Source organism: Nocardia sp. NBC_01499, assembly GCF_045040275.1.
In the GTDB taxonomy this organism is placed as follows: Bacteria; Actinomycetota; Actinomycetes; order Mycobacteriales; family Mycobacteriaceae; genus Nocardia.
The window spans coordinates 6608357-6722271 of the sequence record NZ_CP109426.1 but is presented as its reverse complement, the minus strand read 5'-3'; the positions used below and the strand labels follow the sequence as shown (position 1 = coordinate 6722271).

At 66.5% G+C, this 113915-nt stretch carries 110 protein-coding genes and 1 tRNA gene (2 of these 111 running past the window's edge); 46 read left to right on the top strand and 65 right to left on the bottom strand.

The window, feature by feature from the left end; all coding sequences use genetic code 11:
* The 5 genes from glmU to OG203_RS30725 form a co-directional block, all read left to right on the top strand.
* Positions 1 to 265, top strand: the final stretch of a protein-coding gene (glmU, locus tag OG203_RS30745) for a bifunctional UDP-N-acetylglucosamine diphosphorylase/glucosamine-1-phosphate N-acetyltransferase GlmU (RefSeq protein ID WP_405160726.1). Its footprint begins 1226 nt before the window's first position; the window shows 265 of its 1491 coding nt (coding positions 1227-1491); the start codon falls outside the window, past its left edge; its stop codon occupies positions 263 to 265.
* Positions 262 to 1242 carry a ribose-phosphate diphosphokinase gene (locus tag OG203_RS30740; protein WP_357381568.1) on the top strand — a complete coding sequence of 327 codons (981 nt, stop codon included), beginning with the start codon at positions 262 to 264 and terminating at the stop codon, positions 1240 to 1242. The genes glmU and OG203_RS30740 overlap by 4 nt, the downstream gene beginning before the upstream one ends.
* A 100-nt stretch (positions 1243 to 1342) precedes the next feature.
* Positions 1343 to 1603: a hypothetical protein gene (locus tag OG203_RS30735; RefSeq protein ID WP_405160725.1), complete on the top strand. Its 261-nt coding sequence runs from the start codon at positions 1343 to 1345 to the stop codon at positions 1601 to 1603.
* Between the two features lie 157 nt (positions 1604 to 1760).
* Positions 1761 to 2900, top strand: coding sequence for a hypothetical protein (locus tag OG203_RS30730; protein WP_405160724.1), 1140 nt, complete (start codon positions 1761 to 1763; stop codon positions 2898 to 2900).
* A 10-nt stretch (positions 2901 to 2910) separates the two neighbouring features.
* Complete coding sequence (locus OG203_RS30725) at positions 2911 to 3576, top strand: DUF2461 domain-containing protein (RefSeq protein ID WP_405160723.1); 666 nt, start codon at positions 2911 to 2913, stop codon at positions 3574 to 3576.
* Here the strand turns inward: OG203_RS30725 and egtD are convergent.
* The 4 genes from egtD to egtA form a co-directional block, all read right to left on the bottom strand.
* A complete protein-coding gene (gene egtD, locus OG203_RS30720; protein ID WP_405160722.1) occupies positions 3573 to 4544 on the bottom strand; it encodes an L-histidine N(alpha)-methyltransferase in 972 nt (323 codons plus the stop codon). The two genes, OG203_RS30725 and egtD, sit on opposite strands and share 4 nt — an antisense overlap.
* Positions 4541 to 5431: a class II glutamine amidotransferase gene (locus tag OG203_RS30715; protein ID WP_405160721.1), complete on the bottom strand. Its 891-nt coding sequence runs from the start codon at positions 5429 to 5431 to the stop codon at positions 4541 to 4543. Before OG203_RS30715 ends, egtD begins: the two co-directional genes overlap by 4 nt.
* A 34-nt stretch (positions 5432 to 5465) precedes the next feature.
* Complete coding sequence (gene egtB, locus OG203_RS30710; protein WP_405160720.1) at positions 5466 to 6812, bottom strand: ergothioneine biosynthesis protein EgtB; 1347 nt, start codon at positions 6810 to 6812, stop codon at positions 5466 to 5468.
* Positions 6813 to 7005: 193 nt separating this feature from the next.
* Complete coding sequence (gene egtA / locus OG203_RS30705) at positions 7006 to 8361, bottom strand: ergothioneine biosynthesis glutamate--cysteine ligase EgtA (RefSeq protein WP_405160719.1); 1356 nt, start codon at positions 8359 to 8361, stop codon at positions 7006 to 7008.
* A 203-nt stretch (positions 8362 to 8564) separates the two neighbouring features.
* On the opposite strand from egtA, the gene OG203_RS30700 reads away from it, so the two are divergent.
* Positions 8565 to 9749 (top strand): aminotransferase class V-fold PLP-dependent enzyme, encoded by a 1185-nt coding sequence (locus OG203_RS30700; protein ID WP_405160718.1) that lies wholly within the window; start codon positions 8565 to 8567, stop codon positions 9747 to 9749.
* 97 nt (positions 9750 to 9846) lie between these two features.
* Here OG203_RS30700 and OG203_RS30695 read toward each other — a convergent pair whose 3' ends face one another.
* Positions 9847 to 10413 carry a TetR/AcrR family transcriptional regulator gene (locus OG203_RS30695; RefSeq protein WP_405160717.1) on the bottom strand — a complete coding sequence of 189 codons (567 nt, stop codon included), beginning with the start codon at positions 10411 to 10413 and terminating at the stop codon, positions 9847 to 9849.
* A 105-nt stretch (positions 10414 to 10518) separates the two neighbouring features.
* Here OG203_RS30695 and OG203_RS30690 point away from each other — a divergent pair, with 105 nt between their 5' ends.
* From OG203_RS30690 to OG203_RS30680, 3 genes are all read left to right on the top strand, one after another.
* Positions 10519 to 11172 (top strand): lysophospholipid acyltransferase family protein, encoded by a 654-nt coding sequence (locus OG203_RS30690; RefSeq protein ID WP_405160716.1) that lies wholly within the window; start codon positions 10519 to 10521, stop codon positions 11170 to 11172.
* 139 nt (positions 11173 to 11311) lie between these two features.
* Positions 11312 to 12958, top strand: coding sequence for a fatty acyl-AMP ligase (locus OG203_RS30685; protein WP_405160715.1), 1647 nt, complete (start codon positions 11312 to 11314; stop codon positions 12956 to 12958).
* Between the two features lie 75 nt (positions 12959 to 13033).
* Positions 13034 to 13543, top strand: coding sequence for a pyridoxamine 5'-phosphate oxidase family protein (locus tag OG203_RS30680; RefSeq protein WP_405160714.1), 510 nt, complete (start codon positions 13034 to 13036; stop codon positions 13541 to 13543).
* A 51-nt stretch (positions 13544 to 13594) separates the two neighbouring features.
* Here the strand turns inward: OG203_RS30680 and pth are convergent, their stop codons facing one another.
* Together pth and OG203_RS30670 are read right to left on the bottom strand one after the other, a co-directional pair.
* Entirely contained in the window at positions 13595 to 14176 is a 582-nt protein-coding gene (gene pth, locus OG203_RS30675) for an aminoacyl-tRNA hydrolase (protein WP_405160713.1), read from the bottom strand.
* Positions 14177 to 14198: 22 nt separating this feature from the next.
* Positions 14199 to 14813 (bottom strand): 50S ribosomal protein L25/general stress protein Ctc, encoded by a 615-nt coding sequence (locus OG203_RS30670; RefSeq protein ID WP_405160712.1) that lies wholly within the window; start codon positions 14811 to 14813, stop codon positions 14199 to 14201.
* 306 nt (positions 14814 to 15119) lie between these two features.
* On the opposite strand from OG203_RS30670, the gene OG203_RS30665 reads away from it, so the two are divergent.
* Entirely contained in the window at positions 15120 to 16739 is a 1620-nt protein-coding gene (locus OG203_RS30665) for a peptide chain release factor 3 (RefSeq protein WP_405160711.1), read from the top strand.
* On the opposite strand, the gene OG203_RS30660 is transcribed toward OG203_RS30665, so the two are convergent.
* Positions 16740 to 17327 (bottom strand): nuclear transport factor 2 family protein, encoded by a 588-nt coding sequence (locus OG203_RS30660; RefSeq protein ID WP_405168059.1) that lies wholly within the window; start codon positions 17325 to 17327, stop codon positions 16740 to 16742. It abuts the gene before it with no gap.
* 217 nt (positions 17328 to 17544) lie between these two features.
* Entirely contained in the window at positions 17545 to 18438 is an 894-nt protein-coding gene (locus tag OG203_RS30655; RefSeq protein ID WP_405160710.1) for an Abi-alpha family protein, read from the bottom strand.
* 113 nt (positions 18439 to 18551) lie between these two features.
* On the opposite strand from OG203_RS30655, the gene OG203_RS30650 reads away from it, so the two are divergent.
* Both OG203_RS30650 and OG203_RS30645 read left to right on the top strand, forming a co-directional pair.
* On the top strand, positions 18552 to 20024 hold the full coding sequence (locus tag OG203_RS30650; RefSeq protein WP_405160709.1) for a hypothetical protein: 1473 nt from the start codon (positions 18552 to 18554) through the stop codon (positions 20022 to 20024).
* Complete coding sequence (locus OG203_RS30645; protein WP_405160708.1) at positions 20015 to 20902, top strand: Abi-alpha family protein; 888 nt, start codon at positions 20015 to 20017, stop codon at positions 20900 to 20902. Before OG203_RS30650 ends, OG203_RS30645 begins: the two co-directional genes overlap by 10 nt.
* 51 nt (positions 20903 to 20953) lie before the next feature.
* On the opposite strand, the gene OG203_RS30640 is transcribed toward OG203_RS30645, so the two are convergent.
* The gene (locus tag OG203_RS30640; protein ID WP_405160707.1) at positions 20954 to 22795 is read right to left on the bottom strand and encodes an ABC-F family ATP-binding cassette domain-containing protein; all 1842 of its coding nucleotides are present in this window, start codon (positions 22793 to 22795) and stop codon (positions 20954 to 20956) included.
* 273 nt (positions 22796 to 23068) lie between these two features.
* On the opposite strand from OG203_RS30640, the gene OG203_RS30635 reads away from it, so the two are divergent.
* Complete coding sequence (locus OG203_RS30635) at positions 23069 to 23917, top strand: LLM class flavin-dependent oxidoreductase (RefSeq protein WP_405160706.1); 849 nt, start codon at positions 23069 to 23071, stop codon at positions 23915 to 23917.
* 35 nt (positions 23918 to 23952) lie between these two features.
* Here OG203_RS30635 and OG203_RS30630 read toward each other — a convergent pair whose 3' ends face one another.
* Together OG203_RS30630 and OG203_RS30625 are read right to left on the bottom strand one after the other, a co-directional pair.
* Positions 23953 to 24888, bottom strand: coding sequence for a 4-(cytidine 5'-diphospho)-2-C-methyl-D-erythritol kinase (locus OG203_RS30630; protein ID WP_405160705.1), 936 nt, complete (start codon positions 24886 to 24888; stop codon positions 23953 to 23955).
* Positions 24889 to 24964: 76 nt separating this feature from the next.
* The gene (locus OG203_RS30625; protein WP_405160704.1) at positions 24965 to 25717 is read right to left on the bottom strand and encodes an SDR family oxidoreductase; all 753 of its coding nucleotides are present in this window, start codon (positions 25715 to 25717) and stop codon (positions 24965 to 24967) included.
* Positions 25718 to 25796: 79 nt separating this feature from the next.
* On the opposite strand from OG203_RS30625, the gene OG203_RS30620 reads away from it, so the two are divergent.
* The 3 genes from OG203_RS30620 (at position 25797) to OG203_RS30610 (ending at position 27592) form a co-directional block, all read left to right on the top strand.
* Positions 25797 to 26405 carry a TetR/AcrR family transcriptional regulator gene (locus tag OG203_RS30620; protein ID WP_405160703.1) on the top strand — a complete coding sequence of 203 codons (609 nt, stop codon included), beginning with the start codon at positions 25797 to 25799 and terminating at the stop codon, positions 26403 to 26405.
* A gap of 29 nt (positions 26406 to 26434) precedes the next feature.
* Positions 26435 to 27283, top strand: coding sequence for a CPBP family intramembrane glutamic endopeptidase (locus tag OG203_RS30615; protein WP_405160702.1), 849 nt, complete (start codon positions 26435 to 26437; stop codon positions 27281 to 27283).
* Positions 27284 to 27385: 102 nt separating this feature from the next.
* Positions 27386 to 27592 carry a heavy-metal-associated domain-containing protein gene (locus tag OG203_RS30610; RefSeq protein WP_405160701.1) on the top strand — a complete coding sequence of 69 codons (207 nt, stop codon included), beginning with the start codon at positions 27386 to 27388 and terminating at the stop codon, positions 27590 to 27592.
* Between the two features lie 93 nt (positions 27593 to 27685).
* On the opposite strand, the gene OG203_RS30605 is transcribed toward OG203_RS30610, so the two are convergent.
* The 5 genes from OG203_RS30605 to OG203_RS30585 form a co-directional block, all read right to left on the bottom strand.
* Positions 27686 to 27874 (bottom strand): hypothetical protein, encoded by a 189-nt coding sequence (locus OG203_RS30605; protein WP_405160700.1) that lies wholly within the window; start codon positions 27872 to 27874, stop codon positions 27686 to 27688.
* Positions 27875 to 28148: 274 nt separating this feature from the next.
* A complete protein-coding gene (rsmA, locus tag OG203_RS30600; protein ID WP_405160699.1) occupies positions 28149 to 29030 on the bottom strand; it encodes a 16S rRNA (adenine(1518)-N(6)/adenine(1519)-N(6))-dimethyltransferase RsmA in 882 nt (293 codons plus the stop codon).
* A gap of 137 nt (positions 29031 to 29167) precedes the next feature.
* Positions 29168 to 30334, bottom strand: coding sequence for an alpha/beta fold hydrolase (locus tag OG203_RS30595; RefSeq protein WP_405160698.1), 1167 nt, complete (start codon positions 30332 to 30334; stop codon positions 29168 to 29170).
* A 294-nt stretch (positions 30335 to 30628) separates the two neighbouring features.
* The gene (locus tag OG203_RS30590) at positions 30629 to 31756 is read right to left on the bottom strand and encodes a transglycosylase family protein (protein WP_405168058.1); all 1128 of its coding nucleotides are present in this window, start codon (positions 31754 to 31756) and stop codon (positions 30629 to 30631) included.
* A 242-nt stretch (positions 31757 to 31998) separates the two neighbouring features.
* Positions 31999 to 32826 (bottom strand): TatD family hydrolase, encoded by an 828-nt coding sequence (locus tag OG203_RS30585; RefSeq protein WP_405160697.1) that lies wholly within the window; start codon positions 32824 to 32826, stop codon positions 31999 to 32001.
* A gap of 199 nt (positions 32827 to 33025) precedes the next feature.
* On the opposite strand from OG203_RS30585, the gene metG reads away from it, so the two are divergent.
* Positions 33026 to 34585 (top strand): methionine--tRNA ligase, encoded by a 1560-nt coding sequence (gene metG, locus OG203_RS30580; RefSeq protein ID WP_405160696.1) that lies wholly within the window; start codon positions 33026 to 33028, stop codon positions 34583 to 34585.
* A gap of 123 nt (positions 34586 to 34708) precedes the next feature.
* Entirely contained in the window at positions 34709 to 35377 is a 669-nt protein-coding gene (locus OG203_RS30575; protein WP_405160695.1) for a TetR/AcrR family transcriptional regulator, read from the top strand.
* Between the two features lie 23 nt (positions 35378 to 35400).
* Here OG203_RS30575 and OG203_RS30570 read toward each other — a convergent pair whose 3' ends face one another.
* The 3 genes from OG203_RS30570 to rsmI form a co-directional block, all read right to left on the bottom strand.
* Positions 35401 to 35985 (bottom strand): short chain dehydrogenase, encoded by a 585-nt coding sequence (locus OG203_RS30570; RefSeq protein ID WP_405160694.1) that lies wholly within the window; start codon positions 35983 to 35985, stop codon positions 35401 to 35403.
* A 94-nt stretch (positions 35986 to 36079) separates the two neighbouring features.
* Positions 36080 to 36832 carry an isocitrate lyase/phosphoenolpyruvate mutase family protein gene (locus tag OG203_RS30565; protein ID WP_405160693.1) on the bottom strand — a complete coding sequence of 251 codons (753 nt, stop codon included), beginning with the start codon at positions 36830 to 36832 and terminating at the stop codon, positions 36080 to 36082.
* 139 nt (positions 36833 to 36971) lie between these two features.
* On the bottom strand, positions 36972 to 37832 hold the full coding sequence (gene rsmI / locus OG203_RS30560; protein WP_405160692.1) for a 16S rRNA (cytidine(1402)-2'-O)-methyltransferase: 861 nt from the start codon (positions 37830 to 37832) through the stop codon (positions 36972 to 36974).
* A 162-nt stretch (positions 37833 to 37994) separates the two neighbouring features.
* Between rsmI and OG203_RS30555 the strand changes: the two genes are divergently transcribed.
* Positions 37995 to 39617 carry a dolichyl-phosphate-mannose--protein mannosyltransferase gene (locus OG203_RS30555; protein ID WP_405160691.1) on the top strand — a complete coding sequence of 541 codons (1623 nt, stop codon included), beginning with the start codon at positions 37995 to 37997 and terminating at the stop codon, positions 39615 to 39617.
* Here OG203_RS30555 and OG203_RS30550 read toward each other — a convergent pair.
* Together OG203_RS30550 and OG203_RS30545 are read right to left on the bottom strand one after the other, a co-directional pair.
* The gene (locus OG203_RS30550) at positions 39614 to 39973 is read right to left on the bottom strand and encodes a GntR family transcriptional regulator (protein ID WP_405168057.1); all 360 of its coding nucleotides are present in this window, start codon (positions 39971 to 39973) and stop codon (positions 39614 to 39616) included. The genes OG203_RS30555 and OG203_RS30550 overlap by 4 nt on opposite strands.
* A gap of 7 nt (positions 39974 to 39980) precedes the next feature.
* Positions 39981 to 41165 carry an arginine deiminase gene (locus OG203_RS30545; RefSeq protein ID WP_405168056.1) on the bottom strand — a complete coding sequence of 395 codons (1185 nt, stop codon included), beginning with the start codon at positions 41163 to 41165 and terminating at the stop codon, positions 39981 to 39983.
* A gap of 290 nt (positions 41166 to 41455) precedes the next feature.
* Between OG203_RS30545 and soxR the strand changes: the two genes are divergently transcribed.
* The gene (gene soxR, locus OG203_RS30540) at positions 41456 to 41941 is read left to right on the top strand and encodes a redox-sensitive transcriptional activator SoxR (RefSeq protein WP_150402090.1); all 486 of its coding nucleotides are present in this window, start codon (positions 41456 to 41458) and stop codon (positions 41939 to 41941) included.
* Here soxR and OG203_RS30535 read toward each other — a convergent pair.
* The 5 genes from OG203_RS30535 to OG203_RS30515 form a co-directional block, all read right to left on the bottom strand.
* Complete coding sequence (locus OG203_RS30535; protein WP_405160690.1) at positions 41910 to 42749, bottom strand: SDR family oxidoreductase; 840 nt, start codon at positions 42747 to 42749, stop codon at positions 41910 to 41912. The two genes, soxR and OG203_RS30535, sit on opposite strands and share 32 nt — an antisense overlap.
* A gap of 91 nt (positions 42750 to 42840) precedes the next feature.
* On the bottom strand, positions 42841 to 43968 hold the full coding sequence (locus OG203_RS30530) for a glycosyltransferase (RefSeq protein WP_405160689.1): 1128 nt from the start codon (positions 43966 to 43968) through the stop codon (positions 42841 to 42843).
* A 125-nt stretch (positions 43969 to 44093) separates the two neighbouring features.
* Entirely contained in the window at positions 44094 to 45986 is a 1893-nt protein-coding gene (locus OG203_RS30525) for a putative bifunctional diguanylate cyclase/phosphodiesterase (RefSeq protein WP_405160688.1), read from the bottom strand.
* Between the two features lie 712 nt (positions 45987 to 46698).
* Positions 46699 to 47133 (bottom strand): effector binding domain-containing protein, encoded by a 435-nt coding sequence (locus OG203_RS30520; protein WP_405160687.1) that lies wholly within the window; start codon positions 47131 to 47133, stop codon positions 46699 to 46701.
* The gene (locus tag OG203_RS30515; protein WP_040738955.1) at positions 47130 to 47573 is read right to left on the bottom strand and encodes a GyrI-like domain-containing protein; all 444 of its coding nucleotides are present in this window, start codon (positions 47571 to 47573) and stop codon (positions 47130 to 47132) included. Before OG203_RS30515 ends, OG203_RS30520 begins: the two co-directional genes overlap by 4 nt.
* A gap of 299 nt (positions 47574 to 47872) precedes the next feature.
* Here OG203_RS30515 and OG203_RS30510 point away from each other — a divergent pair, with 299 nt between their 5' ends.
* Entirely contained in the window at positions 47873 to 48613 is a 741-nt protein-coding gene (locus tag OG203_RS30510) for a uracil-DNA glycosylase (RefSeq protein WP_405160686.1), read from the top strand.
* An 8-nt stretch (positions 48614 to 48621) separates the two neighbouring features.
* Here OG203_RS30510 and OG203_RS30505 read toward each other — a convergent pair whose 3' ends face one another.
* From OG203_RS30505 to OG203_RS30475, 7 genes are all read right to left on the bottom strand, one after another.
* Positions 48622 to 49560 carry a GlxA family transcriptional regulator gene (locus tag OG203_RS30505; protein ID WP_405160685.1) on the bottom strand — a complete coding sequence of 313 codons (939 nt, stop codon included), beginning with the start codon at positions 49558 to 49560 and terminating at the stop codon, positions 48622 to 48624.
* A gap of 4 nt (positions 49561 to 49564) precedes the next feature.
* Positions 49565 to 51400, bottom strand: a complete 1836-nt coding sequence (locus OG203_RS30500; protein WP_405160684.1) for an NAD(P)/FAD-dependent oxidoreductase — start codon at positions 51398 to 51400, stop codon at positions 49565 to 49567.
* Positions 51401 to 51418: 18 nt separating this feature from the next.
* Entirely contained in the window at positions 51419 to 52228 is an 810-nt protein-coding gene (locus OG203_RS30495) for a TauD/TfdA dioxygenase family protein (protein WP_405160683.1), read from the bottom strand.
* On the bottom strand, positions 52225 to 53184 hold the full coding sequence (locus tag OG203_RS30490; protein WP_405160682.1) for an L-tyrosine/L-tryptophan isonitrile synthase family protein: 960 nt from the start codon (positions 53182 to 53184) through the stop codon (positions 52225 to 52227). Before OG203_RS30490 ends, OG203_RS30495 begins: the two co-directional genes overlap by 4 nt.
* Positions 53185 to 53775: 591 nt before the next feature.
* Positions 53776 to 54957 (bottom strand): acyltransferase family protein, encoded by a 1182-nt coding sequence (locus OG203_RS30485; RefSeq protein ID WP_405160681.1) that lies wholly within the window; start codon positions 54955 to 54957, stop codon positions 53776 to 53778.
* A 45-nt stretch (positions 54958 to 55002) separates the two neighbouring features.
* The gene (locus tag OG203_RS30480; RefSeq protein ID WP_405160680.1) at positions 55003 to 56181 is read right to left on the bottom strand and encodes an acyl-CoA dehydrogenase family protein; all 1179 of its coding nucleotides are present in this window, start codon (positions 56179 to 56181) and stop codon (positions 55003 to 55005) included.
* Between the two features lie 10 nt (positions 56182 to 56191).
* On the bottom strand, positions 56192 to 56977 hold the full coding sequence (locus tag OG203_RS30475; RefSeq protein WP_405160679.1) for an SDR family oxidoreductase: 786 nt from the start codon (positions 56975 to 56977) through the stop codon (positions 56192 to 56194).
* 304 nt (positions 56978 to 57281) lie between these two features.
* On the opposite strand from OG203_RS30475, the gene OG203_RS30470 reads away from it, so the two are divergent.
* From OG203_RS30470 to OG203_RS30460, 3 genes are all read left to right on the top strand, one after another.
* On the top strand, positions 57282 to 58517 hold the full coding sequence (locus OG203_RS30470) for a cation:proton antiporter (protein ID WP_405160678.1): 1236 nt from the start codon (positions 57282 to 57284) through the stop codon (positions 58515 to 58517).
* Between the two features lie 82 nt (positions 58518 to 58599).
* Positions 58600 to 59061: a GNAT family N-acetyltransferase gene (locus OG203_RS30465; RefSeq protein ID WP_405160677.1), complete on the top strand. Its 462-nt coding sequence runs from the start codon at positions 58600 to 58602 to the stop codon at positions 59059 to 59061.
* A gap of 186 nt (positions 59062 to 59247) precedes the next feature.
* Positions 59248 to 60348, top strand: coding sequence for an ABC transporter permease (locus OG203_RS30460; RefSeq protein ID WP_405160676.1), 1101 nt, complete (start codon positions 59248 to 59250; stop codon positions 60346 to 60348).
* Here the strand turns inward: OG203_RS30460 and OG203_RS30455 are convergent.
* Positions 60298 to 61467, bottom strand: a complete 1170-nt coding sequence (locus tag OG203_RS30455) for an alpha/beta hydrolase fold domain-containing protein (protein ID WP_405160675.1) — start codon at positions 61465 to 61467, stop codon at positions 60298 to 60300. The two genes, OG203_RS30460 and OG203_RS30455, sit on opposite strands and share 51 nt — an antisense overlap.
* A 201-nt stretch (positions 61468 to 61668) precedes the next feature.
* On the opposite strand from OG203_RS30455, the gene OG203_RS30450 reads away from it, so the two are divergent.
* Positions 61669 to 62307, top strand: a complete 639-nt coding sequence (locus tag OG203_RS30450) for an HD domain-containing protein (protein ID WP_405160674.1) — start codon at positions 61669 to 61671, stop codon at positions 62305 to 62307.
* Positions 62304 to 63272, top strand: a complete 969-nt coding sequence (locus tag OG203_RS30445) for a GlxA family transcriptional regulator (protein WP_405160673.1) — start codon at positions 62304 to 62306, stop codon at positions 63270 to 63272. Before OG203_RS30450 ends, OG203_RS30445 begins: the two co-directional genes overlap by 4 nt.
* A gap of 12 nt (positions 63273 to 63284) precedes the next feature.
* Here the strand turns inward: OG203_RS30445 and OG203_RS30440 are convergent, their stop codons facing one another.
* Positions 63285 to 63680, bottom strand: a complete 396-nt coding sequence (locus OG203_RS30440) for a hypothetical protein (protein ID WP_405160672.1) — start codon at positions 63678 to 63680, stop codon at positions 63285 to 63287.
* A 161-nt stretch (positions 63681 to 63841) separates the two neighbouring features.
* Positions 63842 to 65386: a glycoside hydrolase family 172 protein gene (locus OG203_RS30435; RefSeq protein WP_405160671.1), complete on the bottom strand. Its 1545-nt coding sequence runs from the start codon at positions 65384 to 65386 to the stop codon at positions 63842 to 63844.
* A 398-nt stretch (positions 65387 to 65784) separates the two neighbouring features.
* On the opposite strand from OG203_RS30435, the gene OG203_RS30430 reads away from it, so the two are divergent.
* Entirely contained in the window at positions 65785 to 67137 is a 1353-nt protein-coding gene (locus OG203_RS30430) for an FAD-binding oxidoreductase (protein ID WP_405160670.1), read from the top strand.
* On the opposite strand, the gene OG203_RS30425 is transcribed toward OG203_RS30430, so the two are convergent.
* Positions 67130 to 67969 (bottom strand): GNAT family N-acetyltransferase, encoded by an 840-nt coding sequence (locus OG203_RS30425; protein ID WP_405168055.1) that lies wholly within the window; start codon positions 67967 to 67969, stop codon positions 67130 to 67132. The genes OG203_RS30430 and OG203_RS30425 overlap by 8 nt on opposite strands.
* Before the next feature lie 80 nt (positions 67970 to 68049).
* Positions 68050 to 68637, bottom strand: coding sequence for a hypothetical protein (locus OG203_RS30420; RefSeq protein WP_405160669.1), 588 nt, complete (start codon positions 68635 to 68637; stop codon positions 68050 to 68052).
* Positions 68638 to 68904: 267 nt separating this feature from the next.
* Here OG203_RS30420 and OG203_RS30415 point away from each other — a divergent pair, with 267 nt between their 5' ends.
* Complete coding sequence (locus OG203_RS30415) at positions 68905 to 69798, top strand: esterase/lipase family protein (protein ID WP_405160668.1); 894 nt, start codon at positions 68905 to 68907, stop codon at positions 69796 to 69798.
* Positions 69799 to 69916: 118 nt separating this feature from the next.
* Here OG203_RS30415 and OG203_RS30410 read toward each other — a convergent pair whose 3' ends face one another.
* On the bottom strand, positions 69917 to 70507 hold the full coding sequence (locus tag OG203_RS30410) for a hypothetical protein (protein ID WP_405160667.1): 591 nt from the start codon (positions 70505 to 70507) through the stop codon (positions 69917 to 69919).
* Between the two features lie 797 nt (positions 70508 to 71304).
* On the opposite strand from OG203_RS30410, the gene OG203_RS30405 reads away from it, so the two are divergent.
* Complete coding sequence (locus tag OG203_RS30405; protein ID WP_405160666.1) at positions 71305 to 72798, top strand: peptidoglycan DD-metalloendopeptidase family protein; 1494 nt, start codon at positions 71305 to 71307, stop codon at positions 72796 to 72798.
* Positions 72799 to 73107: 309 nt separating this feature from the next.
* The gene (locus tag OG203_RS30400) at positions 73108 to 74046 is read left to right on the top strand and encodes an undecaprenyl-diphosphate phosphatase (RefSeq protein ID WP_405160665.1); all 939 of its coding nucleotides are present in this window, start codon (positions 73108 to 73110) and stop codon (positions 74044 to 74046) included.
* A gap of 46 nt (positions 74047 to 74092) precedes the next feature.
* Here OG203_RS30400 and OG203_RS30395 read toward each other — a convergent pair whose 3' ends face one another.
* The 4 genes from OG203_RS30395 to OG203_RS30380 all read right to left on the bottom strand — a co-directional run bounded on the left by OG203_RS30395 (position 74093) and on the right by OG203_RS30380 (position 78616).
* Positions 74093 to 75466 (bottom strand): MFS transporter, encoded by a 1374-nt coding sequence (locus tag OG203_RS30395; RefSeq protein WP_405160664.1) that lies wholly within the window; start codon positions 75464 to 75466, stop codon positions 74093 to 74095.
* Positions 75467 to 76100: 634 nt separating this feature from the next.
* On the bottom strand, positions 76101 to 76775 hold the full coding sequence (locus tag OG203_RS30390; protein ID WP_405160663.1) for an AraC family transcriptional regulator: 675 nt from the start codon (positions 76773 to 76775) through the stop codon (positions 76101 to 76103).
* 134 nt (positions 76776 to 76909) lie between these two features.
* On the bottom strand, positions 76910 to 77107 hold the full coding sequence (locus tag OG203_RS30385) for a hypothetical protein (protein WP_405160662.1): 198 nt from the start codon (positions 77105 to 77107) through the stop codon (positions 76910 to 76912).
* A gap of 258 nt (positions 77108 to 77365) precedes the next feature.
* The gene (locus tag OG203_RS30380) at positions 77366 to 78616 is read right to left on the bottom strand and encodes an amidohydrolase family protein (RefSeq protein WP_405160661.1); all 1251 of its coding nucleotides are present in this window, start codon (positions 78614 to 78616) and stop codon (positions 77366 to 77368) included.
* Positions 78617 to 78767: 151 nt separating this feature from the next.
* On the opposite strand from OG203_RS30380, the gene OG203_RS30375 reads away from it, so the two are divergent.
* Entirely contained in the window at positions 78768 to 79148 is a 381-nt protein-coding gene (locus OG203_RS30375) for a winged helix-turn-helix transcriptional regulator (protein ID WP_405160660.1), read from the top strand.
* Between the two features lie 161 nt (positions 79149 to 79309).
* Positions 79310 to 79471, top strand: coding sequence for a hypothetical protein (locus tag OG203_RS30370; protein ID WP_405160659.1), 162 nt, complete (start codon positions 79310 to 79312; stop codon positions 79469 to 79471).
* A 50-nt stretch (positions 79472 to 79521) separates the two neighbouring features.
* Here OG203_RS30370 and OG203_RS30365 read toward each other — a convergent pair whose 3' ends face one another.
* Together OG203_RS30365 and OG203_RS30360 are read right to left on the bottom strand one after the other, a co-directional pair.
* Positions 79522 to 80640 (bottom strand): Fic family protein, encoded by a 1119-nt coding sequence (locus OG203_RS30365; protein ID WP_405160658.1) that lies wholly within the window; start codon positions 80638 to 80640, stop codon positions 79522 to 79524.
* Positions 80641 to 80820: 180 nt separating this feature from the next.
* Positions 80821 to 81387 carry a CGNR zinc finger domain-containing protein gene (locus tag OG203_RS30360; RefSeq protein ID WP_405160657.1) on the bottom strand — a complete coding sequence of 189 codons (567 nt, stop codon included), beginning with the start codon at positions 81385 to 81387 and terminating at the stop codon, positions 80821 to 80823.
* Between the two features lie 80 nt (positions 81388 to 81467).
* On the opposite strand from OG203_RS30360, the gene OG203_RS30355 reads away from it, so the two are divergent.
* Positions 81468 to 82886, top strand: coding sequence for an MFS transporter (locus tag OG203_RS30355; protein WP_405160656.1), 1419 nt, complete (start codon positions 81468 to 81470; stop codon positions 82884 to 82886).
* An 84-nt stretch (positions 82887 to 82970) separates the two neighbouring features.
* Complete coding sequence (locus OG203_RS30350) at positions 82971 to 84092, top strand: epoxide hydrolase family protein (RefSeq protein WP_405160655.1); 1122 nt, start codon at positions 82971 to 82973, stop codon at positions 84090 to 84092.
* A 1227-nt stretch (positions 84093 to 85319) separates the two neighbouring features.
* Here OG203_RS30350 and OG203_RS30345 read toward each other — a convergent pair.
* From OG203_RS30345 to OG203_RS30330, 4 genes are all read right to left on the bottom strand, one after another.
* Entirely contained in the window at positions 85320 to 85829 is a 510-nt protein-coding gene (locus OG203_RS30345; protein WP_405160654.1) for an Ltp family lipoprotein, read from the bottom strand.
* 347 nt (positions 85830 to 86176) lie between these two features.
* Positions 86177 to 87460 carry a hypothetical protein gene (locus OG203_RS30340; protein WP_405160653.1) on the bottom strand — a complete coding sequence of 428 codons (1284 nt, stop codon included), beginning with the start codon at positions 87458 to 87460 and terminating at the stop codon, positions 86177 to 86179.
* Positions 87461 to 87471: 11 nt separating this feature from the next.
* Positions 87472 to 87978 carry a hypothetical protein gene (locus OG203_RS30335; protein WP_405160652.1) on the bottom strand — a complete coding sequence of 169 codons (507 nt, stop codon included), beginning with the start codon at positions 87976 to 87978 and terminating at the stop codon, positions 87472 to 87474.
* Between the two features lie 246 nt (positions 87979 to 88224).
* Positions 88225 to 88440, bottom strand: coding sequence for a hypothetical protein (locus OG203_RS30330; protein ID WP_405160651.1), 216 nt, complete (start codon positions 88438 to 88440; stop codon positions 88225 to 88227).
* A 771-nt stretch (positions 88441 to 89211) separates the two neighbouring features.
* On the opposite strand from OG203_RS30330, the gene OG203_RS30325 reads away from it, so the two are divergent.
* On the top strand, positions 89212 to 90330 hold the full coding sequence (locus OG203_RS30325; RefSeq protein ID WP_405160650.1) for a helix-turn-helix domain-containing protein: 1119 nt from the start codon (positions 89212 to 89214) through the stop codon (positions 90328 to 90330).
* Positions 90331 to 91169: 839 nt separating this feature from the next.
* Here the strand turns inward: OG203_RS30325 and OG203_RS30320 are convergent.
* From OG203_RS30320 to OG203_RS30300, 5 genes are all read right to left on the bottom strand, one after another.
* Positions 91170 to 91242: transfer RNA gene (locus tag OG203_RS30320), tRNA-Ala, on the bottom strand.
* A gap of 102 nt (positions 91243 to 91344) precedes the next feature.
* On the bottom strand, positions 91345 to 92466 hold the full coding sequence (glpR, locus tag OG203_RS30315) for a gephyrin-like molybdotransferase receptor GlpR (RefSeq protein ID WP_405160649.1): 1122 nt from the start codon (positions 92464 to 92466) through the stop codon (positions 91345 to 91347).
* Positions 92467 to 92750: 284 nt separating this feature from the next.
* Complete coding sequence (locus OG203_RS30310; RefSeq protein ID WP_405160648.1) at positions 92751 to 93401, bottom strand: GNAT family N-acetyltransferase; 651 nt, start codon at positions 93399 to 93401, stop codon at positions 92751 to 92753.
* A 12-nt stretch (positions 93402 to 93413) separates the two neighbouring features.
* Positions 93414 to 94673: a gephyrin-like molybdotransferase Glp gene (glp, locus tag OG203_RS30305; RefSeq protein WP_405160647.1), complete on the bottom strand. Its 1260-nt coding sequence runs from the start codon at positions 94671 to 94673 to the stop codon at positions 93414 to 93416.
* 132 nt (positions 94674 to 94805) lie between these two features.
* Entirely contained in the window at positions 94806 to 95762 is a 957-nt protein-coding gene (locus tag OG203_RS30300) for a UTP--glucose-1-phosphate uridylyltransferase (protein WP_405160646.1), read from the bottom strand.
* A gap of 79 nt (positions 95763 to 95841) precedes the next feature.
* Here OG203_RS30300 and OG203_RS30295 point away from each other — a divergent pair, with 79 nt between their 5' ends.
* The 4 genes from OG203_RS30295 to mscL all read left to right on the top strand — a co-directional run bounded on the left by OG203_RS30295 (position 95842) and on the right by mscL (position 98127).
* On the top strand, positions 95842 to 96438 hold the full coding sequence (locus OG203_RS30295; protein WP_405160645.1) for a 5-formyltetrahydrofolate cyclo-ligase: 597 nt from the start codon (positions 95842 to 95844) through the stop codon (positions 96436 to 96438).
* A gap of 69 nt (positions 96439 to 96507) precedes the next feature.
* Positions 96508 to 96828: an FmdB family zinc ribbon protein gene (locus OG203_RS30290; RefSeq protein WP_405160644.1), complete on the top strand. Its 321-nt coding sequence runs from the start codon at positions 96508 to 96510 to the stop codon at positions 96826 to 96828.
* An 88-nt stretch (positions 96829 to 96916) separates the two neighbouring features.
* The gene (locus OG203_RS30285) at positions 96917 to 97576 is read left to right on the top strand and encodes an SAF domain-containing protein (protein ID WP_405160643.1); all 660 of its coding nucleotides are present in this window, start codon (positions 96917 to 96919) and stop codon (positions 97574 to 97576) included.
* Positions 97577 to 97722: 146 nt separating this feature from the next.
* Positions 97723 to 98127 (top strand): large conductance mechanosensitive channel protein MscL, encoded by a 405-nt coding sequence (gene mscL, locus OG203_RS30280; RefSeq protein ID WP_357381770.1) that lies wholly within the window; start codon positions 97723 to 97725, stop codon positions 98125 to 98127.
* A gap of 80 nt (positions 98128 to 98207) precedes the next feature.
* Here the strand turns inward: mscL and OG203_RS30275 are convergent, their stop codons facing one another.
* The 8 genes from OG203_RS30275 to OG203_RS30240 form a co-directional block, all read right to left on the bottom strand.
* A complete protein-coding gene (locus tag OG203_RS30275; RefSeq protein ID WP_405160642.1) occupies positions 98208 to 98870 on the bottom strand; it encodes an MspA family porin in 663 nt (220 codons plus the stop codon).
* Positions 98871 to 98932: 62 nt separating this feature from the next.
* Complete coding sequence (locus tag OG203_RS30270; RefSeq protein WP_405160641.1) at positions 98933 to 99607, bottom strand: MspA family porin; 675 nt, start codon at positions 99605 to 99607, stop codon at positions 98933 to 98935.
* A 314-nt stretch (positions 99608 to 99921) separates the two neighbouring features.
* Positions 99922 to 100593 carry an MspA family porin gene (locus OG203_RS30265; RefSeq protein WP_405160640.1) on the bottom strand — a complete coding sequence of 224 codons (672 nt, stop codon included), beginning with the start codon at positions 100591 to 100593 and terminating at the stop codon, positions 99922 to 99924.
* A gap of 66 nt (positions 100594 to 100659) precedes the next feature.
* A complete protein-coding gene (locus OG203_RS30260; RefSeq protein WP_405160639.1) occupies positions 100660 to 101334 on the bottom strand; it encodes an MspA family porin in 675 nt (224 codons plus the stop codon).
* A 695-nt stretch (positions 101335 to 102029) separates the two neighbouring features.
* Positions 102030 to 102524, bottom strand: a complete 495-nt coding sequence (locus OG203_RS30255; RefSeq protein WP_405160638.1) for a molybdenum cofactor biosynthesis protein B — start codon at positions 102522 to 102524, stop codon at positions 102030 to 102032.
* Positions 102525 to 102604: 80 nt separating this feature from the next.
* Positions 102605 to 104089 (bottom strand): trypsin-like peptidase domain-containing protein, encoded by a 1485-nt coding sequence (locus OG203_RS30250; RefSeq protein WP_405160637.1) that lies wholly within the window; start codon positions 104087 to 104089, stop codon positions 102605 to 102607.
* A gap of 257 nt (positions 104090 to 104346) precedes the next feature.
* Positions 104347 to 105804, bottom strand: a complete 1458-nt coding sequence (locus OG203_RS30245; protein WP_405160636.1) for an ATP-binding protein — start codon at positions 105802 to 105804, stop codon at positions 104347 to 104349.
* A 10-nt stretch (positions 105805 to 105814) separates the two neighbouring features.
* Positions 105815 to 106501, bottom strand: coding sequence for a response regulator transcription factor (locus OG203_RS30240; protein WP_150402038.1), 687 nt, complete (start codon positions 106499 to 106501; stop codon positions 105815 to 105817).
* 363 nt (positions 106502 to 106864) lie between these two features.
* Here OG203_RS30240 and OG203_RS30235 point away from each other — a divergent pair, with 363 nt between their 5' ends.
* The 7 genes from OG203_RS30235 to OG203_RS30205 all read left to right on the top strand — a co-directional run bounded on the left by OG203_RS30235 (position 106865) and on the right by OG203_RS30205 (position 113582).
* Positions 106865 to 109663: an ATP-binding protein gene (locus OG203_RS30235; protein WP_405160635.1), complete on the top strand. Its 2799-nt coding sequence runs from the start codon at positions 106865 to 106867 to the stop codon at positions 109661 to 109663.
* Positions 109660 to 110067: a roadblock/LC7 domain-containing protein gene (locus OG203_RS30230; RefSeq protein WP_107659354.1), complete on the top strand. Its 408-nt coding sequence runs from the start codon at positions 109660 to 109662 to the stop codon at positions 110065 to 110067. Before OG203_RS30235 ends, OG203_RS30230 begins: the two co-directional genes overlap by 4 nt.
* Before the next feature lie 7 nt (positions 110068 to 110074).
* Positions 110075 to 110446, top strand: a complete 372-nt coding sequence (locus tag OG203_RS30225; RefSeq protein ID WP_405160634.1) for a DUF742 domain-containing protein — start codon at positions 110075 to 110077, stop codon at positions 110444 to 110446.
* Positions 110436 to 111062, top strand: a complete 627-nt coding sequence (locus tag OG203_RS30220) for an ATP/GTP-binding protein (protein WP_379281097.1) — start codon at positions 110436 to 110438, stop codon at positions 111060 to 111062. The genes OG203_RS30225 and OG203_RS30220 overlap by 11 nt, the downstream gene beginning before the upstream one ends.
* Positions 111059 to 111817 carry an MHYT domain-containing protein gene (locus OG203_RS30215; protein WP_405160633.1) on the top strand — a complete coding sequence of 253 codons (759 nt, stop codon included), beginning with the start codon at positions 111059 to 111061 and terminating at the stop codon, positions 111815 to 111817. The genes OG203_RS30220 and OG203_RS30215 overlap by 4 nt, the downstream gene beginning before the upstream one ends.
* A gap of 68 nt (positions 111818 to 111885) precedes the next feature.
* Positions 111886 to 112905 (top strand): glycoside hydrolase domain-containing protein, encoded by a 1020-nt coding sequence (locus OG203_RS30210; RefSeq protein ID WP_405160632.1) that lies wholly within the window; start codon positions 111886 to 111888, stop codon positions 112903 to 112905.
* Between the two features lie 452 nt (positions 112906 to 113357).
* Positions 113358 to 113582: a hypothetical protein gene (locus tag OG203_RS30205; RefSeq protein WP_364723029.1), complete on the top strand. Its 225-nt coding sequence runs from the start codon at positions 113358 to 113360 to the stop codon at positions 113580 to 113582.
* 78 nt (positions 113583 to 113660) lie between these two features.
* Here the strand turns inward: OG203_RS30205 and rpmF are convergent, their stop codons facing one another.
* Together rpmF and OG203_RS30195 are read right to left on the bottom strand one after the other, a co-directional pair.
* Positions 113661 to 113834, bottom strand: a complete 174-nt coding sequence (gene rpmF / locus OG203_RS30200) for a 50S ribosomal protein L32 (RefSeq protein ID WP_405160631.1) — start codon at positions 113832 to 113834, stop codon at positions 113661 to 113663.
* A 1-nt stretch (position 113835) separates the two neighbouring features.
* Positions 113836 to 113915 carry the end of a type B 50S ribosomal protein L31 gene (locus OG203_RS30195; protein ID WP_405160630.1) on the bottom strand. The gene runs 184 nt beyond the window's last position, so 80 of the gene's 264 nt are visible here — the last part of the coding sequence; its start codon lies off the right edge, out of view — the gene reads right to left on this strand; the stop codon is at positions 113836 to 113838.

Below are 113915 nucleotides of genomic sequence, written 5' to 3'. Positions count from 1 at the left end.
ATCGCATGTGCGAACGGGAAGCGACACGATGTTTGTCGCACCGGTAACGGTGGGTGACGGCGCGTATACGGCGGCGGGTACTGTACTGCGCAGAAGCGTTCCGCCCGGCGCACTCGCGATATCCGGCGGGCCGCAGAAGAACATCGAGGGCTGGGTGCAGCGGCACCGCCCTGGAACGGCCGCGGCGCGCGCGGCGGCAGAAGCCAACGCCGCCAAAGAGAACTCCGGTCAGGCAATCGAGCAAAAGGACGGCAAACAGCAGTGACCGCGTCATGGATCGACAACCAGAAGAACCTGATGCTCTTCTCGGGACGCGCCCATCCTGAACTGGCCGAGCAGGTCGCCAAGGAACTCGACGTCCACGTCACGCCGCAGACCGCGCGTGACTTCGCCAACGGCGAGATCTTCGTCCGGTTCGAGGAGTCGGTCCGCGGCTCCGACGCGTTCGTGCTGCAGAGCTTCCCCGCGCCGCTGAACCAGTGGCTGATGGAACAGCTCATCATGATCGACGCGCTCAAGCGCGGTTCGGCCAAGCGGATCACCGCCGTGCTGCCGTTCTACCCCTACGCCCGTCAGGACAAGAAGCACCGCGGCCGCGAACCGATCTCGGCTCGCCTGGTCGCCGACCTGCTCAAGACCGCGGGCGCGGACCGCATCATCACCGTCGACCTGCACACCGATCAGATCCAGGGCTTCTTCGACGGCCCGGTCGATCACATGCACGCGCAGCTGCAGCTCGCCGAGTACATCCGCACCAACTACACCCTCGACCACATCACCGTGGTCTCCCCCGACTCGGGCCGCGTGCGCGTCGCCGAGAAGTGGGCCGACTCGCTCGGCGGCTCGCCGCTGGCGTTCATCCACAAGACCCGCGACCCGCTGGTGCCCAACCAGATCAAGGCGAACCGCGTGGTCGGCGATGTCGAGGGCCGCACCTGCATCCTGATCGACGACATGATCGACACCGGTGGCACCATCGCCGGCGCGGTCAAGGTGCTCAAGGACGCCGGTGCCGGTGACGTGGTCATCGCCGCGACGCACGGCGTGCTGAGCGACCCGGCCGCCGAGCGGCTCGCCGCCTGCGGTGCCAAGGAGGTCGTGGTCACCAACACGCTGCCGATCACCGAAGAGAAGAAGTTCGCGCAGTTGACGGTGCTGTCCATCGCCCCGCTGCTGGCCCGCACCATCCGCGAGGTCTTCGAGAACGGCTCGGTCACCGGCCTTTTCAACGGCAACGCATAGGTTTTCACCGCAGCGATGGCGGCTCGGACTTGACGTCCGGGCCGCCATTTCTTTGCGTCCGCTCCGTTAGTTGTGGCAATACGCGGGGATACTGAGGGGTATGGACCGTGAACCGTTGGACACAGACCTGGGCGACGACGACCAAGCCGACGAGATCCGCGCTTACGAGCGCAATATCGAGGATCCGCCGGATGACCTGCGCATTCGCTATCACGAGAACGACGATGACGGCAGGCTCAGCATCGCCGACGAGCTGGCGCAGGAATCGACCCCGCGCGAACAGCGCGCCGAGAAAGCCGCCGATGACGAGCGGCCCGCCGAGGTGATAGCCATGGACATCGTCGACGACACCGATCTCTGACACCCGGTCGATGCTCGCCAGGCGCCACCTGACGCAATCGGCTATCACAGCTCCGCCGCCGTGGTACGCATAACGGACAAGCCGGACGCATTCCGTCCGCGGCTGGCGCGGCGGTGAGGTAGGCAGCGGTGGCGACCGGACGACACGAGGAGGCGCGATGAGCACGCCACAGGATCCGAAACCCACCGGCGGCGCGGAACCAGCAGACGCGGAGTCCGCGTCGGCGCCGAGACAGTCGGGCGCCGCGCCTTCGTCGCGCGACTCCGGTGCTGCCGCGAAGTCCCCCGACTCAGCACCTTCGTTGTCGAAAGATGTTGGCGCGGCGGAACCTTCGAGCGAGCCGTATGCGGCGCCGCCACCCTCGGCCGGTGAGTGGTGGCAGCCCACCGACGCGCCCGCCGGGCCGCTGGGTGGGCAATCGCAGCCGTGGGGCTCGGGACCGGCCGGGCCGCCGACCGAGCAGCCTGCCTGGGGTTCGGGGCCCGCTGGGCCGTCAGGCAACCAACCTTCTTGGGGTTCGGGAACGTCCGGCGGGCAGGCATCGGGGAGTCAGCCGTCGTCAGGCGGACCGGCCGGGCCGTCGAGCAGCCAGCCGTCATCGGGCGGCGGACCTGCTGGACCGTCGAGCAATCAACCCTCGTGGGATTCGGGTCCAGCTGGGCCGTCGAGTAATCAACCCTCGTGGGATTCGGGACCGGCCGGACCATCAAGCAATCAACCCTCGTGGGATTCGGGACCGGCCGGGCCGCCTAGCAGTCAGCCTTCGTCAGGTGGCGGGCCTGCCGGACCGGCCAGCGGTCAGCCGCCTTGGGGTGCGGATCCGTCGGATGGTCAGCAGGCTTGGGGTGCGCCGACCGGTGGTCAGCAGCAGTGGGGGGCGCAGCAGTATCCACAGAATCAGCCGCAGTACCCGGGCAGCGGCCGAGCACCGGATTCGGGTGGGGCACCGCAGTATCCGCAGGGTGGGGTTTACAACTATCCGCCGACCGGTGGTTATGGCGAACAGCGCAGCCCACAGCCCGGCGATTATGGCGCTTACCCGCAGTCCTACGAGCCCTACACCACCCCACCGCAGTCGTCCGGCACCCAGGTGTTCTCGATCATCGGTTTCGTGTGCGCGGTGATCGCGGTGTTGTTCTGCCCCATCCTGTTCGGCCCCGCGGGCATCGTGCTCGGCATCGTCGGCCACAACAAGGGCGAGTCGCTTGGCAAGTGGGCGGCGATCGCGTCGGGCATCACCATGATCATCGGCTTCCTGGTGGGGTTCCTTATCTTCAACGGAGACCTGAGAACGTAGATTGCTCTGTATGAGCGACAAGTTCAGCGGCTTTCCGCTGGCGGGGCTGGATTTCTACGAGGATTTGGAAGCCGACAACTCGAAGACCTTCTGGGCCGCGCACAAGGACGTGTACGAGTCGGCGGTGAAGGCGCCGATGCTTGCCCTCACCGCGGAACTCGAGCCGGATTTCGGTGCGGCCAAGATCTTCCGGCCGTATCGCGACGTGCGCTTCTCCAAGGACAAGACGCCGTACAAGAATCACCAGGGCGCGTATGTCTCCGTTGCGCCGAGCACCGGCTGGTATGTGCAGGTCGGCGCGGCTGGACTCTACGTCGCTGGCGGTTTCTACGGCGGATCGTCGGAACAGATCGCCCAGCTGCGCGCCACCATCGATCACGACGTGCGCGGCCCGGAACTGGCGGCGATCCTGGCGAAGTTGACCAAGGCGGGCTACACCATCGGCGGCGAAAAGCTCAAGACCAAGCCCAAGGGTTACGACGCCGACCATCCGCGCATCGACTTGCTCCGGCACAAGGCCCTGGTCTGCAACAAGGACATCGGGGCACCGCCGTGGCTGGACAAACCACGGGCCGCCAAGGAGATCCGCACCGCCTGGGAGACGATGCGGCCCCTGGTCGACTGGCTCGCCGCGGTGGTGACCGGCGCGACTACCCGGTCGCCCTTGCTTGCCTAGTCGCGTGCGGCGAGGACGAGCGCGAAGCGGTTGTCGGGATCGGTCCACACCTGCTCGGTACTGAACCCGGCGGCGGACAGTTCCGCGTTCAGGCCAGCCACGCGGAACTTGGCGGAGATCTCGGTGCGCATCTGCTCGCCGCGGGCGAACCGCACGGTGAGGTCGAGCTCGCCGACCGTGACGGTCATGTCCTCGGTCGCCGCCAAGCGCATTTCGATCCACTCGTGCTCGGCGTCCCACCGCGCGATGTGCTCGAACTTCTCCGGCGCGAAGTCGGCGTCGAGGCGAGAGTTCAAGACGTGCAGCACATTTCGATTGAACTCCGCCGTCACGCCTGCCGCGTCGTCGTAGGCGGGGACGAGCACGGCCGGATCGATGACAAGTCCGGCACCGAGCAGCAGCTGCTCGCCCGGTTCGAGCACCTCATAGATGCTTGCGAGGAATTCGGCGCGCTCGGCGGGGACCAGGTTGCCGATGGTGCCGCCCAGGAAGGCGATCATCCGGCGGCCACCGCCGGGCAGATTGTGCAGGGTGTCGGTGAAGTCGCTGACCACACCGTGCACGGCGAGGCCGGGGAACTCGGCCGCGATCTCGTCGGCCGCGGCACGCAGCGCCGAGGACGAGACATCCTGCGGGACATAGGTCTTCAGCGGGCCCTCGGCGGTCAGCGCGGAGAGCAGCAGCCGGGTCTTGGCGGCCGAGCCCGCGCCGAGCTCGACGAGCACCTCGGCCTGCGCGACGCGGGCGATCTCGCCGACCACCCGCTCGAGCAGGGCGCGTTCGGTGCGCGTCGGGTAGTACTCGGGAAGCTCGGTGATCTTCTCGAACAGTTCACTGCCGCGCGCGTCGTAGAACCACTTGGGCGGCAGCCACTTCGGGTCGGCGGTGAGGCCGAGCCTGGCGTCCGCGCGCAAGGCCGAGGTGAGGTCGTCGTCGGATAGGTGGATCTCCAGCGTAGGTGCGGTCATCGGGAAGCGCCTTTCGTGCTGTCGGGCAGCGGATCGATGGTGAGCTTGCCTGGCCTGGCGATAACCAGGCTGCGGTCGGGAATCGACTGCCAATTCGGATCGTCGTCATAGGGTTCGGAGGCGAGCACGGCGGCGGTGTCGGTGACCAACGCCGACAGGGCGTGGTGCACCGTGGTGGCCCACAGGGTTTCGCCGTCGCCGAGCAGGAAGTTGAGCCGAGCGGTCGGCTCGTGTTTCAGCACGCCGGAGGCGAGCAGGCCGAGGGCGGTGCCGGGGGAATCGACGAAACCGTCCGGTGCCACCGCGGTGAGCAACTGCCGCAGCAGCACCCAGAGCGTCGCGGCATCGGTGGGCGATTCGGCGTCGAGCAATTGGATCGTCTCGAAGAGTCTGGTCGCGCCGAATTGGGAGGCGGCCACGTCCATGTCCGACGACGCGGCGGTGATGACCCGCCGCCAGTTCGGCACCGAACCGTTGTGGCTGAAGGCCCACCGCTCGCTGGTGAACGGCGCGCACGCGGTCCGTTCGATGGGCATGCCGACGGTGGCGGACCGGATCGACCCGAGCACGGCGGTCGAATGAAGTTGGGACAGCACCTCTTCCACCGCAGGGTCGGTCCAGATGGGTGCGGCGTTGCGGTACCGGCTGGCGATCAGCGTGCTGGCCGTCGCGCCATCGCCGGGTAGTGCGCTGGTGGCCAACGGGTTTCGAGTGCCGACCAAATCGGCGTCCCGCCACCACGCGACGCCGAATCCGTCGGCATTGATGGTGCCGCCGCCACGCATGTCTCGCGGTGCCCAGGCCTGGGTCCGCAGGGAATGCGTACCGCCCGTGAGCATCTCACCGACGCGCACCGCCGGGCCGACGTAACCGAGATGTCTGCACATCAGCGTTCACCTCCAGTTGGTTTGTCTGCGGCGCTCATTCGCCCTCCCCCGGCCGCAGATCGCGAGCGAGCCGGAATCCCGAGAAGATCTGCCGCCGGATCGGGTGGTCCCAGTTGCGGAAGGTGCTGCGGCAGGCGACCGGGTCGGTGCCGAAGGAGCCGCCGCGCAGGACGCGATAGTCGCCGCCGAAGAACACCTCCGAGTACTCCTTGTACGGGAAGGCGTGGAAGCCCGGGTAAGGGTCGAAACCCGATGCGGTCCACTCCCAGACATCGCCGATGAGCTGATGCACCCCGGCCGGGGACGCGCCCGCCGGATAGGCGCCGACATCGGCCGGTTCCAGATGGCGCTGACCGAGATTCGCGGTGGCGGCGTCGGGTTCGGTGTCGCCCCAAGGGAATCGGCGGGTGGCGCCGGTGGCCGGGTCGTGGCGCGCCGCCTTTTCCCATTCGGCCTCGGTGGGTAGACGCTTACCCGCCCAGTTGGCGAACGCCTCGGCCTCGAACCAGCACACGTGCACCACCGGCTGGTGCGGGCGCAGCGGGGTCATCACGCCGAAAACGCGACGCCACCAGTGCCCGGCGGGGTCGCGCTCCCAGAATTGCGGCGCGACGAGGCCAGCCTCCGTGCGGTGCGCCCAACCGCGTTCGGACCACAGCTCGGGCCGGTCGTAGCCGCCGTCGTCGATAAAGGCGAGGTACTGCTCGTTGGTCACCGGCGCGGCGTCGATCGCGAAGCCGGGCAACCGAACTCGATGCGCGGGGCGCTCGTTGTCCAGTGCCCACGGATCGGTGGACGTGCCCATGGCGAATTCGCCTGCGGGAACGACGACTTCGCCGGTGACGGGAGCGGTGGTGGTCGGCACGGCAAGCGCCGTCAATACCGCGGCACCGGTGCGCAGCTGGTGGGTGGCCAGCATGGTCTCGTCGTGCTGCTGCTCGTGCTGGGCGATCATGCCGAAGGCGAAACCGCCGTCGACCAGCGGCGAACCGCGTAAGTCGCTGCGGTCGAGCACATCCAACACCTTGTCGCGCACGGTGCCGACGTAGCCCCTGGCCTGAGTCGGATCGAGCAGCGGCAGCGCGGGGCGGTTCGAGCGGGCGTGTTTGAACGCGTCGTACAGCTCGTCGATGTCGGCGCGCACCGGCTCGCGGCCACCGACATCGCGGACCAGCCACAGTTCTTCCTGATTGCCGATGTGCGCGAGATCCCAGACCAGGGGGCTCATCAGCCGCGAGTGCTGGGCCACCAGCTCGGCCTCGTCGATGCAGTCGGTGAGGGTGAGGGTGCGTTGTCTTGCGCGAGTGAGTACTTCGGCGATCTGCTCGCGCAGGTGCTCGGTGGCCGCGTTGTCGGTGGCAGGCGAATGGTGAATGGTCACGATAGGTCTCCGGTGCTAGTTCCTGTCGGCTTCGGCGCAGCTCCGTGCGCCGGACCGGATCGGCAATGCAGACAAGCTCTCGGCACGACCGCGCCAAGGGAAAGCTCACTCATGACTCCACGTCGCTGACGCTCAGCTCCGTCATGACCGAGCGATGCACGGCGGTGTCTTTGGTTCGCTCGCTGACGCGCGCTCACGAGACGGTTCCTGAACCACCCGCCCTGGCACCGGCCGCGGCGGAATCCGCCGCGGGTCTATGGCCGCTGCGACATCGTTCGGCGGCGGATTCGATCTCGCGGGCGGCCTCGTCGGTCGCCGCGTTGGCGGCGGCCAGGCTGAGGAGTTCCACCGCGACCGACCGGATATCCAGATCGGCCAATCCGTGGCGGGCGGCGTCGAGCCAGTGCCCGGCGAGTGGCGCGGCGATGGCGATCGCCTCGGCCACCACGGTGCGGCTGGACATGAGCGCGTCGAGGACGTGGATCGGGACGGTCCAGCTGTCGCCGGGCTGGGCGTCGATATAGCGGACCTCGAGATACCCGGACGCACGCACCGGCGGAAACAGCGTGGTGAGGTGATAGTCGAGGTCGTTGCGGTCGGGCCTGCGCCCGACCTCGTCGTCCAGCGCACCGGTGAGCCAGTCCGCGAAGGTGGCTCCCGGCGGTGGCGACCAGCCAGTGTCGGCGCCGTGACCATTCGTGCTCGGCCCCGCGGTGTCCTCCGGTCTTCGGACGCACAGCAGCGGCACGTCGAGCGCCCACCTGCTGTAGCCGAGGATCGGATCCGCCCAGTCCATCAGCGGCGGCCTGGTCCTGGCGTTGTCGAGGCGCAGCCAGGCCCGCATCCGCTGCGACGCCCACTCACCCGCAGGTGCGCCACGCAACGAGGGCGAGCAGGCGAAGGCGGCGAGCAATGCCGGGCCGATGGCATACAGCGCGGTCCAGCGGGCGGCGATATCGGCGCGATCGGCGCCGGCGTCGACGCTGACCTGGGTCGCGGCGGTATTGCACATCATGAGTTTGCCGAACGGGCCGATACCGGCGAAGGTCTGTTCCATCGCGCGATAACGCGGCAGCTGGAGCAGCCGCTTGGGGCGGCGGTCCGCGTCGGCGGCGAGGGAAACGGTTCGGATGGAACGAGATTCGAGAAGTTCCCGCAAGAGGCGGGCATCGTCGCGGAGCGAGGTACTCAACTGCGCGGCATCAGCGAATGGTGCGCTGGATAGTTCGATCTGACCGCCGGGTTCGATGGTGACCCGGCTGCCCCCTGGCAGTGCCAACTCCGGCGAATCGGGGGCGATGGACCGTGGTGCGTAGGGTCCGAGGGCATCGGCAAGAGCAGTCAATTGCGGACGCGGGGCGGCCGACGGGCCTGACGCCGAACACTCACCCTGCACGGTGAGCCATTCGAGCTCGGCGCCGATCAGCGTAGGTGGTCCCTGCTTGAAGCAGACACCGCCGATATACGCCTCGGCGGCGGCTCGCGAATTGAGCTCCCCGTCGTGAATGACCCGACTGACCAGCTCTGAATGTTCCAGCGTGACCGCCATACCAACCTCCACTGTGCGTCCGAGTTGCTGTGGTTTCGTGTCCGCCGTTGATCTGTAACCGTCGCGTGGCCGTGCTGTGTTCCCGTCGCGGCGATTCATCCAGAGTAGCGAGGGGGACCGACAAGAAATCGACAAGAATCCGAACTGGGGACCATCCCGGTACGGACGGACTCCGCCCGGCTATGCCCGTTAAAGTCGGAATCATGCTGGATGAAGAGCGTGTCCGAGCCGACACTCCGGGTTGTGCGTCCGACGCCGAGCCGGGTTCGGTATTCCTCGACAGTGCCGGATCATCACTGCCGCCGCGCGTCGTTCTCGACACCGCCATCGACCATCTGCGGCGCGAGGCCGAGGTCGGTGGCTACCGCGCCGCGAACGAACGCCTCGACGATCTCGCCGCGGTGAAGACCGCGATCGGCACCCTCATCAACGCGACGCCGGCCAGCATCGCGTTGAGCGACAGCGCAACTCGTTCGTGGGCCGATTTCTTCTACTCGATTCCGCTGGCCGAGGGCGACCGCATCCTGATCTCCGAGGCCGACTACGCGAGCAACGCCATCGCCGCATTGCAGCGCGCCCGCGCGACCGGGGCGACGGTGGAGCAGATCCCGAGCGACGGCACCGGACAAATCGACCTCGACGCGCTGACGAACATGGTCGACGAACGGGTCAAGCTGGTCTCGGTGCTGCATGTGCCGACCAACGGCGGCCTGGTCAACCCGGCCGCCGAGGCAACAAGGATCGCCCATTCGGTGGGTGCGCTCGTGCTGCTCGACGCCTGCCAGTCGACCGGGCAGCTCGCGATCGATGTGGCCGAACTCGATGTCGACGCGCTCTCGGCCACCGGCCGCAAGTGGCTGCGCGGACCGCGCGGCACCGGATTCCTTTACCTGCGAACGGAATTGGCGCGATCCCTCGAACCGGGGCGGCTCGACCTGCACAGCGCGGAATGGACCGGCCCCGACGAATACCGCCTCGCGCCCGACGCCAGCCGGTTCGAGTTCTGGGAATGCGATGTGGCCGGGCGCCTCGGCCTCGGCGCGGCCGTGCGGTATCTGCTCGACCTCGGCCCAGACAACGTCTACGACGCCATCGCGGCCCGTGCGGAGCACCTACGCAAGGCGCTACCCGAGATTCCCGGAGTTACGGTGCGCGACATCGGTATTCGGCACAGCGGCATCGTGTCGTTCACCGTCGACGGTGTCGATTCCCTCGCGGTGCGCGATCGCCTTGCCGCACAAGACATCACGGTGACCGTGAGCCACGCCAGCTCCACGCTGCTCGATATGACCGGTCGCGGGCTGCGGTCCGTGGTCCGCGCCTCGCCGCACTGTTTCGTGAGCTTCGACGAGCTGGACCGGTTCGTCGCGGCCGTCGCCGCGCTGTAGTCGGCCGGTCCCGGCCGCATGACGCGCCGGGACCGGAACACCGCGTGACATGGGCAAACCTGTTCCAGCGGAACATAATTCGGCTGAGTCCAGCTACTCACGCCAGGTGTAGGTCGAGGGCGCGGTCGACCAGGGCGCGAATGTCGGCGGCCGGGGCGACCAAGCGCAGGCTGCGGTTCGCCTGCAGTGCGGCGATGCCGTGCAGGTTCGTCCACAACGCGATCGCGCGCTCGCCAGGGTCCACCGAGTCGGGGTGAGCGGCCTCGCTCACCAACGCCACGAACCGCTGGAACAGTGGCAACGTCGTAGCACGCAGATTCTCGCCGGAACCTTCGAGTAGATCGTGCCGGAACATCAGGGTGAACATCTCCGGCCGTGCACCGGCGAACTCGACATACTCGACACTCATGCGCGCCAGGCGATCTCGCGTGGTCTCGCCACCGGGATCGGCCGCCGCGAACCGCTCGATCAGATCGGCGAACCCGCGCGCCGCGATGGCCGCGAGCAACGCACGGTGAGTCGGAAAGTGCCTGCGCGGTGCCCCATGTGAGACACCCGCGGCCCGCGTAATGGCGCGAAGTCCCAATTGCGCCGCACCAACCTCTTCCAACAGGTCGACGCCCGCGCCGACCAGCCGTTCCCGCAGCGGTTCACTCTCGACCATGCAGACATTGTCTACGGCAGCCATCGCATCCCCCATTCCGGGTGTAGACACTGTCTACACGATGCGGTAGACAGTGTCTACACATTCATTCTTCTGGAGGTCTCCGTGTGGTATCGGCTCTTCAAGTACGTGTTGCTCGGCCCCGTATTGCGGATGCTGGGTAGACCCGAAGTCGAAGGGCTCGACCATGTTCCGCGCACCGGACCGGTGATCGTCGCGGCCAACCACCTCGCGGTGATCGACTCGCTGTACCTGGCGCTCGTGCTGCCACGGCAGGTCACGTTCCTGGCCAAGCAGGAGTACTTCACCGGAACCGGACCGCGCGGCCGCTTCAAGCGGTGGTTCTTCTCGGCGACGGGCCAGGTGCCGGTCGACCGGACCGGCGGCAGCGCGGCGGCGGACGCACTGGCCGCCGCCACCCGCATTCTCGAAGCCGGTGGCGTCTGGGCCATCCACCCCGAGGGCACCCGCTCGCCGGACGGACGGATCTACCGCGGCCGCACCGGCACCCTGCGCGTCGCGATGGCGACCGGCGCCCCGGTGATCCCGGTCGTGCTCTCCGGCACCGATCGCGTCAACCCCCGTGGCCGTCGGCTGCCCAGGTTCGGCAAGGTCAGGATCAGCTTCGGCGCCCCGCGCTACTACCTACCCGCCGAGCAGCACCACGTCGCGCGGACGGCCACCGACGAGCTGATGCGCGAGCTGGCCGCCCGCTCCGGCCGCCACTACGTCGACCGATACGCCACCACCTTCCGCTGAACTCCGCCGCGATAACGGATACCCGCGACACTCCAGCAAACTCCGACACGCAGGAAGCAGGTTAACGCCACGCCGGAATGGCGGGATAGTTGATTGCAGGTCGGCAGGCGGCCCGAAGCTGGTGATGAGGGAGTTGACGTTGAGCAGGTTCACCGACGAGATGTACGCGACGGCGCAGGCGTCGACCCGTGGGCTGGTGACCGGCGAGCCGAGCGCGCCCCTGCGCCAGGGCTGGGGCGAGATCCATCGGATCGCCCGGCGGATGGCGGGCGGCCTCGCGGCGGCGGGCATCGGCCACGGTGACGCCGTCGGCGTGCTCGCGGGCATGCCGGTCGACATCGCACCCGCCTGCCAGGGCATCTGGATGCGCGGCGCCTCGATCACCATGCTGCACCAGCCGACCCCGCGCACCGATCTCGTCGTCTGGGCCCGCGACACCGAGACCGTGCTGACCATGATCGAGGCGCGCGCGGTGGTGCTCGGCGCACCGTTCGAGGCGGCCGAGCCGCTGCTGCGCGAACGCGGCATCACCGTTGTCCGCATCGACCAGCTGCGCGACGGCACCGACACCGACCCGGTGCCGACCACCGAGGACGATATCGCCTTGCAGCAGTTGACTTCTGGATCAACCGGCTCACCCAAGGCGGTGCGGATCACGCACAGCAACTTCTTCGTCAACGCCTACGCCATGTTCGACCGGGTCAAGTTCCAGCTCGACGACGACGTGATGATCAGCTGGCTGCCGCTGTTCCACGACATGGGCATGGTCGGATTCCTCAGTGTCCCCATGCAAATCGGCGCCGAGGTGGTGTGCGTGACGCCGCTCGACTTCCTGCGGCGCCCGCTGCTGTGGGCCGAGCTGATCGCCAAGTATCGCGGAACAGTCACCGCCGCACCGAATTTCGCGTACTCGCTGCTTGCCCGCCGACTGCGGCAGGCCGACGACGGCGCGTTCGATCTCAGCAGCGTCCGCTACATGTGGAACGGGGCCGAGCCGGTCGACCCGGACACCATGGAGACATTGGCCGCGGCCGGAAAGCGCTTCGGGCTCAGCCCGATGGCGCTGACCCCGGTGTACGGCATGGCGGAAACGACACTGGCCGTGTCGCTTCCGGACCCCGGCCTCGGCCAGGTGGTCGACGTGATCGACTCCGACCTGCTCGAGGCGGTGGGCAAGGCCGTTCCGGTGACCGACGAGCACGGGCACACCGGCAATACCCGCAGGCTGCCGACGCTCGGCTACCTGGTCGATCATCTGGAGGGCCGGGTCGTCGACGAGGAACGTCAACCGCTGCCGAGCCGTTCCGTGGGCGTCATCGAATTACGCGGCCCGGCAGTCACTTCCGGCTACGTCACGGTCGACGGCTTCCGCCCGGCGCAGGACGCGGCCGGCTGGCTCGACACCGGCGATATCGGCTACTTCACCGACGAGGGCCTGATCGTGGTGTGCGGCCGGATCAAGGACGTCATCATCATGGGCGGCCGCAACATCTACCCAACCGACGTCGAGCGCGCCGCGACCAGGGTGGCCGGAGTGCGGCCCGGCAACGCCGTCGCCGTGCGGCTGGACGCCGGGCAGAAGCGCGAGAGTTTCGCGGTGGTGGTGGAGAGCAACGAGTACCAGGATGCCGAGGCGGTCAAGCGGATCGAGCGCGAGATCGTGCACGCGGTGTTCTCCGAGGTCGGCGCCAGGCCGCGGACCGTGGCCATCCTCGGCCCCGGCGCGCTGCCGAAGACCTCCTCCGGCAAGCTCCGCCGCTCCGCCACCGCCGTCCACCTGCGCTGAGGGAAAAGCCTCGGCACCGATGAGTCTCCGGCACCGGCATCGTCTGCATTGATAGCCAGCGAATAGGAGACGGCGATGCCCGAACTCGAGCCGACCACCGAACTGCACGAGGGCTTCAGCAGCCCCGGTGCGACCCCACCGGCCTGGTCGGCGGTGCGCGAGGTGCTGACCACATCGGAAATGTTCTGGCTGTCCACCACCCGGCGCGACGGCCGTCCGCACGTCACGCCGCTACCGGCGATCTGGCACGACGGCAGCCTGCACATCTGCACCGGTGCGCAGGAGCAGAAGGGGGTGAACCTGGCCGCCGAACCGCGCTGCATTCTGAGCACCGGCACCAACGAGATGAACTCGGGGCTCGATGTGGTGGTCGAGGGCACGGCTGTCCGAATCACCGACCAAGCGACGCTTCGACAGCTGTCGAAGCTGTGGAAGTCCAAGCTGGACTGGGACTTCACGGCGGTGGACGCGGGCTTCGACGATGGCGCGGGACATGTCGCCTACGTCTATGCCGTCGCACCGGCCAAGGTGCTGGCCTTCGGCAAGGGCGAGCCCTTCAGCCAAACCCGTTACCGCTTCGGCTGAACAGCGACGCGAAGAGCGAAAGACATTGACAGCGCGGCGAATTCGCGACGCTCAGTGCACCCGGTTCTGCGCGGCTTCGAGACCGACCCTGAGCAACAGCTCGACGGCGTCGGCGGCCTGCTCCACGATCACCGGCACCTCTTTGCGTTCCGGCGCCGCGAACGGCTTGAGCACGTAATCAGCGGGATCCTGGCGACCGGGCGGACGGCCGATGCCGATCCGGGTGCGCAGATACTCCTTGGTGGTGAGGGCACTGGAGATAGAGCGGAGCCCGTTGTGCCCGCCCTCGCCACCGCCGCGCTTGAGCCGGATCTCACCGAACTGGAGGTCGAGCTCGTCGTGCACGACGATCACCTCGGTGGGCGGCACGGAGAAGAACTTCGCCAGCGCGGCGACCGGGCGCCCGGACAGGTTCATGAACGAGCGCGGCTTGGCGATCAGCACCTGGCGGCCGTCGAGGCGGGCCTGCAGCAGGTCGGCGCCGGACTTCTTGTGCACGGCAAAACGGCCGCCGACGCGCTCCGCGAGCACGTCGGCGACCAAAAACCCCACATTGTGCCGGGTCCGCTCGTATTCGGTTCCTGGGTTTCCCAGTCCGACGACGAGCGCGGGCCCGGTCGTGGATTCGGTCATCGACAACCGATTCCGGTGTTATTTACTCGGCGCTCGCGGCTTCGGCGGCGGCCTCGGCAGCCTCGGCGGCTTCCTCGGCCTCGGCCTCGGACTGCGGGGCGGCGATGATGTTGACGATCAGGGTCTCCGGATCGACGATCAGCGTGACGCCCTTGGGCAGGGTCAGCTGGCTGGCGTTGATCTGGGTGCCGGCCTCGATGCCCTCGACCGAGACCTCGATGGACTCGGGAATGCTCATCGCGTCGGACTCGATGGAGATGGTGGTGGCGTCCTGGGTGACCAGGGTGCCGGGGGCGGCGTCGCCGGTGACGATGACGTTCACATCGGCGGTGACCTTCTCGCCCTTCTTGATGATGAGCAGGTCGGCGTGCTCGATGTAGCGGCGAATCGGGTGCACCACAACCGATTTGGTGAGCGCGAGCTGCTTCTTGCCGTCGATGACGAGGCTGAGCACCGCGTTGGTGCCGTGCTCGCGCAGAATGGCGGAGAAGGCACGGGCGTCGAGCGAGAGGTGCTGCGGGTCGGCCTGGTGGCCGTACAGCACGGCGGGAACGTTGCCCGCGCGACGGGTACGGCGGGCGGCACCCTTACCGAACTCGGTGCGTACGGCGGCTTCGAGAAGGTTGGCGTCGGACATGACTGGATCTACTCCCTACGGCTGTTCCGGGCTGTCAACAGTGCGCCAGGGTCTGTTTCCGCCCTGGCTAGGTTGGTCTACTCGTCCGACGAAAGAACCAACGGGGACGGCCGGAAGCCGAGCCGCGTCGATCACGGTGAACGCAAATCAAGGTCTGCGGTCACCCTCGCCGAGACAACCCGAACACCATACCGCAATGGTTATGTGCAGGTTGAATCGGGTGGTCAGGCACAGGTCGTGTCGGGGACATGTGGATCGCGTAGATTAGACAGGTTGCCGATCGGTCGTCTGTGAAAGGTTGTTCCGTTGACCGCCTCCCCTGAGGGACTTCCCGCCGAGGTTTCCCGACGGCGCACGTTCGCGGTGATCTCACACCCCGACGCGGGCAAGTCGACGCTCACCGAGGCGCTCGCGCTGCACGCCAGGATGATCTCCGAGGCGGGCGCCATCCACGGTAAGGCGGGCCGCCGCTCCACCGTCTCGGACTGGATGGAAATGGAGAAGGCGCGCGGCATCTCGGTCAGTTCGACCGCGCTGCAGTTCAATTACCGCGCCGAGGGCTCCGATGTCGACAGCGTGATCAACCTCGTCGATACGCCGGGCCACTCCGATTTCTCCGAAGACACCTACCGGGTGCTCACCGCCGTCGACGCCGCGGTGATGCTGATCGACGCCGCGAAGGGCTTGGAGCCGCAGACGCTCAAGCTGTTCCAGGTGTGCCGCCACCGCGGCATCCCGGTCATCACCGTGATCAACAAGTGGGACCGGCCTGGCCAGGCGCCGCTGGAACTGCTCGACGAGATCAACGAGCGGATCGGGCTCACCCCGACGCCGCTGTTCCTCCCGGTCGGCATCGCCGGCGACTTCCGCGGGCTGCTTCGCCGCGGCGAAGAGGGCGCCCCGCTCGAATACATCCACTTCACCCGCACCGCGGGCGGCGCGACCATCGCGCCGGAGGAGTCGCTGACCCCGGCGCAGGCCGAGGCGCGCGAGGGCGAGCCGTGGACCACCGCGGTCGAGGAGAGCGAGCTGCTCTCGGCCACCGGGCAGGACCACGATCAGGAAATGTTCCTCGCCGGGCAGACCTCGCCGGTCATCTACGCCTCGGCGATGCTGAATTTCGGTGTGCGCCAACTGCTGGAGACGCTGGTTTCGCTCGCACCCGCGCCAGGCCCGCGCCCGGACGTGAACGGTGGTGCGCGCGAGATCACCGAGCCGTTCAGCGCCGTCGTGTTCAAGGTGCAGGCCGGCATGGACTCCGCGCATCGCGACCGGCTGGCGTTCATGCGGATCGTGTCCGGCGAATTCGAGCGCGGCATGGTGGTCACGCACGCGCAGACCGGCCGCCCGTTCGCGACGAAGTACGCGCTGACCGTGTTCGGCCGGGAACGCAACACCGTCGACACCGCCTACCCCGGCGATGTGGTCGGCCTGGTGAACGCGACCGCACTCGCCCCCGGCCACACGCTGTTCGTGGACAAGAAGGTGGAGTTCCCGCCGATCCCGTCCTTCGCGCCGGAGCACTTCGCGGTGCTGCGCGCCGAGAGCGCTGGCAAGTACAAGCAGTTCCGCAAGGCCATCGATCAGCTCGACTCCGAGGGCGTTGTGCAGGTGCTGCGCAACGACATTCGCGGCGACGCCTCCCCCGTGCTCGCGGCCGTCGGGCCGATGCAGTTCGAGGTGGTCACCGCGCGCATGCTGACCGAGTTCAATGTCGAGACCAAGATGGACAACCTGCCCTACACGCTGGCCAGGCGCACCGATGCCGCGTCGGCGGACGAACTCGGCAAGCAACGTGGCGTCGAGGTGTTCACCCGCAGCGACGGTGCGTTGCTCGCGCTGTTCAGTGACAAGTGGCGGCTGCAGTACATCGAGAAGGAATTCCCGAGCCTGACGCTGGAGCCGCTGGTCGCGACGGCGGACTGATCACCCGGCTTCCGGCTCGCGGCGCACGGGCGGTACGCCAGGGTCGCGTTCGACGGCGGAGATGACGCCGTCTTCTCTGGAAATGAGACCCCAGCGGCTCGACGTCAAACGCAGGCTCGGCAGGTCGCTCAGGGAAAGCACCACTTCGTAGGTGCGCTCGTAACCGGTGTGCGAAATGCGCCAGCGACCGTCGTCGCAGCGCACGTATTCGTCGGAGTAGAAGGCCGCGCCGCGCAGCAGCATGTTGTGGCCGGGGATGAGCACGGTGTCGGCGAGGTACCAGGTGCCGGTCGCGGAGTCACCGTCGACATCGATCTCGGGATGGTCGCAGCGGTGCTCGGTGATGACGTGCGGGCCGAGGGTGTTGCGCATGAACGCGATGAACGCGTCGCGCGATTCGAACTGGAGATATTCGCTGTAGGTGGCGGTCGCCTCGGGAATCATGGTGTCCGCGAACTCATCCCAGGATTTCGTGTCGAGGCTGCGTAGGTATCGGAACTTCAGTCTGCTGATCGCGGTGATGTCGTCGAGTCCGCGATCGTCGCCGCGCGGTACCCCCTCGCGGCGGCGCTGCTCGCCGGTCTGCATGCCAGGGTCGCTGCGCTCCGGCCCGCCGATCTCGATCCTCGGGTTACCCCGCTCCTGCCCGTCGCCACCCGCACTCGGGTCGCCGCGCCCCTGCCCGCCGGTTCCCTGATCCATACTTAACAATCCCATCCGAAGCCGTACGGCTACATGATTTGGGAGATTTGTATCAGATCGCTATCACTGTTGGGGGGACATTCCGACCTAGATCATCTTTTGGTCAGTTGGCGATGGTGAAGCAGGTGCGGCAGAAGTCCTCGCCGAACTCGGTGAGGCGCAGACTCTTGCGCACGATCTTCGGCGCGCGGCCCGCTTTCTTCAGCGCCGCCTCGACCACCGGCTGCACCTCGAGCACCATGTATCGGCTCAGCACGACCGGGTCGTCGGAGATCCGCGTCAGCCCGAGTCGGCTGAGGTTGATCAGGTAGGGGCGCGATCGGTCCGGGTAGCGCACGCCCGCCTGCTCCGGCACCGAGGTCAAGTCCCCCTGGACCAGTTCGGAGCCGATGCCGAGCGGCCGGTTGGTCCGCACATCGACCGAGGGCTGCGGGCCGTTCTGCGCCATGAAGCGCAGGATGCGGGCCTCGTCGGGAGCGAGCTCGTCGAGGATGCGGTCATAGGCCGGGTGCACGTCTTCGGTGAAATAGACGTCGGCGGAACGCGCGAGCAGTGCGTCACCGCGGCGGCGCAGTTCATCGATACTCGCCGAACGGAGATAGGAGCCGACGGCGAGCGCCTGCTGTTGCGCGCCGCTGTTGTTGCCTGGACCGTTCGGCGTCGGCACGTAGCTGACGATCTCGCGCACCGAACCCTCGGTGACGCCGAGCGCGCTACGGGCTATGGAGCGCAACGCATTTCCGGTTCGCTCCGCGATATCGGCGGACGACTCACCGTCCAGCGCGGCCTGGGTGATCTCCTTGGTGACCTCGTAGGTGGTGCCGACCGCCCACTGGCCGCCGCGCACGACACTGCCCGCCGCGACCCCGGCCGCGCGGAATACGCCGCGAATCAGCCGTGCCTCGTTACTGATCTGCCGCTGTTCGACATCCGAACTGCGCTCAACGGCGCGGGAACCGGCTCGCGTGATGTCCCGTCCGGTCCTGTCGTCTGCCACGTCATACTCCGATATCGCCAGGTGAACGAATCCGCCCCACAGATTACTTCCCCCTGTGTCGCTGGTCATTCTCGCCGTCGGACTCAGCCCATGCGGCATTGCGCACAAACACTGTGACCGATATCTCGGCAAGCGGCACTGTGGCGCCGCGCACTCGAGGTGGACCCATCTCTTCTCCTCACAATAAGGTCCCGGTGCCGACAGGGTGCTACTTTGATGATCCGGTGAGGCGGCGGTCACCGGTGTGTCGGCAGGAGGGTGTCGTGTTAGAGAGTGTGTTCGGTGTCCACCCAACAATCCTGCTAGAGCTTCTGACTATCCCACTTTTCACGGGAATCATCGGCTACATCACCAACTGGACCGGCGTGCTCATGCTGTTCCAGCCGATCGCCTTCCATGGCGCTCGACTACCCGGACTTCGCGCGCTGTATCCCTTCCTGCCCAAAAGAATTCAAGTACTTCCGCTACTGAGTTACGACGGCAGATTCGGCTGGCAGGGCATCGTCCCCTCGCGCGCGGACAAGATGGCGAGCATCGCGGTCGACAAGGGCCTTGCCAAACTGGGCAGCGTCGCCGACTTCTATCGCGAACTGGAACCTGACAAGCTCGCCGAACATCTCGCGAGCATCGCCGACGAACAGATCCAGACCATCGTCGAAGATATTCTCAAGCGCGAACATCCACAGCTCTGGTACAACCTGCCGAGCCAAGTGCGCGACATGGTGCAGGCCCGGGTTCGTCAGCAACTGCCGGATATTCTGCGCGAGCTGACAGATGAATTAGGCGCGAATATTGATCAACTGCTCGACGTGAAGCAGATGGTGATTCGCTACTTCCAGGGCAGGCCGCAACTGCTCAACAGCCTGTTCCAAGTACTTGGTGCGAAAGAGTTGCGGTTCATGATCAACTTCGGCTTCTACTTCGGCGCGCCGATGGGCGTCGTGCTTGTCGCCATCTTGCACCTGACCGGTTGGTCGGCACTCGTCGTGTTGCCGATCGGCGGCGTGGTGATCGGCTGGGTCGTCAACTGGGTCGGCATCAATATGATCTTCGCGCCCGCCTACCCGAAGTGGTGGTGCCCGTGGCGGCAGGGTCTGCTCATCAAGCGCCAGTCCGAAATCACCGACGGCTATGCCGAATTGGTGTCCAGCCAGGTGCTGACGGTCGCCAATATCGGCGACGAGCTGCTCAACGGCCCGCGCTCGGACCGCACCGTCCAGATGCTCGAGGACACCCTGCGCCCGGCCGCCGACCGCGCGCTCGGACCGGCACGGCCCGCCGTCAAGTTCATGCTCGGCAGCCGCGATTACGACTCGCTGCAGGACACCTTCACCGCCGAGGCCATGGCCATCGCCCCGATCGCCTTCGCCGACCCGGAGTTCAACGTCCGCCAGGGCCGCCAGATCAACACCTACATCGCCAAACAGATGTCGGCGCTGCAGCCGCCGGACTTCGTCGACATGTTGCGATCGGCCATCAAACAAGATGAATGGCTGCTTTTTCTCCATGGCGGCGTGTTGGGCCTGTTCGCCGGATACGCTCATATTCTGATATTCGGAACAGGAGTGGCGACCACATGGCTGTAGCGAAATCCGATCCCGGCGACGACGCCGGGGCCGTCGAGCACTCCCCAGGGGCCGAGGTGCCGTCGACGGAGATCGCGAGACGGCCGGTGCGCGAGGTCGTCCGCCACGGCGAAGCACCCTCGCGGGTGCCGTATCCCATCGCCGGAGTGCGCGCGGCCACCGGCGTGGCCAGGGTGGCCTGGACCGCGATGACCGGTTTGACCGCGTGGGGTATCGGCACGGCGGTCGGGGTCACCTCGACGGTCGTGCAGCGCAGCATCCAGGGCGTGCCGCCGCGAGAAGTGCTGGCCGAGGCCGAATCCGAGGTGCGCGACCGGTTGCGCCACGCGCTCGGCTTCCCCGACGCCCCCAATGAGCCTGCGGCGCAGGCCGTTCCCACGCTGCGCGAGCAAGGCGCGGCGCTGCTGCGGTTGTCGGCGAGCACGCACGGCGACGAGGAGAACCATCCGGCCTTCGCCGGCATGCTGGCCGAGCTGACCCCCGACGAGGCGCGGATCCTGCGCTTCCTGCACCTGGACGGCCCGCAGCCCTCGATCGACATCCGCACCGGACGCCCGCGCGCGCTCGGCGCGGAACGCGTCGGATCCATGCTGACGCTGGTCGGCGAGCAGGCCGGGCTGCGCTTTCCGAACCGGATCCAGCAGTACCTGACCAACCTGCGCAGGCTCGGACTTGTCGAGCACGCGCGCGAGCCGGTCGGCAATCCGCATCGGTACCAGCTGCTGGAGGCGCAGGCGCCGGTCCGCGAGTTGTTGAAGCGGTCCGGATTCGGCACGAAGGTGATCTACCGCAGCGTGGCGCTCACCGGGTTCGGTGGCGACTTCGTGCGGACCTGCCTGCCGGTGGCCATTCAGGACGATCGCGCCGCCGGACACTGACCGGGTACCGGCTGACACTGACCGCAGTACCGGCCGACGCTGACGTATCGACTAGTTGCCGTCGGCCAACTCCATCCAACGTTCCTCCGCTGCTTCCTTTTCCGCGACTACCTGCTTGAGTTCGGCACCGAGCTTGACGAGCTTGTCCGGGTCGGTCGCGGCCTCGGCCAGCGCGGTGTGCAGTTGCCGTTCGCGCTCGTCGAACTTCTCGATGGACCGTTCCAGCTTGGACAGTTCCTTGCGCGCGGCCCGCTGGGTCGCGGCGTCGGTCACCGGCGCGGATTTCGCGTCGGCACCACCGGCGCGAATCACCGAGTCACCTTGCGCGGCGCGCTTTTTCAGGTATTCGTCGATGCCGCCGGGCAGGTTGGTGAGTTTGCCGTCGCCGAACAGCGCCCAGGTGGTGTCGCAGATGCGCTCGATCAGGTAGCGATCGTGGCTGATGACGACCAGGGTGCCCGCCCAGTTGTCGAGCAGGTCCTCCAGCTGCTGCAGGGTGTCGATGTCGAGGTCGTTGGTCGGCTCGTCGAGCAGCAGCACGTTCGGCTCGGCCATCAGGATGCGGGTCAGCTGCAGCCTGCGCCGCTCGCCACCGGACAGATCGCCGACCGGGGTGCGCTGGCGGGCCGGGGTGAAGCCGAGCCGTTCGGCGAGCTGACCCGCCGAGATCTCCTTGTCGCCGAGCATGATTCGCTGCGCGACCTGCTGCACCGCTTCCAGCACCCGCATATTGGTCGGTAGGTCGTCGAGTTCCTGACGCAGCCAACCGATCTGGACGGTCTGGCCCTGAATGCGCTTGCCGACCGCCGGTTCCGTCTCGCCCGCAAGGGTGCGCAGCAGGGTCGTCTTGCCGGAGCCGTTCACCCCGACCAGGCCGACCCGCTCGCCCGGCGCGAGCCGCCAGGTCAAGTCGCGCACCAACTCCCGGCCGTCCGGGGTGGTGAGGGTGGTGTCCTCGAGTTCGATGACGACCCGTCCCAGGCGCTTTCGCGCGAACGCGGCCAGCGAGACGCTGTCACGTGGCGCGGGTACGTCGGCGATCAGCGCCTCGGCGGCCTCAACCCGGTAGCGCGGTTTGGAGGTGCGCGCCTTCGCGCCGCGGCGCAGCCAGGCGAGTTCCTTGCGGGCCAGGTTGGCGCGCCGCGCCTCGGAGGCGTCGGCCTGCCTTGCCCGTTCGGCGCGGGCGAAGATCCAGTCGCCGTAGCCGCCCTCGTAGGTCTCGACCTTGCCGCCGACGACCTCCCAGGTGTTGGTGGCGACGGTGTCGAGGAACCAGCGATCGTGGGTCACGACCACGAGCGAGCTGCGCCGGTTGAGCAGATGCTCGGCCAGCCACTGCACGCCCTCGACGTCGAGGTGGTTGGTCGGCTCGTCGAGCACGAGCAGGTCCAGATCGCGGACCAACGCGGCGGCCAGCGCGACTCGGCGCCGCTCGCCGCCGGACAGGTTGTCGATCGAAGTCGCCAGGCCGAGCCCGGCGATGCCGATGCCCTCCATCACCGAACGGATGCGCGGGTTGGCGGCCCACTCGTGTTCGGCGACATCGTCTGACCCACCCGCCGGCAGGCCGCCACCCCTCATCGAATCGCTACGCGATCCCCAATGTAAGTCATCGGCCAGACCAGCCAGCACGACATCACCAACGGTCGACCCCGGCGGGAGCACACCGCGCTGCGTCACCGTGGCGATCCGCAGCCCACCGACGCGGCTGACCCGTCCGCTGTCCGGCGGCTCGAGTCCGGTGAGCACCTCGAGCAGTGTGGTTTTACCGCCACCGTTGAGACCGACAACCCCGATGCGCTCGCCCGCGTGGACGCCCATCGACACGTTGTCTAGTAGTGGCGTGATCCCAAAGCTCTTGGAGACCTGCTCGAGGTTGATCAGGTTGGACATGAATCCTTCCGGTTCTTGCAGCGGCGGGCGAGGTGCTTGCCCTCAGTCAGCGTACTGAGCTGCCCAACCGGGCCCGCGTCTCAGCCCCGGCAAGACCCCCTTGCGCAACGAACGTTGTTCGTATAAATTGATGTCAACGAACAACGTTCGTTACGAACGAAGTTAGTAAAACAGGCGCTCTCCAGAACAACGCCGCGGAATGGGAGCCCCACCTCGGACGACGAGGTGAGCGGGCGGCACGATCAAGTTCGCTTTCTCACGGAGGTTTCTCCCATGCACGTCGGTCTCGGTCTGCCCATCTCCGATCCCACCGTTCTGCTCGACTGGGCCCGCCGCGCCGACGCGGGCCCGTTCTCCACCCTCGGCCTGCTCGACCGGCTCGTCTACGACAATCCCGAACCGCTCGTCGCGCTCGCCGTCGCCGCGGGCGCCACGTCACGCATCAAGCTGCAGACCGAGGTGCTGATCGCGCCACTGCGCGAGCCGACCCTGCTCGCCAAGCAGGCCGCGACGCTGGACCGCATGTCCGGCGGGCGCTTCGTGCTCGGCCTCGGCGTCGGCGGCCGCGAGGACGATCACATCGCATCCGGCACCGATATCCGCACCCGAGGCCGACGCCTGGACGAACAGCTGGAGATCATGCGTCGCGTCTGGTCCGGCGCCCCGTACGGCGCCGACTGCGGCCCGATCGGCCCCGCGCCGCTGCGTCCCGAAGGCCCCGAGGTGCTGTTCGGCGGCTTCCAGCCCGCCGCGCTCGAACGCGTAGGCCGTTGGGGCGGTGGCTTTCTCGCCGCCGCCCCCGCCGCCTGGGCAGGCGGATTGTTCGACACCGTGCGCAAATCCTGGACCGACAACGGCCGCTCCGGCAAGCCGCGCATCGTCGCCCAGGTCAACGTCGTGCTCGGCGACCAGGCCCTGATCGACGAGGCCCGCGCCGCCATGGGTGGCTACTACGAATTCAGCGGCCGCGCCGATTACATGCTCGAGGGAATGCTCACCACCCCCGACGCAATCCGTTCCGCCATCAAGCAATTCGACGATCTCGGCGCCGACGAAGTCATGCTCTACTGCTACGGCAGCGACGCCGACCAGGTCGACCGCCTGGCCGACGTCATCGACTGAACCCAATCAAGGGGGCGACCGAAAAGCCGCCCCCTTCAACGCTTTCCGGGGGTTTCGCTGCTGAGGACACGGGCGCCTGGCACCGGACCGCTCGCCGTCCGAATGCTGCGGCAGACACCGGCGCCCGCCAGTTCCGCCGCCACCGCCACCGCGGATTCCTCGCTCTCGCAAAGGAATGCGCAGGTGGGGCCGGAGCCGGAGACCAAACCCGCGAGTGCGCCCGCGTTGACACCGGCGCGCAACGTACGGCGCAGTTCCGGCTTCAGCGACAGCGCGGCCGCCTGGAGGTCGTTACCCAATAGTGGCGCAAGTTGTTTCGGATCGCCGAAGGCCAAGGCCTGCATCAGCTGTTGCGGTTCGCCGAGGCGCGGCGGGGTGCCGTGTTCGCGCAGCCGGTCGAGTTCCGCGAAGACCGCCGGGGTGGACAACCCACCCTTGGCCAGCGCGAGTACCCAGTGAAAGCTGTTGCGGGACAACACAGGAAGCAGCCGCTCACCGCGCCCCGTGCCGAGCGCGGTGCCACCGTGCAGCGCGAATGGCACATCGCTGCCGAGTTCGGCGGCGACGGCGGAGAGCTCGTCCCGAGTGAGCCCGAGATCCCACAGTTCGTTGAGACCGACCAGCGCCGCCGCGCCGTCCGCGCTACCGCCCGCCATTCCGCCCGCTACTGGAATGCCCTTGGCGATAGCGAATTCCACCAGCGGCGCCCGGCCCGCCAGATGTGCGAGCCGCACGGCCGCCTGCCACACCAGGTTGGTGCGATCGGTCGGTACGTCGGCGGCGCCTTCGCCGGAGACCCGCACGGCGAGCGAGGCCGCCGGGGCGATCTCCACGTCGTCGCTGAGCGAGAGCGCCTGGAACACCGTTGTCAGGTCGTGAAACCCATCGGCGCGCAGGTCACCGACTCCGAGGTGGAGGTTCACCTTCGACGGCGCGCGCACGGTGATGGGGCTTGGCACAACTGACAGCACGGTGCCCAAGCCTAACGGGTGGTCCTGGCCGTCGCGCGCCTCGATATCGGCCTTTCACTCGATGTGAATCATTCGGTCACAGCAACGCGCCGCCGGTGGCGTCGATCCACTGTCCGGTAACCCAGCGGGCGGCGTCGGAGGCGAGGAATCCGACGATATCGGCCACATCGGCGGGTTGGCCGAGCCGCCGCAGCGGGGTCAGGGCCTCGACCGCCGCCACGGTCTCGGGATTGTTCAAGAAGCTGGCGTTCATATCGGTGTCGATGATGCCGGGCGCCACCGCGTTCACGGTGATGCCGCGCGGGCCGACCTGCTTGGCCAGCACGCTGGTGAAGGAATCGATCGCCGCCTTGGTCATCGTGTAGGCGATCAGCTCAGGCATGTGCAGGCCATGGGTGAGGCCGGTGGAGATGTTGATGATCCGGCCGCCGTCGCGCAGCCGGTCGAGGCCGCGCTTGGTGACGAAGAACGGTGCCTTGGTGTTGATCGCGAAGACCCGGTCGAACGCGGCCTCGTCGGTGCCTTCGATCGGTTCGCGGACGCCGTCGGTGCCCGCGTTGTTGACGAGGATGTCCAGGCCGTCGGCGTGCGCGTCGAAGGCAGACCACAGTGTCGCCGCGTCGTCGGGTACGCCGAGTTCGGCGCGGATCGCGAAGGCCGAGCCGCCCGCGGCCTCGATCGCGGCGACGGTTTCCTTCGCCACCTGCTCGTTGGCGTTGTAGTGCACGGCCACTAGCGCGCCGTCCCTGCCGAGCCGTTCGGCGATGCCTCGGCCGATGCCACGGCTGCCTCCGGTCACCAGTGCGGTCTTGCCTGTCAGTGCGCCCATTGCGCCTTCCTTTCTCTAGTGATCACTACAGAACAAGGACACTAACACATTCACTAGCGATCGCTATAGAATTATTTTCATGAGTACCTCGACTCGCGGCCGGCCACGCTCGTTCGACCGGGAAGCCGCACTGGACAAGGCCATGCGGCTGTTCTGGGCGCGCGGTTATGAGGCGACCTCGATCGGCGACCTGACCACGGCGATGGGCATCGGCGCGCCGAGCCTCTACGCGGCGTTCGGCGATAAGGCGTCGCTGTTCCGCGAGGCCGTACAGAGCTTCGGGGCGCAGTTCGGCCAGTTCATCCCGCGCGCGCTGGCCGAGGAGCCGACGGCCGAAGCGGCGATGCGGCGCTCCTTACGTGACGCGGCGGTCGAATACACCAGGCCCGGCTACCCGCAGGGCTGCCTCGTGATGACCGCGGGTGTCAACACGAACAGCGGCGAGGTCGCCGACCTGCTGCGCGAGCTGCGCACTCGGAACATCGGATTGCTCACCGAACGGATTCAGGCCGATATCGACGCGGGCGTGCTCGACGCCGAGGTCGACGCGCCGACGATGGCTCGGTACATCGGTACCGTCCTGCAGGGCATGTCGCAGGCGTCCAGGGACGGCGCGAGCCGCGCGGAACTGGAGCAAGTCGCCGAGTTGGCCATGCACGGCTGGGGCCGGACAGCACCAAAAGTATGACAACGCAGTGCGATAAATAGCCCTCGAGTATGAAGGGGACAGTGCAGGCACCGTGTGACGATTTCCCGGTGATAGCTCAGCCCGACCTTCCCACCGCCGACACCGCGCGGACCGAGCAGCCGGTTCCGGTACCGACCGGCCGCGTCTTCTGGACATTGATCGGGATCTACGTCCTGGCCACGCTCGTCGCCTCGGTGGCAATGCTTGCGCTGCAACCGGTTTCGGGCATCGACGCGGCGGCGCTTTCGCTAGTCCAGTTCGCACCGGCGCTCGGCGCGCTGGTCACCTGGCTCATCGGCCGCAAAGTCATCGGCCCGCTGTTGCCCGCCGCGGTGTCCGCCCGACGGGTTCGCGAGAATCTCGGATACATCCTGGCGGCATGCCTGCTGTTCGGGCTATTGATCGCCGGTGCGACGGCATTGACCGGCCACGACCTGGTCGGGCCTGTCGCGGTCGGCGGGGTGCCGTTCGTGGTGTTCTTCGTGGTGCAGCTCATCGGCGCGACCGGCGAGGAGATCGGCTGGCGCGGCTTCCTGCAACCGCTGCTGGAAACGCGGATGCGCCGGTTCGCGGCGATCGCGGTGACCGGTGCGGTGTGGGCGCTGTGGCATGTGCAAGCATTCGGCGCCGGCCCGGTGGTCGCGGTGTCGTTCTTCGTCTCGGCGATGGCGTTCGCCGTGTTGTTGGGCGCGCTCGGCACCGGTAGTTTCTGGCAGCGGGTGCTGGTCGCGGCGGTGGGACACTGGTTGATCAATGTCGGGATCTACCTGAGCGCGGGCGATGACACACTCGCCAGTCCACAGGTCGTGATCACCGCGCTCGGAGCGGTTTTCATCGCCGCGGCGACACTCGCAGTACGGTCGTCGCGCGCGCGATGAACGGCGATCCGGCCACTTGCGCGCAATACCCAGCGGGGGTATGTTCGATCAGGGCGGGGTACCCCCGGCCCGTATGATGGAGAATGAGCGAAGGAGTCGGAGATGCCCAGTTCCACCTACACCGTCACGGGGATGACCTGCGGGCACTGCGTGAGCTCCGTCAAGACGGAGATCGGCAAGATCGACGGCGTCACCAGCGTCGACGTCGACCTCGCCAGCGGTGCGGTCACCGTCGACAGCGCGGCACCGATCGCCGACTCCGATATCGTCGCCGCCGTGGACGAGGCAGGCTACGAGATCGCTGTCTGACGCAGGACCGGCTTCCACACCCCGCGTGCGGGCGCTCGTCGGCCGCATCTAGACTTCTCACACGGCGACCGGCTGAGTTCACGATGGAACTGCCTATGGTCGAATCATCCACAGGCCCATCCACATCCGGCGGCGCACCACATCCGGGTGGCAGGTACCGATGTCCACACCCGCCGACCTGCGCTCGATCGAGTTCGCGATAGGCGGGGTGACCTGCACTTCCCGTGCCGCGCGGATCGCGAAGCAGCTCAACCGAATCGACGGCGCCACGGCGACCGTCAACTTCGTGACGAAAAAGACAAAAGCGGGTTATCCACAATCCGTATCGCCGGATTCGCCGGTGGAACACGTTGTCGATGCGAGCACGCGGTGTACGTATTCGGTTCCGCCGCAACGCAAACCGACCAGTACGCCAACCTCGTCGCGCTGCCACGCAGGCTACTGATCAGCATCGCACTCGCCGTGCCGGTGATCGTGTTCACGATGGTTCCCACGCTGCAATTCGAGAACTGGCAATGGGTTTCGCGCACCGCACCGGCGGGCTCGCCCAGCGTGGTCAGGATTGGGCGGCGAGGCGGACGAAGGCTGCGGTGTCGAGGGTTTCGCCGCGGGCGGTGGGGGCGATGCCCGCGGCGAGCAGGCGGCGTTCGGCTTCGGCGGGCGAGCCTGCCCAGCCGGCGAGGGCGGCGCGGAGGGTTTTGCGGCGTTGGGCGAAGGCGGCGTCGACGACCTCCCAGACGCGGCGGCGGTGGGCGTCGTCCATCGGCCACGGAGGTTCGGCGTAGCGGTCGACGCGGACCAGGCCGGAGTCGACGCGCGGGGCGGGCCAGAAGACCTGGGTGCCGACGGCGCCCGCGCGGCGGACGGTGCCGAAGAAACCGGCCTTCACGCTGGGCACGCCGTAGATGCGGCTGCCGGGGTCGGCCGCGAGCCGGTCGGCAACCTCCGCCTGCACCATCACCAAAGAGACTGCGATGCTTGGCAATTCGGCGAGCAGATGGAGTAGCACCGGTACCGCGACGTTGTACGGCAGGTTCGCAACCAGCGCGGTCGGCAGCGCGGGGAGATCCGCGGCGGCGACCCGAAGCGCGTCGGCCTCGACCACCTTCAGCCGGTCGGCCAGTTCGGGCGCCCGGTCCGCGACGGTCACCGGAAGGTGGCGCGCGAGCACCGGATCGATCTCGACGGCGACCACCGAATCCACCACGTCGAGCAACGCCAACGTCAGCGAGCCCAACCCGGGCCCGACCTCGAGCACCACGTCGGCACGCCCGACCCCGGCCGCCGCGACGATCCGCCGCACCGTGTTCGCGTCGTGCACGAAGTTCTGCCCGAGCTGCTTGGTCGGCCGCACACCGAGCCGCTCGGCCAGTACCCGCACCTCGGCGGGCCCGAGCAACGCGGCACTCCCACGAGCGGCAACTTCAGGTTCGGACACCTGAAGAACCTATCAACCCCCGCGCCCCCACATCGCCGCGCACCTTTTGCCCGTGGCGCACGAAACAGCTGGCCACTGCGCGCGGCACGCGAATCCAGGCGCGGACCGGCGAAGTTGTGCGCGGGGACGGTGCCGGCTTACTGCTGGAGCGGAGTGGCCTTGATGCGATCGAGGAAGGCGTCGAGGGCGGCTTGCATCGGGGGGTTGAGCTGGGTGTGCTTGCCGGTGCCGGTGACGGTGTTGAAGTCGACGCCATTGGCGGCGAACTGGGCGGCGAGGGCGGCGTGCAGCGGGGAGGGGACAGTGGTGTCGGTGATGTTGAGTAGCAACAGGATCGGTGCGTTGTAGCCGGAGGTCGGCACGGTGAGGTAGGCGTCGAGGGCGGAGCGGATCGGCTCCTCGGCGAGCGGCCTGGCGAGCAGGTCGCCGACGCCGAGGCCGTGCACCCGATCGATGATGCCGTCCAGGCACAGCGGGCCGACGCTGTCGAGGACCGCGCGGCCCTGCGGGGTGAGGTACTGGTCGACGTGCACGTCGGGGCGGGCCGCGCGCAGCCCGGCCAGGATGCTGACGAAGAAGCTCATCGCACCGTCGTTGCCGGGAACGGCGGGGATGACCGGCCCGGCCAGCGGCAGTATCTTCTCAACGTCGGATTCGGGATCGATCGCGACGGTGCCGCGGAAGTCGAGGTCGGGCGCGTAGCTGGCCTGTAGGTGGCCGGTGCCGAGCGCGGCCTGGCCGCCCTGCGAGACACCGAGCACGGCCCAGGTGCGCGACAGCTCGGGGTGCGTGGCGCGGGCCGCGCGCAACAGGTCGATGGTTGCCGTCGCCTCGGTGGCGATCTCCAGATAGGGGTGCGGACCGGTGTCGAAGCGGCCGAGTCCGAGGTAGTCGGGCGCGACAACGGCGAAGCCCTGCGCGAGCAGGCGCTGGATCAGCTGATCCTCTTTCGACCGGGTCTGCTGATAGGGATGACCCTCCGGCGCGGATTGGCCGCCGCAGCCAGCACCGAGACCACTGGTGCCGTGGTCGTACGCGACGACCGGCCAGCCGGACGCGGGCGGCGTGCCCTGCGGGACGAACAGCGCGCCGCTGGCCTGCCGTGGCGTGCCGTCGGATCCGCGCATCCAGTATTCGAGCACCGAACCGCCCGATACCCCGTGCCAGCCGTCCGGCTGCGCGGCGGTCGAGATCAGCGTCCCCGGGCTTTCCGCTTGCGCCGGAGCGACATTCACGAACAACGCGGCACTGGCCGACATCGTGGCCACGGCCACCGCACGCCTGCACAGCTGAACAACCCTCATCGAACACACCTCACTGACCCGACCCACACCGCCACAAACCTGGACGAGTGTACAGATCAGCACATCCGCATGACCGCCGGGCGAATCGCAGGCAACACCAAGAAATCCTGCTCCGTAACCGCGCTCACCCCACCGCCGCAGCAGGCGTGCGGCCGAATGCGAACGGCGCCCAACAGATGCCAAGCCGTCTGATGGTCGGCCGCCCCCAAACCGATGCCCCGCAGACCGACGCGGACAGTAGTCAGCCGATGCCGCACCGGCTGATGCCGATTTGCGCCTAGGTGGCGGCGGGGGTTACTCGATGCCGAGGCGGCTGGTGCAGGCGGGCCAGGCGCCCCAACCCTGGCGGGCGCGGGTGACCTCGGCGATGGCGATCTGCTCTTCGCGGGTCGCCAGGTCGGCGCGGGGGGCGTACTTCAGGCCGCCCTGGCGTTCCCAGGTGCCCTGGTCGAATTGGATGCCGCCGTAGTAACCGTTGCCGTTGTTGATGCCCCAGTTGCCGGTGGACTCGCAGCGGGCCAGCGCGTCCCAGGTCGAGCCGTCGCGCACCGGCGGCACCTCGGTGCCCGGCTTGGCGCCCTTGCGGACGGTCTTCGGCTGCGCGGTCACCGTCACGTTCGAGGCGATCGGCTTGCGGTCCACTTCGGTGCCGTTGACCATGGTGACCGCGAAGGTGACGTCCTGGACGCCGGGCGCGCCCTGGGTTTCCACCACCGAGCGGCTCATGTTCATGGTCGGGTCTTCGATCACGTTCTCCGGCGGGTCGAGCGGCAGCGTCTCCGTGCGGTTCTCGATTCGCTTGCGGGTCACCGTGATTCGCACGCCGTCGGTCAGCGGGGTGGACGCGGCAGGCTCAACGGTGTCCTGCTCGATCAGCGGAACACCGGCCACCGTGAGGAAGTCGCCGACGGTCGGCGCGGCGAGCCGCACGTCGACGGGAGCCCCGATGCCGTCGAGCAGCGAGACCGATCGCGGCGTCGAGACATTCAGCGCGGCGCCTTCCAGCGGCAGCTTCTCGTTGCGCGCGGGCGATACGAACACCTCTTTGGGCATGCTCAACTGCTCGAGCGCCTCGCCAGCGGTCAGCCCGGTGGTCCATACCTCGCGCGCCTGGCCGTCGACCATCAGCTTGACCTCACGCGCCCGGTTGAGCGTGATGGTGGCGCCGTCGCCGATCTTCGCGGCGAGCGCGGGGGCGACCCGGTCGCGCTCGGTCACGGCGAACCCGGCGGCCCGCAGCACACCGCGGACATTGAGCGACATCGTCGTCTCGATCCGCTTCTCACCGTCGACGACGACCGTCACCGTCTTGCGGTTCACAATCGCCAGCCCCGCGCCGATGATCAGTGTCATCAGCAGCGCGCCGACCGCCGCGTACAGCAGCGGCGAGCGAGACTGGTTGATTCGCGTGACTGGCCACAGCATCGCGGAGTGATCCCGTGAGGGGCGGCGGGCGGGTGACGGGTTGGCCATGGTCACAGTACGATAACGAGGGGTTTGGGGGTAGACAACCTTCACTTGCTTCAGCTGGCGCTTTCAATATCACGAACAGATATCGCTACCGCAGGTTGATCACGAAATATACACGCCGATGTGACCTAAGACACACCTCGCATATCCAGCCCCCTTGCGGGTACTCAAATAGCCGGAAAATAGCGGTTTGTTCAGATTCCGTAGACGCGGCGCGCGTTTGCCGTGGTGATCTTCGCCAATTCGGCCGGGTCCGTTTCGCGTACTTCCGCGAGGGCGCGCACGGTGTACGGGAGGCAATACGGTTCGTTGGGAGCACCACGGAAAGGATGCGGCGTTAAATACGGTGCGTCCGTTTCGACCAGAATCAGCTCGTCCGGCACAACTTTGGCGGCTTCGCGCAGCTCGTGCGCATTCTTGAAACTCACCGTTCCGGAGAAACTCAGCAGATAACCCTCTGCCACGCAGGCCAGTGCCATATTGGTATCCGAAGAGAAGCAATGGAAGATCACGGTGGACGGCGCGCCCTCGTCCAGCAGCACCGTCAGCAAATCGTGGTCGGCCTCGCGATTGTGGATCATCAGCGGTTTGCGCAGCCGCTTCGCCAGGTCGATGTGCCAGCGAAAGCCCTCGATCTGGGTCTCGATGTCGGCGCACCCGTCGAGTTTGCCCGGCCAGTAGTAGTCGAGTCCGGTCTCGCCGATCGCGACCACGCGCGGGTCGGCGGCGAGACGTTCGAGTTCGGCCTTCGCGGCATCGTCGAGCGCGTTGGCACGGGTGGGGTGCAGTGCGACGGCGGCGTAGACGCGAGCGTCCCAGTGCGCGGCTTGCACTGCCCACTGCGCGGCGGCGAGGTCATCGGCGACAGTGACCACCTGGCCCACCCCGACCGAGGCGGCGCGGTCCACGATGACAGCGGTGGACGCCGCGTCGGTGGCACCGCAGGCGTCGAGGTGGGTATGCGCGTCGATGATCGGCGCGAGCGGCTCCGGCAGGTCCGGCGCGGGACGCTTGCTGCTCATCGAAAACCGCCGGACACAGCGGAATCGGCACCGGTCGGCAGGATCGCCGCGGCGACTGAAACGGCACAGCGGATATTCGCGTGAGCGATAGAAACCACGGCCACTACAGTAGACACACCATGAGCGAGCGAAGCGAGCGAACCATTAACACAGCCGCCCATGCGGTCATGCCGGAGCCGAGCGTCAGCGAGGTGCAGGCATGAGCGCAGCTGACCGCCCCGCCTTCTACATCACTACGGCCATTGCCTACCCGAACGGTGCGCCGCACATCGGCCATGCCTACGAGTACATCTCGGCCGACGCCATCGCCCGCTTCAAGCGGCTCGACGGGTTCGACGTGTTCTTCATGACCGGCACCGACGAGCACGGTCAGAAGATGCAGCAGACGGCCGCGGCCGAGGGTGTCCCGGTGGAGGAGCTCGCGAGTCGAAACTCCGATGTGTTCGAGGCGCTGGACAGGACCTTGGACATCTCCTACGACCGGTTCATCCGGACCACCGACGAGGATCACCTGGCGGCAAGCACCGCGCTGTGGGAGCGGATGCTCGCCAACGGCGACATCTACCTCGGCAACTACTCCGGCTGGTACTCGGTGCGTGACGAGGCCTTCTACACCGAGGAAGAGACCTCGCTGCTCGATGACGGCACGCGGATCTCCACCGAGTCGAAGACGCCGGTCACCTGGACCGAGGAGTCGAACTTCTTCTTCAAGCTCTCGGCGTACCAGGACAAGCTGCTCGCGCTCTACGAGGAGCATCCCGAATTCATCGCGCCCGCAACGCGGCGCAACGAGATCGTCAGCTACGTCAAGGCCGGGCTGAAGGATCTGTCCATCTCGCGCACCACCTTCGACTGGGGTGTGCCGGTGCCCGGCCATCCCGATCACGTGATGTACGTGTGGATGGACGCGCTCACCAACTACATCACCGGCGTCGGCTACCCGGACACGGAATCGGCTGCGTTCCAGAAGTTCTGGCCCGCCGACGTGCACATCGTCGGCAAGGACATCACCAGGTTCCACACGGTGTACTGGCCCGCGTTCCTGCTTTCGGCGGGCGTCGAGGTGCCGAAACGCGTTTTCGTGCACGGGTTCCTGTACAACAAGGGCGAGAAGATGTCCAAGTCGGTCGGCAATGTGGTCGACCCGCTGGAGCTGGTCGATACCTATGGCGTCGACGCGGTGCGCTTTTTCCTGCTGCGCGAGATCTCCTATGGGCAGGACGGCAGCTACAGCCACGACGCGATCGTCGGCCGGATCAACTCGGATCTGGCCAACGAGTTCGGCAATCTCGTGCAGCGCAGCACCAAGCTGGTCGCGCGCGACTGCGGTGGCGTGGTGCCGACGCCGGGCGAGTTCACCGATGCCGACCGTACGCTGCTCGATCTCACCAACGGGCTGCTCGACCGCTGCCGCGCCGAATACGACGCTCAGCAAATGCATCTCGCGCTGGAGGCGATCTGGCTGACGCTCGGCGAGACGAACAGGTACTTCTCCGCGCAGGCGCCGTGGGCGCTGGCCAAGTCCGGGACACCGGAGGATCTGGCGCGCGAGGCGACGGTGCTGTACGTGACGCTCGAGGTGCTGCGGATCGTCGCGATCCTGGTGCAGCCGGTGGTGCCGGGCTCGGCGAGCAAGATCCTCGATCAGCTGGGTCAGCAGGATCGCACGTTCGCCGATATCGCGACGCCGATCGTGCCCGGCGTGGTGTTGCCAGCACCGGAACCGGTGTACCCCAAGTACATCGAGCCGAAGGACTGATACGCACGCGGCCGTCTCGGCCGCGGCCCGAAACGGCCCTCGTTGCCCACCGGCGCGTAACCCATTGTGCGCACAGTCGCATAATGCTGGGTTACGAACGTTCGCCGAACAGGGAGGGCACCCATGCGCCGAAAGCAGGCGCCAGACTCGACACCCGTGCCGCAGAACAGTTTCGCCGACCGGCATCGGGCGGCACGGGACGCCGTCCTGGTCTCCCAACGCGGTCGACTCATCGAGGCGATGGTCGAATGCGTCTACCGCAACGGGTATTCCGGCACGACGCTCACCGATATCGTTGCCCGAGCACGGGTCTCGCGCAGCACGTTCTATGAGCACTTCGCGAACAAGGAGGATTGCTTCGTCGAGGCGGTGCACACCGGCGTCGACATGGTGGCCGCCCGGATCACCGAGGAGCTGGCCCAGCTCGCGCCGGATGCCGATGCGCACGCCAGAATCGAGTCGATCGTCGGCACGTTTTGCGAAACCGTCGCGGCGGAACCTGATTTCGCCAGACTCGTGCTGGTCGAATCGTTCATGGTGAATCAGACCGCGGTCAACTATCGCGACCTTGCCGTCGACCGCTTCGCCGAGCTGTACCGCCTCTTCTATCACCAAGCGCGCCAGGCGGATCCGGCGCTACCCGAGGTTTCGGACGAGCTGATCGCACTACTCCCGGACGCGATCGGCGAGCGAACCCGCCGGGTCATCGTGTCCGACGGCCCCTCGCGTGTCCCCGAGCTGGCTCCATTGTTCGTGCATTTCGTCAGCACAACACTCGGCTTGTCCGCCTGAAACCGATTCCCCTGCTTCGGCATTCAGGGGCGAATGGTCTGGCCCTGCGAATACCCTTGCACGGCGGCCACATACAACTTCGCGACGTCGGCGACCGGCGTGCCACCGGACTCGTCCATGCCGAGCTTTGCCAGCGTCTCACTGATCCAGCCTGGGCTGATCACATTGATGCGCAGATCATTCGGCAGTTCGGCGGACGCATTCCGGACGAACCCCTCCAGGCCCGAGTTGATGAGCGCCCCGAGCGAGCCACCGGCCAGTGGCGCGACGAAGGTCCCGCTTGTCAACGTGATCGAACCACCAACGCGCAGATGGCGAATCGCCCGCTGCGCCAAGGCAACCTGGCCGAGCAGCTTGCCCTGGATACCGGCGGCGATCTCATCGTCGTCAGCCGCTACCAGATCGACGAGCGGTCCGCTTGCCGCGCAACACACCACCGCGTCGAGATCGGTCACCTCCGTGAACAGCGCGTCCACCGACGATACGTCCTCGAGATCGACCCGCACCGGCCCGCGCCGCCCCGCCCGCACCACCTCATGCGAACCGGCCAACACCTCGGCAACCGCACCACCGAGCATCCCACTGGCCCCAACCACAAGTACCTTCACCCATCGATCATCGCAGGCGTCCTCGACGAGTGGCACAGGGTTGTGGCGTTGGCCGCGAAGGGTTCTCGATGGTGTGCCACTCGTCGGTACTCGGTTACTTCCAGCGCGCGAGGAGGCGTTCGATCTCGGCGGTGAGGGCGCGCTGCAGGTAGGGGCCGAAGCTGATGCGGGCCACGCCCTGGTCGGCGAGCACCGCCTTGTCGGACTTGTCGGGCAGGCCGACCATGCTGATGGGCAGCGGCAGTTCGCCGGTCAGGCGGCGCACGTCGGCGTCGGCCTGCGCGCCTGCGGGGAAGAGCACATCGGCACCCGCGGCGGCGGCCAGTCGCAGGCGCTCGATGGCGCGGTCGACCCGGTCGGCCTCGTCGCCGTCCTGGCGCAGGAACATGTCGGTCCTGGCGTTGACCACCACGTGCACCCCGGCCGCGTCGGCGAACTGGCGCAGGCCGTGCACGAGGTCGGCGTGCTCCTGCGGCGCGCGCAGGCGCTTGCCCTCGCTGTGCACGGTGTCCTCGATGTTCAGCCCGACGGCGCCCGCCTCGAGCAGGCCCTCGATCAGCTGGGCGGGTTCGAGGCCGTAGCCCGACTCGATATCGACCGATACCGGCACCTCGACGGCCTCGGTGATCTGCCGGACCCTGGTGAGCGACTCGGCGAAGGTCATGCCTTCGCCATCGGCGCGGCCGATCGAGTCGGCGACGGGATGACTGCCGACGGTGAGCGCCGCGAACCCGGCGTCCACCGCGACCTTCGCCGACCATGCGTCCCACACGGTGGGCAGCACGGCGGGATCACCAGGACGGTGCAGTGCGAGGAATGCCTTGGCCTTGCTTTCCAGAGAGGTCATAGGACGATCATGCCGCGTCGGCGAGACGCGCGCATCGGTCAGCCCTGCGGCGTCAGGCGGGTGACGGTGCCCGCGAAGCTGGTGACTACGCGAGGCGGTGCGCCGATGCGCGAACTAGCAACTCTCCGTTGCGATTTGGTCAGTCCTCGCCATCACGGCGGGCGACGAGCACCGCGTCGTAGAGCTCGTTGCGGGAGACACCGTTCTCGCCCGCGATTTGCGCGCAGGCGTCCTTGAGGCGGGTGCCGTCGGCGGTCAACGCCTCGACTTCCTCGACCAGGTCGGCGGGGTCGGCCGATTTCGGTTGCGCGCCTTCGAGCACGACGGTGATCTCGCCGCGGGCGCCGTCCACGGCCCAGGCGGCGACCTCGGCGAGGGTGCCGCGGATGACCTCCTCGTAGGTCTTGGTCAGTTCGCGGCACACGGCGGCGCGCCGATCGGGGCCGAGCACCTCGACCGCATCGGCCAAACAGTCGGCGAGACGGTGCGGCGCCTCGAAGAAGACACAGGCGCGCGACTCGGTAGCCAAGGTGCGCAACCATTCTCGGCGCTGACCGCCCTTGCGCGGCGCGAAGCCGTCGAAGCAGAACCGTTCTACCGGCAGGGCCGACAGCGCGAGCGCGGTGGTGACGGCCGACGGTCCAGGCAGGCAGGTCACCGGCAGATCCCGCTCCGCACAGGCCGCGACCAACCGGTAGCCGGGGTCGCTGACCGACGGCATGCCCGCGTCGGTCACCAGCAGCACGGTGCGTCCCGCCTCGATATCGGCGAGCAGCGCCGGAATCCGCGCGATCTCCACGTGGTCGTAGAAGCTGACCACCCGCCCGGTGATCTCCACTCCCAGCGACTTGGCGAGCGACTTGGTGCGCCGCGTGTCTTCGGCCGCGACGATGTCGGCCGACCCGAGCGCGTCGCGCAGCCGCTGCGACGCGTCACCGATGTCGCCCATCGGCGTCGCCGCGAGCACCAGCCTGCCCGGCCCTGTCGCCTCGTCCGCCACCGCACTCCCGTCTCGACCCGCCCGGCACCCACCGGGACCTCCGCAGCCTATCGACTCGCCCATCCCGCACTCGCAGCCCGACTCGGCGTTGGCTATCGGATTCACCCGGTGTCGGGCTCACCGCTGCGGGACCTTGCGGCGCGCACAGCATACGATCGGAGCGTGACACAGGTGACCGACCAGCGCGCGACCGCTCCGTTCGGGGCCGTGCCCTCCTGGTCGAGCCCCGCGCCGCGGCGGCCATCGCCCGATTTCGGGCCGACCGATACCGTGCGCGGTTGGGTGGTCACCGCGTTCCTCACCGCGATCGCCGCGGTGACGCGGTTCACCATGCTCAACTATCCGACCGACGCAGGCACCCCGGTGTTCGATGAGAAGCATTACGCGCCGCAAGCCTGGCAGATGCTCAACGGCGGTGGGGTGGAGGACAACCCCGGCTACGGGCTCGTTGTGCATCCGCCGGTCGCCAAGCAGCTCATCGCGATCGGCGAGGCGATGTTCGGCTACAACGGCTGGGGCTGGCGCTTCGCCTCCGCGATGGCCGGAACCGTGCTGATACTGCTGGTGATCCGGATCGTGCGAAGAATGGCGCGGTCCACCCTGATCGGCGCGATCGCTGGCATCCTGCTGATCGCCGACGGCACCACCTTCGTCTCGTCGCGCATCGGCATGCTCGACATCTTCCTGGCGTTCTTCGCCACCGCGGCCTTCGGCTGTCTGATCGTCGACCGCGACGAGGTGCGGGCCAGGATGGCGAAGGCCGACGCCGAGGGGCGGATCGACGAGACACCGTGGGGTCCTCGGCTCGGGGTGCGCTGGTGGCGCTTCGGCGCCGGGATCATGCTCGGATTGGCCTGCGGGACAAAATGGTCCGGCGTCTACTTCATCGTCGCGTTCGGCCTGATGAGCGTCTTGTTCGATGTGGCGGCGCGGCGGGCGTACGGGGTGCGCAATCCATGGTTCGGCGCCGGGATCCGCGATGTCGGGCCCGCGCTGTACGCGCTGGTGCTGATCCCGCTCGGGGTGTATCTGGGCACGTACTGGGCCTGGTTCGCCAGCGAAACCGGTATCGACCGGTACATGGTCGGCAACCCGTCCGCCCCGACGAAGCCGATCGGCACCGGCGGACTGTTCAGCTGGGTGCCCGACGCGTTGCGCTCACTATGGTATTTCAGCGCGAGAGCATTGGAATTCCATGAAGGCCTGACCAATTCGGCGGGCAATCACCACCCGTGGGAATCCAAGCCGTGGACCTGGCCGATGGGCCTGCGGCCGATGCTCTACTACTACGCCGACAACGGCGTCAGCGGCTGCGGGCAGACCCAGTGCGTCAAGGCCGTCATGCTGATCGGCACCCCCGCGATCTGGTGGCTGGCTCTCCCGGTGATCGGCTGGATGTTGTGGCGCAGCGTTGTTCGCCGCGACTGGCGCTACGCCGCGGTACTCGTCGGCTACGGCGCTGCGCTACTGCCCTGGTTCCTGACCCTGGACCGGCAGATGTACTACTTCTACGCCGTCGCCCTCGCGCCATTCCTGGTGATGGGCATGGCCCTGGTCCTCGGCGACATCCTCGGCCCGTCGCGGCGAATACCGGTGCCGCGCAGTCCCGCCGGAACCTATCTCCCGGTCTCCCCCGACGAACGCCACGCCCTCGGCCTGCTCGCCGTCTGCCTCTACCTCGGCCTGGTGATCGCCAACTTCATCTGGCTCTGGCCGATCCTCACCGCACTCCCCATCACGCCCGGCAACTGGCACGACCACCTCTGGCTGCCCAGCTGGCGCTAACCCTCCAGCGCCGCTTTGACGTAGCGCAACGCGGCCGCATCGTCGAGTCCAAGGCGGCGGACGGTGGCGACGTAGGCGGTGGCGGCGCGGCCGGCGACATCGCGGGTCGGGTCGCCGGAGGAGGCGATGAAAGAGCCCTGTCTGCCTCGGGTTTCGACGACGCCGTCGGCTTCCAGTTCGCGGTAGGCGCGGGCGACCGTGTTGGGGGCGAGGCCCAGTTGCGCGGCCAGCGCCCGTACCGTGGGGATCTTCGTGCCCGCGGTCAGCTCGCCGGAGCGCACCTTGGCGATGATGCCCATACGTAACTGCTCGTAGGGCGGGACGGTCGACTCATGCGACACGGTGACGTTGAACATGATCGGATCACAACTCATCCCGGGAGAGTGGACAGGACAGGCAGCGGGGTCCGCCTCTACCGGAACCCAGTTCGGAGCCGGGAATGCGCAGCACCTCGATGCCCGCGTCTTCCAGGCGTGCGTTGGTCATCTCGTTGCGCTCGTAGGCGGCGACCACGCCGGGCGCCAGCGCGAGGGTGTTGTTGCCGTCGTCCCACTGTTCGCGTTCGGCGGTGACGCCGTCGAGCCCGGTGTCGATCACCCGGAGCTTGTCGATGCCCATCGCCTTGGCCGCCGCGACCAGGAACGGATCGGGGCCGCTCATCGCAACCCGGCCGTCACCGTTGCGCACACTGTAGCCGTCCTCGCGCTGAATAGTGAACGCGCACAACGAGTCACGCACCGCCGGATACATCACCAGCGCGTCGCTGTCGACCATCGTGCAGACGGTGTCCAGATGCATCGTCGCCCGGTTCTGCGCGATCGGCACGACAAGCACCGTATGCGCGAGGTCGTCGTCGAACAGGCTGCGCGCCAACGCTTCCGCGCCCGCGGGCGAGGTGCGTTCGCCGACCCCAACCGCGACAACGCCGGGCGCGAGCAGCAGCACGTCGCCGCCCTCGATGGGCGCGGTGTGCGATTCGTAGGCGCGGCGCACCCCAAGGAAGCGGGGATGGAAGGCATAGATCAGATCGGTGAGCGAGGTTTCCCTGATCCGGGCGGGCAGCGCCAGCGAGGTGATCGCGACACGCGGACCGATCCAGAACGAGGAATCCCTGGTGAACAGCAGATTGGGCAGCGGATCGATGACGAAATCGCCGCCGTGGTGCATCCGTCGTACCAGCGAGGTCGCGTCCGGCCCGAACGGCAGCTCGTCGAAGGTCATCCCGGCCATCAGGATGTTGGCCAGATCCCTGGCCCGGACGCCGCGCAGGAAGGCGGCAAGCTGGTCGGCCAGCGCGTGCCCGAGCCTGCGCGCGTCGACGGCGGCGGAGATGCCCTGGATGCGGGCGGCACCGCTGACGGCGAGGGTCTCGGCGAGCAGGTCGGCGAGCAGCAGCACCTCGACGCCGCGCTCGCGCAGCACGCCGGTGAACGCGTCGTGCTCCTGTTGGGCCCGCTCCACCCACGGAATGCCGTCGAAAAGCAGCTGGTCGTTATTGCGCGGGGTGAGCCTGCGCAGCTCGTCGCCTGGCCGATGCAGCAGCACCATACGCAGCGTGCCGACCTCCGAGGTCACCGTCAACCGCGTGCCCGAACTGTCGGGGTCAAGCCCGTCCGCGTCCGAGTCCTCTCCGTGCCGCGCGGGCTCAGCGTCTGCTCCCATGCTCAGACCGTAGTTCGCCGCGGCCACAAGAGCACGTAATTCGGGTCTTCGATGCCGTCTTGCCGTGTGTGAAGTCGCTCGCTATCGGATTATCGGTCCGACGCGGCCGTTGCGTTCGATTCCTCCCACAGGCGTGCCTAACCTCAAGTATTGTTTAGGGGAATGGAGGAGCGTGCATGTCGACAGCCGATTGGCGAGCGAAGGAGCTGACCCCCGGGCAGCTTTCCGAGCGTAGCGGAGTAGCAGTTTCCGCGTTGCACTTCTACGAACGCGAAGGACTCATCAGCAGCCGTCGTACCAGCGGTAATCAACGCAGATATGCGCGAGAGACATTACGGCGGGTCGCCTTCATCCGTATCTCACAGCGGGTCGGCATCCCGCTCAGCGAAATTCGCGACGCCCTCGATCAATTGCCGGAAGGTCGCAACCCGACCCGCCGCGACTGGGAAACCCTGTCAACCACATGGCGCGCGGACCTCGACGACCGGATCACCCAACTGATTCGGTTGCGCGACAACCTCACCGGCTGCATCGGCTGCGGCTGCCTGTCGCTCGGCAGCTGCAAGCTGGTCAACGAGCACGACCGGCTCGGCACCGAGGGACCCGGCGCGCGCGTGCTCGACGTGCAGCTCAACTGTTCTGCGCGGCCAGCAACCGGCTGAAGCGGGCACTGGCGCGACGCATCACGATCTCGTAGGGCAGCGCGAACTTGCGCGCCCACCAGTAGCCGAATCGGATGTCGAAGGACGTGTAGACCAGGAACCGGTTGCGCGTGACGCCGCGCAGGATCGACGCGGCCACATGTTCCGGCGACACGGCGTGCTTGGTGAACGACTTGGTGAGCCGCTGGATCCTCGGCGACTCCCGGTCGACGCCGACCAGCTCGACGCTGTGCACCAGCGGCGTGTCCACCGCGCCGGGCACCACCAGGTGCACGGTGATGTCGTGCTGGTCGAGGTCGAACCGCAACACCTCGGAGACGCCGCGGATGCCGTACTTGCTCGCGCTGTAGGCCGCGTGCCATGGCAGTGCGAGCAGCCCGGCCGCCGAGGAGACGTTGACCAGCGAGCCGCCCTTGCCCGCCCGCACCATCGGCGGCACGAAGTTCTCGATCACGTGGATCGGGCCCATCAGGTTGACGTCGACCATGCGCCGCCAGTGCTTGTGCTCCAGGTTCTCCACGGTGCCCCAGGCCGAGGTGCCCGCGACGTTCATCACGATGTCGAGGCTGCTGTGCTCGGCGTGCACCTTCTCGGCGAAGGCGGTGACGGCGTCGTAGTCGGTGATATCGAACGCCTGCGCCATGAGCACGACACCGCCGTCGCGCCGGATATCGGCCACCGTCTCGTCCAGCCCGGTTGCGTTGATATCGGTGAGCACCAGTTCGGCGCCCGCCGCGGCGGCTGCCAGCGCGGTGGCCCGGCCTATACCGCTGGCGGCACCCGTGATCAGCACCTTCGCGTCCCGCACGGTCCTACGGCCCGGTCGCCCATTACCTCGCACTGCGCATCCCCATCTCGAATTTCTCGAATCGGCTCACCGCAGGGTACTTGGGTGAGCCTCATCGGCCCAGTACGGCGAGCATTCCGGCTACCGCCCGTGGCCAGGTGTATTGCTCGGCACGGCTACGCGCGGCCTTCCTGCGCCCTACCGTCGGCAGCGCGAGCACATCGGTGACCGCCTGCGCGAACGCGGAGCCGCGGTCATCGGCGACCGCACCGCACTCCGCGGTCACGATATCCTTCAGCGCCGACGACCGGCTCGCCACCACCGGCGTGCCGGCCGCCAGCGCCTCCAGCGCAGCGAGGCCGAAGGTCTCGTGCGGGCCCGGGGCAAGCGAAACATCTGCGGTAGCAAGGAGTTTCGCGACCATCGCGCGTTCGGAGATGAATCCGGTGAAGTGCACGGCCGCCAGCCCGTGGCTGAGCGCGGGTAACGCGCGGGCCCTGCGCTCCAGCGCCTCGCGCCGCGGCCCGTCACCGGCGACGACCAACCGGACCTCGGTACCGGCCTCGCGCAATGCCGCGACCGCCTCGATGCTGCGCTCCACCCGTTTCTCCACCGACAACCTGCCGCAATGCACGAGCAGCGGATGTCCTGGCGCGCCGAGATCGGCGCGCAGCCGGTCATCCTGTCGGCGCGGACTGAACAACTCCAGATCCACCCCGAGTGGCACCAGTTCGACGTTCGGCGCGTCGATCCGCAGGAACTCCTCGCGGGCGAATTCGGTAGTGCAGACCACGATGTCGTAGTCGGCGGCGGTGCGGCCATTGGCCACATCGGCGCAGCGCCGCGCGGCCTGGCGCGGCATGAACTGACCGAGCAGCCGGTCGAGCCGTTCGTGCGAGATCATCACCCCGGCCACGTCGCGCCGCCTGGCCCAGCGGCCGAATCCGCGCAGGGTGAGCCGGTCCGACACCTCGAGCACGTCGGGGCGCAGCCCGGTGAGCACGTCGGCCACCCGCCGCGGATCGGCCGCGCGGTAACCACCGGTCCACGGAATAGCCAAGGCGGGCAAGGTTATTCGCACCACACCGGTCGGCAGTATCTCTTCGGATCTGCGCGCGCCCGGCACGATGAGCACCACCTCGTGCCCGGCGGAGACGTAACCCTCGCCGAGATGATGCAGGGCAGTGCGCAACCCACCCGAACGCGGGCCGTAGAAGTTCGCAAGCTGAACTATGCGCACCTCGCCGATGGTGCAGCCAGTCGGGTTATCTTCGGGACCGATGCGCCCAACTCGGCATGAACAGCCGTGAAAGACCCGGCGAACCGGCTTACGAGCCGCTTTCCGGCCCGCGACCGCGCTCGGCGTTATATCCCCGCGGTACCGCGACTCGCGCGGGGCAGATCGAGATCCAACGGGATGCGCCCCACCGCGAGATGCGCTTCCACCTCGTCGGCGGGCATCGGCCTGGCGATCAAAAAGCCTTGTGCCCGATAGCAACCGAGCCCGACCAGGGTGCGCGCGGCCACCGCGGTCTCGACGCCCTCGCCGACCACGCCGAGGCCGAACGAACCGGCAAGTCCGATAATGGATTTCACGATCGCGAGATCGTCGGTGCTCGCGCCGAGGCGCTGCACGAAGCCGCGGTCGATCTTCACCGCGTCCACCGGAAGCGCCTTCAGATGCGACAGCGAGCTGTAGCCGGTGCCGAAATCGTCGATCGCGATCTGCACGCCCATCCGCTTGAGCCCGCGCAACGTGACCTGGGTGCGCGCCAGATCCTGCACAACGACATGCTCGGTGATCTCCAGGCAGATCGAGCTGCCGTCGATGCCGAACAGCCGCAGGATGTCCTCGATCCGCTCCACGAAGTCGAGGCTGACCAGCTGTACCGGCGAAACATTGATCCGCATCACGACATTCGCGGCCAGCCCGCGCCTGCGCCACTCGGCGAACTGCGCGCAGGCCGACCTGATCACCCAGCGGCCGAGCTCACCGGCCAGGTTGGTCGCCTCGGCCACGGTGACGAACGCCGCGGGCGGCAGCAGGCCCCTGGTCGGATGCAGCCAGCGGACGAGCGCCTCCAGCGCGACGATCCGGCCGGTCCGCAGGTCGACCTCGGGCTGATAGTGCAGCAGCAGCGAGCCGTCGGACACCGCGCCGCGCAGGTTGAGTTCCACATCGTCTTGCAGTTCGAACTGGGCCCGCATCGCGTCGGTGAACACGGCGACGCCGTTGCCACCGCCCGATTTGGCCGAGAGCAGCGCGTGGTCGGCCCGGCGCAGCACATCGGCGACGGTCGTCTCGCCTGGAATGCCGACGGCGACGCCGATGCTGGCCGCGCGGCTCACCGATTCGCCGCCGACGGTGACCCGGCGCCCGATGAGCTGCTGGATCCGGGTGCCCTCCTCCTCGGCCGCGACCGCGTCCATCGGCTTGGCTGGCACGATGACGAACTCGTCGCCGCCGAGGCGCGCGATCATGTCGTCCGGGTCGAGGTGCTCGCGCAGGCGCGAGGACAGGGTGCGGATGAAGTTGTCGCCCGCGGTGTGTCCGAGGAAGTCGTTGAGCGCCTTGAGCCGATCCAGGTCGAGGAAGAACGCCGCGACCGGACCGGGGCTGCCCGGCTTCAGCCGCTCCTCCATGTGCTCGAGCAGCGCGCGGCGGTTGGCCAGCCCGGTGAGGTCGTCGTGCAACGCGATGTAGCGCAGCCGTTCCTCGGCGACGACGCGCGCCTGCAGCTGGGCGAACAGCGCGGCGATCGCCTTGAGCACATTGAGTTCGCGGGTGCTCCACTCGCGATCACCGGTCTTGATGAAGCCGAGCACGCCGGTCGACTCGCCGCGCGAGAGCAGCGGCACCGCGGCGGTGGTGACGACGGGGATGCCGGAGGCCCGGCGCATCGTCTCCTGGTAGTCGGCGAACTCCGGTGTCGGGCGGGCGATCATCGGCTCGGTGGCGTTCTCGAACGCGCGGAACACCGGATCGGCGCCCTCGAAGTAGACGATCTCGAGCGGATCCGGATCGGGCACCTGCGGGCGGTGCGGCCACTCGGCGATCAGCAGCGACGCCCGGCGCTCGCGATCGGTGTGGCGCACATAGCTGAAGTCGACGTCGAAGTATTCGACCAGCTGGGCCAGCACCCGCTCGGTCGCCTCGGCCATGGTCGTTGCGTCGACACCCATCAGCTCGGAGGCGACCTGGGTCACCAATGAGTCGAGCGTCCGCCGAGGCACCTTGTCTCCGATCACGCTATCCATGGGTGTCCACGCCAGGCATCGGCCGCCGTCGGCTCCGGGGCCGCCGGCTACGACCTCGGGCAGCGGCCGAATCGCTCAGGCATAGCACCAACGCCATGGTCTCATGCTCAGGTACTGAGAGCAGGTCCGAGAAACGAAGCGACGCCAGTGTATCCACGAGATCCGGGAAAATCGTGGCCGGTGCGCTGGGGAGTCGCGCTTTTCGGTCGCTGTCGTCACCCATCGTCACCCCACCATTCCGGGGTCGGTATCCAATGCACGGCGCCCGTGCCGTTCGACTCGAATCGACGAGCCGTGCAATTCATCGGCAATTGTCCGACGTGACCGATTATCCCACCAGATCGGATCGGTCGAGCAGTGATCTTCCGAATCGGGGCCAGGCGGGAAATGACCTGCTACCGTCCCACCGAAGCCGCCAGCAACCCGGATCGGCGCGGCGGTGCTCGCCTCGACAGCCATACTGTTCCTACTCCGTTGCTCCGCATCCTTACGCGGTCGTCGAACCGGGGCCGACATCTCCACCCGAATCCTGCTTTCCGGATGAGTTTGCCTAGGGCAGTATCCGTCATCCGGCAAGAATTGACCAGATGTCTGGTTAATCTTCCGAAAACTGGATGGACCCTCGTAAATTCCCCCTGGTCAGAACCCGCCTTTTGGTTGAACAAGATACCAGAGTGACCGGTCGGTTCTAGTGCAGCTAACTGACAGCAAGCTAGACCAGGATGGAGATGAACAGTTCGACCGAGTCCGGCCCCTGCCAGATCTCGATCTCTTCCCGATAGGCGCGGGTGATCTCGGCCGACGCTGTCGCGTCGTCGACCTGGGCCCACACGTCCTCGACCGGATCGTGGTAGTCCCCGTTCGGCGCGAAGCGGGCATAGACGCCCTTCGGCACGCGCACCAGGACATCGCCGATCGGCACCGACTCCGGCTCGCGGTACTCGAAGCAGACCACCGCGTTGTAGTTGCCCGCCGGGTCCGGCACGTACACGGTGAACATCGGACGGTCGGCGCCCTTGCGGTCGCGCAGCCGGTCCTTGAGGAACTCGATCAGGTCACTGTTGCTGACCTTGAAACTCGGGCGCACCCTCGGCACAACGAGCCCGCCGTAAATCGCCTCGGCGCGCACTGCGATCGCATAGCTCATCGGGCGTCGACCGCCAGGTAGAGCTCGATCTTGTAGGCATGCGGATAACACTCGAAGTCGCCGGTGTAGGTCCGCTTGATCTGGTTGTGTTCCTCGGCGTACGCGATCTGGGTCCAGAGGTCGGTCATCACCTGCGGGAAGTTACCGACCGAGGAGAACCGCGCATAGGTGCCGCGCGGCAGCCTGGCCACCAGATGGCCGCGGGTGACGTCACCGAAGGACGCGCACTCGTAGCCGACGATCTGGGTGTTGTAGGTGCCGAGCTCACCGGTGTAGTCGGTGTAGGCACTGGCGAGCGGGCCACCGAGCTCCTGGTGCAGCACGGTCGCCCAGGCTGCCTCCAGGTCGTGATCACGCAGCTCTCCGAGCGCACGTTTAGGGCTGCGCACCGGCAACCCGGCAACCCACGTTTCGTCCCGCTCGACGATTTCAAACTGCATGGAAAGACTCTTTCGAGATGGCAACGCCCGGCGAGGGCAGCGAGCTTCGGGCGAAGCCCGCGTCCGGTCGGTCAGAAAGGCCATGCTATCAACACAGACCGAGTGGTCACGATCACATGTCCTCCTTGTTACCCACACTCACAACCGTCCCGAACTGGACAAATGACCTGTGGCAGCCGAACAGCTACACCACCGGCGACACCGAACGGAGTCCTGATGAACGACAGCCCGATCCGCGACGAAGGGGACCGCAGCCCGGCCAACGACCATCTCAGCGGCGTCCCGGCGCCGCACCGAGGATGAATCCCGTGTGCCACACCATCGCCGAGCTGGACGCCGCGGTCGCCGACTGCTTCGCCTGCCCGCGACTCGTCGCGTGGCGCGAGCGGGTGGCGCGCGAGAAGCGTGCCGCGTTCCGGGACGAAACCTATTGGGGTCGACCGGTTCCCGGGTACGGGCCGGATGATGCGCGGCTGCTCGTCGTCGGGCTTGCACCGGCCGCGCACGGCGGCAACAGAACCGGCCGCATGTTCACCGGCGACCGCAGCGGCGATGTGCTCTACGCGGCCATGCACGCGGTCGGCCTCGCCAGCCAGCCGACGGCGACGCATCGCGACGACGGCTTGCGCCTGTACGGCGTGCGCGTGACCTCGCCGGTGCATTGCGCGCCGCCGGACAACAAGCCGACACCCGACGAGCGCGACCGCTGCAGGCACTGGCTTGCCACCGAATTCGCCTTGCTCGCACCGACTGTCCGCGCCGTCGTGGTGCTCGGCGGGTTCGGCTGGCAGGCGCTGCTGCCCGTGCTGGCCGACGCGGGCTGGATCATTCCGCGCCCGCGACCGAAGTTCGGGCACGGTGTGCATGTCGAACTCGCCCCCGCCGACACCGGCCGCGCACCGCTGCATCTGTTCGGCTGCTATCACGTGAGCCAGCAGAACACCTTCACCGGCAGACTCACCCCCGCGATGGTCGAGACGGTGCTGAGCACGGCGGCGCAGGCGGCCGGGCTCGATGCCACCGCGCCGACGACGAGCTGATTCCATTGTCAGAGAAAGGCTTTCCGATAGGACTGCGGCGTGACACCGGTGGTCTTGCGGAAGGCCTTGCGCAGCGCAGCCACCGACGCGAAACCCGCCTGATCGGCGATGTGCTCCATGGTGGCGTCGGTCTGCTCGAGCAACTCCTGAGACTTGCGCACCCGCACCATTTGCAGCCACTCGTTGGGTGTCATCCGCACCTGCTCGTTGAACCGCCGGATGAGCGTGCGCTGACTGACCCCGGCGCGCTCGGCGAGGTCGGATACCGTAATCCCCGCGCCGACAGCGGTTTCCGCCCACTCCAGGGTGGGGTTGATGGAGTTGTGGTCGGCCTCCGAGCGCGGGCGGTCCGCGATGAACTGGGCCTGGCCGCCGCTGCGCGTCAACGGCATCACCGAGAGCCGCGCCGTTTCCGCGGCGACGGCAGAGCCGTAGTCGCGGCGCACCATGTGCAGGCACAGGTCCAGGCCCGCGGCGGCGCCCGCTGAGGTGAGCACACTTTCGTTGTCCACGAACAGAACTGCCGGATCCACCCGGACCGACGGATAGTCGGCGGCCAGTTCGGCGGCGGCCATCCAGTGCGTGGTGACCCGCATGCCGTCGAGCAACCCGACCGACGCGAGGGTGAACGCGCCGAGACAGATCGAGGCCACCCGTGCGCCGCGCTCGTGCGCGCGACGCAGGGCGACCCGCAAGCGATAGGACGGTGCCGAACGGTAGGCGGACGAGCCGGGCACGATGATCGTGTCCGCCTCATCAAGGAACTCGATGCCCTGGACCGACGAGATCGCGAAAAACCGCGAGGAGACATCGGAATTCTCGCCACAGACACGAACGTCGTAGCCCGCCGTGCCATCGCCGAGCCGGGCCCGACCGAAGATTTCGATCGGGACCGACAGGTCGAACGGAATGACGTCGTCGACCGCAAGGACCGCCACTGACCTCATAGGCCTACCGTAGACCTCCCCTCCGACCGATTTCCGCGCTCGTTTCCGGGATACCGCGCTGACCAGCCGTTTCGATAACGACCAGCCCGGCACGGATCAGCCGCTTGAGCGCGCGCCCCTGCAGCACCGACAGCGTCGAGGACAGCTCGGACCACGGCACCGGCCCGCCGGCGAGCGCGTCCCAGAGCCCTTGGCCGCCATCGCGTTCCAGGCAGCGCACCTCGATATCGGGGTCGGCGGTGGAGTAGAAGCGGTGGCACGGCACCGCTTCGGCGAGCGGTTCGGGCGCCGAGCCGGCATTGGCGATCGGGTCACGCCAATAGCGGCCGAGCCCGTCGCGCACCTCCTTCGGCACCGCGAACGGCGGCGACATGCCCTTGAAGCCGGGCATATCCGCGCCGAGCCCGGCCCGGATCCGCGTCTGCGGCGCGAGCGAAATCCGGTCCGCCGCACCGAGTTCCACCGCATCGGCGGCGGTGAGCGCGGTGAGGTAGGGCCCCTCGGTCGCCAGATCGCGCGGGTCGCGCGTGCCGTTGGTCATCACATTGAGCAGGTCGGGCACCAGCGCCGTGTTGAGCAGCGCCTGGAAGGTGCCTTCGGTGGCGTTATCCAGTGCGGTGCCACGCTTTTGGCCCTGCCAGTACATGCTGTCCGGGTGCGTGCGCGAGATCTCGTGGTACCACTGGTCGATGCCGAGCGCCCAGGTCTCGGCCATGCCCCGCCATTCGACGTCGTAGTCGCGCCACAGATCCCGCTTGGTCTGCTCGTCGACGCCGGTGTCGAAACTCTTGCGCAGCACCAGCGCCGCCGCCCACGCCTGGGTCACCGCGAACGACATCCCGGACGAGAACAGCGGATCGACGAAGTACGACGCGTCGCCGACCGCGAGCCAGCGCTCGGCATAGGAGCCGAAGCAGTCGCTGATCCGCGAATAGTTCGTCGCCGTCAGCATTTCCGGGCGGATCGGCTCGGCGTCGACGATCAGATCGCGCAGCACCGGGATCGAGTGGATCGTCTTGCGGAAGACCTCCGCGTCGCGCAGATCCACCCGGGTCAGCGAGTCCGGGTTGGTCACGATGCCGATGGACCAGACCTGCTCACGCACCCCGTCGATCAGCCGCGGCGTCGGGATGTACCAGACCCAGCCGTGCTCGAAGGCGACGGCATAGATGGGCGACAAGTTGTTCTCCCGGAACATATTCCACTCCCCCGCGGCCTGCTGCGCTGGCACGCAGTTGCGGAAGTGCGACCAGACGGCGATGTTGCGGTATTCCGAGAGCCATTGCTTGTCGCGCCGGGAGCCGCGGGCGGCAACCTGATTCGCCCGTCCCGACGCGTCGACGAAGTACCCTGCCTTGATCTCGGTGCCGTCCTCGAGCACGACGGTCGTATGCCCGTCACCCGGCAGGAACTGAGTGATCTGGACGCCCTGGAAAACCTGCGCCCCACTGTCTTCCGCGTGCTCGAGCAGCACCGTGTCGAATTCGGCGCGGTTGACGTGGATCGACCAGCGGTACACGCCGTCGACCAGATAGTCGGCGTGCTCGAAGAACGACACGAACGGACGATCGTTGTCCCACTGGTAGATTCCGCCGTACTTCTGGATCCAGCAGTCGCTGGCGAGCACCTTCTCCAGCGCTCCGCTGGCCTGTAGGACCGGCACCAGCGGATGAGCGCCGGATTCGCCGATGTGTTCGCGCGGGAACTCCTCTCGATCGAAAACCGCGACCCGCAAGTCGGTTTCGCGGCACAGCATGGCGGCGAGCGTCGACCCGGCGGGACCGCCGCCCATGATCACTACGTCGTACTCGGTGGCAATGTCGGTGACTGGTGTTGGCATGGCATGTTCCTTCGACGGTCAGACGATCTGGATGCGCTGGACATGACGCTCGGCGGATCCGCTGAATCCGTTGCGGCCGTGCAGCAATGCGTGGTTCTCCACGACGACGATGTCGCCGGTCTGCCACGGATGCGCGTAGCAGTAGCGCGGGTCGTGCAGCCGCTCGCGCAGGTCCTCCATCACCCGGACGCCGTCCTCGGGCGAAATGCCGTCCAGGGTGAGGAACAGCGGGTTGAGATACTTTGCGGGATCGAGCGGTTCGGCGTAGCGGATGGTCGTCTCACCGGTCGCCGGATGCGTCCCGAGCAGCGGCCACTCGGCAAGCCCGCCGTAGTGCGCGAGCTTGTCGGTCCGATAGGTGATCGTGGTCCGCGCCCACAGCTCGCGCAGATCCTCGGGTGCCTCGCGGTAGATCCGGGTGGTGTCGGAGAACACGGTCTCCCCGCCCGCGCCTGCCGGACTGCCCTGTACGCATTGGAACAGGAAGAAGCGCGGCACCTGCGCCGCGAACGCGCCGTCCCAGTGGAACGGCACGTCACCCTTGTCGAACAGGTAGTTCTGCGGATCGTCACGGACCACCAGGTCCAGGATGGTGCCGAAGTCCCACTGCAGCAGTTCGCCCGCGGCCCGGCAGTACCGCTCCAGCTCCGGCTTGTCGAGCAGGTCGTAACCGCGCAGCACGGTGACCTTGGTGGCCAGCACGGTGTCGAGCAGGTCGTCGATCGGCAGGTCGGCCAGGGTTTGCCCTGGCGTATCCGCAGTGACGATCCTGGCGAAGGGTCGCAGGTCGACGCCGTCGAGCGGCGCTGGCCGCACGCTGTTTGTCATGATGCTCCTCGAATAGCGAGTACGAAATGGCTCGGGCGGCTGTTGCGCCAGACCAGGCGGGCGCCGAGGTCCTCCGCCTTGGCGCGTTTGACCAGCGTGTATTTCGTGCCGTCATCGAGCACGACCCCGTGCCACGGGGTGAGCCAGTTGTCCTGGGTCCGCAGCAGGTGGAAGCCGATCTTGTCGCTGTGATGGGTTTGCGGGTGAATGGACAGCCGCACCGCGTCGGGAAACACGCCGGCCACCAGCCGACTCCACGCCTGGCTGCGCTGCACCACCTCGTAGGCGGTCTCCTTCGATCGGTTGCGACGCTGCGTCGCGCTCAGTTCCGGCATCAGCGCCGCGTTGTCCTCGACCATGAATCGGTGGATGCCGTTGAACATCCGCAGCATCGCCGGATCGGATTTCACCGACTCGCGAATGGCGTCGATGCTGGTGGCGAGCTCGTCGAGCAGGCCGCGCCGCCGCTCGTCCCAGGTCATCTCCGGCATGGCGTCGCGCAGCCCGTACAGGCCGATCGAGCCGCCGCCGGTGGACCGGATCACCCGGCGCAACTCGGCGGCATACTCGTCGACGTGGCCGTCCGGGATCTCCAGCGAGTCGCTGAACACGTGACCGTCGGAGCAGATCGTCACGATCGCGCCGGGGGCGTAGACCGCCGAGACCTGATCGCAGAAGCCCTGCAGCGATTCGATCGCCAGTGTCTCGGCCATATCCGGCAGTCGCCCAAGGGTTTTGCGGCGGTTGCGCGATTTGGCGGGGAACGCGGGTATCACGAAGTGCACCGGCCTGCCCGCTTCGACGTAGCCGATCACCTTCTTCAGATGCGGTGCGAGGCAGTCGTCGCAGGGGACGACATCGCACAGCGTGTCCGGCTCGGCGCACCGGCGCCTGGCGAAGACCAGGCGCAGCACATCGGCGGCAATCGCCTCGGCGGCCATCGGGGGCGGCGGCATCGGCTCCGACAAATGTCTGTGAATGAATTCTGAACCGCTGTCTACGGTTGTGTTCATAACTACCTTTCGGTGACTTATGACAGCACGGACGGATACGGTCGGCACGGCAAGTCGACGGTTCGCGTTCATACGAACCGCCCGTGTCCGTCCGAGCACCGGTACTGAAAATATCGCCTGGCCACCGCATGTCGTTTATATCGAAATTCGGATCCAAGCTGACATCGGCTGCATGCACTGTGAAATGAATGCCGCGGACCCCGCCGCGCCGTTTCATCGAGCATCGCGCTGCCTATCGGGCGAGCATTGTCGCCACTATCCGCAGACACCTGAAGGTATGCACCGAAGAATTGTCGTACTATGACCTCGGCCATCGGAGCGCGGAACATGAATCAAATCCGCGTGCGGCCGGAAAGACGGCCCCCCAATCTCTACACGCTCGTCTCGAATAACATCATCATCGTAACTCTGTTCGAGTAGCCCGGCAAGTAAGTTTCATTGAGCGAACTCGCATTGTGTCGACCTCGCAGACCGGGCTCGAACATCTAGTCTTCGAGTTTCGCGCAGAGCGAACATTTTCGCGCAGAACGGTGTCTAATCTCCCGCGATTTGCGTTTGCGGAAGCGTCGTCTCTACCGACACAGCCGCGGGAGCGGGCGTACCACGCTTGCGCCTCGGCCTTGCGAGATGGCGCATGGCCGGTGATTCCACGAAGGTGTGCAGCGCCCAGGCCAGCAGGATGTTCAAGCCGAACAATCCAAGGATCACCTGTACCGCGACCGGCGCGCTGAATGTCACGTCACCCATTTGCCGCCGGACGTAGAAAAGCGCTACCCCTTGACAGATATAGAAGGCGAACGAGATGTCACCGAGCCAGACGACGAACCTGCTGGACAGGAACCGCGACCTGCCCTCGATATCGGACATCGCGGCCGAGCCGATCAGCAGCGCGAGCGGCATCGCCGTCGCGAGGAAGAACCCGACGACGAACGGGGTGTACATGGCGACGAGGTACCCGCCGAGGCAGGCGACCAGCGCGACCCAGATCGGCAGCCTTGGCCATCGGCCCGCCGCTACGATCCGCGCGATGAACACACCGAGGAAGAATTCGAAAAGCCGAACCGGCGGGAACAGGTAGCCGAACCATAATTGCAGGACCGGGATGGGCGTCAGCTCTGATTTCGCCGAGTTCGGTATCAGATAGACGTCCACCACCTCGATCAACGCCATACCCACTATCATCGCCGCAGCGCCAAACCAGAGGTATTTCGCCGGAATCTTCATAATCAGCGGTACCAGGAATGGGAACAGTACATAGAACAAGAACTCACACGACAGCGTCCAGGACGGGGTATTGACGCCCGCGTTGATGTAGTTCTGCGGGAACCATGCGTGGATAAGGAAGAAATTGGGCAGCCATGCCTTCCACGGCGTGATGGCCGCGGCGAACAACACCATGCAGATCACCCAGAGTGTCAGATGGTTCGGGAATATCTTCACCACCCGGCGCCGAATGAAAAGCAGCTTGCTCTGTCCGTCCTTCCACGACCAGGTCAGCACGAATCCGCTGAGAATGAAGAAGAAGGAAACGCCGAGGAACCCCATCTTGCCGACCACCACCGCGCTGTTGTGCGCGAGGTCGGGATCGGCGAAGAAGTTGACCGGATGAAACGGCGGTATCGGCGAGTTCGGCAGCATCGAATGGAATACGAATACCGAGAGTGCCGCGAAGAACCGGAGCCCGGTCAACGATGGCAGCCGTGGACGATCGGACATGCGGCTGATACCTCCCGAACAGCTCGGCATTGTGTCCGTTCGTGCTCAGCCGAGGCCGAGCACGAACGGGAATTCCGGCTGGCCGCCGAGCAGGAAGGCGCCGGTGGACTGGATAACGGTGTCGTGGGCGATGATGTGTGTCGCCATGGTGTTGATATCGCGCAGCCAGATATCGAGCGGATTCGGCTTGTAGATCGAATCCGTGCCGACCAGCTCGCACAGGCGGGCGACGATGCCACGGGCGGCGCGGAAGGAGTGCGTGCGCGCAAGCGCGGTACTGATCCGCTGGTCAGGCGGCAGGTTCGCGAACCGGTCCTGGTCGAGCGAATCCCACAGTGTGTCAATGGTTTCCACCACCGCGCCACGCGCGACGATGTACTCCATCTCGCACTCGCCGAGAATGTATTGCGCGCGATAGTTGTCGGCCCACTTCTGCCCGGTGGCGGCGATCACCTTGCCCGCGGCGAGATCGCGCACGTAGTCGAGCGCGGCGCGCGCGGTGCCCAGCGGTACCGCGGGCATGATCCGGGCGAGTGCCTCCGGCTCGGCCAATTTGCCTGTGCCACTTTTGCGTTCACTGAAGCTGAAGGAATGATGGTCCGGGACGAACAGGTCCTTGACCGCGTAGTCGTTGCTGCCGCTGCCGCGCAGGCCGGTGGTGTCCCAGGTGTCGAAGACCTCGACTTGGTCGCGCCGCATGTAGAAGATCCGGACCACCGGCCGACCGTCCGGTGTCGCTGCCAGCTGTCCGTCGCTCAGCACGAACGCGCCGCCAATGACCAGGTCCGCGTGGGTGATCGCGCTGCCGAACTTCCAGCGCCCGGACAGTCGGTAGCCGCCGGGGACGCGTTCGGCACGGCCCGCGGGAAAGATCAGGCCCGCAGTGATCAGATCAAGCGTCGGCATGAGTTCCGCGACGCCCTGATCGTCCAGATAGCCCGCGTAGATGCCGGTGGCCGCGCCGATCATGGCGCACCAGCCGGTCGCGGTGTCGCCGTAGGACAGTGCTTCGACGATCTCCAGCTGTTCCAGCGAGGTCAGTCCCGGTCCGCCGTGTTCGGTGCTGAAGCACATGCGGTAGATGCCGTGGGCGCGCAGGAGTTCGACGATATCGTCCGGAATGCGCCGTGCCGCGTCGATCTCGCTGCGGCGCTCGGCCAGTTTGGGTGCTACGGAACGGGCCGCGGCCAGCAGGGTGGTGGCCGATAACGTTTCTTTGTTCACCGTCGTGTTCCTAATTCTCTTGCGCGAGTTCGGCGATCGCCGACGAGGTCTGTTCCGGTCCGAGGGCCGTGTATCCGCCATCGACGGCCCATTCGGCGCCGGTCACGAAACTTGCTTTGGGCGAGGCGAGAAAGGCGGCCACCTCACCCACCTCGGCCGCGTCGCCCGCACGGCCGATCATGTGGAACGGGGCGGCGACGCGGTCGGTGCGTGCCCGATCGCCGCCGGTGCTGTCACGCATCACCCGCGACCAGGTCCAGCCTGGTGCCACGCTGTTCACCCGGATCCCGTCCGGCGCGTACGCCAGCGCGAGACTGCGGGTGAGCTGGGCGATCCCGGCCTTGCTCACCGGGTATTGCAGGCGGCCGTGCTGGGCGACATGGCCGCTCGGCGAGGTGAAGTTGACGATGGAACCCGCCGACTCCGCCAAATAGGGCCGTGCGGCTTCGCACATCAGCGCGGTGCCGACCACGTTCGTATTCAGCACGTCGAGCCATTGCGCCCGCACATCGGTGGTTTCGTCGTCGCCGTAGATGCAGGCGATATTCACCAATGTGTCTATCCGCCCTTTATTTCCGGCCGCCTTGGCGATGAATTGCGCGATGGATTCGTCGTCGCGAATGTCGAGCGGGATGAACGCCGCCCGATCCCCCACGTCGGCCGCAGCGCTACGGCCGCCACTTTCATCGATATCGCCGAGCACAATGTCCGCGGAATAACTGGCGAATACGCGCGCCACTTCGGTGCCGATAATTGTTGCGGCGCCGGTGATCAGAACTGTCTTGTCTTCGAACAACTAGTGCCTCCCCCTCACTGGGGCCACTCGAGCCTAGGTTCGAAGTATCGCCACTCGGACCCGCCGCTGACCAGCGCGATCCACGACAAGTAGGTGCAACTTTCCGCCAGCACGCGAGACCGGATCCGCGACAATGTGCCGTGAATCACAGTGAACTCGCCGGGGTCGGCGGTGGGCGTTATCGTTGTACCCGGGGAGTCGGGCGGCTAACCGGGAAACATCGATCGATGCGGCCTTCTCGGCGCAGCTCCGGCGGCGGAGGAGCCGGGCGGCCACGGCATGCCCAATTCGAACGGAGCGAACGTTGCCCAGTAACCAAATGGTGTTCCTGCTGGTGGATCTCGTGCTCATCGCGGTGGCGGCGCGGCTGCTCGGCAGGCTGGCCGTACGGCTCGGCCAGCCCGCGGTAATCGGCGAAATCGCGGCGGGAATCATCGCGGGGCCCACAATTCTGGGGGCACACTTATCCGGAATGGTCTTTCCACAGGACGTCCGTTCCTACCTGAGCGCGTTCGCGAATGTCGGCGTCATGATCTTCATGTTCCTGGCCGGGCTGGAGATCGATCGCGGCTCGTTCAACGGCAACCGTCGCACCGTGGCCAGCGTGTCGCTGTCGGCCTACTTCGTGCCGTTCGCGCTCGGCTGCGCGGTCGCCCTGGTGGCGCTGTCCAGATACCACAACGGAAATCGGCTCACCTTCGCGTTGTTCATCGGCTGCGCGCTCGCCGTGACCGCGTTTCCGGTGCTGGCCCGCATCCTGCTCGATCGCGGCCTGATGGGCACCCGGATCGGCCAGCTCAGCCTGGCCAGCGCGGCCATCGACGACATTTTGGCGTGGACGGTGCTCGCCTTGGTCATCGGCTTCGCCCGACCTGGCGTCAGTAATCAGTGGCGCCTGCTGCTCTTCGTGCCGCTGGTGGCGGCGATGTGGTGGCTGGTGCGCCCGTTGCTCGTCCGCGCCTCCCGCTCCACCGCGGCGACCAGCGACAATACGATGATCTTCCTTGCCGTCTCCGGCGCGCTGCTGTGGGGTGCGGCTACCGAGTGGATCGGCCTGCACCTGATCTTCGGCGCGTTCCTGTTCGGCGTCATCTTTCCCCGCACGCACCGGCCGGTGGTGGAAACCGGTGCGCAACTGCTGAGTTCGGTCTTCCTGCCCGCCTTCTTCGTCGTGGCCGGGCTCCAGGTTGATCTCGGCTCGCTCGACCGCGCGGGCATCGTCGAACTGCTCGCGGTCCTGCTTACCGCGCTGGTCGGAAAACTCGGCGGCACCTACTTCGCCGCGCGCGCCACGGGTATCGCACCGCGTGAGGCAGGTGCGCTGGCGAGCCTCATGAACACCAGGGGACTCACCGAACTCATCATCCTGAACATCGGCCTGACCACGGGACTCATTGGGGTGCAACTGTATTCGATCATGGTCGTGATGGCGTTGGTGACAACGGCGATGACGTCGCCGTTGCTGCGACTGTTCGGGGTGACCTCCGAGGTGCGGCACCTGCCCGCCCCCGCCGTGGCGCAGACCCGGCTGGCGTCATGATCAGCGAACCGCTGGAAGACCTTTCGACGGCCCGGTTGACCTCCACGACCGAGCCTGGACACCGGTCACTAGGGTCGGGAGGATGGAGAAGTTGATCATGCGGGCGGCCGAGCGGGAGGATGTGGGCGACATCGTGCGCCTGCTATCGCAAGACCTGCGGACACACATCCCGGTCGAGTTGGGCCCACCGTTGCCCGAGTACTACCTCTCGGCGTTCGAGCGGATAGCCGCCGACCCGTCCGAACTGCTTGCGGTGGCCGAACTCGACGGCGAAGTCGCTGGCACCTTTCAGATGTCGTTCATCCCGTACCTGCTGTGGCGCGGCGGTACGGTCGCCCAGGTCGAGTCGGTGCGAGTGGCCGAGCACCTGCGCGGGCAGGGTATCGGTGCTCGCATGATGCAGTGGGCGATCGATGAGGCGCGCGCCCGCGAATGCGTCCGAATTCAGCTCACCACCAACAAGTCTCGCACCGACGCGCACCGCTTCTACGAGCGGATCGGGTTCGAGAAAACACATGAGGGGATGAAGCTGATCCTCAGCTGAGGCGCGGGCGGAAGGTGCGGCGCAGATCGGCCACCCAGACGTCGGGGAGTTCCCAGGGGGATGCAGTGACCGCCCGCTCGTGCCAGGCGAGGTTGGCGTGGTTGTACCAGTCGGCGCGGTCGCTGGCGAGCCGGGGTTGCGGCGTGGGTGGCGGGGATCGTGGCTGGTGGGACCTAGTGTGCGGGGATGGCTAACCTGCGAGGGCAGCATGGGCGGCGGCGGACGCGCGGCGAATGGCTGGCGATGGTGCGGGCTTCGCCGTACCTGCCGGCGACGGTGCTTGTGCTGTTGGTGACCGCCGCGGCTGGGTTGTTCGCCGGGTCGTATACGTACGCGTTGGCGAATCCGACGCCGCGCCATATTCCGATCGCGGTGGTCGGGCCGGAGCAGGATGCTTCGGTCCAACGGTTTCTGACGGAGATGCAGCGCTCACTCGGTGATTCGCTGGCGGTGCGCGGCTATGACACCGCGGCGGCGGCGCGGTCGGCCATCGAGGAGCAGCAGGTCTTCGCCATCGTCACCGCGCGTGCGCCCGGGGTGCATCTCGATATCTCGAGTGCGTCCGGGCAGTCGGTCGCGCAGCTGCTCTCCGAGGTCGCCACCACGGCCGGGCCTGCGGTACAGGTTCCGGCACAGGTCACCGATGTCGTGCCATTGCAGCGCGGCGATCCGCGCGGGCTCGCGATCTTCTATATCTCATTGGCCGCCGTGATCATCGGATTCGTCGGCGCGACCCAATTCAGCGTGCACGCGTCCGCGCTGAACCCCGTCGAGCGGATCGGCTTCACCGCGGCGTACGCGGTGTGCGGCGGCTTTGCCATTGCGGCGGTGGCGGATTGGGTGCTCGGTGCGCTGCGGCTACCGTTTCCGGAGTCGTGGGGCATCCTGTCGCTGACGATGTTCACCTCCGGAATGGTGTTCACCATGTTCAACACCCTGTTCGGGCGGTGGGCGATCCTGCCGACCTGGGGTCTGATGGTGTTGCTCGGCAATCCGTCCTCCGGCGGAGCGGTGTCCTGGCCGCTGCTGCCGTCGCTGCTCGGCCACATCGGCCGCTGGCTGCCGCCGGGCGCGTCCGTCAACGCGCAGCACACCGCGGTGTATTTCGGTGCGCACCAACATCTTCTACCGTTTCTGGTGCTCGCCGGATGGGCACTCGTCGCGTGTGCGGTGTTCTGGATCTGGCGCAGTCGTCATCCCGGCGGGCGAGTCATCGAGAACGCGCACGACGCTCGGTCACGAGGCAGGGAAGTGGTCGGCGAGGAACTTGCCGAAGACGTGTCGTGACAGCTGACTGCCCCAGTCGTTCCAGGTGAAGTCGTAGATGTGTTCGCCGTAAGGCACTGCGAGCAACTGGTTTTCGACGCCGACCCGGCGCAGCCGCTCGGCGAGTTCGGCCGAGCCGCGATACGGCGCGACGTGGTCCCGATTGCCGTGCATGAGCAGGGTCGGCGGCACATTCGGGCGGACATAGGTGACCGGGGAGGCCGCCTTGTAGCGGTCGGGCACCTGGTCCGGGGTGCCGCCGGTGTAATCCTCGAGGAACGTGTGCATCCGCCCGGGCAGTCCGGAATCGCGCCACGCCTCGACCAAATCGGGCACCGGGTAGAGCGCCGCGACCGCCTTGACCGACGTGTCGGTGACCGCGCAACTCGGCGACACCCGGTCGTCGGCGTAGGCACCCATCAGCGCGAGATTGCCGCCAGCCGAGCCGCCAGCGAGCATCACCCGCTCGGGATCGATGCCATACTTCGCCGCCTGCTGCTTGACCCATCCGACGGCACACTTCACATCGGCGGGCGATTGATTCCAGCGCGCGGGCGGCGCCATCCGATATTCGATGGCGAAGACGGCATATCCCTTGTCGTTCAACCACTTATGCCACTGCGGCGCCTCCCCGCGATCGCCGTTGGTCCAGCCGCCGCCGTGCACCCAGACCACCGCCGGTCGCGGCCGGGCCGACGTGCCCTCGGGCAGCTTCACATCGAGCTTCAGGTCCTGACCGTCGACGGTGTTGTACACGGTGCTCAACGATTCGACCGGCGCGCCGGTATTCGTGCCGCCCGAAAGGTAGTCGCGGAACGACAGTTTCGCGTCCTGCCGCACGGCCGTCCCCCACGAGGCGGCCGACGGGAAGCCTACGCCGACAACGCCGAGCAGACAGACCAGCCCGGTCACCGCCGCCACCCGGCGCACCCCGACGCGGCCCTTCTTGCCAAAAGCGATCAGCGACAAGACAAATCCGGCAAGCCCGAGCGGAATCAGGTACAGCCCATAGTCACTCACCACATGCGTCAGCACCACGAAGGGCGCGGGGACCCGGACCGCGATGATCACGTAAATGAAAAGCACCATCACCGCGGCAACTCCGGCCGCCAATGCCGCTACCAGCCAGCGAATGACCATCCGCACATTAACCCACGCCCGCCCGCACCAGTCCCGATGGCACGCCGACCGCGGGCGGTCACCGAGGCGCACTTGTTGTATACGGCCGGAAGGCGGAGGATGTCCTAATCTGCGGTGTATCGGTCTGAACGGACACGGCAGACGAGCCATCGAAGCACGCATTCTGGGACAGGTAAGCCCCCTCGTTCAAGGAGCGTTCCCATGACAGAGCACATCGCAGGCATCACGATTCCGGACAGCCGCCTGGTCGCCGAGGCCACCGAACTGGTGCGCACCAGCGCCCCGCCGCTGCTGTTCCATCACTCCCGGCGCGTCTACCTGTTCGGGATGCTGCAGGGACAGCGGCGCGGACTGAAGCCCGATCCCGAACTGCTGTACGTCGGCGCCATGTTCCACGACCTCGGACTGACCGACACCTACCGCACCCAGCACCAGCGATTCGAGGTCGACGGTGCCGACGAGGCCCGGCGATTCCTCACCGCCAACGGCATCGATGACGAGGCGGCACAGCGCGTCTGGACGGCCATCGCGTTGCACACCACGCCGGGCATTCCCGAGCACATGGCACCCGAGATCGCGCTGGTGACGGCCGGTGTCGAAACCGATGTCCTCGGAATCGGTTACCGCGACCTCGGCCCGGCCGATATCGCGGCGGTCACCGCGGCCCATCCCCGCCCCGATTTCAAGCGACAGATCCTCGCCGCGTTCACGAACGGGTTCGCCGATCGCCCGGACAGCACCTTCGGGACCGTCAATGCCGACGTCCTCGCCCACTTCCTGCCCGGCTTCGTCCGGACCGATTTCGTCGAGGTCATCCAAACCAGCCCGTGGCCGCAATGACATCGCGACCGCACGTCGTCGGCGTGCTTGTGTTCCCCGGCGTCACGCTGCTCGACGTGGCCGGGCCGAGCGAGGTGTTCACCGAGGCCAATCGGTGCGGCGCCGACTACCGGATCACGCTGATCTCCCCCGACGGTGCGCCGGTGCGCTCCTCCACCGGCTTACGATTCGACGTCGACCGCGCCGCCGCGGACACGCACAAGCTGGACACCCTCGTTGTACCCGGCTCGGAGGAGCTGGTCGCCGCGACATTGCCGACCGAACTCGTTTGCGCGGTAACGCGATTGGCGCAACGCGCGCCACGAGTCGCCTCGGTCTGCACTGGCGCGTTCGTGCTCGCCGCCGCGGGTCTGCTCGACGGCCGAAGGGCGACCACCCACTGGCGGCACGCCGCGGCCCTGCAACGACGCAACCCCGGCGTCGAGGTCGATCCCGACGCCATCTTCGTCACTGACGGACCGATCATGACCTCGGCGGGGATCACCGCCGGTATCGATCTCACCCTGCACCTGGTCGAACAGGATCACGGCCCGGCGCTCGCCCGCGAGGTGGCCCGTTCACTGGTCGTCTTCCTGCAACGACCGGGCGGCCAATCACAGTTCTCCGTCCCGATCCGCACGCCGGCACCGCAGGACAACACCCTGCGCACGCTGCTCGACACCATCCACACCGATCCGACCAGGGACTACACCGTTCCCGTGCTGGCCGCGCTCGCCAACACCAGTTCGCGCCAGCTGACCCGGCTGTTCCGCCGAGAACTTGGCACCACCCCGGCCCGCTATCTCGAACGGGTCCGGCTCGAACAGGCCCAAATGCTGCTCGACCAAGGACATTCCGTGACCGCGACCGCCGCACGCAGCGGCTTCGGCAGCGACGACACGCTCCGCCGCGCCTTCCACCATCACCTCGGCATCGCACCGAGCACCTACCAACATCGATTCACCACGACCACCGAGCCCGAGTAGGCGGCACCGCTGCTACGACCTGCGCCACGCGGCGATCGCGGCCGCCCATCGACGGTTGCTGGTGAACTCGGAGAGTTCGCGGCGGTCGATCAGTACGTAGATAACGCCCGCGGTAGTCGTCTGCAGGATCAGCGGCTTTCCCGCATTGAGCAGGCCGCCGAAGAATCTGCCGTAGAGCGAGGTGAATTCGCGGCGCAAGGACAGAATGGCCTCGCGGGACAGGGTCAGATCGCCGGTATCGCTCCAGTCGGTCAGCACCAGGCCCTTGTCGGTCAGTTCGATGCGACCGCGCCGGGGGAACAGCGCGCGCTGGCTGACCAGGCAAGCCGCCTTGTCCGCGGCACTGTGTTGGCTCAGTTCCGCGACGGTGGCGGCGATGTAGCTCCCACTCCGCATCACATCGGTCATCACGGGCCCCTCCCGGCTTCCTTGGCAAGCGACTACCGAGAATTCTCTTGCCAGCGGCGATAGGGCACATCGCCCTGCGGACCCCCACCGGCATCCCTCTCAGGAACGACTTCCGGCCGCACTGCTCGTCCGCGAGACGGACCCGCGCGCGTCAGCCCAGGTCAGGGGCGCGTGTAGAGGAACGCGGTGGAGCCGTAGTCGGCTTGTTCGTCATTGATGGGTCCGTGTTCGATGCCGAATCGCAGGCCCGTGCGATAGCCGACGGCGTCCGCGAGCATCAGCCGGTAGGCGGTTGCGCAGTAGTCCACGCACTGGTCGTCGGTGATGTGCACGGTGGGCTGGCCGGTGAGCGGCAAGGTGTAGCGCTTGCCATAGTCGAAGAACCAGCCGCCCTCATAGAAGTCCTCGGTGCCGGTGCCGTGCAGTTGCGGGGTGGATGAGCCGTCGACGTAGACCTTTTCGTCGCCCTCCATGAACACCGCGTCTTTGCCCATCGATGAGTCGACGTGGCGACCGCTCATGGAGTGGCTGACCCCGACGAACTTCCCGGTCCCGGTCGCGGTCGCGAAGGGCCAGTCGACACCCGGTGTGGTGGGCCCGGCATGCGACTGGGTGGTGAAATACCCGGCCTCGCCGCTGCTCAGCGCCGGGCCCCACTTAGTGTCGGGGACGACGACCGCCTCCGTGTCGATGCCGCGGATCGGGTTGCCGGTGTTATTGCGCAGCGTCACCACCGCATCGCGGGCGAACGGCATCGGCCACCACGACGACGACCATCCGCCGGGTTGCGCGCTCGATGCGAACATCAGCGACCGCACGTCCACCGGACCTAGTCCGGCGCCGAAGAACTCGCCGACCGGCGAATCGACCAGGTCGTGACCGTCGAATCGAATCTGTAGCCGCACGCCGGTGGGGTCCGTCCCGGCAGGCAACCGCACTCGCAATGTGGAGATACTGCCTGGCCCGGCCGCGTTGGCGATCTCCACGGCGGTGTCGGTCGGAACCTCCACCGTGCGAGTCTGTGTTCGCGCGCCGGGAACCATCGGTTTCGGATCTCGCCTACCGGCGGCCATGAGCGTGGCGAGCACGTCGAGAGCCAGGTCGGACCGGTCAAAGGTCCGCACGCCGTCGGAGTTCGGGAAGTGACGGAAGGTGACGTGGTAGTAGGACACGGGCTTCGACACGCTGACTCGCATCGAATTCCTATATGGCATAGGTACTTTGATGTAAACACCGCCCGGCGACTGCTTGGCGTTCGCCACGAGGGGGAACGCGAAGGGTGGGCCGTACGCGCCGTCGACCACCGATTGCAGCGGCTCGTCGAGGATGGTCCGGCCGTCCAGGTCGATCCGAATGTTGCCGAGCGCGGTGACGTCTCCCCTGTTGATGGTGAACCAGATCGAATCGATCTCGCCGGATCCATCGTCGTCGGCGACCACGCAGCGTGGCCCGTCGTAGCTCAGGCAGCCGCCGGTCCAGTCCTTGTTGCCACCGCTGCGGTCGTAACTGGAGTACTGCTGCGCCTGCACCGCACCGCTCAGATACGGCAACGCGTCCAGCCGCCGATAGGTATCCCACCCCATGACGGCCGCCGGGGCGCCCGCCGTGTCCGCGACCACAGCCGCGGGTTGCGCGGCCGCCACCGCGGGCACGGTCAGCAGTGCCACTCCGACTGCCATCAGCACCCGGATTGCCAACGCTCGCACCCGAGGTCCGCGATCGACAAGCACGCCTGACGTCTCCCTCGCGTAATTCCAGCACCGGACACCTCGAGATCACCGACGCCGACGAGGTAGTCGCGCCTCGGTTCGACACTCGCAATGATGATCATTCATCGGGTAGCCACCTACCTGTATTCGGACCTGCGGCCGTCCCGGATGGGCGGTTCATCGCACCGCCTCGAACGGACGCCAAGCCCGCACCTGGGCGTCGACAGCAGGTGTCGTACCGCTGTTTTACGTGGTCACACCCCTACGCTAGGGCCATCGACACCAACATCTCGCGCAGCACCTTTCTGCGGAGCGCACTCGGAATCGGCGTAACCAGCTGGGCATTGGCCGGTCTACCCGGCAGGTCCGGCGCTCGCGTCGCGCGCGCCGAGCCCATGCCGCAAACCTCCGGCCGCATCGCGGCGGGCGTGGATTGGGGCAAGCTCGACAAGCTCGTCCGTGGTCGTGTCTTCCTCGAGAACGACACGGATTACCCGACGGCGAAGCAGATCTTCAACACCCGGTTCGACGACGCGAAGCCGACCGCCGTCGTCCGGGCCGACACGGTCGACGACGTCGCGGCCGCGGTCACCTTCGCCGCCGAGAACGACCTGGTGCTGTCGGCCCGCGCGGGCGGTCATTCGTATGTGGGCGCCTCGTCGGCGACCGGCGCGATGATCATCGACCTGCGCCAGTTGTCCGGGGTGAAGTACCGCGACGGCGAAGCCGTTGTCGCGCCGGGCATGACGCTGAACGCGGTGTACCGCGAACTCGACCGGGACGGGCAGACGATTCCCACCGGGATGTGCCCGATGGTCGGTATTTCCGGGCTCACCCTCGGCGGCGGCCTCGGCTTCGAATCCCGCCGCTACGGCCTGACCTGCGACCGGCTCGCCGCGGCGACGATGGTGCTGCCCGACGGCACGGTGACCGAGGCGTCGCCGACCACCCGGCCGGATCTGTTCTGGGCCATCCGCGGTGGCGGCCCCCATCTCGGCATTGTCACCTCGCTCACCTATCGCACCTGTCCCGCGACCCCGAAAGACGTTGTACAGCTGGCCTTTCCCGGGGAGCTCGCGGGTCAGGTGATCGCCGGATGGTTGACCTGGCTCGGTACCGCCGAACCGAGCGAGTGGGCTTGCGTCAGCATCGACGCGGACGGGCGCGGCGGACTGAAATGCTGGATGCAGCTGGTCTGCCCGGCCAAGGAGGGCATCCAGGCAGCGGTCGCGTTGATGGGCGCGACGACGAAACCGCTCAATGTGGACTACCGGAGTCTGAATCACATGGACACGGTCATGTACCTCGCCGGCGGCAGCGCCACTCAGCCGCGCGCCACCTTCACCTGTGGTTCCGACGTGGTCACCGAACTCTCCGAAGACGCTATCGCCGCGGTCATCGAGGCGATCACCGAGCATTCCCGCGCGGGCGGCACCGGATGGGTCCAGATCAACACGCTCGACGGCGCCGTCCGCGACACCCTCCCCGAAGACTCCGCCTTCCCGTGGCGCGAGCACGCCGCCCTCGTGGAATGGGGTAACTACCAACCGATCCCGCACGAGCAAGCCGCCGCCTGGATCGCCGACGCGCACCGCCTCATCGCACCGTTCTCCGCGGGCGCGTACGTCAACTACCTCGAATTGGGCGACCCGATGGAGCGCTACTACGCGCACAACTATCCGCGGCTCGATGACGTTCGCCGAAAGGTAGACCCGCGGAACCGAATACACACGGTGTTGGTCAGCTGAGTGCGTGCGAGCTGACGAGAATGGCGCGGGCGTAGAGGAGTTGGAAGCCGAGCCTTTGGACGTTTTGCTGTGACTTCGAGCCGGGGAGGGTGGTGACCACGGCGAGGTCACAGCCCGCCGATGCGGCGGCGGCCAGGCGGGTCGAGAGCAGCGATGCCTGGATGCCGCGGCGGCGGAAGGCCGGGAGGGTCGCCGCGCCGCAGAGCTGGGCGACGCCGTCGGCGAGGCGCAGGCTGGCAGCGCCGGCGGGGACGCCGTCGATGCGGGCGAGTGCGCCGGTGAAGCCGGTTACCGCGGCCATGTCGCGGGTCGCGTTGTCGATGGACTCGCGCGGAAAGTCCTCGTTGGACGCGACGCCCTGGGTGTCGGGGGCGGCGAAGCCGTCGACGAGAACGTTCAACCAGGTGTCGAACTCCTCGGGGCCGACGGCCGAGACCTGAACTCCCGCAGCCGAGTTCGCCTGCCTGCCCTGGTCGAGCCGCAGGCCGAGCACGTTCTCGAAGCCGGTCAGCACGTAGCCGCGGCGGGTCAGGCGCTCGACCACGGTGGGATCGGCGAGGGTCGAGACCTCGAACTGGACCGGTGCGTCGCGCTCGGCGAAAGCCTGTTCCACCGCGTTCAGCGCGGTGTCGTCGAAGTCGTCGCCCATACCGGCGCCGACAACCTTGTCGAGGGGCGAGTTCGCGCCCGCCCACACGGCCGTGCCGGTGCCGATCGGGAGCAGCAGCACCCGCGTCCGCGGGTCCCGTCGCGCGGTGGCGCGGGCGCCCTCCTCCATCAGCGACCGCTCTACGCGCTCGACGCGGGCCGAGAGGTCCGTTCCGGCGAACAGGCTGGGTTCAGGCGACATGGCTGCATTCCTACCAGGGGGAACCATCAGGGCGACAACCTTTTAACCGTGGCACGACTGCCTTACCTCGGGGCGCGCAGCATGGCATCGCATTCGTCGGCGGGACTTCTCAATGGGAGAACCGAGGCGAGAATGCCGAGGCCCGCGAGGGGAATCAAGTCGAGCGTGAGCATGGGCAACACGGTACTGAAAGCCAGCACGACCGGGCTCCACCATGGCAGTCGCCCGGCCCGGACGAGCAGGACGGACAGCACTATCAGGCCGAGGAAGAACAGCGGCGGCCCCACCATGTAGAACGTCAAACGGACGCCAGGGATTGCCGAGAAATCATGGCTGAGCCTGGACATGTCGGCCTCGTTCTCGGCCTGAAGCGCGAACACGATGTCCGCGCCGAACTGCACAATCGTGGTTGCCAACCCGACCAGCGTGACGATTACCGTCCCGGTCCGCCAATTACCTTGCGGGAGCATGCGTTCCATTCCGAGCACCGCCGGGATGAACAACACGATGCCGACCAAGCCGACGATGTGCGCGGCCTGCCAATCGACGCCAGGACCGTAATGGCCGTCCGCCAGACCGAACAGCCGGATCACTCCGTATGCGGAAAACAACAGCGGTGCGGAAATAAGAAGCGTTCCAGGGGCTTTCACGGTGCCAAGCTTGGCAGGGCGACGGTCGGCCGGCCTCCGGGAAAACCCTGGTTTCGGCCATGATCCTCGCGCGAGTGAGAAACCTTCCACGCCACTCCGGAAATGTGTTTGCTACTCATTCGCCACAATGGTTCCATGGGCCAGTTACACCTGGTGACTGGACTGGCATCCGATTTGCCGAGCAGATCTTCTTTTGCTGGCGAAAGGAGCCGTGTCTCGATGCGTGTGCGTGATTCACGTCGGTGCCGCTTGGGAATCAGTCTTACTGTGGCGCTCGCGGTTACGGGAATGGTCGCGGCCGGTCCGGCTTTCGCCGATGTCACCCTGGACGGGAGCGTCGCGCCCGCGGGGGCGAACGATTGGCGATGCGTTCCCACTGCGAAACGGCCGGAGCCGGTGGTGCTCGTACATGGGACGTGGGGGAATCAAAGCCAGTGGGATACGCTCGCCCCGCAGCTGAAAGCCCTTGGGGTGTGCGTGTTTTCGCTCAATTACGGGCATGCGCCGTTCAGTGTGCGCGGTTCGGCTCCCGGGGTTTTCGGTACCGCGGATATTCGCGCTTCGGCCAAGGAACTCGGGGCGTTCATCGAACGGGTGCGTGGGGTCACCGGTGCGGCGAAGGTCGATATCGTCGCGCATTCGCAAGGCGCACCGCTGACGCGGCAGTACCTGCGGTTCGAAGGTGGTGCCAATCGCGGTGATCCGAGCCGCAACAAGGTCGATCACCTCGTCACCATCGCGGGCACCAACCACGGCACCACGGCCGATGGGCTCGGCTACTTCCTGCCCTCGGGGAGTGCGTCCGCCATTTCCGACGGCGTGATAGCCAGGGTGCTCGGCACCTCGGCGGCGCAGCAGTTGACGGGCAGCGAATTCATCCGCACCCTCAACGCCGGCGGCGACACCGAGCCCGGCGTGCATTACACGGCGATCGCGACCCGCGTCGACCACGTCGTCACCCCGCCCGAATTGACCTTCCTCCGTGCCGGCCGCGACGCCACCGTCGAAAATCTATGGGTCCAAGACGTCTGCCCCACCGATACTTTCCACCACGGCATCCTCCCGGAATCCCCCGCCGTCGCCTTTCTGGTACATCGAGCATTGGGCCTGCCATTCACCGGCGATCCATGCCCCGCGCCCAGTACCGACCAACCGAATTAGCCGTCCGAGATGAGGCGTTCGAGCGTTGCGTGCTGGCAAGCCGCGCTGTGGGCGGGCGATCATTCACCCGCACTGGCCACGTTGGCCTCCGGCAGGTTCGTCCCGATTAACTCGCGAATTACACGCAGTACTCGCACTTGCCGTTGGCGGGAAGCTGAATGAAGCACTGTGCGCATACTGTCGCGCGGGTCGGCTGCGGCTTGATTTCGACCTGTGCGACGGTGCTCGGCGATCGGCTGCCCGCCACCTTGGGGGTGAGCGGCGGGACGGCCATGTCGGCGGGCATCGCGGCACCGTAGTGCGCGTAGCACTGCCAGCGGGCGTAGGCGGCATGCAGCTCGAGGTCGTCCGGGATCGGCAATCCGGCAAGCTCGAGCACGTATTTGTAGGTGTCGCCGACGGTGTGGTTCTGCCGCACGCAGAGTGCGGTGAGCGGCGGCTCTCCCGCGCTGTGGCAGCGTCGCGCGATCTTGCGCAGGATGGCGTCCATCCAGGTGCGCGTCGGCGCGCCGGTGTGCACGCCGGACACCTCCTGCACCCGTTCGGCCAGCTCGCCGATAGTGATGAAATGCCCGTACCCGGTGGCGATCTCGGACAGTTCCGCGTGCGCGGCAAGCGCCCACGCCACCGTCGCCTCCCGCAACGACACCGCGGTGCCGTCACCCGCCCGCCATGCTCCCGCCGTCGTGGGTACCGAATTCCTGATCACCTGATCAAGTTATCGCGAGAGGGCGGGAAAAGACCAATGCCGTACTCACATCTGAAGGTTCGCCGTCACACTCCTTTCTCAACGTACGATCGGACGTACTTTTAGTTCAGAGTTGCAGGCCGTGACTGTACGTCGTTTCGTCGTTTGGTCCCGACAGAGTGATGGCGGTGGGCCTCGGATCAATATCGCGGATCCCGCCAAAAGTCGTCGAGCCGACTCTGATCGGTATTACTTTCAGACCACCCCACCCTTCGATACCAGGCCGAGTAATATTCATAGTTGAACGATATTGCGTGCATCAGATATAGATCCCTGACCGCGGGTTTAGTTGCCTACAAAGTTCCTGAGGCATCTAGGACTCAGCGCGTGGTGAATTCAATATGCCATGGGCGTAGGCAATTAAGTAGAAATTTAATTTCGTACGCACCCGCCACCAGGCAGTGGCAACCACGGTAGGGCGAGAGTGCAGACAGAAGGCGCTCCCAGGGCGGGCCAAGGAGGCCTCAGACGGATGCGCCCGCCAGAGGAGGCGATGCCGTCCATGCATGATTGCACAATTATCAATGATGCATGGAGCACATCAAATACGCGGATTCATCGTAATTGAACCCCCGGCTTAACTCCATTGATAGAATGGCTAACTTTTCCGTCTGTCGCTAATTGCCTAGCCTACACTTCCGGCTGGGAAGTGGGAATCCGAACAGGCAAGTGAGACCGATACGTTATATGCCGACACCCACCTCCCTCGGCCGCTTCGGCCTATCGATCGACGATTATCACGACCGACGGAGAAAGCATTGAGATCGATCAATCCACGCCTTGCCGGACGGTGGATATTCCCTAGTGCAGTCACCACGCTCGTCCTTGCGACCATCATCGGCCTGACGGTGACCGTCGGCCCGGTCAGCGCGGAACCGACCGCGGACGGCCTCGACGACGCGATCACCGACACCCTCGCCACGCAGCCGACGCCTAAGGCCACCGACAGCGACAAACCCCCGGTCATCGACCGTATGCGCAGCGATGGTGAATGGGTTTTCGGCGCCGTGACCGTCCCGCAGGACGGCGAGAGCGAGGAGACGCCGAAATCGAAGCTATACGTGGCGAAAATCGATGATGAGGGGGATTGGCAGGTCGCGCTGGAAGACACCCCCGAGTTCGGCAGCATGGTCAGTGACGCGCCGGAATCGGTGGTGAGCGGCGGCGAGAAGGCGGCATTGACTGCGCCGCAACCACGTTCGGGCAACACCGGGCTTTCGCTGCCGTGGAAGCAGGGCCAGAGCTGGTACATGGGTGGCGGGCCGCACGGCATCAGCGGCGACAGCCGACCGTTCAACTCGGTGGACTTCAACGGCGGCGACGGCAGGGTGATGGCCCCCGCCGCGGGCCGCGTCTACAAGACGTGTGTCCGCAACGGAAGTGCCGAGGTGAAGATCGTGCACAACAACGGTTTCACCACCTCCTATTACCACATGACCGACATCATCGGCGCCGCCGACGGCACCGAGATCTCGGCGGGAACGTACCTCGGCCGGACCGGTACCCAGCTGCCGTGCGGCGGCTTCGCCAGTGGGGCGCACGTGCATATGTCGCTCTACAAGGGCTCGCAGCCGGTGCCCGTCAACGGTGTAACCCTCGGCGGGTGGACTTTCCATGAGGGCCCCGAGGCTTACGGTGGATACGCCGAGCACGAGGGTCAGCAAGTGCGAACCGGCGGCAGGCTGAACAACTTCGGCGGCGGTGACGACTCGAACCCGCCGAAGCCGCCCACCCCGACGGATCCCAAACCGCCGACGGACCCCAAGCCACCGACGACGACCCCCAAACCGACCGATCCCAAACCGCCTACGCCCAAACCGAATCCGACGCTGGCCAAGGGCACCGTCCGTCCATTCCCCGACCGGAATCGGAATGTCAACCTGCGTTCCGGTCCCGGTACCCGGAATTCGGTTGTCGGCGCGGCCCGCAACGGCGATGTCCTGACGATCGCCTGCACGGCGCGCGGTGACCGGCTCAGCGGTAAATGGGGCACCACCGACCTGTGGAACAAACTCGACAACGGCAAGTGGATCAGTGACGGCTTCGTCGACACCGGCAGCAATGGCCCGGTGGCACCGGCGTGCCAACCTGGCGATTCTCCGAAACCGCCGAGAGGTACCAAGCCGGGCGACGAGGGGACGGACGAACAAGGGCCAGACGATGAATCACCGGATGATGGTGGGATAGAAGACGATTGGCCGGATGACGACTGGTCCGGCGGCGATTGGACGAACAGCTGGTGGACAGAATGACGAATGCCCCCAAGCCGATCGGCTGATCCGATCCGCGCGGTGGAGGCGGTGCGCTGTGCGCGCCATCGCCTCCACCGCGCGTCTCGCCCACTTCGTCGCGCGGACTTCCAGCCGCGCCGAGTTCTACTCCCGCAGAAGCACTATGGCGCCCGCGAGTGTGCCGTCCCGCTCGGCAGCCGTGAGCTTGTCGAAGGCGGTCGGAATGACTCGAATCGGACGAAAGTCACTGGGAGAGTGGCGATTCGGGCATAACGGTCGACGTGCGGGGCCGTGCTGCGGTGCCGTGGTTCGCATGCGAAACTCGTCGCGATGCTCACCTACTTTCAAGCGACTGTCATCGGTGCGGTGCAGGGTGTCACCGAACTGTTCCCGATCTCGAGCCTCGGACATTCCGTGCTGGTCGCGGCTTGGCTCGGCGGCGATTGGCAGACACTGGTCAATCCGACCGAGTCGGCAACGGGCACACCATATCTCGCATTCGTGGTAGCGCTGCACGTGGCGACCGCCTTCGCACTACTCGGCTACTACTGGCGCACCTGGTGCGGCATCGTCACCGGCTTCATCACCACGATACGGACCGGGCGTCTCGACACCGTCGCGCAACGACTTGCGTTGCTGATCGTGATCGCCACCGTTCCGGTCGGCGTCCTCGGGCCGGTGCTGGAACATCCACTACACGCACTGTTCGCCGCGCCGATCTGCGCCAGCGTCTTCCTGGTACTGAACGGTGTCGTGCTGATCGTCGGCGAGGGACTACGTCGACGCAATGAGCCGACACTGGCGGAATACGGGCGCCGTTTCGCCCGACAGCAGGTCCGCACCGCGGTGCTCACCGTCGAAGCGCCACCGCGCCGCCAATCCGACCGCCAACTAGCCGCCCTCGACGTCAGGGACGCCGTCGGTATCGGCTTCGTGCAAGCCGGAGCGCTCCTAACCGGCTTCAGTCGAGCAGGTCTAACCATGGTGGGCGGTCTATGGCGCGGTCTCGAAAACGAGCAGGCAGCCAAATTCGCCTTCCTCCTTGCGACTCCGGCAATCCTGGGCGCTGGCGTCCTAGAGGTACCAGAACTGATCGGCCCAGAAACCGTAGGCATCCGAGGCCCAGTCCTCGTCGGCGCCCTAGTATCCGGACTCTCCTCCTGGCTGGCCGTCCGCTTCCTCGAACGCTACTTCCAAACCCGCACCCTCCTCCCCTTCGCCGTCTACTGCGTAGTCGCCGGAGTGCTCTCCATCATCCGATTCAGCTGAACCCACATTCGACGCTGCCGCCGAAGGACTTTGGAGGGGGACGCAGTCAGTCGGTCGAGAGATGACCGCGCGGGATGAAGAGCGTGGTCAGCGCTGCAGTGAATACGAGGATCGCGCCGGAGGCAACCAGACTTCGGGCGGCGCCGGTAACGATATTGTTCGCGATGAGAACGCCGAATACGGCGACGCCGAGCACCGTGCCGATCTGGCGCAGGCAGTTGAGTGCGCCTGCTGCCAGGCCGGAATCCGATGGTGCGACCGAATTCATCAAGGTCGACATCATCGGCGGGGACGCGGTGCCCGCGCCGACTCCGATCGGCACCATGCCGATCAGGATGGTCGGCATGGATTGGGTGTGCACCCCGTAGGCCACGGCGAAGAATCCCGCGGCTTCGAGAAGTTGCCCGATCATCAGTGGCGTGAACGCACCGAACCTGGCGATGAGTTTGCCCGCGAAGAGGTTCGAAGCGGTGATGAAGATGGTCAGGGGAATGAAGGTGGCACCGCCGAGCGCGGGAGAGTATCCGAAGACCTGCTGAACAAGGAGGCCGAGGACGAACACCGAACCGAAGTAAGCGAAGTTCAGTGCGAACCCGGTGGCGACACAGGAATCGAATACTCGGTTGCGCCACAACGATGTCGGTATCGCTGCGTGCGGGATCTTCGACTCCACCACCAGGAAGAGCACAAGGGAAACCACGCCCGCGCCGCAGAGCACGGCGCCGAGTCGGTGGTCGCCGCGAAATTCGATAACGCCACCGGTGAGGGCAACGAGCCCGACCGTAGCGAGCAATTGTCCGGCCGGGTCGAATCTTCGGGCGATCGCCGGTTTCGCGAAACTCGCTGTGCGAAAAGCGAACAGGCAGATCGCGCATACCGGGATATTGATGAGAAAGATTGTCCGCCAGCCGATCCAGGTGGTGAGCGCGCCGCCGAGGACCGGCCCCGCGGCGACGGCGATCCCTCCCGCCGCTGCCCACAGCGAGGTCGCTTTGACGCGCGCCGCTCGGTCGACGACGGCGAGGGTGAGCAGTGCGAGGGAAGCGGGCAGCATCGTCGCCGCGCCGATTCCTTGCGCGACGCGGAATGCGATGAGTAGCCCGAGCATCGGGGCCGAGCCGCAGGCGGCAGAGGTGATCATGAACAACCACAGACCGAGAACCAGCAGCCGATGGGCGCCGACCCGATCGGCAAGCGCGCCGGTCGAAAGCATCAGTGCGGCAAGAACAATGGTGTAGGAGTCGACAATCCACTGGATGGCCGCGATCGAGCCACTCCAGTGCAACTGGATGGAGTACAGCGCCGAGTTCACGATGGTCGCGTCGAGGGTGATGAGAAAGAACGACGCGCAGCACACCAGCACCACAGGTGTATAGATCGACGACTTGGTCGCGGGATGGACATCCGTGGCATCAGACATGGGCTGACGAACTGTTACAGAGAACGGATCCAGACATATTGGACAACGATTCGTGGCAGCAGGGCAGAATGCGGGGTCGAATCTATCGGCAGCGGAAGCCTGTTGGGCGGCACCGGCTCGTCACTGAGATTGCACCCGCCCCCAGACGATCGTGCGTTCACAAATGTCAATCGTTTACGAATGTGAACGTATGCGACCGGCTGAGACTCCGCTAGTGCATGTGAGGTGCATCACCGAACAAGAACTGCGAGAGAGTAACTCGGCATGGGTTTGCCAAAGGCCCTGGGTGACAACATAGTTGCAATTCGCATAGGCCGAGATCTCGGATCACGCAGTGCTGAAGTGGATTTCGTACTCGATCATGGTCAGCTCCGACTCGGGCAGCAGCGCTGTGCTGCCCGATCGTCAGAAGGATGCGTTCACCCAATTCACTTGGCCGCCAGAGCGCCTTAGACCAGGATGCCAAGCACCAACGCTGCGACCATCCAGCCGGCGCTCGCCTTGCGCTCGGACACGGAACTGCGGTGTCTTGCAGGACCGACATTCGTTCTCCATTCATGACACAGCACTGGCCTGCGTGCCGCACAGGGGTCGACAAGTACCCCGAATCGGCCTGCGCCGATGCCATGACCGACTACTGCTGCTTAAAGTCGGTTGTCGCTCCTACCTGGAGATAGGTGCCGGGTGTTCGGCCGGTGGAACGACGGAAAGCGGCGATGAACGCGCTTGGCTTGCGGTAGCCGACGGCTCGCGCGGTGACGTTGACGGATCGGCCACTGGCCAGATGCTCGGCCGCGGCCCGCATGCGGACGTGCGTTCGCCATTGCGCGAACGTCAGGCCGGTTTCGTTGACGAACAGCCGGGACAGGGTGCGCACCCCGGCATGCACCTGGTGTGCCCAGAATGTCAGCTCGCGGGTGTCGCTCGGGTCGGCGATGATCTGCTCGGCGATCGCCCGCACTCGTGGATCCGTCGGCATGGACACGTCGATGGCGTTGACCGGGAGCGGTGTGAGGAGGTCGAAGACCAGCGGCTCGGCGTGGGTGCGGCCGGGGTCGTCCGGCGCGGCTTCGTGCAGGTACAGCATGAGTTCGCGCAGCAAAGGCCCCACTGCGATGCCGATGGGTTCGGGCCAGTAGACAGGACAGAGGTCCGGTGCGAATCGCACGACGCAAAGTTCGCCTGCCCGTAATGCCTTCTCCGCGTGCACGATCCGAGGCGGAACCCAGAGGCCGTAGCCGGGCGGCACGAGCCAGTCGCGCGCGGGGGTACTCATCGTCACGGTCGCGGTCGCCGACCACAACAGCATCGCGTCGTCATGCGCATGCCAGTCGATGGTTCGGCGAACTTGCGCCCCGCTCCGCTCGATGCTCAGGATCGGTGACCGAGTGCCTGCGAGCGTCCGGGCAGCCGGGTCGGCGCTATCCGGATCGCGTCTCGGCGCTATGCGACGTTCGACTCGGCCAGCCATGCGCTGCCTGCTTCGAGGATTGCCGTCGCCCGCTTGCTGCAGCGAGTTGGATAGTTGCCGGTCACCGGGGGCCCGGCGGTTTCGAGCAGATGGGCCAGCTCGCTCCTTGTCCCGTGGTTCCAGGCCGTCATCAATTCGCTGATCGCCCAACGGTCTTCGACTCGGTTCATACCTCCACTGTCGTTGAGTTCCCCGCCGACAACCACTGATAGATCGACTTTTGATGCCAGAAACCCGCCAATTCGTTCCACGCCCGGCTCTGCCACATGGCGAACGTATGGCCACGCATCGACATCCCCAGGGGCAGCTGATCTACCCGCCGCTCGATCGCGACGGAGGGCGGCATCTGGATCACGCCCGCCAACCGTGTCAGCTGGACCCCGGCGGGCTTCGATCATGCGCATCGCCTGGTCGTAACCAGGCGAGCCTCAAACCCGCAGACTGAGCTTGTCGACGACGATCTCGCCGTTGAGGATCGTCATGCCGAGTTCGCGCAGGTTGCTGATGTCCCGGGTGGGATCGGCGGTCAGCACGATCAGGTCGGCGCGCTTGCCGGGCGCCACCGTGCCGAGATCGGGGCGCACGCACTGCCGCGCCGCCGCGCTGGTGCCTGCGACAAGCGACTGGACCGGCGTCATCCCCGCCGCGACCATCAGCTCGGCCTCTTCCAGCGTGTTCGCCCCGAAAAGGCCACGGCCCCAGAAGGTATCGCTGCCAAGGGCGATGCGCACCCCGGCATTGGCGACCTTTTTCAGGTTGCCTCGCGCGTCGGGATGGATCGCGTCGTGAATCCAGAGCGTCGGAGTGTAGTTGATGTCGCGCTCGAGCATCAGATCGATGAGCGAGTGATCGGTGATGGGTTCGACCGTGACACCGTGCTCGAGCCCGTCCGCGCCCGCCTCGATCGCTTCGCGTGCCGCGACCTGCTGGGTCGTGTGCACCGTCACCCGGAGACCTCGCTCGTGCCCGGTTTCGATGCCCGCGCGAAGGAAGTCGAGCGGGAGCCGCACCAGCTCGACCGCATTCGGAAAAGCGGCATTGTGCCAGACGTACTTTGGTGAGCCTGCGCACGCGCACGCGCCCTCCGAGAGGAGTTTGATCGCGTCTACCTTCTGGTCGGCCAGATGATGCACCAGATCACGCATCTGGCGCACGCTGTCGACCTCGCCGGTGAATCGTGCACGGGCCCAAGGATTGTCGCCGAAGACGGTGGCCGCGGGATGCCCGTCGCGGCCGGTGATGCCGCAGCCGGTCGCCAGGAGCCGCGGGCCTCGCAGCGTGCCCGCGGCGATCTCGGCGCGCGTCCGGAGTATCTCCACGGTCGGATCGCCTACCGACTTGATGGTGGTGACGCCGTGCTGCAGGAACAGGTCGAGCCGTCCGGGCAGCTCGTTCTCCTCGAACGCCTGCATCGATTCCGGATCGGACACCGCGACGACGTCGTAGAAGTGCAGGTGAGTGTCGATCAGGCCCGGCAGCACCCAGCCTTCGGCCGCGTCGACCTCCCTCCTGCCTCGCAGTGGCTCGGTTGAGACGGCGGCGATCTCGCCACCATTTATGGCGACGTCGTGTAGCCCGGAGCGCGCCTGGTGGCCGTCGAATATGTGCGCGCGGTGGATGACGAGGTCGTACGTTGCGGGCGCTTCGGTCCTCTTGATCGCCGCCGGTTCATAAGCCATCGCGCGCACTCCTGATCGGGCGGTATGTGATGCGGATCGGGCCGGTGATCTGGTCCGTAACGCACTGATACTCCACTTGGTGTTATTTTGTAACTAGATTACATATTACTATCAGACATGTAAATGTTCCCAAGCTCGTATCCTGAGAGACGTGACCGAGACCCGGCTGCCGCTGAACTCCTGCTCCTACACCGAGCAGGTCTTCGGCCTGCTCGGCAAGCGCTGGACAGGCCTGCTCATCGACCTACTTCTCCAGCGCCCAGCCCGATTCAACGAACTGCACACCGCACTGCCCACCCTGTCCAAGCGCGTCCTGAGCGAGCGACTCACCGAACTCCAAACCGTCGGCCTGGTCGAGCGCGAAGTAGACCCCGGCCCACCGATCGCCGCGACCTATCGACTCACCGAACGCGGCCAGGGACTCGGCCCCGCGATGGACGCACTCCGCGTATGGGCCGGAGCCCCGGTCGATAACGACGGTCGTCCGATCCTGCCGGTGCCAAGCACACCTCAACCGACCGACACGGACTGACCGGACACTGTTAGCAGGTTCCGGTCGCCAAACGGATATCAACGCTCCCCAGGGCGGCGGTTGCCCTGAGATAAACCAGCGCATTCCTCGCCGCCTTCTGGCTGTCGGAACTGCCGAGCCGGGCCGCCGCCATCGCACTGCTTATCGTCGGAGCCGCGCTGTTGGTCCTCGGCAAGATCCTGCAGGCAGCCGGATCCTGGCTGATCAGTGACGAATTCGCGCCGAATGCCCTGGTGGGCGCATACCAGGGACTGTTCAACACCAGAACGGCTGCCGCGCAGACCATCGGCCCCGCCTCGACAACGCAGTGGGCAGTGACTTGAGCCGAATCAGTTGGGACTTAGCTGGAAGATCGGCCGAGACGCGCTCTGTGTCAGCGTTGAACGAGCTCGTAGGAGGTACTTCGACCGCCGGAGTTCGATCGTTGTAGGACGCCGAGTCCGACGAGTTCGTTGATATCCCTAAGCGCGGAGTCTTGTGAGCACTTCGTGATGGTCGACCATTTGCGGCTGGTGAGCTTGCCGTGGAATCCGTCAAGGAGACGGTTGAGCATGGCGATCTGGCGGGTATTCATGGAGGTCTGCCCCCAATGTCGCCAGAACCGGGTCTTCGCCAGGACTGTGTCCACGGTGTCGTCGGCGTTGGCGATCGAGCGTTCCAGCGCGGCAAGGAACCACAGTAACCATTCGGTCACATCGAGTGTGCCCTTCTGGGTGCGCTCCAGAATCGCGTAATAGGCGTTGCGATCTCGTTGAATTTGCGCTGAAAGGCTATAGAAGCGAAGCGAACTGCGGGCGGCACGCGCCAACCAGAAGTCGCCGAGCGCGCGGGCGATACGCCCGTTGCCGTCATCGAAGGGGTGCACGGTCACAAACCACAGGTGTGCCAGACCAGCTTTCACGATCGGCAGCTCCGGCCCATCGCGATTGAACCAGCGCAGAAACCGCCGCATTTCGGTGTCGAGCAACGCGGCTGGCGGTGCTTCGAAATGCACACGCTGTCTGCCGTAGGCCCCGGAGACTACCTCCATCGGACCGGTGGTATCGGTGCGCCACCCGCCGACGCGCACCCGTGAGATGCCGGAATGCCCGGTCGGAAAGAGTCCGGCATGCCAGCCGAAAAGCCGGTCGGCAGTCATCGGCTGATCGTGATGAACCGCTGCATCGAGCACCATTTGAACCACCCCGTCCACATTCCGGTCGGCGGGAGCGAGTGCACCGATGTCCACGCCGAGATGGCGGGCGATCGACGAACGAACCGATGCGACATCGAGCAGCTCGCCCTCGATTTCGCTGGTCTTGACCACATCCGAGGTGAGAGCCGCGAGACCGGCCTGGTCGCGGACAGCATCCTCGGTGTCGGCGAGCCTGCCGAGCAGGTGCCCCTGACTCTGCGCGACATCGACCAGCGGTCCAGCCAGTCGTTCCGCGTCGTACCGCATCTCGGGCCAGTCCGGGTCCTCCCAGATGTATGTGCGGTTTCCGTCCGGCATGCGTCGATTATACGCCTATTCGCCGCATATTATGCGGTGAATAGGCGGCTATTAACCGCACTTTTGGCGTCGTTACACCTCTCGCTGATACCGATCACCTCGAAGCGGTGAAACGCAGAGGTCGATCACCGGCTCGGACGGAACCCCGGAGGCGACCCGACCGGGGTCATGTGCCAGCACTCAGTGTGGGCTGTGCCGACTCCGGTAGGCCGCGACGCTGGCCCGGTGCGCGCAGGTTCGGGTGCAGTACTGTTTCGAGCCGTTGCGCGAGAGGTCCACGTAAGTGGCCCGGCAGTTCGGCCCGGCACATACGCCGAGGCGAGCCGGACCGAGTGTGGCGATCACGGAGGCCAGTGCGCTGAGCGTGGTCGCGGCCAGGTGCGCCGAGCAGCGGTCGGTGTCGGAGGTGACCTCGGTCCACCAGCGATCCCGATCGTGGCGCAGCATGGGCGTGGCGCGGCTGTCCCGTAGACCGTCATTGATCAGGGCCGCGGCTGCCGCCGCGTCGGTGCTCGCTCGTTCGAGGACGCCGCGCACCGTCTCGCGCACCGCGCGGACCTCAGCCAGGTCGGTGCGGGTGAGACGCTGCGGGTCAGTCCCTCGGCTCGCGTCCGGCGAATGGTCGTCGAGGAAGTTCCGGAGCTGCTCCACCGTCTCGAGCGCGTCCTCACCCTTGATCGGCCGCAAGGTGTTGGCAAGATCGACGGCCATCTCGACCGCCGATGAGCTGTAACACGCATCGACCATTTGACGTGTCTCCTCACTGTTCCGTAGCGTGACATCCATAGTAGCTGTTACGTGTCACACCACGCTGAGGAGAAACGGCGATGTCGCAGACGATGCCATCCGGAGTGGCCCTCAACGGCGGATCGAAGCGCACCCCGGACGGGCGGCGGCTTGGGCTGGTCCTGGGGATGCTGGTGCTACCGCAATACGTCGCGCTGGGCGCACCGTCGGTGGCGCTGCCCGTCATCGGCCAGGCGCTCGCGGTACCGTTCGGGGCCACCGCATGGATTCTCGCCGCATGGTCGCTGACCTCCGCGCTCGCGATGCCGGTCGCGGGCAGGCTGCTGGCCAGGTGGGGCACCTTCCGGGTACTCGTCGCCGGGGTCGTCGTACTCGCCGCGGGCTCGGCGCTCGCGGGCGCCGGCCCGACACTGCCGGTCGTGATCGCCGGACGGCTGATCGGTGGCGCCGGGGCGGGCGCGACCGTGATCGCCGTATTCGCCGCGGCCACTGCCCTTCCCGGGCGGGAACGGATCCGCGCGCTGGGAATCATCGCGGCCGCCAGCGCGACGGCTTCGGCGTGCGGGACCCTGTTGGGCGGGGCGGTGACCACATGGTTGGGGTGGCGTGCCGTGCTCGCGATCCCGGTCGTCGCGCTGCCCCTCCTGCTGGCGGCATTGGCGGGTGAGCGCACGTTAACGCGGATCGGTAGCGGTGAAAAGGACGGTTCGACAGGGCGATTCGACATCGTCGGCGCGGCCGTGCTCTCGGTACTCGCCGGCTCGTTGATCACGTTGCTGCAGGCACACTCGGTCGGCCTGTCCACTCCGGTCACGCTGGTCGTGGCTGCCGCCGGGGTGCTAGCCGCCGTGGGACTGTGGTGGCGCGTGCGGCGCACGCCCGACGGGTTCGTGCCCCGGCGGGTGATCACGGCGCGCGGCTTCCTGTCGGCCGGGCTCGTCGGCGCGACGATCTTCGCCGGCTACTACGGAGTGCTGTTCCTCGCCCCGTCCCTGATCGAGCAGGCCACGGGCGGTGGCGCCCTCGAAGCGGGCGCGCTCTTGGTCCCGGCCGCCGCCTGCTCGGTGCTGGCCGGGCGACTGGTCGGCGCCTCGACCGACCGGTTCGCCGGTTGGCAGGTGTCGGCCGGGCTCGCGGCCCTCACCGTCGCCGGCGTGCTCGTGGTCGCGGTCTTCGCTGGGCCGGTCCCGGTTGTCGTCGGCGCGGCGCTGACCGTGTGCGGGTTCACCGGCGCCCAGGCCGTCCTGGTTGGCCTCGCCCCGGAACTGGTCGCCCCGCGCGACCGCGACACCGCGCAGGGCCTGCTCAACTTCATGATCTTCCTGGGTGGCGGGATCGGTCCGGCCACCGTCGCGGGCCTGTCCGGCATCGTGTCAGTGCCGATGGCCCTCGCCGTGCTCGCGGCACTTCCCCTGGCCGGACTCGTCCTCAGCCTGACCCGGCGCCCTGGTGCCGGCCGTCGACCCGAACCTGACCACACGCGTGGGAGCCAGCGATGACGGTCCACCCCTTCGAGCCGGTCGATGGCTTCACCCCGACCTGCATCCGATCCGATAACGCCTTACCAAGCAAGGGAGTCCGCTATGGCCGCCAAGCCATTTGAGGTCAGCATCACCGAAGCCGAGATCGCGGATCTGCGTGACCGGTTGCGACGGACGCGGTGGCCCGAGCCCGAGCCGGTGGACGACTGGTCGCAAGGGTTGCCGCTGGCTTATGCGCAGGAGCTCTGCCGCAGTTGGGCCGAGGACTACGACTTCGGATTCGCCGAGCGGCTGAACGCCTTCCCGCAGTACCGCGACACAGTCGACGGGCTGGGCATCCACTTCCTGCACGTCCGCTCGCCGGAGCCGGATGCGTTCCCGCTGGTGCTCACGCATGGGTGGCCGGGTTCGGTGCTCGAGTTCCTGGAGGTCCTCGGCCCGCTGACCGACCCGCGCGGGCACGGCGGGGACCCGGCGGACGCGTTCCACGTGGTCGCGCCGTCGTTGCCCGGGTACGGCTGGAGTGACAAGCCGTCGACGACCGGGTGGGGCACCAAACGCATCGCGCGCGCCTGGGACACGTTGATGGTGTCGCTGGGTTACGAGCGGTACGGCGCGCAGGGCGGTGACTGGGGTTCGGCGGTGTCCGGCGCGCTGGGCGAGGTGGCGCCCGAGCGGGTCGCCGGCGTGCACCTGAACCTGGGGTCCGTGGCGGCGGGCACGTTCGACGACCCGACGCCCGCGGAGTTGGCGAACCTCGAGTCCGAGAAGGAGTTCCAGCGCACCGGCCGGGGGTACTCGGCGATCCAGGCGACCCGGCCGCAGACGCTCGGCTACGGCCTCACCGACTCCCCGGCGGGCCAGGCCGCCTGGATCGCCGAGAAGTTCTGGGCCTGGACGGACAACGACGGCCTTCCCGAGGACGCCGTGTCGCGGCAGCAGCTCCTCGACGAGATCTCGGTCTATTGGTTCACCGCGTCGGCCACGTCGTCGGCGCGCCTGTACTGGGAGAGCTTCGCCCACTTCCGCGACAAGGTCACCGCGCCGTCCGGGCTGTCGGTCTACCCACGCGATCTAACCCGCCCGTCGCGGCGAGAGGCCGAGCTGCGGTTCACCGACCTGCGCTGGTTCGAGGAAATGCCGCACGGTGGCCACTTCGCCGCGCTGGAGCAGCCGAAGTCACTGGTCGAGCAGGTGCGCGGGTTCTTCCGCCTCTTCCGCTGACTGTCCGTCCCATTCCCCGGGAAGCCCCGCCCAGGGATGGTTCTGGCAACCCTTTGAGTCATGGAGGGGAACTTCTCGGATCGTTCTGAAGACACGGTCGCCACGCTACCCAATGAGTTTGGCGCGCAGCGGGACTGGCGAACCCGGCGCCGGGGCGAAGCAGCGTTCGGGGTAGGCAGCCGGGAAGAGGGCATGTCCTCGGACTCGCGAACCGAGGAGGGGTCCGAGGGCAAAGCCCGCCAGGCGGGGTGTGGGGGTTGCACCCCCCACAAAACACGCGGAACGCGAAAAACGGCTCATGCTCTCCATGAGCATGAGCCGCCAAGCGTGGAGCTAAGGGGAATCGAACCCCTGACCTTCTCGGTACCGAAAAGGGTGACTACCACTGACAACCCTGGACCATCAACGGTTCCACGGAACGCCCTCTAGCTGGCATATATCGACTTTCGACTACTTTCGGCGATCGAATGAGCGTTCGATCTCGCACAGCGTTCACCGACTTAGTTGGGACTTAGTTGGGGCTAGTTGAGGCCGCCCGTCGGCGTGTCAGATTGGCGACAAGTTCTCTCGTTTGGGTTTCCGGTTTCCTCTTCCCTTTCTTCTCACTTCCGGGGGCTCCCAAACTCTCTTCATCTGTTCTGCATGGTCCATCAAAAGTTGCGGCTCAATGTTTTTCGCGAATCTGACCATGTGCCCGCCCGGTCGCAATGCGACGGGCTAGCGCGCTGGCGTGTGACCCCAGGATCGGGCGACCCGAATCCGGTATCCGGCATTTTGCGCGCGTTGGGAAGCACTGTCAGCCAACCAATTTGGACGGCCGACCAACGCGCGCCATGCGGCTACTTAGCATTGGCGGCAGGGCCCGTTCCCGGCCAGGATCGGGTCCAGGTGCCCGGCGGGAGGCTCTGCAGCGGCTGCATTACCGCTCACTCCCGCTGACTGAAGCCAGACCGATTAAGCCCGGGCACCCGACGTGAACGCTGTGGTGGTGATGAAACCCCACGCGCCGCGCCCACGTGAGCACTGCGACCGGGCGCACGCCGCAGTGCTCGCTTCTAGCAAACAGTCAGCAGGTACGTCGGCGCTGACCATAGGTTTCACCCCGCGCTCCGTACCAATGCGGCGCAGGTGCGCGGACCCGCGCGCGATACGTGACATCGCCACCGTCGAGCGAGAGGAGCCAGAAAGGGGTGCTGCGGTGTCCGGGCCTACCGCCGAAAGAGGTTGTCAGTAGGCGGCATTGACTCCGTACTCGGCCTGGGCGCGCGTGAAGCCCTCATACACCAACTGATCGATCAGTCCGGACCGAGAGAACGAGGTGTACTCGAGATACTGCTTGGCGCTCTTTGCCGCCTGCTCGTTCCAGTCCACATTCAGGCTGTCCACCGCGAACGTAGCGTCTGCGGTAGAGAAGCCTTCGTACTCGAGCTGGTGGATCAGACCGCTGCGGGAGAAGGCAGAGTAGTCGAGGTACTGCTGGGCAGACCGGATGGCGTTGCCCTGGCTGGAGTTGACGTCCTGCTTGGCCGGGGAGAATTCGACCGCAACTGTCGACACGGGCGCCGCGATATCCAGCCGAGCGACGTCGGCCGCTGCCGGAACGCTGTTCCATGCGGGTGCCGCCAGGACGAGAGCCAGTACCGGGGCGCCGACCAGCCACACCCACTTCTTCTGCTTCTTCGGCGAGCCAACGGCCGACAGGTAGCTGGGCTGTGGGGCGGGGAACGGCTTGGTCATCTGGTACTCCTGCACTGCTCATTACGCCGGGATCGCCGTCCGCAAATGATTCGAGGCAACCCCAGCAGAACGGACTGGGACCAACACAAGACGACAACAACAAGCCTATGGTCGGCGCTCCCCCGCCACAGTCATTCGAACAACCTACTCCGGTACAACCCCAACCAGCAGTGACACCGAAACCACCACACAGAACGCAAATCGGCAAACCCCGGAGGTTCAGCCCGATCGGGCAGGCCCGGACGGCGAGCCAGCCGAACGCACTCAACTCGGCTACCGCGCGTTCGGGAGATGGCGCGGTGAACTATGTCCCGCTGGCGGACCGTGCTCGGTTCAAGTCTCAGGCGTCAGCGGTCGCGGGACTGTCCTCGGTCACGGCCCTGAGTCTGCCCAGTACCGCCACGCTCGACACCGGGCGCATAGCCCGGTTTCGTCTCCACCGCCGCTGTCGGGGGTTGGGCTTGACCTAACGCAAGTAAATTCCTGACTTCGGGTGAAAGACCTTGAAGTTGGTTCTGTTCCAACGCCTTTGACCGCTCCTGGGCTGCCTGGAGGGCCTTGTCGGCGGCTTCGCGTTGAGCCACTCGCGCCTTGTCGGCCGCTTCACGTTCCACGCTGGCCGCGTCGCCAAGTTCTGGGGTGGCTCGTTCCCCGACCTCGGGGGTTTCTTGCTCCGGGGACTGGCTAGGCACTGGGAACGGGAATTCGCGTAGTACTCGATCCTGAGCTTCGCGCTCGACCCTGGCGCGCGCAGCTTCGGGCGACTCTCGTTCCGGCGTACTCTTTTCGGGTGCTTTGCCTGCGGACGGCTCAGGGCCGGGCTTAAGTCGGTCCTGAAACTCCCTCACGCCCTTCTCTCCGGCTGCACGAGTGGCCCGATCGCGCTCGGCCTGCGGCGTTTCACGGGTCTTAGCCCGTTCGGCCCGCTCTTGTGCCTGCTGAGCGCGTTCGGCCTGTACGCGTTGTGGAGCTTCGGCTCGGCCCAGCTCAGCGCCTTGGCTGAATCTTTGCACCGCCTGGAACTTCTCCTTCGCCCCACGCGCCTTAGCGAGTGCCGCTTGTTTGTCCCGCTGCTTTTGAGCCTCTTGCGCCTTCGCTTCTCGCGCTTTTTCGCCAACACCCGGAAGTTCAAGCTGTTTGCCTCGCTCCGGCGTTTCGACCTGTTTGCCGCGTTCCAGATCCTTACCTATTGCCCAAATCGCGCGGGCATCAGTTCGCGAGATTTTTAGGTGTGTGAATCTATCCGGGAAATCGCGCTTCAACCCATTGATGAGTTCCTGGCACTCCTTCGAGATCGACTCACCCTCAACCGAACGCAATATATGACGATTGATCTCACCCCTGTTCAGAAGTTCCCGAACCCCTCGGAGCTGTTTTTCGTCCTTCCGTCCCTCAATCCGGCCGGACTTTTCTTCAACCGAATCTGTGCGACTACGATCCTGCTCATTCCTGATTTTGTCGAACTGAATCCGTTCCGTGCGACCACCCTTGTCCCGGAACTCATACTTGCGCGACCCTTGCGTGTATCCGCTTTCGCGGTCACGAAAGAATCGGTCAGTGCCGTTCTCGAAGATCTTGCCGCGCTCATGGTTCGGGACCTGGTCGCGATCCCGGCTGTAGCCGTCACCCATCAGGAGCCCATTTACATCATATTGTAATATTTTCGGCGCAGGTCGGCGGTGATGTGAATGAAGCCGTCACCGTACTCAGTATTGTGATCGATCATGGAATCGATATATTCGAAGACCGTACTGTCGTCTTCGTCACCGTCGTAGTCCACGTATCGCAGGGCCGGGTTTACGCCGCCGTCATAGAATGATTTATCGGGGCCAAATTCGGTGTGGTCGACCCATTCGCCATCCACATATTTCACGAAACACGCGCCGAGGAAGCAGATGAATGCGTCGGTCATGTCCTGGTTTTCCGGCCGGTACGGTGTATCCGAATCCGGGAACAATTCCCTGCAAATATCGTTCAGCCGTTGCAATTCTGAGGAATCCTCCGGCCACAACTTGGGCGGAAGGTCATCCAGCCCCGCATATTCGAGAAATTTCCGCACTTGCGCTGCCTGTCGTTCAGGGGCGACCCATTGACCCCATGCGGTCCGCTCGACTCCGAGATCCATCGTCAGCTGTTCGTCGTCACTCACGTCTACCCCTCTCGTCGTGGCCTGAACGGGCCGGTGCCCCGCGTATACGGGTCAAGATACAAGCAGCCCATGACATAGGTCGGTCTTCCTCGCTCGTAGGGTCGGGCTTCTGCGCGTTGACAAATCGTTCCCGTGCAGCTTCGAGCCGTTCGAGTACCGGCCCGGCCTGCGGTTCCCCCGCGGCGTTGAACGCGTCTGCGGCCCTGAGCCATTCAGCTAGAGCCGCCTTGTACTCGGTCACCGCGCTTAACGATCACCGACGCTGTCGGCACCGGTCTTCACCCACTGGTCAGCCAGATAGCCGTCTAGCTCCTCCAGCGTTCCGGACGTCGGTACGTCGCCGTGCTCATTGATCAACTCGAACCCGTACGGTGCGCGGTTCCTGCGACGCAACGCAAGCCCTACGCGCTCGGCGTTTGCGGTCACCTGCTGGCGAAAGTCTTCAAACGTCCCCATGATCATGCCCCGGCTTCACCACGAAGTCGGCACGGCGTCTACGACCCGCGTCCCGACCCAGGGGCAACGTCTCGGAATTATCCCGTCGTGGTCGCTGATCTTCCCGCATTCACATTTCGTCGTCATCTTTCACGCTCCCAACGGGTTTGGTTGATCGGTCGGATCCAGCAAGGCGACCCAATAGTCATGACGTAGGGCGTCCCACAGGTCGTGATGGTCGTAGAAGGCTTCGCGCGCTTCCCACAGCGACGGCAGGCCGTCGAGTATCACCAATCCCGGTGCAGTGGAATGAAGTTCAGTCCCGCTAGGCCACCGGTAGGCCGGTGACGCATCGGCCCGATTCTGAAAGTTGAGTACCTGGCAGTCTCGACCCACCAGCCGCCACGTTACGACCTTCCGGTTATCCGGGGATTCGGTGGTACGCAACCGATCTCGATGCATCACATAACCTCTCTAGTGATGCGCCCGGTGCTGGGGGTTGGTGCTTCACCCCAGCACCGGGACGTTGCGACAGGCGCAGCCCACCCCTGAACAAGTGGCCCGTTGACCAGGGCTGGTGGTCGTACCTCGTTGTTCGGCATCTGCCGACCTCCGGTGCGTCGACTACGGCTGAGGTGCGCCCGGCCCCGGTAATGCAAAAGGTCAACCGAAACGGAAGTTGATACGGATTAGGACTCAACTCCCGACCAGGCGTTCAGTAGTAGTCTTGTTCTATACCGCTTGACACAGAACAGGTTCGGTGTCCACAAAGGTCCACAGATCGGATGCGGCAACCCAATGGATAGTCCCGGCGCACTTCTCCGGCTCGCTCGCGAATCTCAGCGAGTTAGCCTGGCGGTGCTCGCTGGGCGGACTCACTACTCCAAGTCGCTTCTGGGGATGCTGGAGAACGGTCAGCGCGACATTAGAGCCGAGCACATCACCGCGTACTCGCGAGCGTTGAACATCCCTGTAGATGCTCTGATGGCACCTCCGGATGATCCGATCCGCATCGCGCACGAGTGGCTTGTGGCCGACTCTGTGGCGACGACCCATTCTGCTGCCGGGCGGCGCGTCGGAAACGACCTGGCGACCGACCTCGAGAACCGAGTGATCGAACTGCGTCACCTGGACGACCACATCGGCGGAAAAGACTTACTGCCTTTGGTCGACAGGGAATTCGAAGATGTTCGCAAGGCCATCATGGAGTGCAGCTACACAGACGAGATCGGTCGGCGACTCCGGACTAGCGCCGGGGAGTTGGCACAACTTGTTGGGTGGGTTGCCAGCGACGCTGGTCGGTACGCTCAGGCTCAGCGCTCCTATCTAGACGGGCATAACGCCGCAACAGCGGCAGGCAATCGAGTGTTAGCCGGTCAGTTGTTATCGAGCCTCGCCTATCAGATTTCGAACATCGGCGATCCCGCTGACGCATCGCTTCTTGCAAAGACCGCAGTAAGAGGTGCACGAGACGCTACGCCAGTAGTTGAAGCACTTCTGACCGAGCGAGTTGCATGGGCATCAGCGCGCTCTCGTGATCGGGACAGCACGATGCGTGCCCTGGATGCCGTTGATGACGCTTACGACCGTCGATCGGCCGACGTCGAAGAACCCGAATGGGTTTACTGGATGGATCGCTCAGAGATCAACGTGATGGCAGGCCGGTGCTTTGTCGAGCTGGGGCAACCGAGCCTCGCGAGTCCGCTACTTTTGCGGGCGATTGAGGGCTACCCACAGGAGCACGCTCGGGAGGTAGCGCTGTATCAGACCTGGCTTGCGGAATCGTATGTGCGAAGCCGAGAATTCGACGCGGCCGAGGCGACGATCGCTGCTGCCCGTAAGGCGGCGGACGCGGTGCGTTCTGCCCGGCTTGATCGCCGAATCGGCGAGATCGAACTGTTGTTGACCGGGAGCTGAGCGAGCCGCGAGAGTTCGACCACAAGTAGGCGACTCGCTCTGTGAGCCTACGAGCCCGGTCCGTCCGTTGGATCGGGCTCGACTTATATGCATCCGCGCGGGATGTAATCCTCGACAGTTGGGTACTCCGCGGTGCCTACCTCTCGTAGTTAGTGGCCGGTGGTGGGGACGGGCAATGTGCGCGCTGGCTCTCACGATTGCATTTCCGTACTTGAGAGGGTGGATAGTTGACCGCCGACCTGAGCAGAGTTTGTGAAATAGCTTGTTGCAGCTATGGCTTTGCCCGAGTTTGTCGTAGAGATGCTGAAACAGCGGCGCAAGAACCTGGCAGTGCGGAAGCTTGCGTCTCCGCCGACCGAGGAGGCGGTGCTTGATCTGGTGTTTCCTTCGACCGTGTGGACACTGCGTGATCCGCAGAACGTCGGGCATGAATGGCAGCGAGGTCGCGACGCGTTGGGCATTCCGGACGACGTAACAGCGCACAGCTTCCGGGGCGCGGTCGCGACGATTCTCGATGACGCTGGCTTGTCGGCGCGGGTGACGGCGGATGTCCTCATGCACGTCGAACCCGGGGATGGGGCGGGGCGAAGCGGCGTTCGGGGTAGGCAGCCGGGAAGGGCATGTCCTCGGCCTGACGAACCGGAGTGGGGGTCCGGGGGCGAAGCGGCTTTGGGGAGGCGGACCTGGGAGAGGTCCGGGGGCATGGCATCGAAGCAGGCGAGCAACGGAGGGGGTCCGGGGGCGAAGCCCGCCGGGCGGCGTGTGGGGGTTGCACCCCCACAAAACACGCGGAACGCGAAAAACGGCTCACGCTCTCCATGAGCATGAGCCGCCAAGCGTGGAGCTAAGGGGAATCGAACCCCTGACCTTCTCGATGCGAACGAGACGCGCTACCAACTGCGCTATAGCCCCGTGCGGCTCCGGGGAACCGCGCTGTGTCACTTTAGCAAAGGATGCTGCGAGACTCCGAATCGGGGGGTTGAGCTGGGGTGATGCGGAGTTTCGCTGCTGCTGTTACTCGCCTGCGGCGCGGCGCATGTCGCCGCCGCCGGTGCGGTCGCGCAGGGCGCGGGCGGTGGCGGGGTCGAAGGGGTCCAGGTGGTCGAACATGGGGTCTTCGTCGTCTACTTCGAGGAGGGCGGAGCGGCGGCGTAGGGCGCGGGCGGTGTCGCGGTCCATGGCGGCGCGGGAGGCGTGGGTTTGACGAGGTTCGCCGAGTTGTTCGGCGCGGCTGAGGCGGGCGGCGCGGCGGCGGCGGATGTCTTCTTCGATGCGTACTTGCTTGCGCAGGTAGGTCAGGTAACCGATGAGGACGAGGCCGGCCAGGCCGCAGCCCCACCAGAAGTGTGGTGTCATCGCGACGGCGAGGCCGCCGCACAGCAAGCCTGCCAGGACTAGGCCGAGGACGGCGCGCTGGCGGAAGGTGTAGCGGGCGGCGCGGGCGATGGCGTCGGCTTCGGGGTCGAAGCCGCCGCGGCCGCGGCGGGTGGGGACGTAGTCGAGGTCGTCGGGGTCGTAGTCGTCGCGGGTGCGTCGAGTGGCGTGCTCGAGGTCGGCTTCCTCGTCGGTGCGGTAGTCGTCGTCGTTGGTGACGCGCGCGGGTGCGGTGGAGGGCGCGGGGGGTATCCGAGCTGCCACCGGTTCGGTGCGTTCTTCGTCGGCACCGTCTCCATCGACCGCGTCGTCGTTCTGCGCGGTGACCTCGGCGTCGGATTCGGCGTCTTCCGTTTCGGCGCTTGCCGTTTCAGTCTCGGACACCTCGGCGTCGGCGAGTTCGGCGTCGTCCAGCTCGGCGTCAGCGATGTCGGGATCGGGCTGGGATGCCGCGGATTCGGCGATCGCCGGTAGGTCACCTTCGGTGACGGGTTCGTCGGCCGGTGTTGTCATCCGGTCCTCCGCATCATCGCTGTGGGCATGCTTTCTCTGTGCGCGGCGTGGCCGCCAGTTCGGGTCGGTTTCGTGGCCAGCGGCCGGCCCACTCTTGGTGCGCCGCTTGGAATCTCCGCGCACGAGCACGCGGGTGGCGAGGGCGGCGTCGGTGGTCCGCCGGATCCTCGGGTGCCGGTCGGCGAGGATGGGGAACAGGACGAAGACCCAGAGCACGACCAGGCCGATCCACAGAATCGAATTCGGCATCGCGGTCAGCACCTCCGTCCCGGCCTGGTTTGGTCCGTTCGGCCGGCGAGCGGTGCGCAGCACGCCCCGCGTCCGCCCGGCTTCCGTCCGCCGCTGCGGCGTGGACGCCGGTCGCCTCGCAGGCTCCCTGCCGAGGGTGCAGGACGCACCTCCGACGTCCGTAGGGTAATTCCGTGGCGCGTCGAGATACGGCAGGCGCGCCGTGCACACCCGCCACACCTGTCACAAAGTCACCAATTCGTCCGCGCGTCGGATGCGCCGGGCGTGTCCGTATTGCACGATTCTCAGGGCAGGATGGCCCGGCCATCGCGAACGAGCCGGTCGACGACCGTGCCCATGAGTTCCTCGACGGTGATGCCGACGAGCAGGTGATCGCGCCAGGCGCCGTCCACGTCGAGGTAGCGGCGCAGCAGTCCTTCCTCGCGGAAGCCGACATTGCGCAATACCGCTTGGCTTGCCAGGTTTTCCGGCCGCACGGTCGCCTCGACCCGGTGCAGGCCGACCTGCCCGAAGCAGTGGTCGAGGCCGAGCGCGAGCGCCGCGGTCGCGACGCCCTGGCCGCTGAGATCCTTGGCCACCCAGTAACCGATCCAGCCAGAACGCAGCGCGCCGCGCACGATATTGCCGACGGTCAGCTGCCCGCTGAAGGTGCCGTCGACCTCGATCACCAACGGAATCATGGCGCCACGCCGAGCCTCGGCCTTGAGGCTCGACCAGAGCGACGGCCAGTTGGACGCGTGGTTGCGCGCCTCCCACGCGCCGCGACCGGTCGGCTCCCACGGCTCCAGATGTTCCCTGTCCCGCAACCGGATTCGACTCCACGCGGCGGCGTCGCGCAGCCGCACCGGGCGCAGGGTGACCTCGCCCGCCGCGACCCGGATCGGGCCGAGTCGCGCGGGCCAGCCCGGATGCTGGGTGACCCGGAAAACGCTCATTGTCTCCACGCCTCAGCCGCGCTGTGCGAGGAAAGCGACCCTGACCTCGTCACCGGTGCGAATCTCGGTGTCGTCGGGATCTATCACGATCAAGCTGTTGGCCTCGGCCAGGGTGGCGAGCAGGTGCGACGAGGCGCCGGCGCCACCGCCGAGTGGTTGCACGAGATAGTCGCCGGTGGCCTCGTCGCGCATCAGCTGCGCGCGCAGGTAGCCCTTGCGACCGGCCATGGAACTGATCGGCGTGATGGTCCGCGCCATGATGATCCGCCGCATGGGATGCCTGCGGCCCAAGGCGATTCGGATCAGTGGACGCACCATCACCTCGAAAACGACAAGCGCGCCGACCGGGTTGGACGGCAGCAGGAAGGTGGGCACCTCGTCGCGGCCGAGCCGTCCGAAGCCCTGCACGGAGCCGGGATGCATGGCGACGCGGGCTATTTCGAGTTCGCCGAGCCCTTCGAGCGCCTCCCTGACCTGATCGGAGGCCCAGCCGCCGACCGCGCCCGCGATGACGACCACCTCGGAACGCACCAGCTGCCCCTCGACCACGTCGCGTAATCGCCGCGGATCCGCGCTCACGATGCCGACCCGGTTCACGTCCGCGCCAGCGTCCCTGGCCGCCGCGGCGAGGGCGTAGGAGTTCACGTCGTAGACCTGGCCTGGGCCCGGCGTGCGATCGATATCGATGAGCTCGCCGCCGACCGAGATCACCGAAAGCCGCGGCCGCGGATGCACGAGCACTTTGTCCTGCCCGACGGCCGCTAGTAGTCCCACCTGGGCCGCGCCGATGATGGTGCCCGCGCGCACCGCGACATCGCCGGGCTGCACATCGTCGCCGATGCGCCGCACGTAGTCGCCGGAGCGGACCGGTTCGTAGATCTTGATTTTCGCGCGGCCGCCGTCGGTGAAGTCCAGGGGCAGCACGGCGTCCGCGAGCGTCGGCAGCGGTGCACCGGTGTCGACGCGGACGGTCTGGCGCGGCTGCAGCCGGATGGGCTGGCGTGATCCGGCGGTCACCTCGCCGACCACGGGCAGCATCAGGTCGACCAGTTCGTCGTCTTCGTTGCGAATGTCGGTGCCAGCGGCGGCCACGTCGACGCTGCGCACCGCGTAGCCGTCGATCGCCGCCTGATCGAAACCGGGCAGCGGTCGTTCGGTAACGACGTCCTCGGCACACAGCAGGCCCTGGGCCTCGGAAATCGCGACCCGGACCGGCCGAGGGGCGACCGCCGCGGCGGTCACCTTGATCTGCTGATCCTCAACCGAGCGCATCCAGCCCTTCCTGATCTCTTCGCACACCACCGACTACGCCGCGCGATTTCGCTTCGGCACAATCGATTCCGCGCACGCGACGGTGAACCATCATTCGTACCCGACGGTCCACTATCAGCGAAACCCGACGCCTCAGTCGTAGGTCGTCAGCTGCGGATCCCAGTCGGGCCCGAGCCGATGCTCCAACCACTCCCGTAGGGCAGGGCCGTATTCGTCGCGTTCCAAAGCGAAATCGACCGCAGCACGAAGATAGCCGCCCGGGTTGCCCAAATCGTGGCGCGACCCACGGTGCACCACCACATGAACTGGATGGCCCTCGGCAATGAGCAGGGCGACGGCGTCGGTGAGTTGCAATTCGCCGCCCGCGCCCGGCTCGATGCGGCGCAGCGCGTCGAAGATGGCGCGGTCCAACAGGTATCGACCGGCGGCGGCGAAGGTGGACGGCGCATCGGCGAGGGCCGGCTTTTCCACCATGCCCTTGACCCGGAGCACATTCGGATTCACCGCGTCCGGCACGGTCGCCACGTCGAACACGCCGTAGGCGCTGACCTCGTCCTTGGGGACGTCGATGGCGCACAGCACGGTGCCGCCGCGCTTGCGGCGGACGCGGCACATCACGTCGAGCACGCCGGAGGGCAGCACCAGGTCGTCCGGCAGCAGCACCGCGATGGCGTCCTCGTCGTCGTCGAGGACCGCCTCGGCCTGGGCGACCGCGTGGCCGAGGCCGAGCGGTTGCTCCTGCACCACGGAGGTGACGTCGAGCAGGCCCGGCGCCTTGCGCACCTTCTCGAGCAGCTGGAATTTGCCGCGCTTGGCGAGCGTGCCCTCCAGCACGAGGTCCTCGACGAAGTGCGCGACGACACCGTCCTTGCCCGGCGAGGTGACGATCACCAGCCGCTGGGCGCCGGACTCGGCGGCCTCGGCGGCGACCAGCTCGATGCCGGGGGTGTCGACCACCGGGAGGAGCTCCTTCGGCACCGTCTTGGTCGCGGGCAGGAATCGTGTTCCCAGCCCGGCGGCGGGCACCACGGCCGTGCGGAAGCACGAGACCAGCGTGGCATCGCCGGGTTGTCCGGCCTTTGCTGTCATGCGCATACCCTATCCATCGTCGCAGCCCCTGACTCGGCGTCGAGCCGACCGGTATTCCGGTCAGCCTATGGTGATCGCCATGGAGATGCCCGGTGAGCGCGATAAACATGCATGGCGCACCGAAATTCTTGCTCGACGGGCGGCGATGTCCGCCGAAGAGCATGCGACGAACACCCTCGGACTGGTTGCGGCCGCGGGTCGGCTCGACGTTCGCGAGTGGGTGTGCGCCTATGTGCCGGTGCGCGGTGAGCCGGGGTCGACGCAGGTGCTCGACGTGCTTCGTGCGGCGGGTGCCAGGGTGCTCGTGCCGGTCACCGGTCCGCCGGGGCCGTTGAATTGGGCCGAGTACACCGGCCGGAACAGCTTGCGGCGAGCCAGGTTCGGCCTGCTCGAGCCGATCGGCGAACCGCTGCCGACCGCCGCGGTCGGCTGGGCGGAGTTGATCTTGGTTCCGGCACTCGCGGTGGACAGGCACGGGGTGCGGCTCGGGCGCGGGGCCGGTTATTACGACCGAACGCTCGGCGCGGCACGCCCGGACGCGCGGCTGGTCGCGGTCGTCGGCGATGACGAACTCGTCAACCGGCTGCCTGCGGAGCCACACGACCGGAAAATGGGCTGGGCACTCACCCCCGGCCGCGGGTTGCTACGACTTGGCGAAGATCACGCCGCGGAATGAAAGGTAGATTGGCAACGTTGGCACTGTCGGCTGTAGAGTGCCAGATGACGAAAACTTGCGGAGGATGCTGTGCCAACTTACTCGTATGCGTGCACCCAGTGTGACAACCGCTTCGACATCGTTCAGTCCTTTTCCGACGATGCGCTGACGGTGTGCCCGGAGTGCTCCGGAAAGCTGCGCAAGCTGTTCAATTCGGTCGGCATCGTGTTCAAGGGCAGCGGCTTCTACCGCACCGACAGCCGCGGTGGCGCGTCCACCGCGAGCGAGCCCGCGAAGTCCGACAACGGTTCGAACGGGTCGAAGGAGTCGAGCTCGTCGACGTCGTCGAGCTCGGATTCCGGCTCGTCCAACGGCAGCAGCACGTCCACCAGCACCGCTGTGGCCAGCTGATTCTCCGAGTTATCCACAGCCTCTCAGTTATCCACAGGTAGCCCTTTTCCTGCCATGTCGGGTGGGCGCGCGGTCATAGGATTCGGCCATGACTCGCTCATTCGCCGATCTCGGCCGCGGCGGCGGACCGCGCTTCGGGGTGTGGCATCGACCACCCTGGGCAGACGGTTTGCTGGCGCGGCGACTGCTCGCCCTCGGCCTGGTATTGCTGGCCGCGATCCTGTTCCTGCGTGGTGATCCCGGCGCCGAACGGGCGTCGGTCGTCGTCGCCGGACATGATCTCGCACCGGGACACGTCCTCGAAGCGGATGACCTTCGATCGGCGCCCCGCGAATCCTCCGCACTGCCCGACGGCGTCGTGCGCGACCCGGCCGCGGTGATCGGTGCCACGTTGACCGGTGCGATGCGCGGCGGCGAGGTATTCACCGATATCCGCGTCGTCGGGCCGCGCCTGGCCGCCGTCGCGACCGGCGCGCGCGACGCGCGAATCGTGCCGATCCGCCTGGCCGACACCGCGGTCGCCGACATCCTGCGTGCGGGCGACCGGGTCGACGTGGTCGGCGGCGAAGAACAGGGCTCGCGACCCGCCCGCACCCTGGCCACCGATGCCGCGGTGGTGCTGGTATCCGGTCCCGGCGACGGACGCGCCGGCAAGGAACGGGTGGTCCTGGTCGCGATGGACGCCGAACACGCCACCGTCGTCGCGGCCGCGTCCCTGCACACCGCGCTCACCGTTGTCTTCCACTGAGTTGTCCGCACATTTGCCATCAAGGTCAACTAGCATCGGCGATGCCACGGGCGTCGACCGCCGAGCACCACTTGTCAGCTCCACACACGGCTTACCTACCCCGCCGGTTCCGCCGGCTGCCGTCCCCCTGGGAGGAGATATCGGCAATGCTCAAGGGTTTCAAGGACTTTCTATTCCGCGGAAACGTTGTCGACCTGGCGGTGGCGGTGGTCATCGGCACCGCGTTCGTCGCGATCGTCACCGCGTTCACCAATGGCATCGTCAACCCGATCCTGGCCGTCTTCGGCGGCAATAACGAACTCGGCCTCGGTTTCCAGCTGGTTGCCGATAAACCCGCGACCTTCGTTCAGGTCGGTCCGATCATCACCGCCGCGATCAACTTCGTGATCATCGCCGCGGTGTTGTACCTCGTGCTCGTGCTGCCCGCTCTGCATGTGAAGAAGCGGTTCAGCAAGGAGGCCGTCGAGCTCAGCGACACCGAACTGCTCATTCAGATCCGCGACCTGCTCGCCGAGGGGCAGCGCAGCGCGGGCGGTAAGCACGAGTCCTGAATATGCTTGTGCAAGAACAAGAAACGGGCCCGTCGCGGTAGCGTCGGGCCCGTTCCTATTGTGCTAGTTGATATTCGATATCAGCCGAGGCTGAAGGGCTGGCCCCACAAGACCATCCAGGTGATGACCGTGTCGGTCTCGATCTCGACCTTGACGAACGAGCGAGCCTGCGCGTAACCGCCGCAGCCGGACAGACCGATGGTCTCGTCGGCCCAGGTGGTCGAGGCGCTCGGACCGGTGAAGGCCCAGCTCTTCTTGTGCACCTCGTTGCCGAAGTCGTCGGCCTTTTCCCGGTCGATGACGTAGAACGACTTCGCCTGGCCCGGGCCGAGCGTCAGGTTGGCGCCGCCGGTGGTGCCGAGTTTCGGACTCTTGCCTTCCCAGTCGCTGCCGGCGGTCACGCCGCCGCTCCCGTCACCACCGGCGATGTTGACCTGGCAGCCGACGACGTAACCCGGCAGGATCGCGCCGCCCTTCGCGCCTTGGATGTCGACCGACGCGGACCCGGAGACCCACGCGTTGCGGTGCACCGGGGTGGAGCCCATCGACGGGCTGATATTGGCCGATTCGTTGGTCAGCCGGACCGTGACCACGGTGCCGTCGGACAGCGTCTTGACGAGTTCACCGCCCGGCAGCGGGATGAAGGTATCGGCGTTGGCCGCGCCGGTAGAGAAGAGCCCGACTGCGAGCGTGGCGGCGGCAGCGAGCCCGGCCACTCGCGCAAGTTTCTTACGGTTGATCATGTGTGTATGTCCTAAAGGATCGAATTCGCTTCAGCGAGAACAGAGATGGCGGATCCGGTGCGTCAGCCGATGCTGAACGGCGCACCGTAGAGGGTGGTCTTGGAGTAGTTGTCGCCGATGATCTCGACGACGCTGTACGACCTGGCCTGGGCGTACCCGGCACAGCCCTGGATCTCGATCTCGGCGTCCTGGTATTCGACCGAGTAGACACCCGGCTTGGTGATGTCCTTGGAGTCGATCTGCACGAACTTGACGTCACCCGGGCCGAGCTTCAGCCCGAGGGAGCCACCGACGTTGGCGCCATCGAGGTTGACGCCGCCGGAGACGCCCGCCGAGATGGCGGTATCGGCGATGCTGACCTGGCAACCGACGATGTAGCCGGTGTTCAGCTGCGACGTTCCGTGCGTGGACGAGTTGTTGGTGCCCGGAGCGTTGGTTGGGCCGTTGGTCGGGCCGACCTTGCCTTCGGGCGTGACAGTGATGTCGGCGACGGCATTACCCGACACCCACACGACGCGACCTGCGCCGTTGGCCGCCATCGACGGCGAAATCAAGGCGTGCTCGCTGTTGCGCGAGATGGTCACGCCGGGACCGATCTTCTGGCCGTCCGGCAACGGCACAAAGGTATCGGCGTTTGCGGCACCGGTCGAAAGTAGGCCCATGGCCACGGCAGCCGCAGCGCCGACGCCCGCAATGCGGACGCCTCGATGCAGACCGCTGGTGCGGATCTTGCTCATACTTCCCCTCATCAGGTTCTAGCGGTCGACCTCGGGTTGTCGAGGCCGAGTTTGCCCTTTCAGACCGGCATAGCGAGATGGAATGTTCTGTCCATCAAGCGAATTGCCGACCATCCCGTCATAGGACGATCTTGGGTGGGCCTTATGTTATTGCCTTTTGCCAGCTTTCTCACAGATTTCGCGTATGTTACTTCGAATATCCGCTAAGCTCGCCAAAAAGGTTGGGGTACAAGGCGTTTGCGCGCGAAACGAGCCCGTCGCGTAGGGCGCGACGGGCTCGTTTCGTTTGTCTGCGAGGTGCTACTCGCGTCGGCTCAGCCGAGGCTGAACGGGGCTCCCCACAGCGTCACCCAGGTGATGACGTTGTCGGTCTCGACCTCGACGCTGACGAATGCCCGCGCCTGGGCGTAACCGGCACAACCGGTCAGGCCGATGGTCTCGTCGGCCCAGGTGACCGAGCCGCTGGTGCCCTGGAACTTGTTGCGCTTCTTGTGCGCCTCGTTGCCGAAGTCGTCGGCCTGCTCGAGGTCGAGCACGTAGAAGGACTTCGACTCGCCCGGGCCGAGGGTCAGGTTGCCGCCGGTGGTGGCGCCGACACTCGGCTTGACGTTCTTGCCATCGCTCCAGTCGACCGAGCCGTCGACGCCGCCGGTGGTGCCACCACCCGCGATGTTGACCTGGCAGCCGACGGTGTAACCCGGGTAGATCGAGCCGCCCGCGGCACCGGACAGCTGGACCTGCGCGCTGCCGGAGACCCACGCGTTGCGGTGCACCGGGGTGGAACCCATGGACGGGTTGATGTTGGCGGATTCGCCGACCAGCTTGATCGTCACCACGGTGCCGTCGGACAGCGTCTTGGTGATTTCACCACCCGGCAGCGGGACAAAGGTATCGGCGTTCGCGGCGCCGGTGGAGAACAGGCCCAAGGCCATGGTGGCAGCGGCGCCGACACCGGCCATCCGTGCCAAGTTCTTACGGTTGATCATGTGTACTACCCCTCGAGGGATTGAGTTCGCTTCAGCGAGAAGAGTGTTCGTGTGTTTCGACAGACGTCAGCCGATGCTGAACGGCATCCCGTAGAGGGTGGTCTTCGAGTAGTTGTCGCCGATGATCTCGACGACCGTGTAGGCACGCGCCTGGGCGTAGCCCGCGCAACCCTGGATGTCGATCTCGGCATCCTGGTACTCGACGGAGTACGTGCCGGGCTTGGTGATGTCCTTGTAGTCGATCTGCACGAACTTGACTTCACCGGGGCCGAGGTTGAGCCCGATGGAACCGCCGACATTCGCGCCGCTGAGGTTGACGCCGCCGGAGACACCCGCCGAGATCGCGTCATCGGCGATGCTGACCTGGCAACCGACGATGTAGCCGGTGTTCAGCTGCGACACGCCATGCGTCGAGGAGTTGTTGGTGCCCGGAGCGTTGGTTGGGCCGTTCGTCGGGCCGACCTTGCCTTCGGGGGTGACAGAGACGTCGGCGACGGCATTACCCGACACCCACACGACACGGCCCGCGCCGTTGGCCGCCAGCGACGGCGAAATCAAGGCGTGTTCGCCATTTCGGGAAACGGTGACGCCGGGTCCGACCTTCTGACCGTCCGGCAACGGCACGAAGGCGTCCGCGTTCGCGGCACCGGTCGAAAGCAGTCCCATGGCCACGGCCGCGGCAGCGCCCACGCCCGCGACGCGGATACCGCGGCGCAGACCGTTGGTGCGGTTCTCGCTCATACTTCCCCTCATCAGGTTCAAACAGTCAACCTCGACGTTCGAGGGTGACAATGGTCCTCTCAGGCCCAGCTCAGTGTGTCGTCACTTTATTGCCGATGTGTAACCGGTTGTAAGTTCGGCGCAACGGTAGCTGGCAACGGAACCGAGCCGGGTTCCGCCGGGGCGACCACATATGCGCCGACCCGGGCCTGCGGGGTCCAGTTGTGGGTTGGCTCGTGGCGAACATTAAACGCTAGGTAACGGCGCTGCAACGTAAGCTTTCGTAAAGATCAATGTGATGTAGATCACAGTCGTTAACAAACAGACAATACTTAACGTGCATAAATGGCTGGCGGAGACAGTTGGGCCGACCGAACGGCGCTAACAAAGTCATTAAGGCGCCAAGCGCTGAATACGGCACAGAGCCGTACAAATCTCGGCGGAATAACGCCGATCTGAAATAGTCACAGGTAAGTTACGGCGAGCCGACTTCTCAATACGTAGCTGCTACGTAGATTTGGGCAATCAACCGTGATGCGGCGGCTTTTGCGCGCGCAACCAATCATCGGACGAGGAATCGTTTCCCGAGTCGTGTCCGCGTTCATCGCTCGTAGTGTCTGGGAGGGTGTCGCCGAAGATCTCGGCGAGACGCGCCGCATCCCTCGCCCGGCGAGCGGCCGGACGAGGGATGTCGTCGGAAGAACTGGAAACCGTAATCAGTCGACCAATCCGGAGAGCTCGCCGATCACCTTGCTCGCCAGCGGGCCGAGCGTCGCCATGCCGTCGCGCACCGCGGCGCGGGTGCCCGGCAGGTTGACCACCAGAGTGCTGCCGGAAATACCGGCGACGCCGCGGGACAGCCCGGCGTCCAGCGAACCGGCCACCCGACCGGACGAACGCAGCGCCTCGCTGATACCCGTCAGCTCGCGGTCGAGCACCTGGGAGGTGGCCTCCGGGGTGACGTCGCGCGGGGACATTCCGGTGCCGCCGACCGAGATGACCAGATCGACACCGCCGATCACCGCGGTGTTGAGCGCATTGCGGATCTCGACCTCGTCGGCCTGCACCGAGACCGACGCGTCCACGAGGAAGCCAGCCTCGGTGAGCAGCTCGGTGACCAGCGGGCCGAGCGAGTCAATACCTCCATGCGCCGTTCGATCATCGACGACCACCACCAGAGCACGCCCCGCCACCGGAGCATCGATTTCCATGGTGCTCACCGTAGCGGTTGTGCCGAGAACCGCTGCGGCCGTGTCGAGCTGCGGAGTCCGGCCACCCGGCAGTACCCGCATCACCTGCCACCGTCCGCGGGCGCGCCGGTCAGGGTCACGTCGACGGTCTTGGGGTTGTTGCCTTGGTCATCGGTGTAGGTGACCTTCACCTTGTCTCCTGGTTGGTGCGAACGGACCGCGGCGACGAGCGCGTCGCCGGTGGTGATGCTGCGGTCGTCGAGCTTGGTGATGATGACGCCCGACGGAATCCCGGCCTTCGCGGCGGGACCATCGGCGGTGGATTCCATCACCCGCGCGCCGTTGATCGCGTCCTGTGCCTGCGCCTGGATCTTGACGCCGATCTGCGCGTAGGTGGCGTGCCCAGTCTTGATGAGCTCGTCGGCGACGCGACGGGCCTGGTCGACCGGAATGGCGAAACCGAGGCCGATCGAGCCGCTCTGCTGGCCAGCTCCCGGCTCACCGGCGCCGAGGCTGGCGATCGCGGTGTTGATGCCGATGAGCTTGCCGGTGCCATCGACAAGCGCGCCACCGGAGTTACCGGGGTTGATCGCGGCGTCGGTCTGAATGGCGTCGATCACCGGGTTGACGCCGGGTGCGGTTTGCGGACCCTCGCCCTGGGTCGACACCGGCCGGTTCAGCGAGGAGACGATGCCGGTGGTCACGGTCCCGGCCAGGCCGAGCGGCGAGCCGATCGCGACGACCGGCTGGCCGACCTGCAGATCCGCCGAGGTGCCGAGATCGATCGGGGTCAGGCCGGTCTTGCCGGTGACCTTGATGACGGCGAGATCGGAGACCGGGTCGGCGCCGACGATGGTCGCGGGCGCGGAGCTGCCGTCGGCGAACAGGACGTCCATCTTGGCGCCGGGACCACCGCCCGCGGCGACGTGATTGTTGGTCAGGATGAGGCCGTCGGAGGACAGCACCACCCCGGAGCCCTCGCCCTCGGCGCGGCTGCTTGCGACCTTGATCATCACCACGCTCGGCAGTACCTTCTGCGCGACCGCCTGGGTCGAGCCCGCCGGCGCGTTGGAGACGTTGTTGACGTTGGGCTTCGGCTGGTCGAGCGCGTTGCTGATGGTCGACCGGCCGTTGTCCGAGTGCGTGGCGAGCGCGCCGACCGCGCCGCCGATGCCGCCGCTGACCAGTGCCAGCGCGACCGCACCCACGACAAGGCCGGTGCGGACCGGACGCCGGGCGGGCGCCTGCTGCACGCCGAGCGGAGCGCCCTGCTGCTCGAAGGGTTGTCCGTGCTCGAACGGCGGGGCGATGTAATCCGGGCCGGGGAACGGCTGGGTGTGCTGGTGCGGCGGCGGATAGTGCCCCATCGGCTGCTGCGCCTCGTATTGCGGCTGCTGCGCCTCGTAGGGCTGACGCGGCGCCTCGTACGGCCCGTACCCGGGCCCCTGCGGCGCGTAGCCGCCCCCGTATGGCGCGCCAACGGGCCCCGTCGGTGCGGCCGGGATCTGATCGGTCGGGTTGGGCTGATCCGGTGCGGCGTTCGCCGTTTCCGGCTCGTCCCGCCGGTCCTTCGAATCCTCGGTCATGGACTCCTCGTTTCTCCTCAGCATCTGTCGACAAGCTTGACGACGACGACTGAGAGCGGACTGAGACCGTGCTTTCAATTGTCCGAGACTGTGTACCCACTGTGCGCGGCCCTACCGACCGCTCCCCTCGCCATACGATACGGCTCCACCCGCCAGTTCGCCCGGCCCGCGAACATCGGATCCTGTGTCATCCAACACCACGGCGGCCGGTCGTGGGCGGTACGACAGACCCCGTGATGCGACTAGCGGGAGTGCGATCAGCTCGCGGGCCGTTCGCCTTCGCCCGGCAGGACGATCCTGATCCGGGCACCACCCCTGCCTGATGCCTCGATGGTGATCGTGCCGCCATGTTTCGTCACGACCTGCTTGACGATCGCCAAGCCGAGACCCGAGCCGGGCATGGAGCGCGAGGCGGTGGTCCGGTAGAAGCGCTCGAACACCAGCTCGCGTTCGGCGGGCGGGATACCTGGCCCAGCGTCGTCGACGGTCAGTTCGAGTAAGCCGCGCCCTGTTTCGCGCATCTCGACGTAGACCTGAGCCCCCGCCGGACTCCACTTCGCGGCGTTGTCGAGCACATTGAGGATCGCCCGCTCCAGGCCGGCCTCGTGGCCGTAGACGAACCACGGCCGCACCGCCGAGACGAACTCGACCGAGCCGCGGCGCCGACGTGCCCGTTCCAGCGCACGCTCGGCCACCTCGCCGAGATCAACGCGCTCGTAGACGGTTTCGGGCGCGTCCTCGCGCGCCAGGTCGACCAGGTCGCCGACCAGGTTCGACAGCTCCTCGATCTGTGCCATCACATCCGAGCGCAGTTCGGCCATGTCCTCATCCGGAATGCGCGGGGCGCCGGGACGACTCGATGCCATCAGCAGTTCGGTGTTCGTCCGCAGCGACGTGAGCGGGGTGCGCAGTTCGTGCCCGGCGTCGGCGACCAGTCGGCGCTGGCGGTCGCGTGATTCGGCCAGCGCGCGCAGCATCGCGTTGAAACTCTCGGTGAGCCGGGCGAGTTCGTCGTCGCCGGTCACCGGGATGGGCGTCAGGTCGTCGGTGCGGGCGATCCGCTCGGTCGCCGCGGTCAGCCGTCCGATCGGCCGCAATCCGGTGCGGCCGACGGCGGTACCTGCCGCGGCGGCGAGCACGACGCCGCAGCCACCGACGACGAACAGCAACCAGGCGAGTCGATCGAGCACGTTCCTTGTCGGCTCGAGCCGCTGCGAAATCACCAGGGTCGCGCCCTGATTCGTGTGCACCGCGAGCACGCGCTGACTGCCCACCGTGCGCAGCGACGAATTCAACTGACCGCGGAAGACTTCCATCTCCTGGGTCCCGACCGGCGGATCAGTCGCCTGCGGCGGCGAGTAGGGGCCGATGTCGGGGAAGATCAGCGCGATGCCGGTATCGGGGTAGAACGCGGTGGCCAGCACCAGATTCTGCAGGTTGAACCCGTAGGGATTACTGGCGATGACCGCGGTCGCCCGGCTGCGCAGCTCGGTATCCACGTTCGCGTACAACGCGCGCGCGACCAACGCGTAGGCCGCGATCGAGGTCACCGCGACGGCGATGGCGACTACCGACGCGGCGAGCAGCGTCACGCGCCAGCGCAGCGATACCGAGCGGGTGAGCGGGATCGGCGGCCGCATCTCGGCCGGGTCGGGCGGGCGCTGGCGTTGGCCGAGCCCGGCGACCACGGCGCGCTTGGGAACTGTTCGTGCCATGGTCGTTCCCCTACGGGGGTGTCTCCCTCAGCACGTAGCCGACACCGCGGACGGTGTGGATGAGGCGTGACTCGCCTTCGGCCTCGGTTTTGCGGCGCAAATAACCGATGTAGACCTCGAGTGCGTTGCCCGAGGTCGGGAAGTCGTAACCCCAGACCTCCTCGAGGATGCGGCTGCGGGTGAGCACGCGGCGCGGATTCGCCATCAGCATTTCCAGCAACGAGAACTCGGTGCGGGTGAGGCTGATCCCGCGTTCGCCGCGAGAAACCTCGCGGGTCACCGGATCCAGCGACAAATCGGCGAACGTCATTGCCTCCGAAACCTCTCCGGGATCGGCGGTCGTGCGTCGCAGTAGCGCACGCAAACGCGCGAGCAATTCTTCCAACGCGAAGGGTTTCGGCAAATAATCGTCGGCGCCGGCATCGAGTCCGGCAACCCGCTCCGACACCGAATCCCGTGCCGTCAAAACCAAAATCGGAAGATCGTCACCGGTGCTGCGCAGTCGCCTGCAGACCTCGAGACCGTCCATCCGAGGCATCATCACGTCGAGCACCAACGCGTCCGGCCGCTGACTCGTCGCCTTGTCGAGTGCGTCGACACCGTCCACCGCGAGGTCGACGGAGTAGCCGTTGAAGGTCAGTGACCGGCGCAGCGACTCGCGGACCGCGCGATCGTCGTCGACTACCAGAATGCGCATGCGACCAGTTTGACCGTATCGACTGAGAGGCGACTGAGAGGGGACCCTCGACACGCCGCGTCCAGGCCAGTGCGGCGCGCCGGATGCCAGCAGCCGATCAGCTATCAACGCTCCCACACCGTTTAGATCAATCGTCCAGGAACTATGTAGACTCACAAACTCATACAGCGCGAAACCTGTTACGCGTAGCCATATTCGGCCACGAGCAGACCTGATCCCTCGGATTGCCGACGGCCAGTCAGCACGGTATGTTCCCTGCGGTAAAAAGAAGACCTTGAGTTGGTTCTCGGCGGGTTGATCCAGACTGCTCCTAGACAGCCACCATTCGGGGACCATGCGCGGAGTGGAGGCGACGGAAGCGGAATGGAAGCTGCACCGCGTTCCTGGCAATTCAGCCTGTCCAACATGTCGGTCACGCGCAAGGTCGGCATCGTGCTGTTGCTGCCGGTGCTGCTCGCCTCAACCTTCGCTGGACTGCGGCTCAAGGACGAGCTCGGGGTGATCTCCAAGCTCGACGCGGCTACCGAGCAGGCCCGCATCCTGCGCCCGATGCTCGAATTCGGCGAGGCCACCGAGCAACTCGCGATCGTCGCGGTCAACGCCAAGCCGGAAGACCCCATCGACACGGTCGCGGCCAAGTTCGATCAGGCGGCCATCGACCTGGAAACCGCGCTGCGGACGAAGAAGGCCGACGACAGCACCACCAAGGAACTGCCTGCCGCCATCGCGGTGGCCCGCACCATGCGCAACGGAGTGCGCACCTCCTCACCCGCGACCATCGGCGGCCAGGTCGACGAGGTCGGCACCCGCATCATCACGGCGATCTCGGTGTCCTCATCGATCGAAGAGATCGTCATCCAGCGCTACTTCCTGCAGTTGGGTCTGATCGCCAACGCCTCACGCCTGCTCACCCAGGAGCAGATCATGGCGGCGACGGCGAGCGGCGGCAACAACCCGGCCGCGCTCGCGAGCATGCTGACCACGCTCGGCGCGGAAATGATGCTGACCTACTCCTATCCGCAGATGAGTCCGTCCTCCGCTACCAACGCGCAGATCCTGATCGACTCGGTGCAGACCAGGATCGGCGCGCTGAGCCAGAGCCCGAACAGCCTTGGCAGCAACGGGGTTATCACCGATTCGCTGCACACCAGCTCCGACGCCTATCGCCAGGCAACCACCGCGCTGCTCAACACAATCGACTCCAAGCTGGCCGACCGGACCATCGAGCTGCGTAGCGCGGTGCTGCGCGACGTCGCGATCGTGATCACCACGCTGCTCGCCGGTCTCGCCCTCGCCCTCGCGGTGGCGCGCTCGCTCGTCGTGCCGATTCGCCGGCTGCGCCATGACGCGCTGCAGGTCGCGCACGTCGACCTGCCGAACGAGATCGAGGTGGTGCGCGCGGGCGGCGCGACGCCGAAGATCACGCCGGTCGACATCCGCACCACCGAGGAGATCGGCCAGCTTGCCCGCGCGGTCGACGATATCCACCAGGCCTCGCTGCACCTGGCCGCCGAGCAGGCGCGGTTGCGGGTGCAGATCGGCAGCATGTTCGAAACCCTGTCGCGGCGCAGCCAATCGCTGGTCGAGCAGCAGCTCGCCCTGATCGAGGACCTCGAGCACGACGAGGACAACACCGAACGGCTGCAGAGCCTGTTCCGGCTCGACCACCTGGCCACTCGGATGCGCCGCAACGGCGACAATCTGCTCGTCCTCGCCGGTACCGCGCTGCGCCGTGGTCAACTGCACCCGGTCCAGCTCTCCGACATGCTCTGGAGCGCGGTCTCGCAGGTCGAGGACTATCAGCGGGTCGAGATCGGCGCCGTCCCCGACGGCATCGTCGCCGGCGAGCCCGCCATCGACATCGAGCATCTGCTCGCCGAACTGATCGACAACGCGCTGCGCTACTCGCCGCCGACCACTCCGGTCACGCTGTCGGTGGCCCGTGCGGTCGACGGTGGCTACCTGATCGAGATCATCGACCGCGGCCTCGGCATGTCGACCGAGGACCTGCGCGCGATCAACGACCGGCTCAGCTCCGGTGGCGAGGTCACCGTCGAAACCGCGCGCCGGATGGGTCTTTTCGTCGTCGGCAGGCTCGCCAAACGGCACACCATCACCGCCAACCTGCGGCGCACCTCCACCACGGCGCAGCAGCCCGGCGTCACCGCGAGCGTGCACCTGCCCGGCGCGTTGGTCGCGCCGCCGCTCGACACCACCGACCCGACCGGCAAGCCGCTGGAGCTGACCGGTGACTACGACCTGCCCGTGCAGCCGCGTGCCCTGACGCCGGTGCCGAATCTGCCGCAGCCCAACTCGGGACGGTTCGAGGTGACCAGCAACGGCCTGCCGCAGCGCAGGCCCGCGATCCGGGTCGCCGAACCGCCGGGCCAGCCCGCCGTTTCGGTGCCGGGCCGGACCAATACCCCCGACACCGACTCCGAATCGCAGCCCGCGACCGAACCGTGGTCGATCAACACCCCGACCGATGACCGGTCCCCCTTCGGTCCGCCGACGGTCGGCGTCGGATCGAGCAGCGGACCGAGCCGGAAGGTGGATGCGGAGCAGGAACGGCCCGCCGATCTGTGGACCGAATCCGCCAAAGAGCCTGAGCCCGAACCGACAATCCCGCAGAAGCGGGTGCCGCGCGAGGCAGAGCAGCCGAGTTCCGCACGGGAGCAGCCGAACATCTCGCGCGAGCCGACCCGAACCACCTCGCGCTCCGGCCTGCCCATCCGGCGACCGTCCGCCGTACCGGAACCCGCACCCGCTCCACCGCGCGCGGTGGAACCCGCGATGGTGACCTCCGCACGGTTGCAGCCGGTGGCCGGTGCCTCGCCGACCCCGATCTATCAGCGCATGGTTTCGGAATGGCTGGTCGAGCCCGCGACGACGGCGCAGTCGGCCGAGAGCACCTGGACCTCGCCCGCCGACGTGGGCTGGACCGCCGCCGAAGAGGCGACCCACCCGACACCGACCGGCCGCACCAGCGGTGGACTTCCTATCCGAACGCCGGGCGCGCAGCTCGTCCCCGGCGGTCTGGCACAGGCAGACGAATCGGGAGCCCGTGATCCCGAGGAGATTCGGAACAACCTGACCAGGCATCTCAGTGGGGTCCGCAGTGGGCGGGCCAATGCGCAGTACGACGACGGAGGGCTTGCATGACCAACGCGAACAGCACCACGGATGAGAACCTGAACTGGCTGGTCGCCAGATTCACCCGGGACGTGCCCGGCGTATCCCATGCGGTGCTGGTGTCGGCCGACGGCCTGCTGCAGGCGACCAGCCCGCACCTGCCGTCGGATCGGGCCGAGCAGCTCGCGGCCGTCACCGCTGGCCTTGCCAGTCTGTCGATGGGTGCCGCGTCGCTGTTCGACGGCGGCAAGGTGATGCAGTCGATCGTCGAGATGCAGCGCGGCTATCTGCTGGTGATGAGCGTCGGCAACGGTTCGCACCTGGCTGTGCTCGCCAACAAGTCGCACGACATCGGCCGGATCGGTTACGAGATGGCGCTGTTGGTCGACCGGGTCGGCACGGTGGTCACGGCCACCGCGCGTACCGCGGTTTGAGCGGGAGATGTCCAATCCGTACGGACCTGGACCTCGACCGACCACGCGCGTCCGACCCTATGCCCTGACCTCCGGGCGCACCGAGCCCGCGGTCGACCTGCCGCTGGAAGCGGTCATCGAGACCTTGTCCTACACTGCGCATCTCGACTGGCCCACCGGTGATGTCCGCACGGATATCCTTCGGCTCGGTACACACAAGCTTTCCGTGGCCGAGATCGCCGCTCAGCTGGATCGTCCGCTCGGCATGATCCGGGTGATGATCGGTGACCTCGTGGTCGACGGCATTGTGCGCCTGCATTCGACACTGACCGACGAGGCGAGTTTCGACGAGCGCCGTTCTTTGATGGAGAGGACTTTGCGTGGACTCCGTGCCCTATAAGAGAATCGGGCCCGACACCAACCCCGGCCAGGCCGACGGGGACAACCGGACCGCGTCCACGAAGATCGTGGTCGCCGGTGGTTTCGGGGTAGGTAAGACAACGTTTGTCGGCGCGGTGTCCGAGATCGTCCCCTTGCGGACCGAGGCCATGGTCACCCGGTTCTCCGACGGTATCGACGATCTCGCCGAGACCCCGGAGAAGGAAACCACCACGGTCGCCATGGATTTCGGCCGGATCATCCTGCCTGGCAACCTGGCGCTGTACCTGTTCGGCACGCCGGGGCAGCGGCGCTTCTGGTTCATGTGGGACGACCTGATCCGCGGCGCGATCGGCGCCGTCGTGCTCATCGATACCCGCAGGCTGGAGGACAGTTTCGCGGCGGTCGACTTCTTCGAGGCGCGGCAGCTGCCGTTCCTGGTCGCGGTCAATCGTTTTCCCAACGCGCCCCGCTTCCCCATCGCCGAGCTGCGCGAGGCGCTTGCGGTGCGCGAGAGCGTGCCGATCGTCGACATCGACGCGCGCAACGCCAACGAGGTGCGCCAGTCGCTGGCCGCGGTGACCGAGTACGCCATCCAACGCCTCGCCGCGCAGGAACGAGAACAGGCTGTTCTTTGACTTACTTCAGCATGGGCTACTGGATTATCGGCCTGTCGATAGCTGTGTCGCTGGTCGGCGCGCTGGTGGGCTTCAGTTGCATTCAGCAGTCGACGAAATCGGTGACGTCCAAGTTCCGGGTGGTGTGGCAGGCCTCGGCGGCGATCTCGATCGGCGGGATGGGGGTCTGGCTGCCGGTGTTCGTCTCGATGCTCGGTGTCGCGGTGCCGGGCAGCCTGGTCCGCTACGACGTGTGGAGTGTCGCTGCGGCAGGGGTGGTTTCGGTGCTCGCGGTGTGGGTCGCGCTCGTGCTCGCGGGACGGACGCTGAACATTGCGCGGCTGATCGGCGCCGGGGTGGTGATGGGCGGCGGGTTCGGCCTGATGCACTTCCTCGCTCTTGACGCGATGCACATTCAAGGTTCGACCGAGCTGCAACCGGCGCTGTTCGTCGGCGCGGTGGCGATCGCGATCGTAATCTCGCTGGCCACACTGTGGTTCACCCAGCCGAGGCGGCCGTTGGTGCTGCTGGTCGGCGCGGCGCTGGTGTTCGCCGCCGCGATCGCCGGCATGCATTACACCGATCTGGTCGGGTTGCGGATCACGCTCGCCAAGGCCAACTCGACGCCGCCCGGTGAGGATCTGTTCGGGTTCTTCGTTCCCGCGTTCGTGCTCGGCATGTTGTCGCTGGCCATCCCGATCAGCGCGATCCTGATCGCGCCGGACCGGCGCCTGTCGATCCCGACGCGGGTGCCTGCGCCGAATTCCGCGTTCTGAGCTGATCGCGCGGCATGGGTTCGGCGATGCCGCCGAATTCCCCGACGGCCCGATTTACAGTGAGTGACATGCGTTTCGGTCTGGACTATGCCGCGGCACGTCCGGGCGGCGCGGCGATTCGCGCGGCGGGTTTCGACTTCGTTGTCCGGTATCTGTCCGATGGTGGTGTCACCTTGCCAGGCAAGTTGCTGACCCCGGCCGAGGCGGACGATCTGCGCGCACACGGTGTGTCGATCGTGTCGAATTGGGAAACCACCGCGACCCGCATGCTGGACGGCTACGGTGCCGGGGTGGTCGACGCGCGCGCGGGCCTGGCCCAGGTGCTGCGCTGCGGTGGCCGACCGGACCGGCCGATCTACTTTTCCGCCGATTTCGATGTGACGGCGCAGGATCAGCAGCGGGTCAACGCCTACCTCGATGGCGCGGCGACGGTGCTCGATGTCGCGAATGTCGGTATCTATGGCGGGTATTGGTCGGTCAGCCGGGCGCTGGACGCGGGTAGCGCGAGTTGGGCGTGGCAGACCGATGCCTGGTCTGGGTCCACTGTGGAGGCGCGGCGCAGTATTCGGCAGACGTTGCGTCAGCAGCTTGTCGGTGGTGTGGTCTGCGATGTGAACGAGGCCGAGACGACGGATTTCGGTCAGTGGGATTTCTTGGCACAGGAGGACGCCGACGTGACGCCGGAGCAAGAGGCAGTGCTGCGCGATATCCAGATCCAGTTGCGCGGGCCGGGGCTGGCTGGCTGGCCGCAGTTGGGTGATGCGGACGGGCCCGGCCGCACGCTGGTGGATGGTGTCGCGGCCGCGTTGGCCCGGATCGCGGAGTTGGAGGGCGCGGTCGGTGAGTTGCGCACCGAGATCAGCGAATTGGAGGCGACTACGGCCGATCTGACGGAGCAGGTGCAGCGGCTGACGGGGCGGCATTGGCCGTGGCCGTTGTCGTTGATCGAGGGGCCTGCGGCGTTGGTCGGTGAGCAGTTGGCGCGGCTCGAGGCGATTCTGCCGGACTTGCCCGGTTTGCCCGGGCAGGGTGCGGGTACGCAGCACACATCCAGTAGTTCTGCGGTGGATTCGCGTGCTACGCGGTGATGGTGGCTGGTGCGGTGGGTGGTTCCGCATGCGCGCTGTTGATGTTGCGCGGCCGGGAAGTTGGCGATGAGCGGGTTCTCTCGGGAACCGGGAGAACCCGCCCTCGTGCACGAGGATACTGACGTCAGGACACGTTCGCATCACTTCGCGGAGACTTTTCCGGCTGCCAAAAACCAACTAACAGTAGGTATTTCGCCCGGTAGTTACCCGGTCGCAATCACATCGTGCACGAGGTTGCAACGTCGCCCAGACCAGACCGGTTGCTATCCGATTGCCACCTGTTCCAGCGTCGCGCGAAAGTTGGTCATCAACCCGGCGTGACGGCCCGATTCGGTCCTTCGACCATCGACCCGACGCGTTCGCCACCCACGACAGCAGCATGCGAGTTATCGTCGGCTGGCACATGGCGCTCGATCAGCGCCGCACATCCAGGTTCGTTCGAAGGAGTTCGCATGGCCGTCAACGTGGTGCTCGACAAGGCTCTCGACAAGGCGTACGAGAACAAGTCGCTGAACGAAATCCTCTCCGCTCCGCCCTCGGCCCTCGCCGGTCTCACCGAAGCGCACGACAAGCAGCTGCTGGACGCGCTCAAGATCAAGACTATCGCCGATCTGGCCAACAACAAGTACTTCCGGCTCGCCGCGACCCTCGCGGACCTCGCGGCCAAGGAAGGCTGAACGAGCCGAGATCCGATCCGAGCTAGATCGACAGCGGGCCCGCGGTATTCGCCGCGGGCCCGCTGTCGTTGTCGTCCGTCAGATTCGATCGAGATCGATCAGTCCGCGCCGCACCGCCGCGACCAAGCGACGCGGCACCTTGTGCACCACACCGGCCACGGTCACCGGCACCAGATCCGGCGGTGTCGCCTTCCATTGCGCGCGCCTGCTTCGGGTATTCGACCGCGACATCCTCCGCTTCGGTACCGCCATCTCAGCCCTCCCCTCGGCGCGTGCGCTTGCCGTATTTGCGCTCGAACTTCTCCACCCGGCCCTGACTGTCCAGCACGCGGT

Bases quoted from the DNA above. Each gene is read 5' to 3' on its own strand.
- OG203_RS30735 (WP_405160725.1), top strand. From the start codon at position 1,343: ATGGACCGTGAACCGTTGGACACAGACCTGGGCGACGACGACCAAGCC.
- OG203_RS30730 (WP_405160724.1), top strand. From the start codon at position 1,761: ATGAGCACGCCACAGGATCCGAAACCCACCGGCGGCGCGGAACCAGCA.
- OG203_RS30725 (WP_405160723.1), top strand. From the start codon at position 2,911: ATGAGCGACAAGTTCAGCGGCTTTCCGCTGGCGGGGCTGGATTTCTAC.
- egtD (WP_405160722.1), bottom strand. From the start codon at position 4,544: ATGACCGCACCTACGCTGGAGATCCACCTATCCGACGACGACCTCACC.
- OG203_RS30715 (WP_405160721.1), bottom strand. From the start codon at position 5,431: ATGTGCAGACATCTCGGTTACGTCGGCCCGGCGGTGCGCGTCGGTGAG.
- egtA (WP_405160719.1), bottom strand. From the start codon at position 8,361: ATGGCGGTCACGCTGGAACATTCAGAGCTGGTCAGTCGGGTCATTCAC.
- OG203_RS30700 (WP_405160718.1), top strand. From the start codon at position 8,565: ATGCTGGATGAAGAGCGTGTCCGAGCCGACACTCCGGGTTGTGCGTCC.
- OG203_RS30695 (WP_405160717.1), bottom strand. From the start codon at position 10,413: ATGGTCGAGAGTGAACCGCTGCGGGAACGGCTGGTCGGCGCGGGCGTC.
- OG203_RS30680 (WP_405160714.1), top strand. From the start codon at position 13,034: ATGCCCGAACTCGAGCCGACCACCGAACTGCACGAGGGCTTCAGCAGC.
- pth (WP_405160713.1), bottom strand. From the start codon at position 14,176: ATGACCGAATCCACGACCGGGCCCGCGCTCGTCGTCGGACTGGGAAAC.
- OG203_RS30670 (WP_405160712.1), bottom strand. From the start codon at position 14,813: ATGTCCGACGCCAACCTTCTCGAAGCCGCCGTACGCACCGAGTTCGGT.
- OG203_RS30660 (WP_405168059.1), bottom strand. From the start codon at position 17,327: ATGCAGACCGGCGAGCAGCGCCGCCGCGAGGGGGTACCGCGCGGCGAC.
- OG203_RS30645 (WP_405160708.1), top strand. From the start codon at position 20,015: ATGGCTGTAGCGAAATCCGATCCCGGCGACGACGCCGGGGCCGTCGAG.
- OG203_RS30640 (WP_405160707.1), bottom strand. From the start codon at position 22,795: ATGTCCAACCTGATCAACCTCGAGCAGGTCTCCAAGAGCTTTGGGATC.
- OG203_RS30635 (WP_405160706.1), top strand. From the start codon at position 23,069: ATGCACGTCGGTCTCGGTCTGCCCATCTCCGATCCCACCGTTCTGCTC.
- OG203_RS30625 (WP_405160704.1), bottom strand. From the start codon at position 25,717: ATGGGCGCACTGACAGGCAAGACCGCACTGGTGACCGGAGGCAGCCGT.
- OG203_RS30620 (WP_405160703.1), top strand. From the start codon at position 25,797: ATGAGTACCTCGACTCGCGGCCGGCCACGCTCGTTCGACCGGGAAGCC.
- OG203_RS30615 (WP_405160702.1), top strand. From the start codon at position 26,435: ATGAAGGGGACAGTGCAGGCACCGTGTGACGATTTCCCGGTGATAGCT.
- OG203_RS30610 (WP_405160701.1), top strand. From the start codon at position 27,386: ATGCCCAGTTCCACCTACACCGTCACGGGGATGACCTGCGGGCACTGC.
- OG203_RS30595 (WP_405160698.1), bottom strand. From the start codon at position 30,334: ATGAGGGTTGTTCAGCTGTGCAGGCGTGCGGTGGCCGTGGCCACGATG.
- OG203_RS30585 (WP_405160697.1), bottom strand. From the start codon at position 32,826: ATGAGCAGCAAGCGTCCCGCGCCGGACCTGCCGGAGCCGCTCGCGCCG.
- metG (WP_405160696.1), top strand. From the start codon at position 33,026: ATGAGCGCAGCTGACCGCCCCGCCTTCTACATCACTACGGCCATTGCC.
- OG203_RS30575 (WP_405160695.1), top strand. From the start codon at position 34,709: ATGCGCCGAAAGCAGGCGCCAGACTCGACACCCGTGCCGCAGAACAGT.
- OG203_RS30565 (WP_405160693.1), bottom strand. From the start codon at position 36,832: ATGACCTCTCTGGAAAGCAAGGCCAAGGCATTCCTCGCACTGCACCGT.
- OG203_RS30550 (WP_405168057.1), bottom strand. From the start codon at position 39,973: ATGTTCAACGTCACCGTGTCGCATGAGTCGACCGTCCCGCCCTACGAG.
- OG203_RS30545 (WP_405168056.1), bottom strand. From the start codon at position 41,165: ATGGTGCTGCTGCATCGGCCAGGCGACGAGCTGCGCAGGCTCACCCCG.
- soxR (WP_150402090.1), top strand. From the start codon at position 41,456: ATGTCGACAGCCGATTGGCGAGCGAAGGAGCTGACCCCCGGGCAGCTT.
- OG203_RS30525 (WP_405160688.1), bottom strand. From the start codon at position 45,986: ATGGATAGCGTGATCGGAGACAAGGTGCCTCGGCGGACGCTCGACTCA.
- OG203_RS30520 (WP_405160687.1), bottom strand. From the start codon at position 47,133: ATGAGCTATGCGATCGCAGTGCGCGCCGAGGCGATTTACGGCGGGCTC.
- OG203_RS30515 (WP_040738955.1), bottom strand. From the start codon at position 47,573: ATGCAGTTTGAAATCGTCGAGCGGGACGAAACGTGGGTTGCCGGGTTG.
- OG203_RS30510 (WP_405160686.1), top strand. From the start codon at position 47,873: ATGAATCCCGTGTGCCACACCATCGCCGAGCTGGACGCCGCGGTCGCC.
- OG203_RS30505 (WP_405160685.1), bottom strand. From the start codon at position 49,560: ATGAGGTCAGTGGCGGTCCTTGCGGTCGACGACGTCATTCCGTTCGAC.
- OG203_RS30500 (WP_405160684.1), bottom strand. From the start codon at position 51,400: ATGCCAACACCAGTCACCGACATTGCCACCGAGTACGACGTAGTGATC.
- OG203_RS30495 (WP_405160683.1), bottom strand. From the start codon at position 52,228: ATGACAAACAGCGTGCGGCCAGCGCCGCTCGACGGCGTCGACCTGCGA.
- OG203_RS30490 (WP_405160682.1), bottom strand. From the start codon at position 53,184: ATGCCGCCGCCCCCGATGGCCGCCGAGGCGATTGCCGCCGATGTGCTG.
- OG203_RS30485 (WP_405160681.1), bottom strand. From the start codon at position 54,957: ATGTCCGATCGTCCACGGCTGCCATCGTTGACCGGGCTCCGGTTCTTC.
- OG203_RS30465 (WP_405160677.1), top strand. From the start codon at position 58,600: ATGGAGAAGTTGATCATGCGGGCGGCCGAGCGGGAGGATGTGGGCGAC.
- OG203_RS30460 (WP_405160676.1), top strand. From the start codon at position 59,248: ATGGCTAACCTGCGAGGGCAGCATGGGCGGCGGCGGACGCGCGGCGAA.
- OG203_RS30455 (WP_405160675.1), bottom strand. From the start codon at position 61,467: ATGGTCATTCGCTGGCTGGTAGCGGCATTGGCGGCCGGAGTTGCCGCG.
- OG203_RS30450 (WP_405160674.1), top strand. From the start codon at position 61,669: ATGACAGAGCACATCGCAGGCATCACGATTCCGGACAGCCGCCTGGTC.
- OG203_RS30445 (WP_405160673.1), top strand. From the start codon at position 62,304: ATGACATCGCGACCGCACGTCGTCGGCGTGCTTGTGTTCCCCGGCGTC.
- OG203_RS30440 (WP_405160672.1), bottom strand. From the start codon at position 63,680: ATGACCGATGTGATGCGGAGTGGGAGCTACATCGCCGCCACCGTCGCG.
- OG203_RS30430 (WP_405160670.1), top strand. From the start codon at position 65,785: ATGCCGCAAACCTCCGGCCGCATCGCGGCGGGCGTGGATTGGGGCAAG.
- OG203_RS30400 (WP_405160665.1), top strand. From the start codon at position 73,108: ATGCTCACCTACTTTCAAGCGACTGTCATCGGTGCGGTGCAGGGTGTC.
- OG203_RS30395 (WP_405160664.1), bottom strand. From the start codon at position 75,466: ATGTCTGATGCCACGGATGTCCATCCCGCGACCAAGTCGTCGATCTAT.
- OG203_RS30390 (WP_405160663.1), bottom strand. From the start codon at position 76,775: ATGCTGTTGTGGTCGGCGACCGCGACCGTGACGATGAGTACCCCCGCG.
- OG203_RS30385 (WP_405160662.1), bottom strand. From the start codon at position 77,107: ATGAACCGAGTCGAAGACCGTTGGGCGATCAGCGAATTGATGACGGCC.
- OG203_RS30380 (WP_405160661.1), bottom strand. From the start codon at position 78,616: ATGGCTTATGAACCGGCGGCGATCAAGAGGACCGAAGCGCCCGCAACG.
- OG203_RS30365 (WP_405160658.1), bottom strand. From the start codon at position 80,640: ATGCCGGACGGAAACCGCACATACATCTGGGAGGACCCGGACTGGCCC.
- OG203_RS30360 (WP_405160657.1), bottom strand. From the start codon at position 81,387: ATGGTCGATGCGTGTTACAGCTCATCGGCGGTCGAGATGGCCGTCGAT.
- OG203_RS30355 (WP_405160656.1), top strand. From the start codon at position 81,468: ATGTCGCAGACGATGCCATCCGGAGTGGCCCTCAACGGCGGATCGAAG.
- OG203_RS30350 (WP_405160655.1), top strand. From the start codon at position 82,971: ATGGCCGCCAAGCCATTTGAGGTCAGCATCACCGAAGCCGAGATCGCG.
- OG203_RS30345 (WP_405160654.1), bottom strand. From the start codon at position 85,829: ATGACCAAGCCGTTCCCCGCCCCACAGCCCAGCTACCTGTCGGCCGTT.
- OG203_RS30340 (WP_405160653.1), bottom strand. From the start codon at position 87,460: ATGGGTGACGGCTACAGCCGGGATCGCGACCAGGTCCCGAACCATGAG.
- OG203_RS30330 (WP_405160651.1), bottom strand. From the start codon at position 88,440: ATGATCATGGGGACGTTTGAAGACTTTCGCCAGCAGGTGACCGCAAAC.
- OG203_RS30325 (WP_405160650.1), top strand. From the start codon at position 89,212: ATGGATAGTCCCGGCGCACTTCTCCGGCTCGCTCGCGAATCTCAGCGA.
- glpR (WP_405160649.1), bottom strand. From the start codon at position 92,466: ATGCCGAATTCGATTCTGTGGATCGGCCTGGTCGTGCTCTGGGTCTTC.
- OG203_RS30310 (WP_405160648.1), bottom strand. From the start codon at position 93,401: ATGAGCGTTTTCCGGGTCACCCAGCATCCGGGCTGGCCCGCGCGACTC.
- glp (WP_405160647.1), bottom strand. From the start codon at position 94,673: ATGCGCTCGGTTGAGGATCAGCAGATCAAGGTGACCGCCGCGGCGGTC.
- OG203_RS30300 (WP_405160646.1), bottom strand. From the start codon at position 95,762: ATGACAGCAAAGGCCGGACAACCCGGCGATGCCACGCTGGTCTCGTGC.
- OG203_RS30295 (WP_405160645.1), top strand. From the start codon at position 95,842: ATGGAGATGCCCGGTGAGCGCGATAAACATGCATGGCGCACCGAAATT.
- OG203_RS30285 (WP_405160643.1), top strand. From the start codon at position 96,917: ATGACTCGCTCATTCGCCGATCTCGGCCGCGGCGGCGGACCGCGCTTC.
- mscL (WP_357381770.1), top strand. From the start codon at position 97,723: ATGCTCAAGGGTTTCAAGGACTTTCTATTCCGCGGAAACGTTGTCGAC.
- OG203_RS30275 (WP_405160642.1), bottom strand. From the start codon at position 98,870: ATGATCAACCGTAAGAAACTTGCGCGAGTGGCCGGGCTCGCTGCCGCC.
- OG203_RS30270 (WP_405160641.1), bottom strand. From the start codon at position 99,607: ATGAGCAAGATCCGCACCAGCGGTCTGCATCGAGGCGTCCGCATTGCG.
- OG203_RS30265 (WP_405160640.1), bottom strand. From the start codon at position 100,593: ATGATCAACCGTAAGAACTTGGCACGGATGGCCGGTGTCGGCGCCGCT.
- OG203_RS30260 (WP_405160639.1), bottom strand. From the start codon at position 101,334: ATGAGCGAGAACCGCACCAACGGTCTGCGCCGCGGTATCCGCGTCGCG.
- OG203_RS30255 (WP_405160638.1), bottom strand. From the start codon at position 102,524: ATGGAAATCGATGCTCCGGTGGCGGGGCGTGCTCTGGTGGTGGTCGTC.
- OG203_RS30250 (WP_405160637.1), bottom strand. From the start codon at position 104,089: ATGACCGAGGATTCGAAGGACCGGCGGGACGAGCCGGAAACGGCGAAC.
- OG203_RS30245 (WP_405160636.1), bottom strand. From the start codon at position 105,804: ATGGCACGAACAGTTCCCAAGCGCGCCGTGGTCGCCGGGCTCGGCCAA.
- OG203_RS30240 (WP_150402038.1), bottom strand. From the start codon at position 106,501: ATGCGCATTCTGGTAGTCGACGACGATCGCGCGGTCCGCGAGTCGCTG.
- OG203_RS30235 (WP_405160635.1), top strand. From the start codon at position 106,865: ATGGAAGCTGCACCGCGTTCCTGGCAATTCAGCCTGTCCAACATGTCG.
- OG203_RS30230 (WP_107659354.1), top strand. From the start codon at position 109,660: ATGACCAACGCGAACAGCACCACGGATGAGAACCTGAACTGGCTGGTC.
- OG203_RS30225 (WP_405160634.1), top strand. From the start codon at position 110,075: ATGTCCAATCCGTACGGACCTGGACCTCGACCGACCACGCGCGTCCGA.
- OG203_RS30210 (WP_405160632.1), top strand. From the start codon at position 111,886: ATGCGTTTCGGTCTGGACTATGCCGCGGCACGTCCGGGCGGCGCGGCG.
- OG203_RS30205 (WP_364723029.1), top strand. From the start codon at position 113,358: ATGGCCGTCAACGTGGTGCTCGACAAGGCTCTCGACAAGGCGTACGAG.
- rpmF (WP_405160631.1), bottom strand. From the start codon at position 113,834: ATGGCGGTACCGAAGCGGAGGATGTCGCGGTCGAATACCCGAAGCAGG.